At 37.5% G+C, this 115,343-nt stretch carries 96 protein-coding genes, 1 other RNA gene, 1 riboswitch and 1 other annotated feature (1 of these 99 running past the window's edge); of the genes, 56 read left to right on the forward strand and 41 right to left on the reverse strand.

The features are described from left to right. On the forward strand, window positions 1-197 hold a 197-nt coding region (locus tag ACOMCU_RS06365), incomplete at its 5' end, for a hypothetical protein (RefSeq protein WP_421049697.1). A 422-nt stretch (window positions 198-619) separates the two neighbouring features. Here the strand turns inward: ACOMCU_RS06365 and ACOMCU_RS06370 are convergent. Continuing rightward, entirely contained in the window at window positions 620-1,933 is a 1,314-nt protein-coding gene (locus ACOMCU_RS06370) for a short-chain fatty acid transporter (protein ID WP_421049698.1), read from the reverse strand. Between the two features lie 306 nt (window positions 1,934-2,239). Here ACOMCU_RS06370 and ACOMCU_RS06375 point away from each other — a divergent pair, with 306 nt between their 5' ends. The 6 genes from ACOMCU_RS06375 to ytxJ all read left to right on the forward strand — a co-directional run bounded on the left by ACOMCU_RS06375 (window position 2,240) and on the right by ytxJ (window position 7,353). Next, a complete protein-coding gene (locus ACOMCU_RS06375) occupies window positions 2,240-3,121 on the forward strand; it encodes a LysR family transcriptional regulator (RefSeq protein ID WP_421049699.1) in 882 nt (293 codons plus the stop codon). A gap of 117 nt (window positions 3,122-3,238) precedes the next feature. After that, entirely contained in the window at window positions 3,239-3,946 is a 708-nt protein-coding gene (locus tag ACOMCU_RS06380) for a CoA transferase subunit A (RefSeq protein ID WP_010857715.1), read from the forward strand. Continuing rightward, on the forward strand, window positions 3,946-4,587 hold the full coding sequence (locus ACOMCU_RS06385) for a 3-oxoacid CoA-transferase subunit B (RefSeq protein ID WP_010857716.1): 642 nt from the start codon (window positions 3,946-3,948) through the stop codon (window positions 4,585-4,587). Before ACOMCU_RS06380 ends, ACOMCU_RS06385 begins: the two co-directional genes overlap by 1 nt. Before the next feature lie 199 nt (window positions 4,588-4,786). Next, window positions 4,787-5,033: a binding site (T-box leader), on the forward strand. 71 nt (window positions 5,034-5,104) lie between these two features. Then, window positions 5,105-6,367, forward strand: a complete 1,263-nt coding sequence (locus ACOMCU_RS06390) for an MFS transporter (protein ID WP_421049700.1) — start codon at window positions 5,105-5,107, stop codon at window positions 6,365-6,367. A 113-nt stretch (window positions 6,368-6,480) separates the two neighbouring features. Further along, window positions 6,481-6,894: a VOC family protein gene (locus ACOMCU_RS06395; RefSeq protein WP_421049701.1), complete on the forward strand. Its 414-nt coding sequence runs from the start codon at window positions 6,481-6,483 to the stop codon at window positions 6,892-6,894. 129 nt (window positions 6,895-7,023) lie between these two features. After that, window positions 7,024-7,353 carry a bacillithiol system redox-active protein YtxJ gene (gene ytxJ / locus ACOMCU_RS06400; protein WP_421049702.1) on the forward strand — a complete coding sequence of 110 codons (330 nt, stop codon included), beginning with the start codon at window positions 7,024-7,026 and terminating at the stop codon, window positions 7,351-7,353. 129 nt (window positions 7,354-7,482) lie between these two features. On the opposite strand, the gene ACOMCU_RS06405 is transcribed toward ytxJ, so the two are convergent. The 5 genes from ACOMCU_RS06405 to ACOMCU_RS06425 form a co-directional block, all read right to left on the reverse strand. Then, window positions 7,483-7,941 (reverse strand): hypothetical protein, encoded by a 459-nt coding sequence (locus ACOMCU_RS06405; protein WP_421049703.1) that lies wholly within the window; start codon window positions 7,939-7,941, stop codon window positions 7,483-7,485. A gap of 189 nt (window positions 7,942-8,130) precedes the next feature. Further along, window positions 8,131-9,276, reverse strand: a complete 1,146-nt coding sequence (locus tag ACOMCU_RS06410) for a GerAB/ArcD/ProY family transporter (protein WP_421049704.1) — start codon at window positions 9,274-9,276, stop codon at window positions 8,131-8,133. A gap of 25 nt (window positions 9,277-9,301) precedes the next feature. Further along, window positions 9,302-9,535 (reverse strand): hypothetical protein, encoded by a 234-nt coding sequence (locus tag ACOMCU_RS06415; protein WP_421049705.1) that lies wholly within the window; start codon window positions 9,533-9,535, stop codon window positions 9,302-9,304. A gap of 6 nt (window positions 9,536-9,541) precedes the next feature. After that, the gene (locus tag ACOMCU_RS06420) at window positions 9,542-10,729 is read right to left on the reverse strand and encodes a Ger(x)C family spore germination protein (protein WP_421049706.1); all 1,188 of its coding nucleotides are present in this window, start codon (window positions 10,727-10,729) and stop codon (window positions 9,542-9,544) included. A 21-nt stretch (window positions 10,730-10,750) separates the two neighbouring features. Beyond that, window positions 10,751-12,307 (reverse strand): spore germination protein, encoded by a 1,557-nt coding sequence (locus tag ACOMCU_RS06425; protein WP_421049707.1) that lies wholly within the window; start codon window positions 12,305-12,307, stop codon window positions 10,751-10,753. A gap of 1,006 nt (window positions 12,308-13,313) precedes the next feature. Here ACOMCU_RS06425 and ACOMCU_RS06430 point away from each other — a divergent pair. Further along, the gene (locus ACOMCU_RS06430; RefSeq protein WP_010857725.1) at window positions 13,314-14,495 is read left to right on the forward strand and encodes a NupC/NupG family nucleoside CNT transporter; all 1,182 of its coding nucleotides are present in this window, start codon (window positions 13,314-13,316) and stop codon (window positions 14,493-14,495) included. Window positions 14,496-15,384: 889 nt separating this feature from the next. On the opposite strand, the gene ssrS is transcribed toward ACOMCU_RS06430, so the two are convergent. Next, window positions 15,385-15,577: non-coding RNA, 6S RNA (ssrS, locus tag ACOMCU_RS06435), on the reverse strand. A gap of 245 nt (window positions 15,578-15,822) precedes the next feature. Between ssrS and ACOMCU_RS06440 the strand changes: the two genes are divergently transcribed. Continuing rightward, window positions 15,823-16,167: a zinc ribbon domain-containing protein YjdM gene (locus ACOMCU_RS06440; protein ID WP_219364617.1), complete on the forward strand. Its 345-nt coding sequence runs from the start codon at window positions 15,823-15,825 to the stop codon at window positions 16,165-16,167. 509 nt (window positions 16,168-16,676) lie between these two features. On the opposite strand, the gene ACOMCU_RS06445 is transcribed toward ACOMCU_RS06440, so the two are convergent. Together ACOMCU_RS06445 and ACOMCU_RS06450 are read right to left on the reverse strand one after the other, a co-directional pair. Continuing rightward, window positions 16,677-17,195 (reverse strand): zf-HC2 domain-containing protein, encoded by a 519-nt coding sequence (locus tag ACOMCU_RS06445; RefSeq protein WP_421049708.1) that lies wholly within the window; start codon window positions 17,193-17,195, stop codon window positions 16,677-16,679. A gap of 94 nt (window positions 17,196-17,289) precedes the next feature. Beyond that, window positions 17,290-17,934, reverse strand: a complete 645-nt coding sequence (locus tag ACOMCU_RS06450; protein WP_080647619.1) for a YfbR-like 5'-deoxynucleotidase — start codon at window positions 17,932-17,934, stop codon at window positions 17,290-17,292. Between the two features lie 172 nt (window positions 17,935-18,106). Here ACOMCU_RS06450 and ACOMCU_RS06455 point away from each other — a divergent pair, with 172 nt between their 5' ends. After that, a complete protein-coding gene (locus ACOMCU_RS06455) occupies window positions 18,107-18,547 on the forward strand; it encodes a DUF2269 family protein (RefSeq protein ID WP_010857735.1) in 441 nt (146 codons plus the stop codon). Between the two features lie 152 nt (window positions 18,548-18,699). On the opposite strand, the gene ACOMCU_RS06460 is transcribed toward ACOMCU_RS06455, so the two are convergent. The 5 genes from ACOMCU_RS06460 to ACOMCU_RS06480 form a co-directional block, all read right to left on the reverse strand. After that, entirely contained in the window at window positions 18,700-20,538 is a 1,839-nt protein-coding gene (locus tag ACOMCU_RS06460) for an FtsX-like permease family protein (protein ID WP_421049709.1), read from the reverse strand. Continuing rightward, the gene (locus ACOMCU_RS06465; RefSeq protein WP_421049710.1) at window positions 20,528-21,289 is read right to left on the reverse strand and encodes an ABC transporter ATP-binding protein; all 762 of its coding nucleotides are present in this window, start codon (window positions 21,287-21,289) and stop codon (window positions 20,528-20,530) included. Before ACOMCU_RS06465 ends, ACOMCU_RS06460 begins: the two co-directional genes overlap by 11 nt. A 110-nt stretch (window positions 21,290-21,399) precedes the next feature. After that, on the reverse strand, window positions 21,400-22,386 hold the full coding sequence (locus ACOMCU_RS06470) for a sensor histidine kinase (RefSeq protein WP_421049711.1): 987 nt from the start codon (window positions 22,384-22,386) through the stop codon (window positions 21,400-21,402). Then, a complete protein-coding gene (locus ACOMCU_RS06475) occupies window positions 22,383-23,072 on the reverse strand; it encodes a response regulator (RefSeq protein ID WP_421049712.1) in 690 nt (229 codons plus the stop codon). The genes ACOMCU_RS06470 and ACOMCU_RS06475 overlap by 4 nt, the downstream gene beginning before the upstream one ends. Window positions 23,073-23,263: 191 nt before the next feature. Continuing rightward, the gene (locus ACOMCU_RS06480) at window positions 23,264-26,332 is read right to left on the reverse strand and encodes an ATP-binding protein (protein WP_421049713.1); all 3,069 of its coding nucleotides are present in this window, start codon (window positions 26,330-26,332) and stop codon (window positions 23,264-23,266) included. A gap of 310 nt (window positions 26,333-26,642) precedes the next feature. Here ACOMCU_RS06480 and ACOMCU_RS06485 point away from each other — a divergent pair, with 310 nt between their 5' ends. Further along, on the forward strand, window positions 26,643-27,659 hold the full coding sequence (locus tag ACOMCU_RS06485) for a GGDEF domain-containing protein (RefSeq protein WP_421049714.1): 1,017 nt from the start codon (window positions 26,643-26,645) through the stop codon (window positions 27,657-27,659). A gap of 73 nt (window positions 27,660-27,732) precedes the next feature. Here the strand turns inward: ACOMCU_RS06485 and ACOMCU_RS06490 are convergent, their stop codons facing one another. Further along, window positions 27,733-28,845: a response regulator gene (locus ACOMCU_RS06490; RefSeq protein ID WP_421049715.1), complete on the reverse strand. Its 1,113-nt coding sequence runs from the start codon at window positions 28,843-28,845 to the stop codon at window positions 27,733-27,735. Between the two features lie 567 nt (window positions 28,846-29,412). Between ACOMCU_RS06490 and ACOMCU_RS06495 the strand changes: the two genes are divergently transcribed. The 8 genes from ACOMCU_RS06495 (at window position 29,413) to nhaC (ending at window position 38,745) form a co-directional block, all read left to right on the forward strand. Next, a complete protein-coding gene (locus ACOMCU_RS06495; RefSeq protein ID WP_010857743.1) occupies window positions 29,413-30,192 on the forward strand; it encodes a LysM peptidoglycan-binding and 3D domain-containing protein in 780 nt (259 codons plus the stop codon). Window positions 30,193-30,577: 385 nt separating this feature from the next. Beyond that, a complete protein-coding gene (locus tag ACOMCU_RS06500) occupies window positions 30,578-31,159 on the forward strand; it encodes a superoxide dismutase family protein (protein WP_010857744.1) in 582 nt (193 codons plus the stop codon). Between the two features lie 381 nt (window positions 31,160-31,540). Next, window positions 31,541-32,557, forward strand: a complete 1,017-nt coding sequence (locus ACOMCU_RS06505) for a TAXI family TRAP transporter solute-binding subunit (protein ID WP_421049716.1) — start codon at window positions 31,541-31,543, stop codon at window positions 32,555-32,557. 216 nt (window positions 32,558-32,773) lie between these two features. Next, entirely contained in the window at window positions 32,774-33,289 is a 516-nt protein-coding gene (locus ACOMCU_RS06510) for a DUF1850 domain-containing protein (protein WP_421049717.1), read from the forward strand. Continuing rightward, window positions 33,286-35,322: a TRAP transporter permease gene (locus ACOMCU_RS06515; RefSeq protein WP_010857747.1), complete on the forward strand. Its 2,037-nt coding sequence runs from the start codon at window positions 33,286-33,288 to the stop codon at window positions 35,320-35,322. Before ACOMCU_RS06510 ends, ACOMCU_RS06515 begins: the two co-directional genes overlap by 4 nt. Window positions 35,323-35,496: 174 nt before the next feature. Continuing rightward, window positions 35,497-35,640, forward strand: a complete 144-nt coding sequence (locus ACOMCU_RS06520) for a hypothetical protein (protein ID WP_010857748.1) — start codon at window positions 35,497-35,499, stop codon at window positions 35,638-35,640. 265 nt (window positions 35,641-35,905) lie between these two features. Next, window positions 35,906-37,015 (forward strand): amidohydrolase, encoded by a 1,110-nt coding sequence (locus tag ACOMCU_RS06525; RefSeq protein WP_421049718.1) that lies wholly within the window; start codon window positions 35,906-35,908, stop codon window positions 37,013-37,015. Window positions 37,016-37,293: 278 nt separating this feature from the next. Next, window positions 37,294-38,745 (forward strand): Na+/H+ antiporter NhaC, encoded by a 1,452-nt coding sequence (nhaC, locus tag ACOMCU_RS06530; RefSeq protein WP_036131018.1) that lies wholly within the window; start codon window positions 37,294-37,296, stop codon window positions 38,743-38,745. Between the two features lie 260 nt (window positions 38,746-39,005). On the opposite strand, the gene ACOMCU_RS06535 is transcribed toward nhaC, so the two are convergent. Beyond that, on the reverse strand, window positions 39,006-40,247 hold the full coding sequence (locus tag ACOMCU_RS06535) for a hypothetical protein (protein WP_010857751.1): 1,242 nt from the start codon (window positions 40,245-40,247) through the stop codon (window positions 39,006-39,008). A gap of 82 nt (window positions 40,248-40,329) precedes the next feature. Between ACOMCU_RS06535 and ACOMCU_RS06540 the strand changes: the two genes are divergently transcribed. Together ACOMCU_RS06540 and ACOMCU_RS06545 are read left to right on the forward strand one after the other, a co-directional pair. Beyond that, complete coding sequence (locus tag ACOMCU_RS06540; RefSeq protein WP_421049719.1) at window positions 40,330-41,442, forward strand: mandelate racemase/muconate lactonizing enzyme family protein; 1,113 nt, start codon at window positions 40,330-40,332, stop codon at window positions 41,440-41,442. Window positions 41,443-41,454: 12 nt separating this feature from the next. Next, window positions 41,455-42,135: a GNAT family N-acetyltransferase gene (locus ACOMCU_RS06545; RefSeq protein WP_421049720.1), complete on the forward strand. Its 681-nt coding sequence runs from the start codon at window positions 41,455-41,457 to the stop codon at window positions 42,133-42,135. A gap of 107 nt (window positions 42,136-42,242) precedes the next feature. On the opposite strand, the gene ACOMCU_RS06550 is transcribed toward ACOMCU_RS06545, so the two are convergent. After that, the gene (locus ACOMCU_RS06550; RefSeq protein ID WP_010857754.1) at window positions 42,243-42,953 is read right to left on the reverse strand and encodes a hypothetical protein; all 711 of its coding nucleotides are present in this window, start codon (window positions 42,951-42,953) and stop codon (window positions 42,243-42,245) included. A gap of 229 nt (window positions 42,954-43,182) precedes the next feature. On the opposite strand from ACOMCU_RS06550, the gene ACOMCU_RS06555 reads away from it, so the two are divergent. After that, complete coding sequence (locus tag ACOMCU_RS06555) at window positions 43,183-43,614, forward strand: DUF4395 domain-containing protein (RefSeq protein ID WP_421049721.1); 432 nt, start codon at window positions 43,183-43,185, stop codon at window positions 43,612-43,614. 334 nt (window positions 43,615-43,948) lie between these two features. Beyond that, entirely contained in the window at window positions 43,949-45,241 is a 1,293-nt protein-coding gene (locus tag ACOMCU_RS06560; protein WP_421049722.1) for a hypothetical protein, read from the forward strand. A 119-nt stretch (window positions 45,242-45,360) separates the two neighbouring features. Here ACOMCU_RS06560 and ACOMCU_RS06565 read toward each other — a convergent pair whose 3' ends face one another. The 3 genes from ACOMCU_RS06565 to ACOMCU_RS06575 all read right to left on the reverse strand — a co-directional run bounded on the left by ACOMCU_RS06565 (window position 45,361) and on the right by ACOMCU_RS06575 (window position 48,440). Next, a complete protein-coding gene (locus tag ACOMCU_RS06565; RefSeq protein ID WP_010857757.1) occupies window positions 45,361-46,323 on the reverse strand; it encodes a multidrug resistance efflux transporter family protein in 963 nt (320 codons plus the stop codon). Window positions 46,324-46,480: 157 nt separating this feature from the next. Next, a complete protein-coding gene (gene pepT, locus ACOMCU_RS06570) occupies window positions 46,481-47,710 on the reverse strand; it encodes a peptidase T (protein ID WP_421049723.1) in 1,230 nt (409 codons plus the stop codon). A 79-nt stretch (window positions 47,711-47,789) separates the two neighbouring features. Further along, complete coding sequence (locus ACOMCU_RS06575) at window positions 47,790-48,440, reverse strand: lysoplasmalogenase (protein WP_421049724.1); 651 nt, start codon at window positions 48,438-48,440, stop codon at window positions 47,790-47,792. Window positions 48,441-48,575: 135 nt separating this feature from the next. Between ACOMCU_RS06575 and ACOMCU_RS06580 the strand changes: the two genes are divergently transcribed. Then, window positions 48,576-50,255, forward strand: a complete 1,680-nt coding sequence (locus ACOMCU_RS06580) for a hypothetical protein (RefSeq protein WP_421049725.1) — start codon at window positions 48,576-48,578, stop codon at window positions 50,253-50,255. Between the two features lie 48 nt (window positions 50,256-50,303). Here ACOMCU_RS06580 and ACOMCU_RS06585 read toward each other — a convergent pair whose 3' ends face one another. Both ACOMCU_RS06585 and chrR read right to left on the reverse strand, forming a co-directional pair. Beyond that, entirely contained in the window at window positions 50,304-50,729 is a 426-nt protein-coding gene (locus tag ACOMCU_RS06585; protein WP_010857761.1) for a hypothetical protein, read from the reverse strand. A 200-nt stretch (window positions 50,730-50,929) separates the two neighbouring features. Beyond that, window positions 50,930-51,661 (reverse strand): class II chromate reductase ChrR, encoded by a 732-nt coding sequence (chrR, locus tag ACOMCU_RS06590; RefSeq protein WP_010857762.1) that lies wholly within the window; start codon window positions 51,659-51,661, stop codon window positions 50,930-50,932. A 306-nt stretch (window positions 51,662-51,967) separates the two neighbouring features. On the opposite strand from chrR, the gene ACOMCU_RS06595 reads away from it, so the two are divergent. After that, window positions 51,968-53,488 carry a succinate CoA transferase gene (locus tag ACOMCU_RS06595; protein WP_421049726.1) on the forward strand — a complete coding sequence of 507 codons (1,521 nt, stop codon included), beginning with the start codon at window positions 51,968-51,970 and terminating at the stop codon, window positions 53,486-53,488. 59 nt (window positions 53,489-53,547) lie between these two features. On the opposite strand, the gene ACOMCU_RS06600 is transcribed toward ACOMCU_RS06595, so the two are convergent. Next, on the reverse strand, window positions 53,548-55,029 hold the full coding sequence (locus ACOMCU_RS06600; protein ID WP_010857764.1) for a DASS family sodium-coupled anion symporter: 1,482 nt from the start codon (window positions 55,027-55,029) through the stop codon (window positions 53,548-53,550). Window positions 55,030-55,231: 202 nt separating this feature from the next. Then, window positions 55,232-55,861, reverse strand: coding sequence for a glycerol-3-phosphate acyltransferase (locus tag ACOMCU_RS06605; RefSeq protein ID WP_010857765.1), 630 nt, complete (start codon window positions 55,859-55,861; stop codon window positions 55,232-55,234). A 157-nt stretch (window positions 55,862-56,018) separates the two neighbouring features. Further along, window positions 56,019-56,132, forward strand: a riboswitch (SAM riboswitch). 118 nt (window positions 56,133-56,250) lie between these two features. Between ACOMCU_RS06605 and ACOMCU_RS06610 the strand changes: the two genes are divergently transcribed. From ACOMCU_RS06610 to ACOMCU_RS06620, 3 genes are all read left to right on the forward strand, one after another. Beyond that, window positions 56,251-57,552 carry an O-acetylhomoserine aminocarboxypropyltransferase/cysteine synthase family protein gene (locus ACOMCU_RS06610; protein WP_219362263.1) on the forward strand — a complete coding sequence of 434 codons (1,302 nt, stop codon included), beginning with the start codon at window positions 56,251-56,253 and terminating at the stop codon, window positions 57,550-57,552. Between the two features lie 504 nt (window positions 57,553-58,056). Beyond that, window positions 58,057-58,443, forward strand: coding sequence for a hypothetical protein (locus ACOMCU_RS06615; protein ID WP_010857767.1), 387 nt, complete (start codon window positions 58,057-58,059; stop codon window positions 58,441-58,443). 513 nt (window positions 58,444-58,956) lie between these two features. Beyond that, the gene (locus tag ACOMCU_RS06620) at window positions 58,957-59,943 is read left to right on the forward strand and encodes a homoserine dehydrogenase (protein ID WP_010857768.1); all 987 of its coding nucleotides are present in this window, start codon (window positions 58,957-58,959) and stop codon (window positions 59,941-59,943) included. A 46-nt stretch (window positions 59,944-59,989) separates the two neighbouring features. On the opposite strand, the gene ACOMCU_RS06625 is transcribed toward ACOMCU_RS06620, so the two are convergent. Next, complete coding sequence (locus ACOMCU_RS06625) at window positions 59,990-60,220, reverse strand: hypothetical protein (protein WP_010857769.1); 231 nt, start codon at window positions 60,218-60,220, stop codon at window positions 59,990-59,992. A 148-nt stretch (window positions 60,221-60,368) separates the two neighbouring features. On the opposite strand from ACOMCU_RS06625, the gene ACOMCU_RS06630 reads away from it, so the two are divergent. The 4 genes from ACOMCU_RS06630 (at window position 60,369) to ACOMCU_RS06645 (ending at window position 64,359) form a co-directional block, all read left to right on the forward strand. Continuing rightward, window positions 60,369-61,226 (forward strand): DMT family transporter, encoded by an 858-nt coding sequence (locus ACOMCU_RS06630; RefSeq protein WP_421049727.1) that lies wholly within the window; start codon window positions 60,369-60,371, stop codon window positions 61,224-61,226. Window positions 61,227-61,328: 102 nt separating this feature from the next. Beyond that, window positions 61,329-62,021: a response regulator transcription factor gene (locus tag ACOMCU_RS06635; protein WP_010857771.1), complete on the forward strand. Its 693-nt coding sequence runs from the start codon at window positions 61,329-61,331 to the stop codon at window positions 62,019-62,021. Beyond that, the gene (locus tag ACOMCU_RS06640; protein ID WP_010857772.1) at window positions 61,999-62,154 is read left to right on the forward strand and encodes a hypothetical protein; all 156 of its coding nucleotides are present in this window, start codon (window positions 61,999-62,001) and stop codon (window positions 62,152-62,154) included. Before ACOMCU_RS06635 ends, ACOMCU_RS06640 begins: the two co-directional genes overlap by 23 nt. Window positions 62,155-62,172: 18 nt before the next feature. Further along, complete coding sequence (locus ACOMCU_RS06645; RefSeq protein ID WP_230491874.1) at window positions 62,173-64,359, forward strand: MFS domain-containing histidine kinase; 2,187 nt, start codon at window positions 62,173-62,175, stop codon at window positions 64,357-64,359. A gap of 84 nt (window positions 64,360-64,443) precedes the next feature. On the opposite strand, the gene ACOMCU_RS06650 is transcribed toward ACOMCU_RS06645, so the two are convergent. After that, complete coding sequence (locus tag ACOMCU_RS06650; RefSeq protein WP_421049728.1) at window positions 64,444-65,592, reverse strand: acyl-CoA dehydrogenase family protein; 1,149 nt, start codon at window positions 65,590-65,592, stop codon at window positions 64,444-64,446. A gap of 157 nt (window positions 65,593-65,749) precedes the next feature. Between ACOMCU_RS06650 and ACOMCU_RS06655 the strand changes: the two genes are divergently transcribed. From ACOMCU_RS06655 to ACOMCU_RS06670, 4 genes are all read left to right on the forward strand, one after another. Then, the gene (locus ACOMCU_RS06655) at window positions 65,750-66,829 is read left to right on the forward strand and encodes a metallophosphoesterase (RefSeq protein WP_421049729.1); all 1,080 of its coding nucleotides are present in this window, start codon (window positions 65,750-65,752) and stop codon (window positions 66,827-66,829) included. 142 nt (window positions 66,830-66,971) lie between these two features. Then, window positions 66,972-67,805, forward strand: coding sequence for an undecaprenyl-diphosphate phosphatase (locus ACOMCU_RS06660; protein ID WP_010857776.1), 834 nt, complete (start codon window positions 66,972-66,974; stop codon window positions 67,803-67,805). Between the two features lie 302 nt (window positions 67,806-68,107). Beyond that, the gene (locus ACOMCU_RS06665; RefSeq protein ID WP_010857777.1) at window positions 68,108-69,400 is read left to right on the forward strand and encodes a globin-coupled sensor protein; all 1,293 of its coding nucleotides are present in this window, start codon (window positions 68,108-68,110) and stop codon (window positions 69,398-69,400) included. Window positions 69,401-69,624: 224 nt separating this feature from the next. After that, a complete protein-coding gene (locus tag ACOMCU_RS06670; protein ID WP_010857778.1) occupies window positions 69,625-70,587 on the forward strand; it encodes a 2-hydroxyacid dehydrogenase in 963 nt (320 codons plus the stop codon). Between the two features lie 173 nt (window positions 70,588-70,760). On the opposite strand, the gene ACOMCU_RS06675 is transcribed toward ACOMCU_RS06670, so the two are convergent. Then, window positions 70,761-71,561: a TIGR00266 family protein gene (locus ACOMCU_RS06675; RefSeq protein WP_010857779.1), complete on the reverse strand. Its 801-nt coding sequence runs from the start codon at window positions 71,559-71,561 to the stop codon at window positions 70,761-70,763. Between the two features lie 472 nt (window positions 71,562-72,033). Here ACOMCU_RS06675 and ACOMCU_RS06680 point away from each other — a divergent pair, with 472 nt between their 5' ends. The 4 genes from ACOMCU_RS06680 to ACOMCU_RS06695 all read left to right on the forward strand — a co-directional run bounded on the left by ACOMCU_RS06680 (window position 72,034) and on the right by ACOMCU_RS06695 (window position 78,140). Continuing rightward, on the forward strand, window positions 72,034-73,512 hold the full coding sequence (locus ACOMCU_RS06680; RefSeq protein ID WP_010857780.1) for an aldehyde dehydrogenase family protein: 1,479 nt from the start codon (window positions 72,034-72,036) through the stop codon (window positions 73,510-73,512). Window positions 73,513-73,538: 26 nt separating this feature from the next. Further along, window positions 73,539-74,711, forward strand: coding sequence for a saccharopine dehydrogenase family protein (locus ACOMCU_RS06685; RefSeq protein WP_010857781.1), 1,173 nt, complete (start codon window positions 73,539-73,541; stop codon window positions 74,709-74,711). 9 nt (window positions 74,712-74,720) lie between these two features. Further along, window positions 74,721-75,914: an acyl-CoA dehydrogenase family protein gene (locus ACOMCU_RS06690; protein WP_010857782.1), complete on the forward strand. Its 1,194-nt coding sequence runs from the start codon at window positions 74,721-74,723 to the stop codon at window positions 75,912-75,914. 114 nt (window positions 75,915-76,028) lie between these two features. Then, window positions 76,029-78,140: a beta-propeller domain-containing protein gene (locus ACOMCU_RS06695; protein ID WP_421049730.1), complete on the forward strand. Its 2,112-nt coding sequence runs from the start codon at window positions 76,029-76,031 to the stop codon at window positions 78,138-78,140. Between the two features lie 102 nt (window positions 78,141-78,242). On the opposite strand, the gene ACOMCU_RS06700 is transcribed toward ACOMCU_RS06695, so the two are convergent. Next, window positions 78,243-79,655, reverse strand: coding sequence for a polysaccharide deacetylase family protein (locus ACOMCU_RS06700; protein WP_010857784.1), 1,413 nt, complete (start codon window positions 79,653-79,655; stop codon window positions 78,243-78,245). Between the two features lie 183 nt (window positions 79,656-79,838). Here ACOMCU_RS06700 and ACOMCU_RS06705 point away from each other — a divergent pair, with 183 nt between their 5' ends. Together ACOMCU_RS06705 and ACOMCU_RS06710 are read left to right on the forward strand one after the other, a co-directional pair. Further along, the gene (locus ACOMCU_RS06705; RefSeq protein WP_421049731.1) at window positions 79,839-80,591 is read left to right on the forward strand and encodes a threonine/serine exporter family protein; all 753 of its coding nucleotides are present in this window, start codon (window positions 79,839-79,841) and stop codon (window positions 80,589-80,591) included. A gap of 12 nt (window positions 80,592-80,603) precedes the next feature. After that, window positions 80,604-81,071, forward strand: a complete 468-nt coding sequence (locus ACOMCU_RS06710) for a threonine/serine exporter family protein (RefSeq protein WP_010857786.1) — start codon at window positions 80,604-80,606, stop codon at window positions 81,069-81,071. Between the two features lie 66 nt (window positions 81,072-81,137). Here the strand turns inward: ACOMCU_RS06710 and ACOMCU_RS06715 are convergent, their stop codons facing one another. Further along, window positions 81,138-83,159 (reverse strand): EAL domain-containing protein, encoded by a 2,022-nt coding sequence (locus ACOMCU_RS06715; RefSeq protein WP_219362244.1) that lies wholly within the window; start codon window positions 83,157-83,159, stop codon window positions 81,138-81,140. Window positions 83,160-83,345: 186 nt separating this feature from the next. Here ACOMCU_RS06715 and ACOMCU_RS06720 point away from each other — a divergent pair, with 186 nt between their 5' ends. From ACOMCU_RS06720 to ACOMCU_RS06735, 4 genes are all read left to right on the forward strand, one after another. Next, window positions 83,346-84,239, forward strand: coding sequence for a DMT family transporter (locus ACOMCU_RS06720; protein ID WP_010857788.1), 894 nt, complete (start codon window positions 83,346-83,348; stop codon window positions 84,237-84,239). A 75-nt stretch (window positions 84,240-84,314) separates the two neighbouring features. Then, entirely contained in the window at window positions 84,315-86,036 is a 1,722-nt protein-coding gene (locus tag ACOMCU_RS06725) for an ABC transporter ATP-binding protein (RefSeq protein ID WP_421049732.1), read from the forward strand. Beyond that, the gene (locus tag ACOMCU_RS06730) at window positions 86,036-87,862 is read left to right on the forward strand and encodes an ABC transporter ATP-binding protein (protein WP_010857790.1); all 1,827 of its coding nucleotides are present in this window, start codon (window positions 86,036-86,038) and stop codon (window positions 87,860-87,862) included. Before ACOMCU_RS06725 ends, ACOMCU_RS06730 begins: the two co-directional genes overlap by 1 nt. A 340-nt stretch (window positions 87,863-88,202) precedes the next feature. Next, entirely contained in the window at window positions 88,203-89,072 is an 870-nt protein-coding gene (locus tag ACOMCU_RS06735) for a GNAT family N-acetyltransferase (RefSeq protein WP_230491819.1), read from the forward strand. A gap of 395 nt (window positions 89,073-89,467) precedes the next feature. Here the strand turns inward: ACOMCU_RS06735 and helD are convergent, their stop codons facing one another. Then, entirely contained in the window at window positions 89,468-91,696 is a 2,229-nt protein-coding gene (helD, locus tag ACOMCU_RS06740; protein WP_421049733.1) for an RNA polymerase recycling motor HelD, read from the reverse strand. A gap of 264 nt (window positions 91,697-91,960) precedes the next feature. On the opposite strand from helD, the gene ACOMCU_RS06745 reads away from it, so the two are divergent. Continuing rightward, entirely contained in the window at window positions 91,961-92,683 is a 723-nt protein-coding gene (locus ACOMCU_RS06745; RefSeq protein ID WP_010857793.1) for a glycerophosphodiester phosphodiesterase, read from the forward strand. Between the two features lie 47 nt (window positions 92,684-92,730). On the opposite strand, the gene ACOMCU_RS06750 is transcribed toward ACOMCU_RS06745, so the two are convergent. Both ACOMCU_RS06750 and ACOMCU_RS06755 read right to left on the reverse strand, forming a co-directional pair. Next, complete coding sequence (locus ACOMCU_RS06750; protein ID WP_010857794.1) at window positions 92,731-93,753, reverse strand: DUF2804 domain-containing protein; 1,023 nt, start codon at window positions 93,751-93,753, stop codon at window positions 92,731-92,733. A gap of 33 nt (window positions 93,754-93,786) precedes the next feature. Further along, entirely contained in the window at window positions 93,787-94,083 is a 297-nt protein-coding gene (locus ACOMCU_RS06755; RefSeq protein ID WP_010857795.1) for a hypothetical protein, read from the reverse strand. A gap of 68 nt (window positions 94,084-94,151) precedes the next feature. Here ACOMCU_RS06755 and ACOMCU_RS06760 point away from each other — a divergent pair, with 68 nt between their 5' ends. Both ACOMCU_RS06760 and ACOMCU_RS06765 read left to right on the forward strand, forming a co-directional pair. After that, window positions 94,152-94,646: an amidase domain-containing protein gene (locus ACOMCU_RS06760; protein ID WP_421049734.1), complete on the forward strand. Its 495-nt coding sequence runs from the start codon at window positions 94,152-94,154 to the stop codon at window positions 94,644-94,646. 100 nt (window positions 94,647-94,746) lie between these two features. Beyond that, complete coding sequence (locus ACOMCU_RS06765; RefSeq protein ID WP_010857797.1) at window positions 94,747-95,319, forward strand: nitroreductase family protein; 573 nt, start codon at window positions 94,747-94,749, stop codon at window positions 95,317-95,319. A 673-nt stretch (window positions 95,320-95,992) separates the two neighbouring features. Here the strand turns inward: ACOMCU_RS06765 and ACOMCU_RS06770 are convergent. Beyond that, a complete protein-coding gene (locus ACOMCU_RS06770) occupies window positions 95,993-97,375 on the reverse strand; it encodes a dipeptidase (RefSeq protein WP_010857798.1) in 1,383 nt (460 codons plus the stop codon). A 412-nt stretch (window positions 97,376-97,787) separates the two neighbouring features. On the opposite strand from ACOMCU_RS06770, the gene ACOMCU_RS06775 reads away from it, so the two are divergent. Continuing rightward, on the forward strand, window positions 97,788-97,925 hold the full coding sequence (locus ACOMCU_RS06775; protein ID WP_010857827.1) for a hypothetical protein: 138 nt from the start codon (window positions 97,788-97,790) through the stop codon (window positions 97,923-97,925). Window positions 97,926-98,404: 479 nt separating this feature from the next. Beyond that, window positions 98,405-98,953, forward strand: a complete 549-nt coding sequence (locus ACOMCU_RS06780; protein WP_010857828.1) for an RNA polymerase sigma factor — start codon at window positions 98,405-98,407, stop codon at window positions 98,951-98,953. Window positions 98,954-99,579: 626 nt separating this feature from the next. Here ACOMCU_RS06780 and ACOMCU_RS06785 read toward each other — a convergent pair. The 5 genes from ACOMCU_RS06785 to ACOMCU_RS06805 all read right to left on the reverse strand — a co-directional run bounded on the left by ACOMCU_RS06785 (window position 99,580) and on the right by ACOMCU_RS06805 (window position 103,940). Next, entirely contained in the window at window positions 99,580-100,026 is a 447-nt protein-coding gene (locus ACOMCU_RS06785) for a MarR family transcriptional regulator (RefSeq protein WP_219362233.1), read from the reverse strand. Between the two features lie 22 nt (window positions 100,027-100,048). After that, window positions 100,049-100,453, reverse strand: coding sequence for a transcriptional regulator Spx (gene spx, locus ACOMCU_RS06790; protein ID WP_010857830.1), 405 nt, complete (start codon window positions 100,451-100,453; stop codon window positions 100,049-100,051). Between the two features lie 396 nt (window positions 100,454-100,849). Continuing rightward, complete coding sequence (locus ACOMCU_RS06795; RefSeq protein WP_010857831.1) at window positions 100,850-102,415, reverse strand: ABC-F family ATP-binding cassette domain-containing protein; 1,566 nt, start codon at window positions 102,413-102,415, stop codon at window positions 100,850-100,852. Between the two features lie 27 nt (window positions 102,416-102,442). Then, complete coding sequence (locus tag ACOMCU_RS06800; protein ID WP_010857832.1) at window positions 102,443-102,628, reverse strand: SE1832 family protein; 186 nt, start codon at window positions 102,626-102,628, stop codon at window positions 102,443-102,445. A 265-nt stretch (window positions 102,629-102,893) separates the two neighbouring features. Next, window positions 102,894-103,940 (reverse strand): PseG/SpsG family protein, encoded by a 1,047-nt coding sequence (locus ACOMCU_RS06805; RefSeq protein ID WP_421049735.1) that lies wholly within the window; start codon window positions 103,938-103,940, stop codon window positions 102,894-102,896. 121 nt (window positions 103,941-104,061) lie between these two features. Between ACOMCU_RS06805 and ACOMCU_RS06810 the strand changes: the two genes are divergently transcribed. The 5 genes from ACOMCU_RS06810 (at window position 104,062) to ACOMCU_RS06830 (ending at window position 111,577) form a co-directional block, all read left to right on the forward strand. Next, on the forward strand, window positions 104,062-104,907 hold the full coding sequence (locus ACOMCU_RS06810; RefSeq protein WP_421049736.1) for an NAD(P)H-binding protein: 846 nt from the start codon (window positions 104,062-104,064) through the stop codon (window positions 104,905-104,907). A gap of 139 nt (window positions 104,908-105,046) precedes the next feature. Continuing rightward, a complete protein-coding gene (locus tag ACOMCU_RS06815) occupies window positions 105,047-105,601 on the forward strand; it encodes an NADPH-dependent FMN reductase (RefSeq protein WP_010857835.1) in 555 nt (184 codons plus the stop codon). Window positions 105,602-105,820: 219 nt separating this feature from the next. Further along, window positions 105,821-109,609 (forward strand): AAA domain-containing protein, encoded by a 3,789-nt coding sequence (locus ACOMCU_RS06820; RefSeq protein ID WP_421049737.1) that lies wholly within the window; start codon window positions 105,821-105,823, stop codon window positions 109,607-109,609. 1 nt (window position 109,610) lies between these two features. Beyond that, window positions 109,611-110,360: a hypothetical protein gene (locus ACOMCU_RS06825; RefSeq protein ID WP_010857837.1), complete on the forward strand. Its 750-nt coding sequence runs from the start codon at window positions 109,611-109,613 to the stop codon at window positions 110,358-110,360. A gap of 143 nt (window positions 110,361-110,503) precedes the next feature. Further along, window positions 110,504-111,577, forward strand: coding sequence for a glycosyltransferase (locus tag ACOMCU_RS06830; protein ID WP_421049738.1), 1,074 nt, complete (start codon window positions 110,504-110,506; stop codon window positions 111,575-111,577). Between the two features lie 113 nt (window positions 111,578-111,690). Here ACOMCU_RS06830 and ACOMCU_RS06835 read toward each other — a convergent pair whose 3' ends face one another. The 3 genes from ACOMCU_RS06835 to ACOMCU_RS06845 form a co-directional block, all read right to left on the reverse strand. Continuing rightward, complete coding sequence (locus tag ACOMCU_RS06835; RefSeq protein ID WP_010857839.1) at window positions 111,691-111,888, reverse strand: hypothetical protein; 198 nt, start codon at window positions 111,886-111,888, stop codon at window positions 111,691-111,693. A gap of 537 nt (window positions 111,889-112,425) precedes the next feature. After that, window positions 112,426-114,177 (reverse strand): ABC transporter ATP-binding protein, encoded by a 1,752-nt coding sequence (locus tag ACOMCU_RS06840; protein ID WP_421049739.1) that lies wholly within the window; start codon window positions 114,175-114,177, stop codon window positions 112,426-112,428. Further along, window positions 114,170-115,343, reverse strand: the 3' portion of a protein-coding gene (locus ACOMCU_RS06845) for an ABC transporter ATP-binding protein (protein WP_421049740.1). The gene runs 620 nt beyond the window's last position; the window shows 1,174 of its 1,794 coding nt (coding positions 621-1,794); its start codon lies beyond the right edge, outside the window; the stop codon is at window positions 114,170-114,172. Before ACOMCU_RS06845 ends, ACOMCU_RS06840 begins: the two co-directional genes overlap by 8 nt.

Genomic DNA, 115,343 nt, shown 5'->3' on the forward strand with positions numbered 1-115,343 from the left:
ATGGCTTCAGTCTCCTCGTCGCTACGCGCCTGCGGGGCCTTTTGCTCATGCTATTCCCGCAGAAGTCGCCGCCTACGCTCCAATCAACTCGTGGTCGTCTATCGATGATTGAGATGATGGGTAAGATGACGAAAAATAGAATAATGAACTTATTGTTTACAGTATTTTTTCTTTTAAAAATAGAAGCCTCTATATGAACCCGTTGATTTCCGCTATGGCGGACGCTTTTCATGGGCATGGCTTCAGTCTCCTCGTCGCTTCTCTCCTGTAAGGCCTTCAGCTCATGCTATTCCCGCAGAAGCCGCCACCTGCGCTCCAATCAACTAGTGAACGTCTATAAATGATTGAGGTGATGGATAGTTGACGAACAATAGTAATAATGAACTACATCGATTAGAAATGCTGACAGTTGATCAAATGATGCCTGGAGAACATTAAGTACGCAAATTGGAAGCTGCGCTTGATTTTATTGTTATCTATCCATTATTTGAAGAAGACATTCACCCCTTAGAGTACTACTCTCGTCAATAGGGGCCATTTGTAATTAATATTTCTGAAAAATTTCAAAAGGGATTCGGAATGATTACATTCCGAATCCCTTTTATCGTCATATAGTACTTTAGAAGAAAAGGAAGCCGATGCTAATGATAACGCCGGTATAGATAAGGATGAATAGACAGAATCCCATGATATCCTTTGCTTTTAAACCTGCAATGGCAAGTGCTGGCAAAGCCCAAAATGGTTGAATCATATTTGTCCAAGCATCGCCCCAAGCAATTGCCATAGCAGTTTTAGCATAATCGGCACCTAATTTAGTTGCAGCATCTAACATAATCGGAGCTTGAACAGCCCACTGACCGCCGCCCGATGGCACAAAGAAATTGACAAGTCCTGCAGAGAAAAATGTGAATAAATAGAAAGTATGCTCGTTTGAAATGTTCACAAACCATCCGGAGAATACAGCTGCTAAACCAGAAGCAGTCATCATCCCCATGATACCTGCATAAAACGGGAATTGGAAAACGATTCCGGTCGTCGTTTTGATGGCATCTTGTGCAGCGGCAAGAAAACGTTGTGGCGTACCATGAAAAATAATACCTAGCACAATGAAAATAGTATTAACGACATTTAAATCTAAAACAAAACTCTTGGTTAAAAAATGATGTATTAAATAAATAAGACCAATAGCGCCAATTAAAATAGTTAAAATGTAACTGCGCTCAGAACGACTTGCAAAATTCTTTTCAGCTGGAGGAAGTTCAACTTTCTCTACCGTTAATAAAGAAGGGTCGACTTCTACAACATCTTCTTCCTTTGGCATCATCCAACGATTAAAGAATGGTAAAGTTAAAATAATGATAATGACAATAAATAAGTTATATGATGAAAACAATGTAACTTTTGTTGGTACAACGCCCATAATATCCGCAAAAGTGTGCCCATCTGTTGCAATGGAAAGAGGCACTGAGCCTGCTAAACCGCCATGCCATATAACAAATCCTGAATAGGCACTAGCAATGAGTAAACGGTAATCTACTTTTTTTACATGACGTGCTATTTCTTTTGCGAAGAGTGCACCAATAACTAAACCGAATCCCCAGTTAATCCAGCAAGCGATTAGAGAGACAAATGTAACAATAATAATAGCCATACTTGGCGTTTTTATTTTACTAGCAATCGATGATAAGCCTTTTTTAAATACGGGGCTATTAGCTAAAATATGTCCCGCAGCAAGTACAATCACCATTTGCATTGTAAAGGCCAACAGTCCCCAAAAACCATCTCCCCAGTATGTGACCATATCAAGTGGGGAAGAGTCTGTTAATGTAACTCCTAATAATAAGACTAGCACCGTGAGTATAGTGACAAATATGTATGGATCAGGCAAATACTTTTCCATAATAGTATTCGAAAATTTAGTTAACGTTTTCACTTAAAAAATCCCCTTTCTTTTTCTACCATCCCATATTCATAATATTACATAGGGAATTGTGTAAATAAAGAGAAAATTGGCGCAAAGAACGATAAATAAAGCTTTAAATAGAATTATTATTGTGAATTGTGTTTACAGAAATACCATAGTTAAATATTGTTTTAGATATTGAAAACCTTATCGCTATTGTATTTATCGTAGTTAACTATTAGAAGAAGGTTTAAAAAAATTCGCATCGAATTTATTACTAAATGAGACTTTTTAAGAATTTTTTATAACAAAATAGAATAAATGAGGGGCTTTTATATGGAGTTAAGAGATTTAAAAGCATTTATGGCTGTTGTTGAGCATGGAAGTTTTACCAAGGCGGCAAGTGAATCTTTCGTATCACAGCCATCTTTGAGCAAGAGTATTAAAAAATTAGAAGACACACTGCATGTGGAATTATTAAACCGATCAACTCGTAATGTGGATTTAACCGATGCAGGAAACATCGCTTATAAACAAGGGCAGAAAATTATGCGATCTGTTCATGATTTACATATACTACTGGATGATTTACTGAACATTAAAACAGGTTCTATTAAATTAGGAATTCCACCTTTAATTGGCACTTTATTTTTCCCTGAGATTGCCCGGAAATTTCATAAACGGTATCCAGAAGTTCACTTAGAGCTAGTGGAACGAGGGGCCAAAATGATTGGCACTTTAGTGGAGAACGGCGAGGTTGATATGGGGATTGTCGTTCTACCAACAGATGAAAGGAAATTCACGGTGCAATCATTTGTGGAGGATCAGTTTTTTGTTTTCATTAATGAGCAACATCCATTAGCAACACAAGATCATATTTTACTGCAAGACTTAAAGAATGAATCATTTATTACTTTAACAGAAGAATTTACCTTACATGATTATGTCATTAAATCATGTAAAGGTGCTGGTTTTAATCCATTAATTGGTTACAAGAGCTCTCAATGGGATTTAATTGTGGAACTTGTATCATCAAATTTAGGCGTAACACTTTTACCTTATTCGATTGCAGCTAAGCAAACGAATCGAAATGTGAAAATTATTCCATTGCTTAATTTTGATATGCCTTGGCGTTTAGGTGTCATTACGAAGAAAAATACATATCAATCCTATGCGCTAAAGCAATTGTTAAAGACCATTAGTTCGCAAGAAGAGTAAGAAAAATAGATTTATGCCCTTTTGGAATAAATAGTATTCAAATTAATTCCTTTACTTATAAAATGATAATGATGTAGAATTTTTCTTAATAAACGAGCAATTTTAGGGGGTTTCGATATGGGGATCGGGAAAGTGTGGAATTCGTTCGAGGAAGTCATTGCTGATATTAAAGATGGAGACACAGTAGTTGTAGGGGGATTTGGCTTATGTGGCATTCCTGAAAAGGCAATTTCGGCATTAGAGCATAAGGGCACAAAGGATTTAACTGTTGTTAGTAATAACTGTGGGATAGATGATTGGGGATTAGGGTTATTATTAGCCAATAAACAAATAAAAAAAATGATTGCATCCTATGTAGGAGAAAATAAAATCTTTGAGCAGCAATTTTTAAGTGGAGAGCTTGAAGTTGAATTAACGCCGCAAGGAACATTGGCAGAGCGTATACGTGCTGGAGGAGCAGGTATTCCTGGTTTTTACACGGCTACAGGGGTTGGAACGCCAATTGCTGAAGGCAAAGAAGTAAAAGTTTTTGATGGCAAGGATTATATATTAGAAAAGGGTATTGTCGGTGACTTTGCACTTGTGAAGGCATGGAAAGCAGACAAGCTAGGCAATCTCGTTTATCGTAAAACATCACGTAATTTTAATCCATTAGCGGCAATGGCAGGGAAAATTACTATTGCGGAAGTAGAAGAGATTGTTGAAGTTGGTGAACTGGATCCGGATCATATTCATACACCAGGCGTTTTTGTACAACGTGTGTTATTAGGTGAAAATTATGAAAAACGTATTGAGCGTCTAACGGTGAAAAAGGGGGAAGCATGATGGGCGATACAAGACAAAGAATTGTAGACAGAGCTGTACAAGAAATACAAAATGGCATGAATGTCAATCTAGGTATTGGTATCCCAACGCTTGTGGCAAATGCAATCCCGGCAGATTATGACGTACTTTTACAATCCGAAAATGGTCTATTAGGCATTGGTCCCTACCCGGAAGAGGGGGCGGTAGATGCTGATTTGATCAATGCAGGGAAGGAAACGGTTACAGTTGTGCCGGGTGCATCCTTTTTTGACAGCGCTGAATCTTTTGCCATGATTCGTGGTGGTCATATAGATCTTGCTATTTTAGGTGGCATGGAAGTATCTGAAACAGGTGATCTTGCCAACTGGATGATCCCTGGGAAAATGGTGAAGGGCATGGGTGGTGCCATGGATCTTGTCGTTGGAGCAAAAAGAGTAATTGTCGTTATGGAGCATGTCAATAAAAACGGCGAGTCGAAGATCAAAAAGGAATGTGAGCTACCTTTGACAGGAAAAGGTGTTGTTCATAGATTAATAACAGACTTAGCGGTTTTTGATTTTACAGCTGAAGGCATGGAACTTATTGAACTAACGGAAGGTGTAACTCTGGAGGAAGTGAAGGAGAAGACCTCGGCGTCATTTACAGTCGCACTGATAGAGTAATTTATTAAAGCCAGTTCACTATTCAAAGTGATCTGGTTTTTTATATGCAACAGCAAAACCATAACGAAAAGGTCAGGTCATCATTCATGTGCTATGAGAGCAAATTTCCATAGTTCCAAGTATTGACAAGAGATAATGTTATCATATATATTATTTAGAATTATATTGAAATTTGTTTCACAAAAAGTTTAATAATGTTACATATGCTATGAAGAGAAGAGTAAATAAAATTAATTCTTTACAGAGAACTCCGGTAGCTGAAAGGGAGTAAGACAAATTTTATTGAACCAAGCCTCTGAGCAGCACATTGGAACCCAAATAGGGGGATAGTGTGACAGGAGCTCCTGTTATAGAGCTAGGGTATAGTTTGTTGTACCTGATAAGGTTAATATGGTGACATATTAACAAACAGGGGTGGTACCGCGATTAAAAATCTCGTCCCCAAGACGTTAACGTCTTGGGGATGAGATTTTTTTTTTGTTTAAATGAAATATTATTTGATGAATAGCTAGGAGGAATGGAATTGAATATCAAATTATTATTAAAAACTTGGCGGTACCCAATTATTTTACTATTTAGTATTGGTGTGTCAAGTGTGGGAAGTTGGATCTATTTTATAGCCTTAAATCTCATTGTTTTGAACATCACGGAATCAGCTCTTGCTGTTTCTGGCTTATATATTATTAGGGCTTTATCGACAGTTTGTACGAATATTTGGTCAGGTAGTGTAATTGATCGTTTAAATAAGAAATATCTCATGATAGTACTGAATATGTTGCAAGCTTTATTCATTGCAGTATTGCCTTTTGCTTCTTCTTTAGTTTTTATATATGGTATGGTTTTTTTAATCACTATTTTCAGTTCTATCTATCATCCAACATCTATGACCTATATTACGAAGTTAATACCAATCGAACAAAGAAAACGATTTAACGCTTTGCGCAGTTTATTGGATTCAGGTGCGTTTGTGACAGGACCAGCAATAGCTGGCTTGATGTTTACAATAGGTACACCTAATATGGCTATTTATATGAATGCCATCGCTTTATTTCTATCGGCTTTATTCACGCTCGCAATGCCGAATGTTGAAGCGTCTAAACAACTTGTTGAGAAAGCAGAAAATAAATTATCTATTAAATTATTAAAAGAAGATTGGAAACTTGTTCTAAGATTTAGTGGGAAATATTCGTATATCATGACTATTTACTTTTTATTTAGTGCCATGATTGTCATGATGACAGCTACGGATTCTTTAGAAGCGGCATTTGCCACTCAGGTGCTTTCTTTATCTGAAGGTCAATATGGAATTTTAGTGAGCATTGCTGGTGGAGGGGTATTAATTGGTTCATTAACAAATACGATTATTATTGAAAAAATACCTACTTCTTGGCTTATTGGAATGGGTTCGTTAATAACTGCTTGTGGTTATATAATTTTCTCATTATCATATACATTTATACTAGCATCGATGGGGTGCTTTATTTTGTCATTTGCTACGGCCTTTGCAAATACAGGTTTTTATACTTTTTATCAAAATAATATCCCTGTGAATGTTATGGGCAGAATAGGGGGTATTTATGGTCTAGTGGAAGCTGTTCTAATCATTATTGTCACTGCTATTTTTGGTGTTGCGTCCGAAGTGTTGTCTATTCGAGCTGTTGTCGTTTCAGGCTCAATGATAATGTTACTAGTAGCAACTATATTATTTATTTGTAATATTCAACGCTCTAAAAATAAATTTTATGCTAACACTTCTGAGGTTAATGATTCATTTCAATAGTTTCACGGGTATTACAGTGTAAAACAGCGAGGTCAAAACAATACTCTATTCAGACCATTGACTGTTCTCCATTCCTGTTTTTCAATTATATAATGTTCGAAAAGGAGATAAATATGAAACAACAATGGACAAAGGAACTACAGGTAGCGCAGGAGCGTGTTGCAAGACCCACTGATAAATTAAATGAAATTGAAAAATTCTATTGCGAAGGGCTAGGATTAGAAAAGGTAGGCTCTTTCACCGGACATCGAGGTTATAATGGTTTGATGATTGGCCTTCCAAACACCAGCTATCATTTGGAGTTTACGGAGCATATTGAAGGTAGCCCATGCCCAGCACCATCAAAAGACAACCTTCTGGTACTTTATATTCCAAAGCTTGAAATTATTCAGTGTATTGCCAAGCGCTTGGCGCACATGGGGTATCCTGAAGTTGAACCAGAAAATCCCTATTGGGCAGAAAAGGGCATGACAATTGAAGACCCAGATGGTTGGCGTCTTGTGTTGATGAACACAGCAGGGATATAAAAAATCTTTATAAGCATGGGGCTCTCTCAAAAATATTATTGAGAGGGCTCGTGCTTTTTTTTAATGTTCATCTCGAATACCCTATATAGTATACAATGGAGGTATCACATTATTTGGAGGTAATACATTGTGCAGCGCATTAAAACAGGCGAAGAGTGGGGAAAAATAGTAAAGCAGTCGAAAGATCAGCCTATACTTTTACTAAAATTCAGCATGACTTGTATTAGTAGCATTTCGGCATTAAATGAATTCAAAGCACTAAACACAAATTTGCTAAAATACTTAGTTATTGTCCAGATGGAAAGAGACGTATCGAACAGCATTGAAAAAGAGCTTGACGTAAAGCATGAATCACCGCAATTTTTAATCTTGCTGAATGGGAAAGGTATTTGGCAAGCAACCCATTATAAAATAAAGCGTACGCTATTAGCTGAAGCAATACATGCATATGTAAACTAATACGTTGTTTACTTAGGACCAAAGTAAAATACCCATCTTTGTAAATTATACTAAGATGGGTATTTTACAAAGAAGAACAATTACAAGATTAAACAACGGCAGAGTGTATGGAAAAATAAATACGTATAATTAATCTTCTAGGGCATCATGTTCTTTATACTGAGTAGCAATTGATTCTATATTCAGTTGGTTATAGATAGCCCAATTAACTTCTTTAAAATCCTCTTCATTAAAATAAATACTTAAGACCTCGGTCATTTCTTCTTTTCCATTAGGCTCTGCTAATGGGGCAGACCAGACAATGGACGGCGTTTTTACACTTTTTAGTTTCGAAATTTCTGCGAATATTTTTGTGGAATCCTTCAACATCTGACTTTTTAAACCTTCACGTACATCTGTATCTTGTATCGAAATAGTTACGATACCTTTGTCTTCTTCTTTTACAGTGTATTTATTTTTTACGATAGCGCCCACAATATCATTTACGGATGTGTCTTTATCGACCGCTACTTCTTTTGGCTGGGTATCTTTTCCACAAGCTGATAATAATAGTGTGAATAACATCACGATGTAAAATAGTTTTTTCATTTTAATTACCTCCCTTGTTACTCCATATATGTTCAAAATGCGTAGGAATTATACAAGGAGAGAGCTATAATTCCTTATTACAAAACATTACATAGTATGGAAAAAATATTTTCATGATAGTCCAACATAAAGGTAAGAATCGAAATATTGTTTACCTCGCTTAAGCAAAGGATAACAGTAAAAGTTTTGTTAGTTTATCATTTGGTCATCTTTCAACTGATTCTTTTTCGTTTGATTTGCATCTTTTGGACTGATTTTACGTAATTTGGCCACGACAAGTAGTAACAGTGGTAATAAAATTGCGAATATTGATATATATAATGGCCAAGTTTCTTTATTGTATTTATCTGAATGCACTATATTCGGATGGACAATTTGAGAAAGTGCAACTGTAATAAAACCAAGTGGCAGGATTAACGGCCGATGATCTTTAATATTAAGTATTTGTCCTAAACCTTGTAGTGATGCGTAAAAATACATAAAAGCTCTTACAAATATTGTGACCATCCACATAAAAGCCATAATAATTTCAATGCGTTGTAGGAAATTACCAATTGAAATTCTTTGAGCTAGGGTGTAGCTAGGGAATACTCTTAGTGAAGTATTCGTTACGCCCAATACTAGGATAGATAATGCTATAAAGATAGTTAAAATGAATCCTCCTATTAATATGCCTATATATAATCCTTTTTGACTGGATTTATGCACATTGATAGCAGATGGAAAAATCATTAATAGAACTACTAATGGAAAAGAAAAGAGACCCATAAAATGTAAAACGCTATAAATAAATGGTTGTGTTGAGACTTCTAGAACTGGTTGTATATGTCTAATGTCAATTTGCGGAGAGACAAATAGCACAAAGACAACAAATATAAACAAAAAAATAGGAAATAGTATTTCTAATGTACGCGCAAAAACTTCTAAACCTAAATAGGATGCAAAAAGGATAATAAGGTTAAACAATATTGCAAATACAACTGGAGGGGTCTCTGGCATTACTTCCGTCTGTAGAAAATTACCAATAAAGTATAGTAATTCTCCTGACGATAGCAATGTTAAGATGACAAATCCAATAGATACAAATTTACCTATAAAACTCCCTAATATTTTTTCAGTAGCCTCTACAAAAGACAAGGTAGGCATTTTTTTTCCTAAAGTTATAAAAAACTTTATGATGATTAGGCTTAATATTGTACTTATTATGGCAACTATCCAAGCATCTTGTTTCACTTCTAGTGCTATGCTTGCGGGAATAATTAATATGCCTGTCCCTACAGTAAAGAGAATGACAATTATCGTGAATTGGCGTGCACTTATCAATTGTTTTTCCATAATATTATCCTCTTTTTAGATATTTTTATTTCAACAATGTTATTTTTAAAAAATCACTAATTGGTTGAAAAATATAAATAATGACATCCAGGGGGCTGATAATTGTGGCATTTAAAATAATGGCGATATTTAGAGTTAGCCCCATAATTAGCAAAATTGAAAATGCCCAAATTGTTTTAGCACCACCTTTTTTCAAACTTGGTAGTTCAACATAGATAATAAACGCTGAAATGATTAATATTCCTATAATGATAAGCATTTCATATTACTCCTTTAATTTTGCATTTTGCATAGTTCCTAAACCTTGTGTATTGACATTGACCTTAACATCTACCTCTAAGTCGGGATATATTGTCTGCCAGTCGTTTTTTATGTTGTCCCATCTTTTTGCATCAGTACGATGTATAGCTTCACCAAAGTCAAGTACGTCTGCTTGGTATTTTTTTTGAAGAGTGTTAAGAACGTGATGGAGATCGTTTTCAATTGATTCTTCAGTTTTTTTATTAATAAAGTCAATGGTATCGATTTCGGTTAAATCAATATCACATTTAACTTCTGCCACATTTTGAACAACATCGATGTGAACCTTTATTTTAGGTTTACCATCTTTTATATGTCCTTTAACTTTTGTTTTCGATTGAGTTATTTCTGTTGTTAATTGTCCGTCTGATGGACAGGAGATAATCTCAATTGTAGATTTGATCTTATCATTTAAATAATTAAAGCTTTTACTTTCATATTCAGTTAAGTAGCCTAATAGTTTGTCCTGTTTGAATATGGCAAGCCCTGTAAACTTTAATTTTACTGGTGTTTCAATTCTTTCTACATTAGTCTGGTCAATCCCTAATTTTGGATCTCCTTGGACTTCAATTGCTGATAAAACAGTATACTGGTCCTTGCCACTAAACTTTGTAAGCAAAGCCTCAATGTCAACAGCTAATGTAGATCCCCATGCATCTTGAGAAATTCGAAGGGAATTTAACATTCTACTTGCAGGAATTTTTTCGATAGGTGTTAATACATTTAAAACATCTTTAGCTGTTGCTTCTTGCGTTACGATAAAAGTAAAATCATTTCTAATCTCTTGGTCTCTCGCTAGAAAATCGATGATATCACTTATGCCACTCTGTGCTAACTCTTCTCCAATGACGACCATTTGAAGGTGGGCAAAATATAACTTCCTCGGAGATAATGTTAAAATTTTTCTGATTGCTTCAAATACCGTTTTTCCTGTAGCGTGGTAGGTGACGACTGGTGCACGACCACTGGAGGGTTGTTTTGAAGAAATTTCACTAGGGTCTACTACTTGAACAGATATGGCATATTCGTCATCTATTAGATCTATACCAAGTGCAACAACAAGAGCAAGTTCGTTTAATTCACGTTTACTCCAGCAACCACTTAAAATTTGCATCAAAAAGATGAGTAAAATAATGGTTATTGCTTTTTTCATTCGGATCCCTCTTTTTAACAGTTAATGGGCATGTCTTTTTTTGTTTTTTAAATGCTTATGTCCTCTTACATTATTTATTTGACTGGTTAATCGTGGACGAGTTAATAAAGATCCACGCGGAAATAAAAGGAGCGCATCTTTTTGATCCTCTGGAATTAACGGCGCGAAAGGACTCATATAAGGGACGCCAAAGGAGCGTAAACTACATAAATGTAAGATAAGAAACATCATTCCTATAAATACACCAAATAACCCAAACATAGCGGCTAAAATCATTAGTGGAAATCGTAAAATACGTATTGAATTAGATAATCCATATGCCGGAAAAAGAAAACTACAAATGGCTGTTAAGGCTACAATGATGACCATTGCTGCTGAAACAATCCCTGCTTCGACGGCGGCTTGCCCAACTATTAAGGTACCTACAATTGAGATGGCGGGGCCAATCATTCTCGGCATTCGTAGTCCTGCTTCTCTCAACACTTCAAATGCAATTTCCATAATCAGTGCCTCCACAAACGCTGGGAAGGGTACACCTTCTCGCTGTGAATAAATATTGATGAGTAAAGGTGTTGGTATCATCTCCTGATGGAAAGTAGTGAGTGAAATATAGAGAGATGGTGCAACTAAAGCAAGACTTATCCCTAAAAACCTAATGATGCGAACAAATGAACTGACAATAGCATTTTGGTAGTAATCCTCTGCAGATTGCAAAAAAGAAGTAAATAATGCAGGTACAATTAAAACGAAAGGAGTGCCATCTACTAAAATGGCGATTTTACCCTCTAATAATTCTCCCGCAATGACATCAGGACGTTCTGAATTATAAACTGTAGGAAATAAAGAAAATCCAGTGTCTTGAATCATCTGCTCGATGTAGCCACTTTCTAAGATGCCATCAATATCAATCAAATTTAATCGATCAAATACTTCCTGAACAATTTTCTCGTTTGCTATACCATTGATATACATTACTGTTACATCTGTTTGTGACACTTCGCCAATGATTATGGACTTTACCCAAAGGTTTGGGCTTTTTATCTTACGTCGGATTAAAGCCGTATTGGTACGCAAAGTCTCTGTAAATGACTCTCTTGGTCCTCTAATAACCGATTCTGTTGCAGGTTCCGTTATTGCTCTATCTTTAGAACTTTTTGTACTGGTGGCAATGCCTTTTGCTAATCCATTCAACAATAGGATGGTATCTCCATTTAAGACAGCGCTATACAATGAGGCAAAATCTACTATATCTTTAACATGACCCACCGTTAAACAGTAATCCTTTAAATATTGATTTAACTCAATAATTGTCGTTTCAGGAGTCTCCTTTAAGTCAGATAAAAGTGGCTCTACGATAAAGTCTGAAATGACCGTACTATTCGCTAAACCATCAGTGTGAATAATTGCAATGGACCGTTTCTTTAATTTACCAATTAAGGTCTCGCGAATAATAATGTCATCACTACTGCCAAAAGCTTCTTTTAACGTAGTTATATTTTTTGACAGTGATGTGTTTAGTGGTGTCTTTTGAGCATTCTGTTGGGAGGTGCTAGTATTCTCTAAAGCATTCACTTTCATGTCCTCCTCCATAAGTTTTTTAAACTATTAAGAGGATGTACAAATTTGTAAATAAATAAACTTAGTATTTGGTAGAAAGAGAAAATCTTTTTAAGAAGATTAGGAGAAGAACGCAAAGTAGGGAAGCAAAAAAGAGTGGGGAATTAATTGATGTCACGTTACAAGCATTTATAAATTATAAAGGGACTGTCTAAATACCATTCAAACATCTGTCTTATTGTGAATGTTACCACCAATTTTGACAATAAAAACTCACCCTCCAAAAAGAAGGATGAGTCGTTAAAAGCTTTGTGACTATAAAATTAAACTTAAAAGCCGCTATGCCGAGTTATTATTGAAATTTTTAAACCACGACTCCTCAATTTTAGAGTGGTGGTTTTTTTAAGGTCATACGCTTATTTTAGTTGTCTTAAAAATGAAAGACATAATATATCAAAAATCTCACACAATAAAGGAACTGTAGTTTACCATGTCAAATTCGATTATAATGCAATATCTATTTTTGGGGGAATAAGTCTTGATGAGTATGAAGGAAAAATATTAAAAAAGACTTCCTATTGCAGATAAAGCAAAGAAACAGGGAATATCGAGAAGTGATTTAGTTGGCTATTTTTATGATATCCACTATAAAGAAATGAAAATGTGATACTAAAGGTCCTATAATAGCACCTTGTTTTAGGTTAGTAAATGAATCGAGGAGTTTTGACTGTAATCCCAATCGTTAATTCAATAAAAGAAATCATCAATTAGGATCTATTTTTCCACAAAGTTGTTTAGATACTGTATTTGTCGTACTCGTATGCCTTGTGGCATATTTTTTTTCGATTACTATTGAATCGCTAGTAAAAAAACTGTTATAGTAAATTGATTGTCTGACGTCTGACTGATTATTATCTAGTTAAGATCTTTGGCTGTTCTTGAAGTTTCGATATAGGAACATAATGAGCGGAAGAATGGCTTTATAGTCTTGGGTTCGAACGTCCAAAAATTATTTATGGAGGAACTTATGAGATACTTAATATCCTTTTGTGGATTGCTACTTGTTTTTGGTTTAGCGCTGTTAATGAGTAAAAACAAAAAAGAAATAAAATATAAAAACATAATTATTATGTTAATCATCCAATTCCTATTTGCAGCATTACTGCTAAATACAAAGTTTGGTTATGTTCTAATCAAAGGATTTACAAAAGTATTTGATCATTTATTATCTTACGCAAGTACGGGCATATCCTTTGTTTTTGGTGGTTTAGCGAATGAAGGAGAGTATTCCTTCTTCCTAAATGTATTATTACCAATTGTTTTTATATCTGTATTGATAGGAATCTTGCAGCATTTTAAAATTCTTCCTTTCATCATGAAATGGATAGGTTTACTTTTAAGTAAAGTAAACGGTATGGGGAAATTGGAATCCTATAATGCTGTTGCTTCTGCAATGGTAGGTCAATCTGAAGTATTCATTACTGTAAAAAAACAATTAGATAAGATTAGTCCACAGCGAATGTATACATTATGCGCATCAGCAATGTCGACCGTTTCGATGTCAGTTGTTGGAGCATATATGACTATGATTGAACCAAAATATGTTGTAACAGCGATTGTGTTAAACTTGTTTGGCGGATTTATTATTGTTTCGATCATTAATCCTTATAAAGTAGAAGAAAGCGAAGATATTTTAAAGATTGAAGACGAGCATAAGCAATCTTTCTTTCAAATGCTTGGAGAATATATCATGGATGGATTTAAAGTAGCCATCATTGTTGGCGCTATGCTTATCGGTTTCGTAGCATTAATGGATTTAATCAATTCACTATTTGATATGATCTTCGGTATATCTTTCCAAGACATTTTAGGTTATATCTTTGCACCAATTGCTTTCTTGATGGGTGTACCCTGGGCAGATGCTATTACTGCTGGAGGAATTATGGCAACAAAATTAGTAACGAATGAATTTGTTGCAATGATAAGCCTTGGAGAAGCAGCTAAGTCTATGAGTGCACATACACTGGGTATTATTTCAGTCTTTCTTGTATCCTTTGCAAACTTTTCATCTATCGGTATTATTGCCGGAGCAGTAAAAGGTTTGAATGAAAAGCAAGGAAATGTAGTTGCTCGTTTCGGCTTAAAGTTGTTATATGGAGCCACACTTGTTAGTATCTTAACAGCTACAATTGTTGGTATGGTTATCTAATTAAAAAAGAAGAGTTAGTTGTTGCTATATCGTTTGAACTGTCCCCCTAATTGTTAGACACATTTATTGGGGGGCAGTTTTTTTATGACTTAAATGCGTTATGCGCTCCATGGATGGGGCGTTTTATGTATTACAGTTGACGTTTACTATGACATCATATTACTGCCTGCAATTACTGATAGTTACTCATGTGATACACTGTAGACAATTTCCCTGAATGGACCCATACCATTTCTCCCATACACATTACACAAGGTTCGCAGCTGGTATACAAAGCATATTCACTAACATTAAAAATTTCATTTTCAGAGCAAAAAGTACGTCTTAGACTAATTTAAGCATGATGTGTAGGATGACAATAGCTATTTATTTTATTTTCATCATACATTAGAGGGTGGGAAGGGAGCGATAATTTCAAATCCTTACCTATCTGTAAGAAGTAACTGTTTCTTGTGGTAAAATTTATTTCAAGTAAAGGTAAAGGAGAAACGATGAAAAAAACTTTTAATAAGTTAGATAAGATACAAATTGTTATTGCTATCGTTGCGTTGATACTGGCAATACTTGGATTTTATTACGTTAACTTAACGGAAATCGCATTCATATTAATAGCTATCAATTTACTTGTCAATAGGTTACGAGAATTAAGAAAAGAAAAAAAATCCATTTTTTCATATTTGATAATAGTAATGGCGATACTAATAATTTTCCTTTCAATCCAACAGTTATTGAACTACTGGGTGCTTTAGTTGAATAGACAAGACCTCCATGATGGATGGTGCGTTATTATTTATTTATAATTACAAAGTAATTTAACCCCATCGACTTTTTTGGAATGAAAAAAGCATCTTAACCAATTTGGCTAAGATGCTGATATAACATATTTAGAGTAAAAGCCGCGTATGCCGTAGTTATTATAGAAAGTTTTAAACCACCACTCCTCAAAGTGGGTGTTCGCAGAAGTTTTCCTGCTTATCCTCATTCACCGTGGTGTGAGGCCCGTCATTTCAACTTCAATAATAAAACTCCCTTTTACAGCTTAAAGGTTAAAACTTAATATTGTACGAACAATGCAGCCTTTAAGGATATAATACGGCATGATAAACGAACTTGCAAGTAAGATGGTTTTTGAAAAAAAGTCAATGGGCGAGCATTAGAAATCATGGAAATTTTTAATATATAACGTAGTGATTACTTGACTTGCTTCATATATTTTTCACAAATACGAACAGAAAATACGAACAACCTTTGCGTAATAGCACTAAGTATGTAAAGATAGGAGCATATATAGGATTTACCTAGCAAAAAGTAAAGGGAGGAAGCGGAAATGGCAGCTTATCCAAATTGTCCGAAATGTAATTCACAATATACGTATGAGGATGGATCAAACTTTGTGTGCCCGGAATGCGCGCATGAGTGGAGTACTACTTTAACAGAGCAGGAGTCAGAAACAGATACATTGATTGTGAAGGATGCAAATGGCAATCTGTTAGCAGATGGCGATTCAGTAACAGTCATAAAGGACTTAAAGGTAAAAGGTAGTTCTTCGACATTAAAAATTGGTACAAAGGTAAAGAGCATTCGTCTTGTTGAAGGAGATCACAATATCGATTGCAAAATTGATGGCTTCGGTGCCATGAAATTAAAATCAGAATTCGTGAAAAAATTATAACAACAGCTAGCAAAGAGTCGAGAAAGTGACTCTTTCAGATGGATGACAAGAGGTTTCAGGAAAAGTATTCCCGAAGCCTTTTGATTTTTTCTGTGGTTTTTCATGTCAAAAAGCGAGTACGCTGATAAAATCAGTGTCTCTTCGAGCACTATTTATGCTGTTTTTGTATGTCGCATGTCCAAGGAGCGAGCTTATTTGCACATTATGTTCCAGAAGCGCTCTCATAATCATTTTAAGTAAAATGTGTTCGTTCTGTAGTTCTGTAGGTTTTTAAAGTAAATGCAAAAGACTTCCTGGGGTATATATAGACACCTGCGGCAAAACGAGCTGGGCTAGCCCCCCACACGAAGCATAGTGAAGGAGGAGGCTAGTGGTTCGTCCACGTGTAGCGAATGGCTTTATCCGGACCTGATTAGTATAAATAAAACTGAAATAGCCGTCTTACCGTTCGCTTGCGGATCAGAGGAGAACTATTTTCATGACTAGTAGCTTTTTAGATAAGTTGCTTTTTATCTAAAAAATTTGCGCAAAATGATCGCAATCGCAGAACCGAGCAGGGCAAAAATCGTATGTAAAATAGCAATAAAGGTTGCACCCAGTAACAATGTACCAATATCGGATAATGAAGTTTTGCCAATATAGAGCGGATTCATTACATTATCAATGATGGCCCATACAAAGACAGGGATAAAGCTAATGGCAAAAACGATCCAACTATCTTTATAAAACAAATAAGTAAGACAACCAAACAGTGCATAGGACACAACAAAGCCCAGTTGATTTCCAAGAAGGGATGAATTCAAAGCGAACATAAAGGAAAGTACAATGAATACCACATGGAAAAAGGATAATGTCTGTTTAAAAGGGATAGTGGGTTTAGGTAATGGCTGTGAATAGGTATACAGCTGACAATGTGCGCACGAAGCTATATGTTGCTCAATGAATTTTACAGTATCTGCTTGTAGTGCTTGTTTTTTATATAAAGGCAATAAATCTTCTACAATTGAACATTCCTGTGACAAACGCATCCCTCCAATCGATCACTTCTATTATACGACTTTTTTTAGGAAATAAAAAAAGCCTTCCGTCGGTCACTTCATTCGGAAAACTCGTACATGCACATTATTTGATTGTGTCGTCTAAAACTTCATTTGTTAATGCTTGAATATCAATATGTGTTTTCTCTTTCACCGCATCCTTTAATATCTCAGTTCGAAAATATTGAACTGTTGCTTTCAGGGGAATAGCTAAAAGTTTTGAGAGTGCCATTTGATACATATGAACAAACTCTAAATCTGTGTTACCGCGTTTTAATTCAGCAAAGGCTTCGTAAAATTGATCTAATTTGTCGGCAAATTCGAGCAAACGTCCTTCTAGTGTTTCATCCTTACCTTCCTTCATGCGCTCAAAAAAGATAGCCTGAAACTCTTTGGGAATCTCATTGATAATAAACTTTTCCATCATCTTATCTTCAACATGAGCGAGCATTTGCTTAAGCTCGGGGCTTGCATGTTTTACGGGTGTCTTAATATCACCGATAAATACTTCAGCAAAATCATGATTGATGGTTTTTTCATATAATGATTTCCAATTTACAGTCGCACCATTCATCTCCTCTAGTGTAGCAAAAAACATGGCGTATTGAGAAACCTTCCACGAATGAGCTGCCACATTATGTTCCTCAAATTTGAAGCGACCAGGGCAACGGATAATGCGCTCTAGATCATTCAGACTTGTAAAAAATTGATGAATTCCTATAATAATCACTCCTTTTTGTTCTATAAGTGCATGTTACTATAATCCATACCCTATTTGCGTATATTTCAAACAAATTAATAAAGATTCACTTTGCGTTTACAAAGGATTCACAATTGTTAGTAGTATGTGCTATTTCGGGTGCTATAATGAGCATGAGTCATTAAAGGGGGGAGTATGCACCATGGTATCGATATATTCACTTCTTCTCTATATACATATTTTAAGTGCCATACTTTCGATTGGGCCATTGTTTGTTGTTTTAGCAATTGTTAAAAGAATGCGTAAAGCACAGCATGCCGAAATGCCACCGTATATTGAGACGTTTCAAGCTGCTGTTACTATTGTCAAACACGCTGGACATGTGCTAGTCGCATCTGGCATTTTATTAATGTGGCGTGGAGGTTATCCGTGGACAACTTCATGGGTAGTCCTTACATTTCTTGTGATGCTTGGCTCAATTGTCTTTTTGGCACGAGCATTCAAACCTACTATTAGAACATTCAATACACCAGCCTACAATCAGCAACAGTTTGCATCAAAGTTACATCGCAAAGCATGGATGTATATTGCCTTATTGCTTATTATGCTGTGGCTAATGGTTGCAAAGCCAATACTTTGGTAAAGGTAATAACAGTATTTCTTACATAAAAAAAATTCCGACATACGCCTGTGGGACGACGAACCAAGTAAGACTTCGAGGTTGCTTTAGCATCTGTCAGAGCAATGCACATCGTCTGCGCGAGTGTGCGGAATTTTTTTATACAGTTTTCCATGTTAGGCAAGTAAACGTTTGATATAACTTTTGCGAATAAAGAAGTAGCTAGCTAAGAAAAGAGCAAAGAAGCATAGAGAACTAACCATTGAAACTTGTAAAAATGCCGTTGAAACCACTGTTCGCATTGTAAATAGAGCCGTTAACAATATGAGAATTGCTATTGAAAATGGCACAAATATGAGAATTGCTAGCTCTTTTGAGACAACAGTCGAGAATTCTTTTTTCGATAAACCGAGCTTACGTATCCCTGTATATTTATCTTTTTCTTGAATGAGTGTCGTTTGTAGATAGAAGTAAAGTATACTCATGGCGGCACTTAAGAATATTAAACTCAACATAAATCCGATAAAGAACATGACACTTTTAACAAACATCTCCGAATCATACAAGGTAATTTTTGAGGATACATACCGTTTGTCTGGTATGGTTGGAAGGCTATTAGTAATTTTATGTGCTAGGTCTATATGGTGTGTCCAATGTTCTAGCTCAAACAAATAGGTTTTGTAGACAGGATAGTCCACACTACTATAAATAGTGTCAGAAACAATGAAATACGTATACTGGAATCCTGTTGTTAATAAGTTTTGTTCATTAGTATATGCCAGGTTTAAATGATTTAGATTTTCATCTGCTATATTCGTTATTGGCGCTATACCTCGATTTCCTGCAACAGCAATAAATTCATTTTTGTCTAGATCAATCTCTTGTTTTTGTAACAAATTATAATCGGATGCTGACATGTAGCCAATACGAGATGCTTCATCTGATTTAAATTCTATAGCATATTTTTTTGAATCAACTGCGCCCAATTGTTTTTCTAAATAGGCAATATCAGCTTGTACCATGCTGTCATCAGCTTTAGGGTCAGCGATGTATTGAAAACTGTATGGATAATTCGCTTCACTGTCCTTTGCAACATTGTAGTATGAGCTAAATAAAATGCTTGTACTTAAAAATACGCCACTCAATAAAATCGTGATTAAAAAAAGCATATTCGCATGTGATGTCATTTTTGCATTCAAATTAGATGCCAGTAACATATTTGTTTTGCGAATATAGGCGGGGGATTTCTCAAAAACTTTTAACAGAAAACGCATACCCTGTGAGATAAGCAGGTACATCGATAATAAAATACTTATAAAAAATAGTGTGTAATATAATAATCCAAGGCTTCCTATGATTCCATGATCTATCTTTAATAAAAAGATCAGTGTAGTAGAAATAATGACACTGATGATGAGTAATAGTAAATGGGATTTGATTGGATTTTCAATAACCGAATCACTTTTTAATAACTGAATGGAAGCTTCTTTATTAATAAATCTTGTTACTATTTTTGAAATAACTATAAATAATATTAGAAATAAACAAACTGTCAATGCTGTTGCTTTAAAAGGTACGTACATACCGAAAGTCTCAGCTTTTAACACCACCTTCGTACCCATTAAGAAAAGTGGCGTGATAACAAGACCGAAAATAATTGCTGCAATAATCGCAACGACACCAATTAGAATATTCTCGCGAAATATTAAAGTACGGATTTGCTTCATGGAAGCACCCGTAATCATAAAAATTCCTAAAGTCTTTGTTTTCTTCTTTAAAAAAGCCATTAAAGAATAGGCAATATAGATAAACGAGAATAAGTATACTAGCATGCTTGCTAATAATAATGAAATACCAAGTGTTGAGTCAGGGTCTAGGCTTTTTAGGCTTGGATGAAACACAATCACTGTGAATAAGAAAAAAATGAGTATTGAGAACATACTGCTGAGGAAATAAGATACATAGGTCCATTTGTCACGTAAGATATTTTGTAACACGATATGATTAAAGCTCATGATGGCCACCACCTAAGAACGCCAATGTATCCATAATCTCTTGATAAAATTGTTTGCGATTATTCCCTCGATGAATTTCGTTATATAATTTACCATCTTTCATAAAAATAATTCGGTTAGCGAAACTTGCGACATAAGGATCATGCGTCACCATTAAAATTGCCGTTTTTAAGTTGGTATTGATCGAACTAAATAAACTCATTACATCGTTAACCGCCTTCGAATCGAGGTTGCCGGTTGGTTCATCTGCTAATAATAAACTAGGCTCGTGAATGACAGCACGTGCAATTGCAACACGCTGCTTTTGTCCACCTGAAATCTCATAGATACGTTTTGTTAGAAGATCCTCAATACCTAAAAATTGTGTTACCTGTGTTAATCGTTGCTGCATTTTGGGTGCGGGAAGGCTATCTAATGTTAGTGGCAGTAAAATATTTTCTTTTACAGTTAAAGTGTGGACTAGATTAAAATCCTGAAATACAAAACCTAATTCTGAGCGACGAAATTTTGCGAGTTCATCGTCATCTAATGCAAAGGGGTTTCTGTTATTAATAAAAATTTCTCCTGCCGTTGGTCGATCAATTGTTGATACACTATTTAAAAATGTTGTTTTGCCACTACCTGATGGGCCCATCACTGCTACAAATTCATGCTCACCAAGATGGAAATTTATCCCACTTAACGCCTTGTACGTAATTTCTCCGATATATTCTTTGTGTAGATTAGTCACTTGCAATATTGGTTTTCTCATGTCCGAACAACTCCCTTACATCTATTGAATAACTTAAGTATAAAGAAGGAGCGGATTTTTACCTATTTCGCTCTATGACGTGAACATGACAAAGTTGTCATTTTAAAGGGTTATTTCTGCGTGCTATTTGAAAAATCAATAGAAAAGGTGGTTACTTGGTTGTGTGATTGTAGCGTAAAGGGATGCTCTAATGTGGCCAAAATCTTTTTAACTAGATACAAGCCAATGCCTGACGCTTCACCACTTATTCTTCCTTTTATCCCAGTATAGAAAAGGTCAAAGACACGTGAAATTTCACTATCTAAAATGGTATTTCCACTGTTTATAATTTGTAAGGTAGCATTACCGTAAATTATTTGTATTGAGGTCTCGGATTCACTATATTTAATCGCGTTATTGACGATCTGATAAAGAACTATCTTTAACCATTTCCGATCGGAATAAATGACCTCACTGTCAACAATAGATAATTTCGGAAATACTTCTTTAGCGATAAAATAATCTTTTAAATCATTGACGACCTCTTGAACAAGTCCTTTTATTACAATAGGCTCTATTTTTAAATCAGCTACTAGGTTGGATGTACGCTCATAAGTTAGTAGCTGGTTCAGCGTAAAAGTTAGTTTATCGCATTCATTATGAATTGTTTGCCAGTAATCGGACTGCTCAGTTGCTTCATATGTTCTGGATTGAATCGTTAGTTGAATGACAGATAATGGCGTTTTCATTTGATGGGCGAAGTGTGATAATACCAGTTGCTTTTCTCGCGCTTGTTCCTCTAATAGTTGCTGCTGTGACAAATAAAGATACTGCAGTTGTCTTAGTTTTTGGCTATAGGCTTTTTCTATCAATGCTTGTGGTTCATACAGATGTAGCTCATTTTTAGTGAACGTGGCATTTTGTAAATGTGCATAAAATTTTCTTCGTCGATAATAACGCCCTATAAGCCAAAGGATAAAAAAGAAACAAACGAGAAATATAAAATAATAGTAATGCGTCGATAAATCATCCAGTGATTGAAATAACCAAGGTAACAATATAAAGCTTATGCCATATAGAAAGATGACACTGGCGTGGTCTTGAAAGAAGAGTCTCATTCATGTGCCTCCACCAGTTGGTAGCCAAGGCCACGTATCGTTTTTATTTCTAAATGAGATTGTATAGATTCAAATTTTTTACGAAGTCGACCAATATTAACGGATAAAGTATTTTCTTCAACAAAGGCTACGTCATCCCAAATGGCACTTAATAGTTTTTGACGGGGAACAACATTGGGATAAGCTTCAAAAAGTAATTTGCTAAGCTGCATCTCTTTTAACGTTAATAAGCTTTCATGTTCCGCTGTTTGCAGTCGAACTGTATCAGGGTTTAATGTAGTATTCGTAATCTTTAGCGTATTTGTATCTGAGGTAGCATACTCACCATATGTACGGCGAATGAGGCCATTCACTTTGGCCATCAATACATCTAGAGAAAATGGCTTTGTAATAAAATCATCAGCACCATTTTCAATACCATACACTTGATCAATATCATTTACGCGCGCAGATACAATAATAATGGGACATTTTGATAGTTGTCGGATTTTTCGCGACCAAAAGTAACCGTCATAGGTTGGTAGGTTGATATCCATGACAACAAGGTGAGGTTGAATTTCTTGGAATTCTTCAACGATGTGGTTAAATTGTTGGACAGTATAGCATTCATATTGATATTTTGATAAATGTCCTACAATCAGCTTTGAAATATTTGCATCGTCTTCTATTATGTATATTTTGAACACATCCATCGACCTTTCTTTATTTACGTATTTTTATAAATAATGTACCCTAATTTTTTGTAATCCATTAAAGATTTATTTTCGTTTTATATTAAGTATTTTAACTTGGAATGATTATAAAGAGCCATTATCAACCCATTTGAGAAGATAACAGCTCATTAAGTTGCAGTAAGAAGTTAAAAAGCGCTGAAAAATTAATAAGCTTTCGACTTTAATTTATTTTTAGGAATATGGAAAGTTATATCTGTTCCTTCATTTGGCTTACTATTAATAATCAATCTTTGCCCATAGATCCTTTTGAGACGTAGGTCAGTATTACGAAGTCCTACACCGGTACTTGTTAGATTGCTACCAGATTGCAATTGGGCTAATGTACTAGGATCAATACCAACGCCATTATCTATCACACTAATGGCAACATAATCCGGAAAGTCTTTAATACAAATACAAACAGTTCCTCCTCCTTCTTGTTTTAATACACCGTGGCGGATAGCGTTTTCTACTAATGTCTGCAAGGAGATAGGGGGAATCTCGATGTTAATATGTTCGTCAATGTCCCATTCAATTTTTAAAAGGCCTTCAAAGCGCTGCTGATTAATATAAAGATAAGAGCGGACAAGCTCTAGTTCATACTGAAGTGGAACAACCCGTTGAAGGTTCCTGACATCGAAACTTGCACGCAAATATTCACCGAAGTGGTGCATTAAGTCAATCATGCGATCTGTGTCAATGGTACTAAGTGATGCAATCGTATTCAGTGTATTAAACAAAAAGTGGGGCTGTATTTGGGCTTGAAGCCACGCTGTTTCTAAATGCAGATGTTGACTAATGCTATATTTTAAATCAATTAAAGCTCTTGCACGTACTTTTAATTCCAATGAATTGATGGGTTTAGTAACATAATCATTGGCCCCGTGAGCAAAGCCTGTATAAACATCTTCAGGATAATGACGTGCTGTTAATAATAATATCGGTAATTCCAGTACCGTATAATGCTCGCGGATCATTTCAATCAAGGCATAGCCTGATATATAAGGTAGCATTGCATCGATAATAATCAAATCCCAATTCTGTTGCTGTAGAGCTTCCAATGCTTTTTCACTGCTAGTGACAGTAGTGATATCGTATTCTGAAGATACAAATAGACTTCGCATTATCCTCAAATTTACGGGATCATCATCGACCATTAAAATTTTAAAATGAGGTAATGCACATGATTTTTCTAGTTGTTTCGCATGTCCAGATGACATTGAATCCTCTTCTTCTTTAATAAGCAAAGCCTCGTCCACAACCGTACTTTCATCAGCAAGAGGTAAGGTGAAAATAACATCTGAACCAGTATTCGGGATCGATTGAATTTGCAATGTACCACCATGCATATCGATTAGTTGCTTACAAACGAATAAGCCGATACCGATACCCTCATCAGCTACATTTCCTTGTTCATAAGGAGAGAATAGACGATTTTGAATATCATCATCCATCCCTAAACCAGAATCACTAATATGAATTACAGCCATATCTTTCTCTATGCAAGCGCTAATTTCTATAAATCCAGCGCCAGTATATTTAATAGCATTATGTAAAAGATTAAAAAGAATTTGAATCAGACGTTTTTCATCAGCTATTACATGAGGGAACGATCTAGAAATAGTCGAAGTCATCTGTATTTGTTTTCCTTCGGCAATAAACCGAAGCATATCAAAAACCCCGGAAACAGCCCCTTGGATACTGACACTTTTTTTATGGAGATATAAATTACCTTCGTTTAACCGAGTAAAATCAAGGATATCATTTAGGGTAAAGGACATGCTCCTGCCAATATCAATTACATATTTCAAATTTTGTTTATCTTCACTAATAAGGTTGTTGTGTGGATTATCATAAATTGATTGTCCGAGAGTAATCATTTTATTCATCGGATTCCACAGTTTTTGTGCGTTACTAGTTAAAAATTCATCCTTTAATTCATTATTATTTTGTAAATCAACTATCAGCTTATTAATTTGCTGCGTATTCTCATAAAAACGTTTAAACCAATACCCCGTAAACCCAAGAACTATAAATAAATAATCGAACGGATAAAAGGGAATATCTAAAACGTAGGTTGATTTTATGAGTCCCCATATAATTCCGTTGGTTGTACCAAGAGCTGTAAACGCAATAAAGGCGGAAGTTTTTTGGTCTTCAACGTACTCCCTTAAAGCAAGCACTACAACATATAAAAAGGAAACAATATAAAGAATAAAGAATAGAAGATTGGCAGCGTGCAACCAATGAATAGGTAACAAAATGATTAACAGTGTTCCTAGAGCATATAAAATAGAGAACCATCGGAAGCGCATAGCTTGATGATATTTAACAAGTAGCATACGCATAAATTGTACAAAGAAAAAGGAAGCCCCTAGGTAAACGATATTAGACAATTTTAAAGACCATACATAATCGAGATGTAACCAATCAAGAATGGAACGATCATAAGTTATTAACTCATCGGCTAATGGCAAAAGGAAGCCGATTGTGAACAGTAATACTTTCTTTTTACGGTAAATAAATAGAAAAACAAGAATGCTAAAGAGGGCATACATAATGATTATCACCGAGATGGTAGTAAGAGATAGCTCTGTGATGGTTTGGTAATGTGTCATGGCAGATACAGAAGTGAAGGAAATTCTTTTGTTAATAACAGCATCTGCTGGTGTATCGAAATTGGACACCTGTAAGAGTAGTTCAATTTCAGATTCCTTTTCCGTAAAGTAGACAGTATAAGGTGCAGCTTGTCCTTTATGACTGTTAAGGTTTGTGGCGACTTCACCAGATTTTCCTAGTAGTCTGCCGTTGACGTATAGTGCCGAGGCTGTTGAAATTGCGGGCACACGGATTGCAAATCGATTATCTGAAGAATCATTCTTGTCTAGTAAGATTTTTAAACGGTATGTACCAAATTTCTGTGTCACTGCTTCACTATCTCGCGGTGGAATAGTTAAAGTGGCTTGATCTAACGGGATAGTAGTTTTGCTATGGCTGTCATTGGTTGTGTCTACTAATAATCCAGGATAATAAAGCCACTCGCCATTTAAATAGAAAACTTTGTTGTCCGATAAAAATTGATCTCGCATATCGAAAATGCCCTCTTGAGCAGAAGGTTGATCATTAGAAGGAAAAAAATATGCTAGCCAAAGTATACGGAGGGAAGAAAGGGCAATAAATATCAAAACAATAATGAGTAGGTGTCGTTTTGTTGTTTCTTTAATCGCTAACATATATGCCTCCTGGATAAGAAAATAAACATCATTTTAGTAGTGTTACTTTTACCATGCCATGAATGATAAGAAAAGAAAATAAGAATTTTCTTAAAAAATACTCTACTAATACTAATTGCTGATTTAATGGGAGGCTGTAGTTCTTTTTGATTTATTAATATTTTATAGAAAGAGGCTAATCTATCACTTGTTAAGTTTTTTTTAAGAAGTTTGCCGTATGATGTTGTATTAAATATATAAATAAAATTTAAGTTGAAACAAGTAAATAGGGTTTCACAAAAAAATCATCTCATGGGAGAATTGATCTATTGTGTCAAAATTCAAAGTATCGTTTTTAATCGTTAGTATTATGATGGTTAGCGTACTCGCTACAACTAGTATAAGTATTTGGAGCAGCTATCGAAGTTTTAACGAAATTCTTATAGAAAATAATCGTGATATGCAAGAGGGGTATAGAAAGGAAATTTCTAAAATCACAAAAGATTATGGACATGAGGCAATGCAAGACTCTCTTAAAAGTATCGAATCGGAGGCACTGTTTGAACAAGCGGCTAATCGTTTACTCGAAGATAAAGTCGTTTCATTTAATGTCTTTTTTAAAAAGATAATATTCACTGTGTTCCTATCTTTATTAATCGTATTTGCATTCATACTATGGTTTGCCATAAAGATTGTCCGTCCTCTAAAAGGTCTTGTAACTGGTATAGAGGGGGGAGGGGACATGCAACGTTTAGAGGAAATCGATGACTGGTATTTGGAAGCGCATCACTTAAAAAATGCTGTGCTAAATACGTTATCAGATTCTAGAAATCATATAGCGGAGTTAAGTAATCAATTAAAGCTGGATTCATTAACAGGAATTCCAAATCGCAGGAGTATGGATCAAGTATTAAGTGAACTATTTACAAATAAAGTACCGCATACAATTGTTTTAATAGATTTAGATGACTTTAAAAGTGTAAACGATACATATGGCCATACGGTTGGTGATGAAGTATTAAAAGCTTTTGCAAACAATATGCAGGAAAGTGTAAATAAACATGGAATTTGTTTTCGCTACGGTGGAGAAGAGTTTATGATTATTTTACCATCCACTTCAATAGAAGAAGCTGTAGAGATAGCTGAGAATTTACGTGTTAAACAAGCTTTGGCAGAGAATTCTTTGGGGCATCCGGTTACTCTGTCAGCGGGAATTACTGCATTTACACCAACAGTAAAAACGCCTAAACAAATGATTGCCATTGCGGATCAAGCTTTATATGAGGCGAAGCAGTCAGGAAGGAATTGTATTTGTGCAGTTAAGGAATTTTCTGATACAACGATTTAATTGCAAAGCGACAAACATTAGCAGTAGCTGTCTTTGAATCACAACTATTTAAACGACAGCTACTTCATGTTATTTATTCTTCGGAAATAGTATTGAATAATTCGACAGTATCTTGGTTTGGTAGAATGCCTAGGTCTGTCTTCAAGTTACTTCTAAATGTATTGTATATTCGTATAGCATTTGCGCGATTATCTACTTCTATATAATGCTGAAGAAGCTGTTGTATGATGTTATCTGAATAAGGACTAAAATCTAAAGATAGTAGTAAGGTTAGTTCTCGTTTTTTTACGGCATATGTAGCTGTATAATGTTCGACTAAAAAACTCAGTAAGATTGTAAATAGGTTGTTAAAGAAATTCGCTTTATTGTTAATCCAAGGATAATCTAATGTCGCCATATAATCACCATGATGATGATTTTGAATAAACTTCTCCGCTAATTCTATATCAAGCGCCCCTGTCACTTCCTTTTGTTTCAATAATTGCTCTAAGTCAAGCGCATCGCATTGAAAATTTTCTAACTGCAAAGTGTAACACCCATTTGTATAATGGAGCACATTTACATAACCTAAAGCGGAAAGAGTGGTACGTAAATAGGAAATGGTTGTATGCAATTGTACTCTAGCCTTTTTATATTCTGTCTCCGCCCATAGCGCATCGATAATGGTATCTCGAGGTATATGACTATAAAGATTTGAAAAAAGAAAGGCAAACAATTCCTTTGTCTTCGCAGTGCGCCAGTGAACAATTTTATTATTAAAGGAGACATTAAACCCTCCAAAGCATTGTATTTGAAGAGATGGCTCAGTATTTTTTTGTGCGGGAAGCAATGTTTTTTCGTGCTGGAAGAGTTCTTGTATTCTGTTTATTGTTGTCTCTAATCTAGATTTGGAAATGGGTTTTAATAAATAGTCGAGGGATTGAATCTCAAATGCTTGAACAGCATAATCACGATACGCTGTAACAAAAATGATATAGATATTCTTATGCCACTGTTTTAATAATTGAGCAATTTCTAAGCCGTTCATACCAGGCATTTCAACATCTAAAAATGCTACTTGAATATCCAATGTTGGTCCCTCGTTAAGCAAATCGTTTAAGGTTGTAAAGGATTTAACGATTTCAATTGAATCAAATTCTTTTAACCTTTTTTCCATGTTAATAAGAGCTAATGGTTCATCGTCCATTATTATTACTCTAATCACAGACGGACACCAACTTTCAAATAATATGCATGTTACCTCATTAATTTTTAATCAATAGTGCTTAAAATTCAAATTTTTAACTTGAAACTTTACTAATTACTGCTTAGTAAGGATGTGCAGCAGCTTGTGGTTGAGTCATCGCTATTAATAAATCGACAGTAACTGATGTAGTTAATTTAAGTGCATTATGCCGTCCACTTTTTTGTGAAATTTGTTATAGCTCTTCATAACCTGTTACCTCACATTACGTTAATCTATTCACATTCCTCCTTTTTCCTATTATCGGTTAAAAACACCGAATTTCCAACTTTATCATGATGGTATTAGGGGATGTTTTTTGAAGAATTTTTTCCATAAAATTGCTTGAATTGCTAAAAATATGATTGATATTGTATATTTTTCCGTTTTTATAGTAATAATTTGTAATATCAGGTCCATTGTCCTGTATTGTTTAGTTGCAATTTAAATAGCTGCTTGCATATATGAGCCTAACGCTAATGTGCTAGTAGGAGATTGCAGGAAATATAAAAAATGGAGGTATTACTTAATATGAAGAAACAAGCAATAGCTTTAGCTGTAGCCTTGACACTTGGCGTAAGTATGTTTGCAAGTCCCTCGTCTGCAGAGGGAGTAAATAGTGTGAAAACGGGCGACGCATTGTGGGGAATCTCACGGGAGTACAATTTGAGTATAGCTGAGTTGCAACAGCTAAACGAAATTGATTCGATTTGGATCTATCCGGATCAGGATTATTTGAATGAAGAGAAGGTCGAGAAAGAAGAAGAATCTACAAAAGATAACCATCTTATTGAATATGGCGACACATTATTTACCCTTGCACTTGTCTACGATGTAACAGTGGAAGAATTAAAAGAGTGGAATAATCTTTCATCAGATGGGATTTACGCAGGCGAATTATTAGCCATCAAAGCCTCAGCGGCAAAGCCCAAAACTGCCGTGAGCACATATAAGAAACCTGCTGCGACTTCTGCTGCAACCTCAACCACTACAGCAAAGAGCGCACCAGCAAATGCGTCAGGGCAAACTTATACAATGCGCGCGACTGCTTATACAGCTTATTGTGAAGGATGCTCAGGCATTACAGCAAATGGCACCGACATACGATCTAACCCTGGATTAAAAGTAATCGCTGTCGACCCACGTGTTATTCCTCTTGGAACTAAGGTCTGGGTAGAAGGGTATGGAGAAGCAATCGCAGCTGATACTGGTGGAGCAATCAAAGGCAATAAAATTGATGTCTTCATTCCTTCAGATGGACAAGCTCGAAATTGGGGTGTCCGAACAGTTACTGTAAAAATTTTAGATTAAAGATTGTAAAGCGAGGTATCTCCTAATCGATATGAGATACCTCAGACTGTAGACAAACTCGAAAATGTTCGAGAGTTTGTCTACAGTCTTTTTACTTTTACAAGAAATATGGATGAATACGACTTATTGATTTCCACTAGGTAGTGAAGCGGACTGCTCGGATAGTGAAGGGAATTGCTCGGGTAACGGAAAGAAGCGCTCAGGTAACAGAAAGAACCTCCCTCTGGACAGAAAAAATCAAAAGGTTTCAGAATCCTTAGCATTCTGAGACCTTTCTGGCAAGAAAAAATGAGGCTTTTGCTTCGTATGCGCGAGAAAATCACGCATTTAAATTGCATAACTATGTGTTGAGATGGGTACCATCAGAAATAGAGGAGGTATTTATATGAAAAAAATAACTATATTAATCATGTCGTTAACAGTATTTGTCGGTGGCTGTAATTTTTTTGATAAGAGTGAGAAAGAAGTAGCGGTAAATGCCAATTCACAATCCAATCCCAACTCTAATTCTAACTCCCCATTAACGGCAACCGCAAAAGTCATCGGTTCAAATAATGAAAGCTATGGGAATGCATATTTTCAAGAAGAGGACAATGGTGTCATGATGACGTTAGCATTAACGGGGTTACCGTCAGGAACGCACGGTATTCATATTCATACAGTAGGGAAATGTGAACCACCGACGTTTGAATCAGCTGGTGGGCATTTTAATCCAACGAAAAAAGAGCATGGAAAACTGAATCCGAAAGGCTATCATTTAGGTGACTTACCAAATCTTGAAATAGGGGAAGACGGTACTGTGGATTTAACATTTATAGCTGAAGGCATAACTTTACAAAAGAATATGGAAAATTCATTGTTTGATGAAGACGGCAGTGCGCTTGTTATTCATGAAGCGGCGGATGACTATAAGACAGATCCTGCTGGCAATTCAGGGGCAAGAATTGCTTGTGGTGTAATCCAATAATAATTAAGTAAAGAAGCTGTATCAAAAGGGGCCACTCCTTTTTGGTACAGCTATTTTTAATGACAGAAAAATTGACTAAAAAAACTAATAATCGGACTTATTTTATACCATAAAAATAATAAAAAGGGAAAACTTAGTTTTTCGATATACATTTTTAATACACTTATGAAACTTTATTTTATTTCATTGTGAAGAGATTGGTGTATTATCTCAGGTAAATATTGAATTTTGTAGAATTTGATAAAAGGCGTTATAAAGTTTTTTTGGTGGTATAGTATAATTATAAAAGTCAGAATTTACTATAAATAGATTGACAATATTATACTAAATTTGGTAATTTTAAATAGATTCTTAATTATAACCATAAGGGGGAAGGTTAATATGAAGAAAAAGCAATTCAGATTATTAATGCTATTGAGTGCATTTGCGCTTTTGATTTTAGCTGCATGTGGATCTGATGGTGGGTCAAAATCAAACGATACAGGGAAAGAAAATACAAATGGTGATACGGCCACAACTGATAAACCAAAATCCGACATTAAGTTTTTGAGTTTATTAACAGGTGGTACACAAGGAACTTATTATGCACTTGGTGGTACATTTGCTGATCTGATAACAACTGACACTGGCATTAAAACAACAGCTGAGGTTTCTCAAGCATCTGCTGCTAATATGACTGCTTTACAAGATGGGAAAGGTGAAATCGCGTTTGTCCAAACAGATATCGCTTATTACGCAACAGAAGGTAAGTTAATGTTTGATGGCAAAAAAATTGATACTATCTCAGCCTTAGGTGCACTTTATCCAGAAACGGTTCAGTTAGTAACGACGGAAGCTTCTGGTATCAAAACGTACGCAGATTTAAAAGGTAAAAAAGTTTCTGTAGGTGCTCCGGGTTCTGGTACTTACGCAAATGCTGAGCAATTACTTGAAATCCATGGTTTAACAATGGATAACATTAAAGCACAAAACTTAGATTTTGGTGAGTCAACTGATGGTCTCCAATCAGGTCAAATTGATGCAGCCTTCATTACAGCGGGAACGCCAACAGGTGCTGTTGAGGCGTTAAATGCAACAACGAAGGTGAATATTATTGGTGTAGATGCTGGTAAAGCAGATGAGTTAATTGCGAAATATCCATACTATGCTAAAGATACAGTAGCATCTGGTACTTATGGCATCGGAAGCGATGTTGAAACGGTTTCTGTTCTTGCGATGCTAGCTGTGAACAAAGATTTGCCAGAAGATGTCGTTTACTCGATGACAAAAGCAATCTACGACAATACCGATAAAATTTCTCATGACAAAGGCCGTCTTATCAAAGCTGAAACTGGGTTAGATGGTATCAGTATTGATGTTCACCCTGGTGCTCAAAAATACTTTGATGAGAAAAAATAATTAATTGAACATAGTGAGTGTATTTGTAATGGCCCTACGCAACACCATATTTTGGTCAAGTAGATGAATGTAAATACCTAACCATGGATAAGAAAACTATACTTTCTTTAAACATACAAAGGGGCTCGGATCGCGTAAAGCTTCGAGCCTCTTTTTCCTATGTTGAGAGGCAATGATTAAAAAGCGAATGGCTTTTAAAGTGGGGGAACGGATGTAATGCGAAAGAGGAAACTGTTTATAGTAATAGCACTATTATGTATAGGCGTTATCACAATGATTTTTCTTCCTCTTCAAAAGGTATTCGCATTCACTGAAACACGCACAGATCATCCAATGATGTTCTACATACCAATTGTTAAGGATGATACATTTCGTATTAGATATACACATTCAATTCATAAATCAGATGTGCTTGAACATTACAAATGCGTCGAAAAAAATCGTATACAGATGCTTGGAATGGAATATGAGGATTTAGCGATTGGTATGCCAGGCTACGCAGAGAAAAATCAAACATTAACACAACGCGATGGCAAATATTATTTGCAATTTGACAATGAAATAATAGAAAATTTCACGATTTACATCGGGGATTTAGATTTAGATTTAGTATTGGATTACGAAGATTATGAATATGATTTAAAAAAAGATTTACAAAGGGGAAAATCCTATTTATTTGAAGTGAAACAACTATCACTTTATGACCAATGGAAAGGAGTTAGGATGAAATGACGAAACAACATGAACCGAACAAAGAAGTAAAAGTAGAAGAATTTGAACAAATTTCTGCTGAAGAGCAACAAGCCATACTTGAAAAATATGATATCGAATCGAATGTACGTACAATAACTGGGATCATGAAGCATGTAATTTTCTTTGGATTGTTAGCATTTTCATTGTTTCAATTGTACACTGCGATCTTCGGACAATTTACAGCACCAATTCAACGTACTGTGCACTTAGGTTTTGGTTTAGCACTGATTTTCTTGTTATTCCCAGCTCGAAGAAAGGCACCGAAGCATAATATTGCGTGGTTTGATTATATTTTAGCATTATTATCCGTAGTAGTAGGCTCTTATTGGACATTGAATTATGCAGAGCTTGTAAATCGTAATGGTACTATTACACAGTTAGATTTTTTCGTCGGCTTAATAGCTGTGGTACTGGTTCTTGAGGCGGCTCGACGGGCAGTGGGTTTACCAATCACGATAATTGCAATAGGTTTCCTGATTTATGCTTATTTTGGACCATACTTCCCAGCGTTTATGGCGCATCGAGGACAGGATATAGAAAGTATTGTCAACCTTATGTACTTTACGACAGACGGTATTTTAGGTACACCAATTAGTGTATCCGCGACATTCATTTTTGTGTTCTTATTATTTGGGGCCTTTCTTGTGAAAACTGGTGTTGGGCAATACTTCAACGATTTAGCAGTAGCATTTGCAGGCAAATTAATTGGTGGTCCAGCCAAAGTTGCTGTATTCTCAAGTGCCCTACAGGGAATGATTTCTGGAAGCTCTGTCGCGAACGTAGTAACTTCGGGTTCGTACACAATACCGATGATGAAAAAACTAGGCTATCGAAAAGAGTTTGCTGGTGCTGTTGAGGCAGCAGCGTCCACAGGTGGACAGCTTATGCCGCCTATTATGGGTGCTGCAGCGTTCTTAATGGTAGAATTCATTGGTCGTGGAATTACTTACTGGGATATTGCAAAAGCAGCAGCAATCCCTGCGTTGTTATACTTTACGGGAATTTGGATTATGACACACTTTGAGGCAAAACGTGTTGGCTTACTTGGTTTACGTGATGACCAAATGCCAGACCGTAAAGAAGTGTTTAAGAAAATTTACCTATTATTACCAATAGTTGCAATTATCATTTTAATGTTAACGGGTACGCCTGTAATGCACGCTGCGCTATACGGAATTATTATTTCGATTGGGGTGGCGATGTTCAACAAGGATACACGTTTAAAACCTAAAGATATTATTGATGCATTAGTTGAAGGAGCGCGTACAGCACTTGGTGTAGTAGCTGCTACAGCCTGTGCGGGTATTATCGTAGGTGTAGTTGTAAAAACGGGCTTAGGATTAAGTTTAGCCAATAGCTTAGTAGCTTTAGCTGGTGGTAGTATTATTTTAACACTTGTATTCGTTATGATTGCTTCACTTATCCTTGGAATGGGTGCACCGACAACGGCAAACTATGTTATTACATCAACAATAGCAGCACCAGCCATTGTGGCGTTGTTATCACCGAACACACCACAGGAATTGGTGCCAGTTGTTGTCCTATTGTCAGCGCACTTCTTTGTATTTTATTTTGGTATTATCGCAGATATAACGCCTCCTGTAGCACTTGCGGCCTTTGCTGCATCTGGTATTTCGGGAGGAGACCCTATTAAAACGGGTGTCAATTCTGCAAAGCTTGCGATTGCAGCTTTTATCATACCTTATATGATCGTGTTTTCACCTGCGTTACTGATGATCGATACAACAATTCCGCAAATTTTATGGGTAGTCTTTACAGCTGTTACGGGTATGGTGGCTATCGGTGCAGGGGTAATAGGTTTCTGGTATCGGAAAATGCTATGGATTGAACGTATTATTGCCATTGCAGCTGGTTTATTACTCATTTATCCAGAGAAATTCTCTGATTGGACTGGCTTAGCTATCTTTATTGTTCTGGTAGTTATTCAATATCTTACACAGCATAAATTTGGTGGAAATGGTGATGAGGTATCAAAGAGCGTAACGGCATAATAAGCACAAATAGGGCGTCTCAGAGGCATATCTGAGACGTCTTTGTTATATGATCTAAAAAAGAGATTGAATTTATATTTATTATGCATATAATGCATTAATTGTTGATTTTTTATAAAAAATTATTGTATAATTCTTTTATCAGAAAATTCAATTAATAATGGAGGTGAAAACATGACAAAGGTATTAAACTCAAAATTTGAAACTTACTTAATGGATCAAGAGCCTGTATTTCAAACAAACGATGAAAAAAATGAGGAGCATATAACACTCGTACATCATGAAGAATATCCAGAGGGGTTTTTTACAAGTTTATAAAAGACATTTTGGGCTGTGATAAAAGTGAAAAACCTTTTAACACAGCCTTTAATGTTATGGTAAGGTCACATTTTTCTAATTTAACTACATAAAATATTTTATAGCATAAAATGAGTGGGTTTTTAGGTAATTGGTCACTTTTCTTATCGAGCTATGCAGCATGAAATGGTGATTTATTGAATGGATAAGGTACTTATATCATATTTACTTTTATGAAAAGCTATCATGTATAATGTGAAGAAAAAAGTTATATAGAGGTGTAGTTATGATAAGTGCGGCAACGCTAGCAGATACAATGTATCAATGGTTTGAACATTTTCATAGTAATCCGGAGGTAAGCTGGAAGGAGTTTGAAACAACCAAAAAAATTGCGTCTATTCTGGATGAATTAAAGGTAACGTATCGTTTATTAGGTGATGTGCCAGGGCTACTTGCTGAAATCGGTACAGGTGATGAAATTGTTGCGGTACGGGCAGATATTGATGCGTTATGGCAAGAAGTTGATGGTAAATGGCAGGCTAATCATTCATGTGGTCATGATGCGAATATTACGATGGTACTAGGAGCTTTACTACTACTTAAAGATCTTCCATTACAGCATCGTATTCGCTTTATTTTCCAACCAGCAGAAGAGGTCGGGAATGGTGCATGTGCAGCCTTTGACCGCGGAGCAGTTGATGGTGTGTCGCATTTGTATGGTGTTCATTTAAGACCCGTAGAAGAGCTTCCGCTAGGAAAAGTGTCACCTGCCATCCATCATGGAGCAGCGTATTTCTTGGATGGAACGATTCGTGGTACTGATGCACATGGGGCAAGACCTCATCAAGGAAAAAATGCCATTGATGTCATTATGGCTATCCAACAAATGTTAAATAGTATTCATTTATCATCATTTGAGCCGCACTCTGCAAAATTAACGAAGATTGTTGCGGATGGGGGGAGTACAAATATCATTCCTGGGTCTGCTAGTTTTGCCATGGATATTCGTGCTCAACGAAATAATCAACTTGAGTTACTTCGTAGCCGTATTGAATTTGGTCTGAAATCAATACAGCAACAGTATGAAATTGAGATGAATTGGAAATGGATTGACTTTACACCAGGGGCAGAAGTTTCACCAGTTGCTGCCCGTTTGGCGAAAAATGCTATTATTGAAACACTGGGTGCTCAACATCTAGCTGAAGAAATTACAACACCGGGTAGTGATGATTTTCACTTTTATACAGTGAAAAAGCCAGAGTTAAAAGCGGCAATGATTGGTATAGGTGCCAATTTAGTTCCGGGATTACATCACCCTAAAATGACTTTTGAACGCAGTGCATTAATCGATGCGTCGAAAGTGCTAGCTTGTGTGTTAGAGAAAAAGCCAGATTGAAAAATATTTGTTAGAAAGAGGCTGTATTAAAAGTATATTATTACTTTTGATACAGCTATTTTTATACGAAATGCATAAATATACGACGTTTTGAATTGCTTGTAAAAGCTATTTGGAAACGTTTTTTTTCGCTTTAACAGTCATAATTGCTAGAGAAGCATAAATTTTTTGCGTTGACTTTATATTTTTTGAATATTAAGCTAAAAATCGTAAAAAAATATTTGCGTCTTTAAATTTTTAAGTGGGTTATTGGTGCAAAAAAAGGGGATGGGATGATGATGAAAAAGGATATTAGTGCAGGATGGGCACTTTTGACTTTTGCTATAATGATTTTTACAATGCTTCTAACAGTAGTTGTATTAGAGCAAAGTCCACATGTACCACTGATTGTGGGAACAACTGTAGCAGCAATTGTTGCCAAAAAACATGGTTTCAAATGGATAGAAATCGAAGAAATGATGTATAAAGGGATTCGCTTAGCATTGCCTGCCATTGTCATCATCATATTAGTAGGTTTGACAATCGGAGCATGGATCGGTGGCGGAGTTGTTGCCACAATGATCTTTTATGGCTTAAAATTAATTTCACCAGCATGGTTTTTAGTAACGATAATGCTGTTATGTGCAATTGTCTCACTAGCAATTGGTAGCTCTTGGTCAACGATGGCCACTATCGGTGTTGCCGGTATGGGTATTGGTTTAAGTATGGGAATCCCTGCAGCTATGATTGCAGGAGCAGTTATTTCTGGCTCATATTTTGGTGATAAGATGTCCCCATTATCTGACACAACAAATTTAGCGGCAGGTCTAACGAATACAGACTTGTTTGATCATATAAAACATATGCTTTATACAACGATACCAGCATTAATCATTGCGCTTCTTGCTTTCGGGTTTATGGGCAGAAGCTTCGCAGATGTGTCGATGAACTCTGAAAAAATTATGACAACACTTGACGTGATGGAAAAAAGTTTTGTTATTTCACCATGGTTATTGCTAGTTCCTATTGGTGTTATTGTAATGGTTGCGAAAAAGGTGCCAGCAATTCCAGCATTAGTTATTGGGATAGTATCAGGCTTCTTGCTACAAATCTTTGTACAGGGCGGAACACCTACAATGGCCGTTCATGCATTGCAAGAAGGATTTGTAATATCCACAGGTAATGATATGGTGGACGAACTATTTAATCGTGGTGGCTTAGATTCTATGATGTATACGGTTTCAATGACAATTGTTGCCATGACATTTGGTGGGGTGTTGGAATATTCAGGCATGTTGAAGGCGCTTATGGATGTTGTTATAAAATTTGCGAAATCTACAGGTAGCCTTATTGCTTCAACGATTGCTGCATGTATCACGACGAACGCTACTTGTTCTGAGCAATATATTTCGATTGTTGTTCCTTCGCGAATGTTTAGTGATGTTTATCAAAAACGTGGCTTGCATTCCAAAAATTTATCTCGTGCATTAGAAGATGGTGGGACGCTAACATCGGTATTCTTCCCGTGGAATACATGTGGAGTATTTATACTTGCAACATTAGGAGTAGGGGCAATGGAATATGCACCATATGCTATTATTAATTTTGTAGTTCCGATTATTTCCATTATTTATGGGTATGTAGGATTTGCGATTGTTAAGATGACCCCTGAAGAAATTGAAGCAGCTGAGCAACACAAGAAAGACACACAAGAAAATGATGTGAATAATATGGTGGCAGCAGAAAATTAACTAATTATTCCTATCACATAGGTATATTCGCTACAGGCGGACGCTTTCCGTGGGCAAGCACCAAGCCGCTTCCTTCGTTACACTCAGTCCAGGGTCTCGGTTCGCTTGCTTTCCCGTAGGAGTCGCCGCCTTACGCTCCTACTAAAAATGTTCGTGTTTCTTTATAGAAAAATGATTTATCTATTTCTAGGTTTGCAAAAGATGGTTGTAATAGACAAAGGGGCTTGCTAAAGAGCCCCTTGTCTTAATATTTAAAGTTTTTAATAAGTTCCGAAATTCAACTCATAGATTGTGCGAGGACGACCTTGTTGGTGGGGCATCTCTTCTCCAACTACTTTCGCGTAGCCTTGGTCAACTAATTTTTTTATAATGCGTTCAGTTGTTCGGCGAGAGACTTGTAGATATTCAGATAGATTAGAAGATGTAAATTGAGCAGACTGTCTTTCTCGGCTGAAATTTATGATTTTAGAAAGATTGACTGGACTTAAATTTGTTTGCTTTGCCATTTGCAAAATGTAAGGATCATTTGTTTTTAAGGAAATTTTGGCTTCACCATTTGGAAGAGGACCTACTAGATTTTTATGTTCATCTAGTATATAAATTTCAAAGGGCTTGGTGAATTTTAGAGCGTATTTTGCATTTTGAGCTGCTTCAAAAATCGAATGACCGTAGCCAAATGCAAGCTTAAATGGTTTTTCTATTTGCTGTAGCAGCTTTTGTAAATTTTCCTTTTCGAACGCATTTTGTAAATGTCCAGCAGTTGTATAAAGTTCAAAATAATTAGGCGAAATTTGCTTATAGGTTGAATGTGTAGCAGCCGTTATATGATTTAAAATAGATGCGTGGAAATCGTTATCTTCCTGCATGTCTAATAGTCCGACAGCAGCTTTGACTGATTCGGATTTTGTAAGTAAAGATTGTGATTTTGTTTCTTCTATGCATTGAATAATGGAGCTTGATGCATCCAACATACGCATTGCTGGGATATTCAAAGCCTGTAATTCATCGAACACACTATGAATACTTGTTATAACGAAATCAATGCTCTTTGCTTGCCAAAGTGTTAGATGTTTCTGCAAAATATCATGCGGTGCTTCTGCAAGTGAAATAGGGTAGACGTAAGGATTTTTCCCGCTATATTCTATATCAGAGAGAACGTTATCTACAAATTTTGGATTCATAACATCAATGGCTACTCTTTCAAGAGAGATTGCGTGATTGGCTATAAGTGATAATAATGTTGTAGAAATAGCAGTTTCATCTTGTTTTATATAATTCCAAGGGATTGGCAATGTTTCAAGTAATGATTGAGCATGTAGATATGGTAGCGTTCCTCCCAACAAAAGTGCATCGCAAGGTTTAATTTGCTTCAATAGCGTTGGCGCATCAGAAGGCTGATCGTAAAGATAAAATTCTAATTGAACATCCTCTATGTTTTGTGCGATACTAAGTATACGCTTTTTAAACGCTTTAGAGCATAGTACTGCAATTTTTGTAGACATAAACATCATTCCTTTTTTATATTTTTAAGCAATTAACGACGTATTAACGACAACTATAAATTATACAGGAGTTTGATATGAAATGAAAATTCAACAAGTAGAAATTTTTGCAATTCATTTACCACTAATTGATCCATTCATCATTAGTTATGCTACATATGATACAATGCCCTCCATCATTTTAAAAATGACGACTGATACTGGCATTGTAGGGTATGGTGAAGCGGTACCGGATGAACATGTTACGGGGGAATCATGGGAAAGCACTTATGCTGTACTCAAGCACCAACTAGTACCTGCTATTATTGGTGAAAACCCAATGGCATTCGAAAAAATTCATGATAAGATGGACCAAATGATTAAAGGTGTACAAGCAGCAAAAGCGGCTATTGACATTGCTTGCTTTGATATTGCTGGTAAAGCATTACAAGTGCCAGTCTATCAACTTTTAGGTGGTCGCTATCATGAGAAATTCCCTATTACGCATGTACTAAGTATTGGTACACCTGAGGATATGGCTGATGAGGCAGCTAAGCGTGTTGAAATGGGCTATGAATCTTTTAAAATGAAAGTGGGTACTGAAGTAACACGTGATGTTGCCCGCATAAAAGCTGTACGTGAACGTGTGGGAGAAAACATTGCTATCCGTGTAGATGTAAACCAAGGGTGGGGGAATGCCTCTACAACGCTACAAGGCTTACATGCATTAAAGGATTTAAACCTAGATTGGTTAGAACAACCTGTAGACAGTGAAGATATTGACGGAATGGTAGAAATCAAGGCAAAATCGACTACTACTTTAATGATTGATGAAGGACTTCGAGGCGTACGCGAAATGCGTGAAATTATTGCTAAGCGTGCAGCAGATAAAGTAAATATCAAGTTAATGAAATGTGGAGGCATTTATCCAGCTATGAAACTAGCAGTAATGGCCGAAATGGCAGGTATGGAATGTCAAATAGGATCAATGGTTGAGTCGTCTGTTGGCTCGGCAGCAGGTTTCCATGTAGCTTTTTCAAAAAAAATAATGACAAGTGTTGAATTAACAGGTCCTCTTAAATTCTCTAAGGACGTTGGTAATTTACACTATGATGTACCATTCATCTGTTTAACAGAAAAACCTGGTTTAGGTGTAGATGTAGACGATGAGGTAATTAAAGAATTAAGTAAATTCTCAACAATTGTAACAGCCTAAGGAGGCGGCGAGATGGACAAGATGTATGAAGGACTGCTCGGTGAAACGCCGTTTTTCGTTACACAATTACGAATAGAGAATTTACAAGTGATTGAGAGATTACAACAAGAGGTCTATGAATCATTACATGATCGAAGTATATTACAGCCTCTTAGTACTGAGGAATTTGAGTATATTTTAAACGGGAACGGTTTGATGATAGGAGCATACGTGGCAGACGAATTGATTGCCTTTAGAGCCCTATTAAATCCCCCTATTGATGACGAACATCTAGGCTATGATTGCGAAATTGCTGAGGCACAATTTCATCGAGTATTGTATCAGGAAATATCGAATGTTTCCCCAAAATATCAAGGTTTTGGTTTACAAAAAACGTTAGCAAAAGTTGTGATGAATCATATCGATTTAACAAGTTATAACTATGTTTGTTCGACAGTGAAGCCTTATAATATAGCGAGTTTAAAAGATAAATTTTCGCAAGGACTAGTTATAAAGGGATTAAAGATTAAGTATGTTGATAAATTACGATATATCTTTTATAAAAATTTACAATTTGAACAGACCGCTTTTACAGAAAAAAAGACTGTATCGATGGGTGATACAGAGGGACAGCAAATGCTATTGAAGCAGGGCTATTTAGGAACATCCATTTATGAAGAACAACATGATTGGTTTGTTGTATATGAAAAATAGCGATGAGCTATTGATTCTTAAATCGAAAAGTGCCACATTCATATGTGGGTGCTAAGACTAACTAAAAAAGCCTTATCTTTCACGAAAGTGAGAGGTAAGGTTTTTTGTTATTTCTTTAATGGGCAAAAACCACAAGCCATTAAGCCAGGAACGTCCTTTGAAAAGCAACAAGATTTACGTACAGGTACATTTACCAAATTAGTCGGACTTTGGCCACCGGTATATTCAACCCACCATGATTTTTGTGAGAAGCGAGCCCATGTTTTAGGATTCTCCAATATTTCAATATCCTCCATTGCCTGATCGGCGAGGCCAGGATTAGATAATAATATATGATAATGCCACAGTAGATACCCGAAGAAATTCTCCCAAATTGTAAGCGGAGAAATGGAAGTTACTTTACGTAGCTGTTGAACAATAATATGCCCATCGTACAAAATTTTCTCAATGACCATCTGACGTTCATCCTCGTCCACATAACGCCAATCAGTTGGATTAACGAACATTGCGACGGTAAAACTATTGAATTCTTTTGTTGCATCAAAACGGATTTCAATCGGTTTACCATCCCAAACCTCATCATAGGCTGCAAGCATGTAAAGCTGCATGGCGAAAAACATACCATAACGGCGAGAGAAGTGGGAAATGGCAGCAGTTTCAGTCGCGGCATCTGTAATACCCATCATTAAATTTAAAAAATCAGGATGGTAAAAGTCTTTATGTATATCAGCCAATGTAAATAATGCTCGTTTTGGTTCTGTTGTATAAATGCTATAGGAATTGAGTTGTCTTACTTGATCCATTGTTAAAGCTGGCATTGTCATCACCTTTTCTTTTCACTTTATGCTATAAAAGCCATCTTCTAAATGAGGTTTATTTATATTTGCAATCGGAAGCTTGCTGAACAAAATTATAACCTCCGAATGCAATCATGCTGATACGTAATTGTTAGTCATTTATTCTTATTATAAGTTATTCATTTTTGCTTCACAAATAGTATGGAGTATAGTAAAATGCATTAAACTTATATGAAAGGTAGGTTTTCGGATGACTCAGTCGCATGTGATTCCAAGGCCGCTTGTCCGACTTAATCAGTGGATCATTCTTTTGAGTATCATACTGACTTGGACAACAGGGGTTGTTTGGCTATTAGCAATTCCTTTAGTAGCAAATTTCCTTGGTGTTTTATGCAATTTCAATCCAATTATCAGATTTGGAAAGCAATTTTTGAAAAAGGCTCCATCCGCTTATATACCAGAGGATGCACAGCAACAAAAATTCAATTCTAGTATTGCAAGCTTCTGTTTAGCAGGTGGGTTTCTAGGTTTCTTTTTTCATTGGAAAATAGTAGGATATACATTTACAGCAGTGGTCGCTATTGCCTCATCAGTTGCAATTGCAGGTTTTTGTTTCGGTTGTTTTTTACATTTTCAACTGAAGCAATGGAAGTATCGACGCTCACTTAAAAAGGCATTGTAGTCATTTGAAAAAAATTCTAAAAAAAATATTAGATAGTTGTTGACTTTTTAATTGATAATGATTATCATTATCGTATAAAGATTATTCCTCTTCTACAAAACGAGTGTAGAGAGGATGGACTTTAGCTACTTTTCTCCAGAAGTTTGCTAGTTCATGATAACGCTCCTAAAACCCCCCTCATTTTTTGGGAACGTGAAAATCTCAGAGCGACTTATGCCTATATGGATAAGTCGCTCTTTTTTTGATTGTCTATAGATAGGGGAATTAGTTAATCAGTAACAGGCTTGGTATAGTATAATAAATGAAATTTAATTAGAAATAAGTGGAGGGATAAATGAAGAAATATTTTATCATATTCCTCGTTGTTGTCGCCTTTTTAGCAAACCCATCTTCATCTAAAGCGGAGGTACAGTGGGACGGGGCACAAATTGTCAAGGGGCAAACGGGAAAAATGACCTTTACAAAAGATGTAAAAGTGTATAAGAAGAATGCAAACGGTACGTATAGCTCGATGACAGTCAAGCACAACAACTATTTCCGAGTTTATAATATAGAAAAGTATGATAATAAAACATTTTATTGGATAAGCTCGGGTTATCGTGTACAAGCAACGGATTTAGTTGTTTTCAAGAAAGTACCTCTGAATATCCGTGCTTCCTTTTATGATAATCCCGGCTATATCAACAGCAGTCGTCAGGGCCATAGCTATGGAGCACATTACCCAACTGAATATGTAGATGGAGCCTTTTATAATAAGATTTCTATTGGTGAAAACCTATATTACTCTTATTATGATTGGGACGGTAGTTCTATTGAGGACTATATTGATGGCGCGAATATTCGCATTGTCGAAACAACGAAAAGAGCTAAGGGACTCTATATGTTAACAACTGATGCACAGGTGTTAGGCGCTCCAATGAATGGAGCAAGTGGGGTGGAGCGTTCAAAAGGAACTGCTCTCCAATCATTAGGACTTGAAATAAATGGATACCTTTGGGTGAAAGAGGGCTATATCCCTGTAACATTAATCGAGCCTGTGAAAAACTTAGGGAAACGTTATATTCGATATGGTGTGAATGTTGAAGGGAAAGGAAATCAAAAAGAGCTAAAACGTTTTGATGAAGGAATATTATTGACAGAAAATGATAAGACAGCTTGGATTGAGATAGATGGGGAAGTATATAGTGTACCGAAAAAAGTTCTAGCTACTATAAGACCGAACGAATCACCGATTATAACAACGTCTTTCTTGCCAAATGATACGCTTCAGCAGCTAGTATATCAGAATTATGCTACTCCAAACATTGTTTATAAGAAAACGACTAATAATCGCTTTGAAGCGCCAGCATTAAAGTTCATTGACTACTATGAAACAGAAATAAACTTTAATTACGAAATGGATGGGAACAAATATGCATTTGAAAAGCCAGTTACAGAGGGCTCAAAAGTGACTAGAACGGGACATGGACGGAAACAAGAAGGGTTTGTTCGTGCCATTCATTACACGATTACAACACCAGCAGGGACGTTTAACAACGTTGTGGAAACGTCCCTTAATGAACTTTTTGCACCGGGCTATGGTTTCATCAGTGATGATTATGGCAACAAATTAACGTCTTATGAATAATAAATCCTTCATTTTTTGAAGGAAGAGTGAAAATCTTAATAACAGAAAAACAGGTGTGGAAAAACGAAATGTTTTTCCACACCTGTTTGATTTTAGGGACTTATTAGACAGACCTTAATCTATGAAGATAACGATTGCTCGGTAGCATTCTTTTTACCGAGAAGCATCGTATAATAACTATGCAATAGCATGCCGATAATGATGACGCCAAGTCCTGCAATTGCAATTGGGTCTGGGAAGGCAATACCCAATAGTAGAACTTCTCCAATAATAACGAAAATAATTTCTGTTGATTGAGTAGCTTCAACAGCGGCTAGTTTGCCTTGATGATCTCGTACACGGTCGGTTGCAATGAAAAATAGAATGGTTGCGATGACACCTGAACTAATACCGACAAATAAGCATTGTAGAACTTGGGCTTTTGATGGGAGTCCAACAGTTACGATTGCATAAATCGCCATTACAATCCATGCAGGCATCGATGCAATCGTCATGCCAAGTACGCGTTGAAACGTATCAATGCGACCACCACAAACGTCCATCATTTTACGATTGCCTAGTGGATAAGCGAATGCTGCTACAACGACTGGCAAAATGCCGAGCAGCAAACTTTTTAGAGGAACCGACTGCGCTTGTGGCACTTGAATCAATAAAATACCGACTAGAATAACACATGAAATAAGTAATGATACGAGCGGTATTTTTTGGCGTACAGTTTTGTCTGCGATTACAGAAACGAAAAGGGGAGCGAGCAATACGCCTGCAACAATCGTAAACTGCCATGTACCAGAAACGAGCCAGCCTGGTCCGAATGCGGCTGCAAATGTGAGTGGTGCATAGAATAACACAAAGCCAATAAAGCTCCAAAGAAGCCATGCTATAGGCTGTGATTTCATTTCACCTGAAAGCTGTGAAAAGCCCTTTCGATAGAAGACGATAGCAAGTAAAAATGGCAACATGAAGAAGTACCGTAAAGATGCGCTCCATAGCCAACTACCTCCCTGCATTTCCATTGCGTGATTCAAAATAAACGTTACGGCAAAAAAAAGTGAAGCTAAAATGCCTAATGCAATTTCTTTCATAACAATATCACCTCGATTTGAGTTAAACACTCTAACTCTTTATGTAATTTGAAAATTCAGTTATTAAAGTAAAAAAAATTACGAAGAAAGGGGAAACCTTCCTCCGTAGTGGACAAATATTTTGGTCATATTGTTTCAACCAATAGAAAAGGATAGTTTATTTACCTTGCTGTTCAAAGAGCTGTACAATTTCAAGAATGACTTGTGAAGCTTTTTCCATTGTCTCTCCGGATACATATTCGAACTTACCGTGCATATTTTCGCCACCTGCAAAAATATTCGGCGTAGGTAAGCCCATATAAGAAAGTTGTGAACCATCAGTACCCCCACGAATCGGAAGTGTATTTGGTTCAATATCTAATTTTTCCATTGCAGCACGTGCGATGTCAACTATTTCTTTTACAGGCTCAATTCTTTCACCCATGTTATAGTATTGATCTTCAATAGAAATGCTTAACGCATCTTCACCATACTGCGCTTGAATTTTGCTAGCCACATCCAGCATTAATTGTTTTTTCGTTTCAAATTTTTGGCGGTCATGATCACGTACGATGTATGAAAGCTCCGTATGTTCAATAGATCCTTTGAAGTTCATTAAGTGAATGAATCCTTCGTAACCTTCTGTTTTCTCAGGTACAGCATCAAGAGGCATTTCATTTTGGAAGGCGATTGCCATTGTGATGGAATTAACCATTTTATTTTTTGCTGAACCTGGATGTACACTCGTTCCTTTTGTTATAACCTTTACACCTGCTGCATTAAAGCTTTCATATTGAAGCTCGCCAAGTGGTCCACCATCCATCGTATAAGCATAGTCAGCACCAAAAGCGGCTACATCGAATTTATGTGGGCCGCGGCCAATTTCTTCATCAGGAGTGAAGGCCACACGTAATTTCCCGTGTTTAATCGTTGGATTATTCACTAAGTATTCCATTGCCGTCATAATCTCAGCAATACCCGCTTTATCATCAGCGCCCAACAGAGTTGTGCCATCTGTTGTAATCAGTGTTTGCCCAACGTAATTTTTTAGTTCAGGGAAATCAACTGGAGACATGACTAGATTTTCATTTAAACGAATGTCACCACCATCATAATTGTCGATACGCTGAGGGTTAACATTTGTGCCCGTAAAATCAGTTGCGGTATCCACATGGGCTAAGAAGCCGATTGTTGGAACATCTTTATCCGTATTAGCTTCCAACGTTGCAAATAAATAACCATTATCGTCTAATGTAATGTCTGTTAAATCGATTGTAGCAAGCTCATCTTTAAGCACATGTAATAAGTCAAACTGCTTTTGTGTGGAAGGCGTAGTTTCACTTGTAAAGTCTGATTGTGTATCAATTTTTGTATAGCGAATTAAACGTTCAATTACTTGTTCTTTCATTGCTATGGCCTCCTAAAGGTATATGTTGAGTAGGTGCCTGGCACTCAAACAATTCAGAATTGTTTGAGTGCCAGGCACCTTATTGTATCACTTTACTTCGGATTTCGGAATATTGAAGAATACTCAGTGCAATTAGTAGTTGCGCACTATAATATGTAAGCATAATAACTTCGTGTGAAAATGGTAAAGGTATTACAAATTTATTAATAGCTAAATAGGAATCTGATGCAATAAAAAGCAAGGCACCAATCGTTGCAAAAGTTGAGCCAGTGCGAATGGATGTCCAACCCATCATTAAAATAACAGAAATATAGGCAAGAACAGCAATGCTAAGCACTACTTCGCCTGATTTAAAGACTGTACCAGCAATCCACACCGCCATACTCCCACCGTATACAAGGAGGAAAATTCTAGCCCAAATTGGTACTTTTCGTTCGTTTGTTCCTGCAAACGCAAAAATATAAAAAATATGACCAATTAAAAAACTAGTTAATCCAAATAAAAACCAACGTAATGTATAGTCACCAATCATACAAAAAATAAGCCCAGTAATGATGAGGATCTGATATTTTTTTATGTGCGGTACTTTTTGTGTAGCAGCCAAAATAATAATTAAAATCATAGGTATGACCTTAAATATGAGTTTCAAACTCTCCGCAATGTGGGAAAAGAAAAAAATATAATAAAGACCGAGCACTGAAATACAAGTAATTAATATCTTTTTAGCCATTTTTTCACCTCCTATCACTAGAAATTCTCTTTTTGTGTTAGAATTCCTTTGTTTCTATAATATTTTTATGATTGAAACTTTTGCGTTATGTAATCGTAAATAAGTAAGACAGTAAGTGAAGAGAGGGTGAATGGAATGACCAAGCTATTGTTAGCTTCTGCAGTCATTGCACTAATTGCGAGTGTTTTATTAACACCGCTTATAACAAAAAAGCGAGAAGAAGGGCAGTCGAAAAAGGTTATAGGATACTTTTTCATCGGAGCCTTCATTCTAGGATTTATAGCAACTGGTATTACGCTATATGTTACGAAAATTGATGTGAACTGGCTTGTCTTTTGGCCAGCAATTACTTTACTTACATTAGGTGGTGCGCTGTTAGCGAGTGGCATCGAAAGGAAAGTTAAGGGCTTTTTATTTTTAGCAAGCCTAGTTGTAGCAGCCTATGTGCTATCAGCGCCTTTATGGAATGCAAATGATAAATTTAAATCAGCAGAAATGAAGGAAGAAGTTGAAATTAAACCTTTCGATGAGACGCAAACACCAGCAAGTGTACCGCCAAAGTTTGTCCGTAATAAAATGAAAAAGGCGTTTGGGCAAGTACCAAATACCAGTTATTATGAATTGGGACGTTTACAAATTCAAAAGGTAAACGGTGAGTATGTTTATATTGCGCCAGTTGAATTTTCAGGTTTCTTTAAATGGATGAATGGCGATACGACACCAGGTTACTTTACAATGAGTGCTACTGATTCAACAGATAATCCAAAATTTGTTGCACAGGAAATGAAATATATTCCTTCGGCTTATCTAAATAGTAATTTAGAACGTCATATGCGTTTGCAACATCCGTTCTTAATTTTTTATGGGGATGTACAGCTTGAGGTTGATGATGATGGTAAGCCATACTATATTCGCTCTTATGGAGAATTCATTTCAGCGCGTAATGGTTTTGATGTGCAAGGAATTGTGTTGGTCGATGCATTATCAGGGAAATCTGAGATTGTGAAGCTAGCAGACATCCCAGAATTTATAGATGGGGCGGTGTCACCTGAAACAGTAAGTCTACAAAATAGTTATTTCGGGAAATATGTACACGGTTATTGGAATAGTATGTTCGGGAAAAAAGATGTGAAGTTACCTTCAGATGAAGGGACTGAGTCGAATGTCAGCCCAATTTTCGATGAAGCAGGCGACATGTATTACTTTACTGATTTTACAAGTCCAAAAGAGGGCGTGGATTCGATGCTAGGTTACTCTTTAACGAACGCAAGAACGGGTGAGGCAACTTATTACACAGGTAACCAAGATGCGTCATATATGGATTCTCAAGGGGCACTACAAATTATTGAAAAGAAATTTATTGAGAAAAAATGGACAGGTGAAATGCCAGTATTGTATAACTTCTACGGTGAAGCAAGCTGGCTAACTGCAGTACTTGATGCAAATGGATTCCTACAAAACTATTTCATCGTATCGGCAGCCAACCCTGAAGTTTCAGCCTTTGCAACGACGCCAAAAGAAGCGTTAAAATTATATAAAACAGCACTTAGCCGTGGAGGAAGCACGGTCGAAGGCAGTTCAAAAGCCGAGGAGAAAGATGCAAGCGGAAAAGTGCTGCGTGTTTACAAAGAACATCTAGGTGACTTTACTATAGTATCGTTTTTATTGGATAACGGTGAAAACTATTTAGTGAGTGCAGAAACTGAACCACTTGCGATTTATTTACAAGTAGGTGATGAAGTAATCCTGACCTATGGGGATACAGGCGAGCAATTTTTACCTGTTCGCACACTCATTATTAAAGGGCTACAATAATTAAAAAGACGATCAGCGCAATGAAGTTAGTTGCAATGATCGTCTTTTTTATACAGTTTGAGCATCAATGTAATGAAGCATTTTTTCTTTATGGTTCGTAAAAAGTGTTGAGGCATGATCATTTAGTGCTAAAGTTTGTTGAATACAGTCTTGTAGCAATTGATTTTCGTATTCAAAAGAAGGAGCTGCTTCTTTTTGTAAAATATACTCTAATAACAGGGCATGTAATACAACGACTTCAAGATTTTGAGTATTCGTAATGAATTTTAAATTTAGAATAGACGTATGTGAAACGAATTGATTGACGTAATCAACGGCATCTTTATAAATAGACACGTCAATATGATGTTCAAGTCGTTTTCTTAATAGCGTATACTCATTATTTAAGTCTTGAATTTTTAAAAATAAACCTTTTACACTTCTCTTATGCTGTTGTTCTAAGGTACGAGCAAGATCTTTATTGACATAGGACATTTGAACAAAACTCCTTTCGATATAGAGCTCCTCTACTTATATTAATGGAATTGTTGGAAAAGGAAAGAGTCTTTTCGTTTAATCTGTACCATAATTAAACATATCTATCAAGACCAATGTACTACTGATGACAGTGCTTTTTTTATAATAGAAAAAAGGTAAGGCTAGTATCATACAATAGTAACCTTACCTACATGAAGTTATTTCCAATTAAAACCTTTCTTTGCAAGGAAATCATTAATGAAAGGACGACGCTGTTCAATTAAAAAATCAGCCATCTGTTTTGTCCAATTGTCGATTTTTCTATTTGAAGATCGACTAGTATAGTACGCTGCCAGTGACTCGTTATAAGCTGGTAAGAGTTCTTCATATTTCTGTGAATTATATTCATTTTCATGCAGTACTGCTGCTACTGGTAAACGAGGTTTTACTTCATTGCGGCGAACAGGAACACCAATCGTTAAGCCAAACAGTGGGAATACGAAATCTGGTAGATTAAATAGATCGCTAATTTCCTCCGGCTTATTACGCACACCACCAATATAACAAATACCATATCCCATCGATTCAGCTGCAATTACGAAATTTTGCGCAAATAATGATACATCCGCTACTCCAACCAGTACGTTCTCTGCTGTATCGGCCACAATATCAACACCTTCTAATTTACCAGCCATTTGTAGTCGTTTAAAATCTACGCAAAAGACAAAGGCACCGCCGGATGTTTCGTATTGGCGTGGATTCCCAGATAGTAAACCTAATTTTTCCCTTTTCTCCTCATCTGTTACCCAAACAACACTATATGCTTGTACAAAATGAGATGTTGCAGCCATTTGAGCTGTGGCAATTAAATCTTCAACAATTTCTTTTGATATAGGATTCCCGTCGTAAATGCGAACGGAAGAATGATTACGTAATAATTGTTTAACCATCATAATTTCTCCTTTTTCCCTTGTATATATATCAAAAGCATATCACGCTTTTCTGGTAAAATCGAATAATTTCCATATAAACAATTGGTTAATATCTAGTTGAAAATATTTTTAAATAATTTGTATTTTGACTAAAGTATCTCGCAAAGTAAAATAATTTGTTAGATATAGCTTAAAAATTCTGAATAGTGTAAAATTATGTATGCGACTGATTATTTTGTTTATTCCTTGTTAAATTGGTGGGGTAATCCAAAAAAATGGGGTAAATAATCTAGTTGGAGTAAATACGAATGGGAGGAATAAAGAATGGAAGAAAAGTTAGCGAAAAAACTTCGTAATGAACAGCTACGAAGTAAAGTTGTAACAGCACAACAAGCAGCCTCTTGGATTAAGGATGGCATGGTACTTGGTATGAGTGGATTTACACGTGCTGGTGACGTAAAAGTGGTACCGCTTGCACTTGTAGAGAAAGTTAAAACAGAGAGCTTCAAGGTAGATGTATACACAGGTGCATCACTTGGACCAGAAGTTGACCAATACCTAGCAGAAGCCGGCGCTATTCGCAAACGAGGACCTTACCAAGCAGATTCTGGTATTCGTAACAAAATTAACAGTGGTGACATCGCGTATGTTGACGCACATTTGTCACACAATGCTGAACTCGTACGCCAAGGCATCATTGGACCAATCGATTTTGCCATTATCGAAGCGGCTGCTATTACAGAAGACGGCTTACTCATTCCGACAACTTCAGTTGGTAACTCTCCAATTTTTGTACAAGAGGCTGACCAAGTAATCATTGAGTTAAACGTAGCGCAACTTGATGCATTAGAAGGTATCCACGATATTTACGTGCCAGGTCCTCAAGGTAAGCGTGCACCAATTCCTCTGCAAAATGCATCGGATCGCCTTGGTACTATTGGTATTCCACTAGATTTAGATAAAGTAAAAGGTATTGTGATTTCAGACATCCTAGATGCACCATCAACAATTGTCCCGGCCGATGAAGAAACAGATATTATGGCTAACCATCTACTGAATTTCCTCCGCGAGGAAATTAAAGCAGGTCGTTTAACGACGAGCTTACGTCCATTACAATCAGGAGTCGGTTCAATAGCAAATGCTGTATTATTAGGATTCAAAGATTCAGAATTTGAAAACTTAGAAGTATATTCGGAAGTACTACAGGATGCAGTATTTAATTTAATTGATGCAGGTAAAGTAAGTTTTGCATCTGCTACTTCTATTACCCTGTCTGAAGAAGTAGGAAACCGTGTATATGGTAATTTTGAAAAATATGCTGACAAATTAGTATTACGGCCGCAGGAAATTTCAAATCAACCTGAAATTATTCGTCGACTCGGCTTAATATCTGTTAACACGGCACTAGAATTGGATATTTACGGTAATGTAAATTCTACACATGTATCTGGTACAAAGATGATGAATGGTATTGGCGGTTCAGGTGATTTTGCACGGAATGCACGTCTAGGTATTTTTGTAACGAAGTCGTACGCTAAGGGCGGTAAAATTTCAAGTATCGTGCCAATGGTGTCGCATGTGGATCATACGGAGCACGATGTAGATGTTATCGTCACAGAACAAGGTGTAGCAGATTTACGTGGTCTAGCACCAAAAGAGCGCGTTGGTCGCATTATTGATCATTGTGCACACCCTGAATATCGTGAACAATTATGGGCGTACTTTAATGCAGCAAATGAAGCAACAGGTGGTCACCAAACACCACATGATTTAGAAAAAGCATTATCTTGGCACGTGAATTTGGCGAAGAACGGCACAATGAAAGATCCATCCTTTGCAAAATAAAAAAGAAATGAAATAAGCCTTGAGGAAGACAAAATTGTCTCTCAAGGCTTTTCTTTTGATTATAATAAGCCAATCCATTTCCAGTAGGTCGCTGTGAATAAAAGTACCAAGAGGTACCCAATAATTGTTAATGGAATGCCTGATTTTAAGAAATCTTTCGTTGTAAAGGCACCTGTACCGTAGGCAAGCATGTTTTGGGGTGCGCTAATCGGTAATAAGAAACCAAAGCTAATCACAAATTGTTGGACTAACACGAAACCGACTTGATCGACATTTGCAGTTAACGTTGAAGCTAACACAATAAATACAGGAATCAATGCGGAAGCTAGACTTGTAGCACTTGCAAAGCCGAGATGAATAAGGATATTGAAAAGCGTAACAATCGCGATTGTTGCTAAAATTGGCATAGAATCAAGACCTAGTGAACCGAATACAGTATCTGATAACCATGTTGCACCTTTTGTATTCAGCAGCACTGTCCCCAACATAATTCCTACTGCGAAGACGATTATTGTCCCCCAAGGAATATGCGGCTCAACTTCTTTCCATGTATAAACGCCGATTTTTGGCATTAACAGGATCGCAATTGCAATAATTGTGACCGTTGTAGTATCGAATGGGTGAAGTTTGTCTTCTGTTGCCCAGAAAAATAAAAGTACTATCGATGTTATGATTAACCGAATCTCAGGTGCCTTTAATGGACCCAAATCTGCAAGTTGTTTTTTAATTACATCTTTACCGCCTGCAATATTGCTTGTCTCAGGTTTAATTAAAGTAATCATAATGAAGAATAGAGCCACCGACATAATGATGGAGAATGGTGCTGCGTAAAGTAACCAAGCACCCCAAGAAATATCTACACCGAACTGTTCTTTGATAAAGTTCAAGGCAACCATATTTTGGGCTGCGGCTGTTTTAATGCCGATATTCCAAATAGAAACTGCTTGGACAGATGTAATAACGAGTAAAGCGGCCAGGCGACTATCTCGTGGTAAGCCAAATGCTGCTACCATGCCAAGCAGTATTGGTACGACTGCACCAGCACGTGCTGTAGCAGAGGGTACGAAGAATGCAAGTACGATCGATACTAAAATAGCACCGAATACAATTGCCTTCGTTTTTGTTCCAACTAGCGATAAAATCCATAAAGCAAGCCGTTTGTGTAAATTAGTGATTTGCATGGCTGCGGCTAAGAACAGAGCGGCGGCTACTAGTGCAACCGCAGAGTTACTAAATCCGCTTAATGCCATTTTTAATGCATTGGAAGTACCTAAATCTATTGTGGGATCTTCCATTGAAGGGGCCAGTCCCAGCATCACTGTCACAAGCGCAATTATCATGGCGGAACTGACAGGATACGATACGGCTTCAGTTACCCAAAGGATGACTGCGAAAGCTAAAATCGCTAAAGCACGTTGACCTGCCACGGGTAAGTCGCCACTATTTGGTAAAAAGGTAATAATAATTAGTGCGGCAAATGCTAGGCCTATCCAAAATGGCTTTAAATTGCGTTTAGGTGCTGCTTTTTCGAGAGTAGACATACTAATACATCCTTTCTAAAGATAAATATGACCTTAGTTTCTCATAACATCGGTTAGTTAAATGTATTTTTTAAGAAAGTAATTTTGTCTATTTATTGTAAAAAGTAAATGAATGTAAAAAACGCTCTGTTTGTAGCGGTAATACGTGATAACGAGAAAATAGACGGTCACAAAAAATACAATAATACCCAATGTGATAGGGTTATTTTTTATTAAAGGCAGCGGTTACTTTAGGTTCGGTACCTTGTATCAGTCGTTTAATATTTTCAATATGTAAGACAAGTGCTATGCCAAAGAGTACAAGTGCAATTATTGTTGGCCCTATTCCTGGAATCCATAAATAAGTCGCTGTACAAAATACAATATAAAATTCTAGTACGCCAACGATTAAATAGTTAGTAGCAAATGATAAAATGACAAATAGTATGAGTGCAAATAGCCCAATTTTCCAGTCGACGGCAAGTAAAATCCCTATAATCGAAGCAGTCCCTTTTCCCCCGTTGAAGCCCATATGGAATGGGAAATTATGACCTAATATAACACCCGCTGCAATTGTATAGGTTAAGAGCCAAATTTGTACGTCAGTTAAATGCGAAGCGTCAGCTAAATATAGATGCACCCCAATAATGGCGGCAACGCCTTTACCAATATCGATAAGCGCTACTAATAAACCGTATTTCCAACCGAGCGAAAGTGTTGCGTTGGAGGCACCTGCATTGCCATGCCCAGCTTTTTTTAAATCTACCCCCGATAAAAATTGCGCTACTTTTGAGCCGTGAAGACAGCCAATGAGATAGCCAACAATAAGAAAAATTATCAAGGCTTTTACCATAAAAATACTCCTCTCAAAAAATATATTTTAATGTAGTGTATGTGTTCATATTACGCAAAGGAACAGACAGAAGTTTCAGAAAAAATGAAATTTTAGTGTTGACAGAAAAAAACTCTATGTTTATACTGTGTAACAACGATGGAAATTGAATCACATACTCTTATCAAGAGCGGCGGAGGGATAGGCCCTATGATGCCCGGCAACCAGTGAGTAACCTACTTGCTAAGGTGCTAATTCCTACAGATTCTTACTTGGATCTGGCAGATAAGGGGAGGAAAACTTGCAACCGCAACCCTCTTCTTAACTGAAGAGGGTTTTTGTTTTCTACAGAAAATCCTCCTCATCTCCGGTACCATCGTAAAAAAATAACCATTTTAGGAGGAACAAAAATGACTAATTTTAAACCAGAGACATTACTACTACACGGAGGCCAAGAGCCAGACCCAGTCACAGGCTCTCGTACAGTCCCAGTGTACCGTTCAACAGCTTTCGTATTTAAAGACACTGCTCATGCGCAACGTCTTTTCGCTCTAGAAGAAGCGGGCAATATTTATACACGTATTACAAACCCAACTGTCGACGTTTTTGAAAAACGCGTTGCTTTATTAGAAGGTGGGACAGCAGCAGTAGCATTTTCATCTGGTGCAGCGGCTATCGCATTTTCGATTTTAAATGTTGCGGGTGCAGGCGATGAAATCGTTGCAGCAAGTTCTTTATACGGAGGCACATATAACTTACTAGCAAATACATTACCAAACTACGGTATTAAAACTATTTTTGTAGATGAAACAAACCCAGAAAATTTCCGTTCAGCTATTAACGAAAAAACAAAAGCCATATTTGCTGAAGGATACGGCAACCCAAGCTTAAAAGTATTAGATGTTGAAACAGTTGCTAACATCGCACATGAAAATGGCTTACCTCTCATTATCGATAGCACATTTGCTTCTCCGTATGGCTCTACACCAATTGATTTTGGTGCAGATATTGTCGTCCACTCAGCAACAAAGTGGATTGGTGGTCACGGCACAACTTTAGGTGGAGTTGTTGTAGATGCAGGGAAGTTTGACTGGACACAAGGAAGATTCCCTGGCTTTACAGAGCCAGATGCCTCCTACCATGGTATACGTTACGGTATCGATACAGCAGCGGCTGCATTTGCCACAAAACTGCGCGTGCAATTACTGCGCGACTTCGGACCAACCTTAAGCGCTGATGCTGCATTTAACTTTTTACAAGGTTTAGAAACGCTTCATTTGCGTATTCCTAAACACAACGAAAATGCATTAGCTGTAGCTGAATATTTACGTAACCACCCATCCGTGGAGTATGTAAATTACAATGGTTTAGAAGATTTCGCTACCCATGATTTAGCGAAGAAATACTTGAAAAATGGCTTCGGTTCCGTGCTTACATTTGGCATTAAAGGTGGACGTGAAGCAGGGCGCAAACTAATTGATAGTGTCAAATTATTCTCACACGTAGCGAACGTAGGGGATGCAAAATCATTAATTATTCATCCAGCATCTACTACACACCAACAGTTATCTGCTGAAGAATTAATCCAGACTGGGGTATCTGAGTCGCTTATTCGCTTATCTATTGGCTTGGAAGCAATAGAGGATATTATTGCTGATTTAGAACAAGCTATTGCACAAGTAACTGCAGCTCAACAAGAGGTAGAAGCATAATTCTTTACAAAATATGATTCAGATATTGATGCTTGCGTGTTGTAACGTTTACGTATTTTCTCATGTGAAAAGCCTCATTTGGCAATGCGTAAACGTTACTACATAAAGCGTGCACCTCATTCGGTAACTAATCTGAAATTTCAAACAAGTAATACCTAGTAATTTTATAAGTATTATTGACATCGTTAAAGTCATGCTATATACTAGGGATTAAGTTAAAGGTTCGAGGGCTACCAACCAAGAACGACAGTGAATATATATACAATCACATCTTATCTCATTCGATAGATGTTCATTGATAGGGCTTTTAGAATCAAAGGCTCTGTAAAAATAGTACACATCCTATTAACAGATAGTTGATGTGGTCGATGAAATTTATTACGATTAACATTGTTTTCATAAGTGCTCCCCCACTTTTGAATATATAGCGGGATAAGAGTGTAGTAGCATAGCCAGCTACTATACTCTTTCCTAAAAAAACGGATCGAAAAAGGAGTGTTTGAAATGGGAAATGTTTATAGTGCACAAAACGTCGCGTCTTATTTTATTTACGAGTTAAATGAGTGTCATGAGTTTGTCAACAACATCTCTATTCAAAGCTTACTGTCGATCGTCGAAAAAAAATGGCATCAAACTTTTGGCCATACTGCTTTTAAGGAAACGGTGCACACGAAAGAAGGAAGCTATGCGGTGCGAGAGGTTTTCGAGAGCTATCAAGCGTATGGTACAAATCATATTTCACTACCAGCAACAGAGTATTACTTAAGATATGGTACATTTCAATTAGTTGAGCGTACATATCCAATACCAAACTTTACACAAGAAGAAGAGATTCTTGTGCAAGTAGCTTTAGCTCATTACCGATATTTGTTGTTAACAAAAGTAAGCTAATTCTCCCTTATATAAAATCGGCTCATTCTCTACTGCTATAGGGAATGAGCTTTTTTTGCAAATTAGGCTAATTAAATCGAAACAGAAGTGATTGTTACGCTACATGTATTTATTTTTGATGAGGAAAAAGACATCTCTGTTAGTTCTAAACTTTGTACGTGTGTAAAGGGAAAAATATTTGTTACTATCTTACAAAAGAACAATTCTATATTACGTCTTTACATACATATATATAATAGAAGAAAGACGTAATTTTTTTATAAAGCAATCGTCGATTTTTGTTCAATAATTATAGAATAACTGAAAAAACGTATAATAAAGGGAATGAAACCGATTTCTTTTGCACGTCTAGGGAAAACAAATGTCCATCCTAGAAAGATTTTTCTTGTGTAAAGTATTTATTTACGTTACAATTTTCTTTAAGTTGAATTTTGAATTATTTGAATTTGTGTGAGGCACAGATTTTTAACTTCATTAAAACCGCGGAAGTGTACGTTGGAGGGAATAACAGGAATGGCAACTATAAAGGCAGCAATATTAGGATTTGGAACAGTAGGTCAAGGTATTTATCATATTTTAAATGAAAAGCGAGTAGAGCTTAAAAATAAATTAGGTATAGAGTTAGAAGTAGCGAAAATTTTAGTTACAGATGCTAGCCGTGAACGCGTACCCGGTACAGCACATTTGATGACAACAAGTATGGATGAAGTTTTAGCAGAGTCAGGTATGCAGGTTGTTTTTGAAGCAATCGTCAATGAAGAACCGGCTTTTGGCTATTTGAAGCGTGCTGTTGAACATAAATGTCATGTGATTACTGCAAATAAAGTGATGTTTGCGAAGCGTGGTTTAGAGCTGCAAGAACTTGCTAAAGCAAATGGTGTCTTTGTTGGCTTCGAGGCAACAACAGCTGGTGGTGTACCTGTTATTAAAACGATGAAAAATATTTTGCTTGTGAATGATGTAAATCGTATCCAAGGAATTTTAAATGGTACATGTAACTATATTTTAACGAAAATGCGAGCAGAGGGCTGGTCTTTCGATACTGCTCTAATAGAAGCACAAAAATTAGGATATGCAGAGGCAGATCCATATAATGACGTATCTGGTCAAGATGCCTTCAAAAAACTAATGATTTTAAGTGCTTTAGCATTTGGTGAGCAACCAGATTGGGCTAATGTTGAAGTCATTGGTATAGATAGTATTTCGGCACAGCAAGTAAAAGAAGCATATGAAAAAGGCTTACGTTATCGCCATGTGGCAGAGGTTGAAAAGCTCGTTGATGGTAGTGTGGTAGCAAAGGTTGGCCCGCAATTAGTAGATAAAGAACATCCACTTTACCCAGTTGACGACGTTAATAATGCGGTAGCATTGGATACAAATTACATCGGTACATTAACGCTGGTCGGTCCTGGTGCAGGTATGTATCCAACTGCAAGTGTTATGGTCGAGGATTACGCTGAGATTATAGGTAAACGAGCAGGTTTTGTCGTAACGATATAGTGCCAGGCACCCAAACAATTCTGAATTGTTTGGGTGCCTGGTATTTTTAGTCTTCATCTTTGATATCGATATCTTCGGGAATGGGTGTATTACGCCAAATTTCAATTTCCTCTTTAATACGCTCTAATTGTTCAAAGTAAGTGCTGAATTGACCGCTGTTAATAAGTACTTGCTTGCCATCATAGACAGAGCGGATACGTCCCTCGTATACAAGACGTTGTACTTGGTGTTCTGGCATACCAAGCTCAATAGCTGTTTCTTCAATTGTTTTGTACATAATCGCTCGCTCCTTTTGTTGTTATTATTATAACTTTTCTTTAGCAGAAAGCCTAATAACGTAGAAGAGACAAGAGGGAAAATAGGAATTGTCTATTTTTGGATAAATCTGTATAGTTATTGTTAATGGTATAGATTGGAGGAGCCAAATGATACGATATCCATTTTTTGTTCTTCTAGCCGCAATTTTATGGGGGATGACAGGAACTGTACAAACATTTTTAGATAATGGCGTTTCACCGATTGCTGTAGCGACGATTCGTTCAAGCATTGGAGGCGGATTATTATTAGTTGTAGCAGTAATGCTCCGTAAAATATCCTTACGTAAATGGTCTTGGAAATGGACCATTTTAGCGGCTGTAAGTATCGCATTGTTCCAAGGACTCTTCTTCTCGTCAATTCGTTTAACAGGAGTAGCTATTGGAACAGTTGCAACAATTGGCAGCGCTCCTGTATTTTCAGGTGTGTTTGAATGGTTGCTTTGGAAAATGCGCCCAAACAAGGTGTGGGGTATGGCAACATTAATGGCGATTTTCGGTTGTGTTTTATTACTCAATAATAGTGGTGGTGAAGCAGTTCATCTGGGCGGTATTGTGCTAGCTCTTTGTGCGGGAGCATCCTTTGCGTTGTATACAAATTTTAGTAAAAAGCTAATGGCGCAAGAAGAGGCATTGCCTGCAGTGGCAATGACATTTTCACTCTGTGCATTATTGTTAGGCCTGTTTTCGATGAATGGCGGTTTTAGCTGGCTAATGGAAGTACATAACTTATGGACAATGCTCTTTATGGGCGTCATGTGTACAAGTGTAGCCTATTTATTATTTTTAAGTGGTCTTCAGAGGATTAGTTCCTCTTCGGCGGTGACATTGTCCTTAGCGGAGCCTTTAACTGCAGCGATGCTGGGTGTATTCCTTATTGGTGAATACTTAAGTGTGTCGTCCTGGTTTGGGGTAGCGATGTTGCTTGGGAGCATTGTTGTGCTAACGATGGGGGGAAGAAAAGTGTGATTCTATATTGATGAGAAAAAGCTTAAGAATTTCTTCATATTTATGCTAGCTGGTTTTTAAGATTTGAAAGGTACACTATTATTTGAGAGCGAGGTGTATATCATGACGAAGTTAACGGTTCTTGTAACAGATGACGATCAAGATATTCGTGATGGTATTGAAATTTACTTAAAAAACGAAGGCTACAATGTTATTAAAGCGGCTGACGGTGTAGAGGCACTGGAGCAGCTTGAGAACAATGAAGTTCATTTAATTATTTTGGATATTATGATGCCGAATATGGATGGCATTACGGCAACTTTTAAAATCCGTGCAGAACGCAATATTCCAATTATTATGCTTAGTGCGAAGGCGGAAGACGGCGATAAAATTCATGGCTTATCCGTTGGAGCCGATGATTATGTCACAAAGCCATTCCATCCATTAGAGCTTTTGGCACGTGTGAAATCACAGCTACGACGATATGTACAACTTGGGACGTACAATGATGAAACAGCGAAGGTAGAAATTGACGGTCTTGTGTTAGATGAGGATGCTAAAGAAGTAATTTTGGAAGGCGAGCCCGTTCGTTTAACACCAATTGAATATAAAATTACAGAATTATTAATGAAGAATGCAGGGCGTGTTTTTTCGATTCGAGAGATTTATGAGCGTGTTTGGAATGAAGAAGCCTACAATGCTGAAAATATTGTAGCAGTACACATTCGTAAAATACGTGAAAAAATTGAGGCAGATCCGAAAAATCCACGCTATTTAAAGGTGGTATGGGGCGTTGGCTATAAAATGGAGAAATAAACTAGAACATTATCTAACAATAGCAGGTTTTGTGGCTGGGGTTATTGGCCTTATCTATTTTGGCGTGTATGCGTATCAGATGGTAAATGCCCGTTCATCTGAAGTGCTACAATTGCTTGAAAGAATTTTTTAGAGGGGAGTCGTTATAGTGATGAAAAAATGGAAGTCTCTTCTCACACTTGTTTGTTTAATCTGGCTGGTTTTTGGCGTCTTTACATTTTCGAAGATTGGCTATCAGTATATAGGGAAGTCATATTTTCAATCTGAAGATTTTCAGCATGAGCTAGATAATTTTCAATCAGAGCTAGGGCCGCTGATATTGAATAAACCAAATGCTGAGGAATTAAAGAGCAAAATAGAAGTTACGCAAAATGAAATTGAAGAACATCGTAATTACTATGGTTCACTAAGTGACCAGGTAGCAAATATTAATGCACAATACGACAATCGCATTCAAGAAGCGGCTGATGTCAATGCGACTGAATTGAAGAAAAAGCTTGAAAGCGAGCGAAATGAAAAAATTAAGGACATTACTACGAATTTCCAAGATGATGAATATGTTCGCAAGAAAATTCAAGCAGACAAGGAAGCGCTTGTTGACAAATATATAAAATCTGCGCAAGAGGAAGCAAAAAGTTTCGCACAAAACTATCATTACTGGTCATATGAATTAACAAATAACGAAACCGGTGAAGTATTTGATTCAGGCGATGTTTCTGACAGCAGTGCATACAAAGTAAAATATACGTATCAGCACCCTTTAAGTACTTGGAATATAAGTAATAATTTAAATCATATTTTTTCTTCATCCAATGTCTATCTTGATTACGAAATATTCAATGAAACTGTAAATTACACAGGTACACTTACAATTTCTAAAAAGGCAGCGCAGGCAGCAGCAGTGATGGATGGCTATGATCGTTTCAAACGAAATCAATACATGTTTTTTATCATTTGGATAATAAGTATACTAGCAGCAATCTTTACATGGAAAGGACGTAAAGAAGTGCTTCTAGCAGTGCAAGGCTTAAAAGAGAAAAATAATCTGGAAAAGCTACGAATTGATATACAAGTCGCTATTTTGTTCATTACTGGCTGTATATATTGGTCTTCATCGTATATGGCCTTCGAATCGATTGAATTTGCATACGAGTCCAATTATGTACGCTTTTTCATTGATTTTCTATTGAAACTATTCGTTTTAATTATTATAGGTATTGCATTTTTCGTACAACTTATTTGGTTGTATGATCGAGTGAGTACAGCAAAAAAACTAGGGGATAACTTGAAAGACAGTTATTTATGGGGATTAGGAGATTCGCTAACTGATCTGTTTTTAAATCGTTCCATCGCATTACATTCCATTGTTATGGTCGCAGCTGCTTTTTTTGGTGGTGGTAGTCTTGTCGCTTCGATGGTAGCTGGCGGATTCCCGGTATTCGTATTTGGGGTCTGTGCTTTTGTAGGTATACCAGCAATGGTCGTTTTTCTTTCGAGAATGGGTTATCTAAACCGTATTATGAAAGACACGAAGGACATGGCAGAAGGGCGTCTGAACCGCGACGTCATGATAAAAGGGAAATCACCACTTGCCAATCATGCGGAGAATCTTAATCACTTACGTGAAGGTGTTCGTACGTCGATGCATGAGCAGGCAAAAAGTGAACGTTTGAAAACAGAGCTCATTACGAATGTTAGCCATGATTTACGTACGCCGTTAACATCCATTATTACCTATACCGATCTACTGAAAAAATCAGATATTACTGACGAAGAGCGCAAGCAGTATATTCATATTCTCGATAAAAAATCAGAGCGTTTAAAAGTACTGATTGAGGATCTCTTTGAAGTATCGAAAATGGCGAGTGGGAATATTGAGCTTCATCGAAGTCGTGTTGATTTAACACAGCTTGTGCAGCAGGCAGTAGGGGAGCATGAGGAGGACTTAGCGCAAGCACGTTTAGATTTACGAATGACGATGCCGCGCGAACCACTTTATGCTTATGTAGACGGACAAAAATGGTGGAGACTCATTGATAATTTGATCGTCAATGTATTGAAGTACGCATTAGAAGGTACGCGTGTCTATGTTACCTTAAAACGTACAGCTAATGGTGATGTAGAATTCACCGTAAAGAACGTCGCAAAATATGAAATCAGTGAAAATGCAGATGAATTGTTTGAGCGCTTTAAGCGAGCAGATGCTTCACGTCATACGGAAGGTTCAGGGCTAGGTTTAGCCATTGCACAATCAATCGTGGATTTGCATGGAGCACGTATGAGCATCGATGTTGATGGAGATTTATTTAAAGTGATCGTTCGTATACCAACAGTGTAAATGGACAGCGGCAGATAGTGCCGCTGTTTTTTTGTAATGAACGATGATAAGACAGTTGGGATTCACGTAGAAAGTGTAAAGCTCTTATAGTCCTAAATTTTTTGCTATAATCATTTTCATCACTTCATTTGTACCGGCGTAAATAGACATTACAGGAATATCACGATAACGTCTTGCAATTTTATATTCATCCATATAGCCGTAGCCACCGTGCAACTGCATACACTGGGCAGATAGCTCTCGCGCATTTTCAGTAATCCAATATTTTGCCATTGAAACTTTAGTCACAACATTTTTGCCAGCGATATGTTCTTCTATTAAAGATTCTAAAAAAGTTTTGCCAAGTTCTATTTTTGTCGCCATTTCAGCTATTTTAAACTGTGTATTTTGGAACTCACTAATGGCTTTCCCGAAGACCTGACGTGATGTTACATAATCTATTGTTAAAGCCAGCATATCCTCGGCAGCTGTTTGGGCAGCAATAGCTACTGCTAAACGTTCTTGTTGCAACTTTTCCATCATATAGTTGAATCCTTTTCCTTCTTCACCAAGTAGGTTTTCTACTGGAACACGACAATCTTCAAAATATAGTTCGGCCGTATCCTGCGCATGCATGCCAACTTTTTCAAGCTGTCGTCCCTTGGTGAATCCAGGTGTACCTTCTTCAATGACGAGAAGGCTAATACCGCGATGTTTTTTCTCCGCAGATGGATTAGTTTTCACCGCTATAACGGCTAAATTTGTATGAATACCATTTGTGATAAATGTTTTTTGTCCGTTGACGATATAATGATCACCGTTGCGTATTGCTGTTGTTTGGATATTTGCTAAATCAGAGCCTGTACCTGGTTCTGTCATGGCAATCGCCGTAATGTATTCCCCTGTGATACATTTCGGTAGCCAGCGAGATTTTTGTGTTGCTGTACCATAAGCCTCAATATACGGGACGACAATATCATTATGCAGGCCGATACCAATAAGACTTGAACCAATGCGCTCTAGCTCTTCTTGGATAATAACACTAAAGCTAAAATCTAAACCTAGGCCACCGTATTGTTCCTCTACTTGTGGGCATAGGTAGCCCATTTCTCCAAACTTCCGCCAAAATTCCAGCGGTACAAGATGATCTTTCTCCCATTGTGCATAATGTACTTCAGCCTCTTCTGCTAAAAACTTACGTAAGGTTTTACGGAATAACTCATGCTCTGTTGATTCAAATTTGTATCTTACCATTCGAATAACACCCCTTTTCGCTTGTTTATACGTAAATAATCTCTTACATGTATCATGTTACAGAAAGTATGGAAAAAATAAAAGAGCTTTAGAAAATACGATTTTACATTGTAATGCTATAATCAACTATGAATATATGAAAATAGAGGGCTTTTATATGGCAAAAGTAATAATAGGAATACTCGTAGTTGGTATATATAGTGCGTTAAACTTCTGCATAGGGTGGAGCGTAAAGCAGTGGCTTGTTGCGATGAACTGGTTCAACTATCCAGTTTTTTATTGGTTGTGCTTTTATATTCTAGCCTTTAGCATTGTTATTGGACGGATACATGAATCTATAAGAGTGTTTTCAATTATAGGGAATTATTGGATGTTTGTGTTCGAATATGGCTTACTGCTGTGCTTGGCAGCGCATTTTGTTTTTTGGTTAACCCCGTTTAAAAATGTACAAATAATCGGAAGTATAGTAATTACTCTATTCGTTCTCTTATGCATAGTTGGCTCTTACTTAGCGTATTCTCCAGTTGTACGTAATTTAGAAATAACGATGGATAAAAAGGATAGTGAACTATCTGCGATGCGTGTTGTAGTTGCTTCGGATTTCCATCTAGGTGTGCTATCAAATAAAAAGCACTTACAACGTTTTGTCAATTTATCGAATGAAGCGAAGCCAGATATTGTTTTTCTAGCAGGAGACATTGTGGATGATGATCCTAAATGGTTTGTGAAAGAAGGAATGGCAGAGACGATGAAATCACTAACCGCTACTTACGGAGTCTACGGTGTGCTTGGAAATCATGAATATTACGGCAAAAAAATTCCGGAATTTGTAGAAGTGATGGATAAAGCAGGTGTGAATATTTTAAGAGATGAAACAATTCGAGTTGAAAATGCGTTTATAGTAACGGGTCAAGAAGATATTACAAATAAAGAGCGACAGCAATTAGATGCATTGCGACACAGTGATAATTTGCCATGGTTTGTCATGAATCATACACCAAATGATCTTGTAACTCCATCTCAAGAAGGCGTAGATTTTCATATGTCAGGTCATACACATAAGGGACAAATGTGGCCAAATCAATATATTACGGCACGTGTATTCGAGCTTGATTATGGTTATAAGTTGAAGGATCAAATGCATACACTTGTTTCATCGGGATTTGGGTTCTGGGGTCCACCGATGCGTATAGGCAGTCGTTCGGAGCTTTGGGTAATCGATATAACTTTTCGTTAAAAAGCTATAGTATATGGAAAAAGAGTATCTTATAATTAGTTGGTGTTTGGAAAAATTAATTACGCCTTGCGTAATGTGGCTGGCGTATTGCTGGCGCCACAAAAAACGATTGTTGAATAATGTTAAAAGGTAAGGTGACAATGTGGATTTCATAGAGTTATTAAAGGCACTTATTTTAGGCTTTGTTGAGGGAATGACAGAGTTTGCACCAGTATCGTCTACCGGGCATATGATTATTGTGGATGATATGTGGTTAAAAACAGAAGAATTTTTAGGGAAGTATCCTGCTAACACATTTAAAATCGTCGTACAGCTAGGTTCAATTTTAGCGGTAATCGTCGTTATGTGGAAGCGCATGTTAAGTCTAGTTGGTTTATACAATATTGATGGTCAATCAAGATCGATGAAAGGACGATTCAACTTAATGCATGTGATTGTTGGTATGCTACCAGCAGTAGTATTAGGTTTCGCATTTAAAGATTTTATAGACGATCACTTATTTAAAGTAGAGCATGTCATCTATGCATTAGTGGCTGGCGCAATTCTAATGATTGTTGCCGATAAGTTTGCACCGAGAAAGCCAAAAGTTGATTCTTTAGATGATATTTCATATGGCTTAGCATTCAAAGTTGGCTTAGTTCAGTGTTTATCTCTATGGCCAGGTTTCTCACGTTCGGGTGCAACAATATCGGGTGGGGTCCTTTTCGGGATTAGTCACCGTGTAGCAGCTGATTTCACATTTATAATGGCGGTCCCAATTATGGCAGGGGCAAGTCTTGTATCGGTACTGAAAAACTGGGATACGCTGTCAATGGATTACTTTGGTTTTTATGCAGTCGGCTTTATTAGTTCATTTATATTTGCTTTACTATCCATTAAGTTCTTCTTAGCGCTTATCTCAAAAGTGAAACTGATGCCATTCGCGATTTACCGTTTGGTATTGGCTGCTATATTAAGTATTATTATTTTTATGTAAACGAAAAGTCACTCATCTGTCACAAGGATGAGTGACCTTTTTTGTATATAGAATTTTTTAACCATATATTTCATGTATTTTTTGAATTTTGTAACTTTTTTTGATGGTTTTTCATTGTGTTAGTAGTTTTAAAGAACTATAAAATGGGATTTCTTTAAAATATACATTATCTTTACCATTGTAAATATGAGAAAATATACATTATAATCAATTTTATATAAGGTTATAATACTTTTATTCTATTAATAGTATTTAGTAAAAAAGACATGTAATGCACAAGATAATATTTATGGGGTGGAAAGATGTTTCAGTTTGGAAGTAAACCTAAGCGAAATACAATTGTTATGAGTGATGTGTCAAATACTGGGGTTATTATTCAAGAACAAGAACGTTTATTGCAGTTAAATCTCGTCAATCTTACAGAACAAGATTTACAATTAATTAGAAGTTTGAAACCTTATATTGAGCAAAATGCTGTAGAGGTTGTAGCAACGTTTTATGAAGCAGTTGAAAGTGTACCGGCTTTACTGGAAATTATTCAAAAGCACAGTTCGAGTGAGCGCTTACGCCAAACGTTGCGTCGCCATATTATAGAAATGTTTGAAGGGCGAATTGACGAGGCCTATTTAGAAAAACGACGACGTGTTGGGAAGATGCATGTAAAGATTAACTTGTATCCAAAGTGGTATTTAGCTGCATTTCAAAACCTTGAAAAATCATTGCGCAAGATCGTCTATGAACTGCATTTAATAAAAGATGAAGAAGAAAAATTTTGTGATGCCATCAGCAAAATTTGTAATTTCGAACAGCAAATTGTATTAGAAGAATACGATAATTACACTCATACGTTATTAGAGGAGCAACGTAATAATGTACGTGCACACGTAAAGGGGATTGTTGGTGAAATTTCAACGCAGTTAGAGACTCATTCTCATGAAACCAATGAGGCGGTAACTGAACTTATTTCTAGTACGAAGCAAGTGAATGCATATTTGAAGGAAAGTATAGATGAAGCGAATACAATGCAGCAGGTGTCTACTGAAGGTTATTCAAAAATAGTAGTAATAAATGAGCAAACTGGAAAAATAAATAATAAGACGATTGAAATGGCGAAGATGGTGGAGCAATTAAATCATTCATCCTCAAAAATTAATGTTGTAGTTGAAATGGTTAAAAATATTTCAGGACAAACAAACCTACTTGCACTAAATTCAGCAATTGAGGCTGCTCGTGCAGGAGAACATGGAAAAGGTTTTGCGGTTGTTGCCGATGAGGTACGGAAGCTAGCAGATCAAACGAAAGATTCAGTGCAACAAATAGCAGATTTAATCGGGATGTCCAACGGTATTACAAATCAGGTAGTACAAGCGATTCAGGAAATTCAGGAGCTTGTGAATAGCAGTATTGAACAAAACGTAGAATCCTTAAAAGCATTTAATGCCATATCAGGCTCGGTGAACAGCTCTATAGTAAACTTTCAAAATGTGGGACACCAAATAACAGAGTTGGCGAATATTATTGAATCCATAGGCGAGTCCTCAGAGGAATTGGAGAGAGTTTCAAGTCGCCTCGATACAACAATAAAAGAATTTTAACTAATTGGATGAAAGGCTATGCATTGGAAAGGGTGCATAGCTTTTTTATAGGTGAAATTGTTGATAGTTGAAGTGACGGATAAAAAGGGTAAAATGACAGATAAAATCAAACAGCCAATTGTTTTTAATAGCGACTGTCAAATGTAAATGGCTGCTTGAGCACATGACTTATTAGTGATACGCTAAAAGCGACATGGGGAAATGAATAGAGGGGTGTTGGGAACATGAAAAAGAAATTGTTTATTACACGTAAATTTCCGGCGCATATTGTCGAGCCGTTAGAGGAATTTTATGAGATTGAGCAGTGGCAGGATGAAGAAATCGTTATCCCGCGAGACAAACTTTTAGCAGCTGTCGCGGACTGTGAGGTATTATGGGTAACGATTGCGGATAAGGTTGATAAGGAATTACTTTCACACGCACCCAATTTGAAACTTGTGACAAATTTAGCGGTAGGTTTCAATAATATTGATGTGGTAGCGTTACGCAAACGAGGCATCATGGCAACAAATACTCCTGGTGTCTTAACTAATACCACTGCAGATTTAGTATTTGGCTTATTGCTTGCAACAGCCCGAAGAATACCAGAAAGTGAGCGTTATTTGCGTGATGGCAAATGGCAAAGTTGGTACCCAATGCAGTTAGTTGGTAAGGATGTGTCTGGTACAACTATAGGGATTATCGGAATGGGACGTATCGGTCAGGCAGTAGCAAGACGTGCAAAGGGGTTCGACATGAAGGTTTTATATCATAATCGTAGACGTCGCCATGAGGCAGAGGAAATGTACGGTTTTCGATATGCACCTCTTGAGGATCTCTTAAAACAATCTGATTTTGTTGTCATTATGACACCATTTAACAGTGATACAGTTGGATTAATTGGCGCGAAGGAATTAGCTATGATGCAGGAAGACGCGGTGCTGATTAACGCTTCTCGAGGGGGCATTATTGATGAGACTGCACTTTACGATACCTTGAAGAATGGCAAGCTATGGGCAGCGGGGCTAGATGTTTTTGAACATGAGCCGATTTCGATGGATCACCCGTTATTAACGCTCCCGAATGTTGTAGCACTTCCCCATATTGGTAGTGCTTCGTTGAAAACAAGAACAGCGATGCTGACACTCAATGTCAATGCACTTACTGCATACGGGCAGGGCAAGGCCGTATCCAATAGAATAGACTGAAAAAAGGTCAGTAAGCCGCCCACCTCAAGTGGAAAGAGGTGAGCGAGCAACTGACCGGCAAAGCCCGATTGGTTCAACTAACAATCAGTGGGAATGAAGAATCCTCACTGATTGAAGTTTCACCTTATGGTTGTTTAAGTATTTGCTAGTGAATAAAAGAAAAATGGGCATTATTATTTATTGAACATGTCAAATAGACCGCCAATTCCACCCTCACCTGAGGATTGGCCACCGCCGCCTTGTGAAATTGGAGCGGCTGCAAAGATACGGCTTGCTAAACGGCTAAATGGTAATGATTGAACCCATACAGTACCAGGACCACGTAAAGTTGCGAAGAAAATGCCTTCCCCACCAAATAATGCTGTTTTTACGCCCCCTACCATTTCGATATTGTAATCTACATCAGATGTCATAGCGACTAAACATCCTGTGTCGACACGTAAAACTTCTCCTGGTTGTAGGGTTTTTTGATGAATAGCCCCACCAGCATGAACGAAGGCCATGCCATCGCCTTCAAGTTTTTGCATAATGAAACCTTCACCGCCGAAGAAACCTACACCGATTTTTTTCTGAAATTCGATACCGACTGAAACGCCCTTAGCGGCTGCTAAAAAAGCATCCTTTTGACAAATAATTTTTCCATTCAATTGACTCAAATCCATTGGAATAATTTTACCAGGATATGGAGAAGCAAAATACACATGACGTTTCCCTGTACCGGCGTTGGTGAATGTTGTCATAAATAAGCTTTCACCTGTGATTATACGTTTCCCCGCACCAAGTAATTTCCCCATAAAGCCACTTTGTGCACTGCCTTTAGAGCCATCGCCAAAAATAGTCTCCATCTCAATCGATTGATCCATCATCATTAAAGCTCCTGCTTCTGCAACTACCGTTTCCTGTGGATCTAGTTCAACCTGCACGTATTGCATGTCATTACCAAATATTTTGTAGTCAATTTCATGGTTATTCATTATACAATTCCTCCAATAGTAATTTTGTTGTTACTTTATACGATTATAAGACACAATAGTTTCACTGTGTAATTAATTATTTTAGAAAAAAAGGGAATAAACTAGAAAATGTCGAATATAAAAAACTAGAATGTGTATTATTTTTTTCATTCAGCAAAAGATTTTCGAGGGATTTGTACGTTGAATGTAGAGGCCATTCTTTCTTTTGTGGGTGCTCAATGACAGCTGAATAAAGATAAAGCCTCTGGCGGATGTCAATATATTGAAGGGGAATCAGACTTGAAGTTTGCCTAGATTTGAGCATTCATACAAAAATCTTATCTTTACAAAAGCGGTAAACGTTTTTTATTGCCAGTGTTTAGCCAGATGCATATCAGCTAAAACTAGTCTGCATCTAGTAGGCCCAAGCAACCTCTATAATATGGTGTAATTCCGCTCAGGCATAATTGAAATCTTTCAGGGGGTGTTTTTAATGGATATTAAAAACTATATTGGCGGTGAATGGGTAGCACATTCACATTTACAAAGTATAGCAGTGACGAACCCTGCAAATGGTGAGCTTCTAGCTACTATTCCTCGCTCAACGACAAGTGAAGTAGAGGAGGCGGTAGCTGTAGCAAAGCAAGCGCAAAAAGAATGGGCACTTGTGCCAGCACCAAAACGTGCAGATTATTTGTACGCCGTCGGTCAAAAGATGAAAGAAAAAAAAGAATACCTAGCTACTGTTTTAACAAAAGAAATGGGAAAAGTTATTGAGGAGGCAAGGGGCGAGGTACAGGAAGGGATTGATATGGCTTATTATATGGCGGGAGAAGGGCGACGATTGTTTGGGGAGACAACGCCGTCTGAACTTGCCAATAAATTTGCCATGAGTGTACGTGCCCCGATAGGTGTTGTGGGCTTAATAACACCTTGGAATTTCCCTGTTGCCATTGCTACATGGAAGTCGTTTCCTGCTTTAGTGGCAGGAAATACATTTATTTGGAAACCATCAAATGAAACACCGATGATGGCCTATGAAATGGGGAAAATTTTTCAAGAGATAGGCTTGCCAGCTGGTGTTGCCAATATTGTCTTTGGTACAGGACCCACTGTAGGAACAGCATTAATTGAACATCCAGATGTAAAAGTTATTTCGTTTACCGGATCTACTACAACAGGGAGTAAGGTAGCAGAGCTTGGTGGAAAGCATTTGAAAAAAATCTCTTTGGAGATGGGTGGGAAAAATGCGGTTATTGTTATGGATGATGCGGATTTACATCTTGCTGCGGAAGGCATTTTATGGAGTGCTTTTGGTACGGCAGGTCAAAGATGCACAGCATGTAGTCGCGTGATTGTGCATAAGGATGTAAGAGAAGAATTAGAAAAACTTCTTTTAGAGGCAATGCAGCATTTAACAATTGGAGATGGCTTGGATGAAAGCGTGAAAATCGGTCCTGTTATAAGTAAAGCTGCCCTCGAGAAAATAAATCATTATGTGCAAATTGGTAAAAAAGAAGGTGCAACATTACTAGCTGGAGGAAGAATCTTAAATGAGGCACCCTATGACAAAGGGTTTTACTATGAACCAACATTGTTTACCAATGTAAAGCCTAATATGATTATTGCGCAGGAAGAAATTTTCGGGCCAGTAGTTTCTCTAATTGAAGTCACAAGTTTAGATGAAGCGATCGAAGTAAATAATGGTGTGAAATTTGGCTTATCTAGCTCTATTTTCTCACAAAATATTAATACAATTTTCCGCGCACAACGAGATTTAGACACAGGTATTGTTTATGTAAATGCAGGCACAACAGGTGCTGAAATTCATTTGCCATTTGGTGGAACAAAGGGGACGGGGAATGGTCACCGTGACTCAGGTGTTGCCGCATTGGATGTATATACGGAATGGAAAAGCATTTATGTAGATTACAGTGGGAAATTACAAAGAGCACAAATCGATACAGAGTAACCTATCATTGAAAGGGGATGTTCATGATGAAAGTTGTTGTATTAGGTGCAGGGTTAATGGGGAAAGAGGTAGCTCGTGATTTAATTAAAAATAACAATGTAGAACGTGTATTTTTAGGGGATATTGACGTGAAGACAGCACAGGAATTTGTGGACACGTTGCATACAGATAGAGTTGAAGTCGTTGAGCTTCATGCGGAATCGGATGACTCATTGACGTCAGTTATTGCGAAAGGAAATGTCGTTGTGAATGCCTTATTTTATTCATTCAATGAGCGTGTAGCGAGAGCAGCGATTGAAGCGGGTGTTCATTCTGTAGACTTAGGTGGTCATATCGGTGGTGTGACAGAAAAGATTTTGGAATTTGATGAAGAAGCAAAAGCGAAGGGTGTTACAATTATTCCTGACTTGGGCGTAGCGCCAGGGATGGTCAATATATTGGCGGGCTATGGTGCGTCAAAATTAGATGAAGTAGAATCTATTAAGCTATTTGTCGGTGGTATACCAACAGAGCCAAAGCCACCTCTTCACTATACACGTGTATTTTCTTTAGATGGTGTATTTGACCACTATACAGAACCTTCTAAAATGATTCAGAAGGGTAGACTTGAAGAAGTGCCATCATTAACAGGAGTCGAGCCAATTTATTTCGATGGTTTTGGCGTGCTTGAGGCATTTTATACATCTGGTGGCATATCGACACTATATAAGACATTCCCAAATGTTCGAACATTAGAATATAAAACGATTCGCTATAAGGGGCACGCTGAGAAATTTAAATTGTTAGCAGATTTAGGATTCTTAGATTCTAGTAATAAGGTTGAGGTAGATAGTATGGAAGTGCCTGTGCGAGCTGTGGTACGAGAGGCACTTAAGAAGAAATTAGAGCTTGGAACAAAACCTGATGCGGTATTGTTACGTGTGATTGTGGCAGGTGAGAAAGCACAACAGCAGGTCACGTATGAGTACGAAATGGTTGTACGTAAAGATATGACGATTAACGAAACGGCAATGGCACGTGCAACAGCCAATACAATTTCTGTCGTTGCACAAATGATTGGTGAAGGCTCGATTACGAATCGAGGTGTTTTTGCACCAGAAGCGATTGTACCAGGTGATACGTATATTAATGAAATGGCAAAACGTGGCGTTGTTATTAAAGAGACGTCTCATAAATCTGCAATGATTGTGAAATGGTAGGTGATGGCCATGAATTTTGAATTTACAACGGAGCAAGAAATACTCCGAAAAACAGTACGCCAGTTTGTGGATGAAGAAATATTGCCACATATTGCAAAATGGGATGCGGAAGGAAGCTTCGATGCTAGCGTTTGGTCCAGACTTGCAGAGCTTGGACTAATGGGGGTTTGTGTACCTGAGCAGTATGGAGGCAGTGGCATGGATTATAACGCGCTTGCCATTGTCTGTGAGGAGCTTGAGCGAGGAGATACCGCTTTTCGAACAGCTGTATCGGTGCATACGGGTTTGAATAGCATGACATTGATGCAATGGGGTACCGAGTCGCAAAAGGAGCAATATCTTGTTCCGCAGGCAAAGGGAGTACGCATTGGTGCATTCGGACTAACGGAGCCAGGGGCGGGGTCAGACGTAGCGGCAATGTCAACTACAGCTGTACGCGACGGTGAGTATTATGTGTTGAATGGGCAAAAAACTTGGATTTCATTATGTGATATAGCCGATCATTTTATTGTTTTTGCTTACACAGACAAATCCAAAAAGCATCATGGAATTAGTGCCTTCATTGTTGAACGTTCGATGGTAGGTTTTACCTCGAAGGCTATTAAAGGGAAGTATGGTATTCGTGCAGGCAATACGGGCGAACTCTTTTTCGAAGACTTACGCGTTCCAGTAGAAAATAGGCTAGGGGAAGAAGGAGAAGGTTTCAAAATTGCGATGTCAGCACTGGATAATGGTCGTTTTACAGTAGCGGCAGGTGCTGTTGGTCTTATTCAGGCATGTATCGAAGCAAGCGTAAAATACTGTCACGAGCGTGAAACGTTTGGCAAGCCAATTGGTGAGCATCAGCTTGTCGGGCAGATGATTGCCAAAATGGAGGCAGGCTATCAAATGAGCCGACTGCTCGTTTATCGCGTTGGCGAGTTGAAAAATAAAGGTATCCGTAATACAAGGGAAACATCTCTTGCGAAATGGCAGGCCTGTGATTTTGCAAATAAAGCAGCGGATGATGCACTTCAGATTCATGGAGCATACGGTTATTCAGATGATTATCCAGTTGCGCGTTATTTACGTAACTCTAAAGCACCGGTTATTTACGAGGGTACTCGTGAAATTCACACAATTATGCAAGCGGATTATGTCCTTGGTAGACGAAATGATAAAGCGTTAGCAAAAATGTTACCCAAATGGCCGTTTGAACCGTAAACGAGAGGGATTTATTCCCCTCGTTTTTTTTATAAAAAAATTATCAGAAAAATGTAACTTTCCTATCTTTTGTCAGTCTAATGAATAAACAAGTATATGAAGGAGTGGAAAAACATGAGAAATAGATGGATAGCAATTATGCTCATCTCAGTGCTAGCTGTACTACCGGGGATTTTTACTTTTATGATGGCTCCTAAAGCTGAGGCAAAGGCGGTCAATACCATTATGGCGACTCAAAGCTGGAAAGCGTCATTCTCTAAAACAATAAAAGCTGGCAAAATAACAGATGAAAATGTCTATGTAACGGATGATAATGGGCAAAAAGTGACTGCAACGATTACTTTGGGAGAAGATAGTAAAACACTTGTCGTTAGTGAATTAGCGCCAGGAAGTTATAAATTACATGTCAAAAAGCAAGCATTTGTACAAAGTGAGCTTAAAACTGCATCGCATGTCATTGCATTTACGGTCGTTGAGAAATTGGAAAACGTAAAGTCTGAGGAAGAGCTGCAACAATATTTCAAAGCGATTGTAGCCAATAGTAATGGGGAAGTGGCATTAGAATCAAGTACAGAAAACTTTTCTAGTAGCGAGGATAAAGCGAGCTCTGTGGCCGATTCAAGTAACTCCTCTACGACAAACAATCAAGTGGATGGTGTAGAAGAAGGCGATATTGTCGTTGTTAAAAATGACATAATCTATGCGGTAAAAGATCAAAGTATCTCCGTTGTGGATGCCAGCAATCCGAATAGCTTAAAATTAGCAACGACAGTTAAGCTAAAAGAATCACAGTATATTTCAAAGCTTGCCTTGTACGACAATGTTTTAATTGCAATTGGGGATGAGTATATTGAAAAAGTTGGCACGAGCATGACAACGGCAACTTTTTTTGATATAACAAATCCAAAAAATCCTAAGTTTATACGTGAGGTTGCACAAGAGGGGCATTTACAGGATATCCGAATTACTAATGATACGTTATATTTAATTGGGAATATGCATCCTAATTATTGGTTGTTGGAACAAGGGCAGACACCGGATTTAAAGCCGAAAACTTATGATAGTTCGGTAAGTAAAGAGTATAAAAGTTTACCAATTGAGAAAATTTCTATATTACCGAACACAATGGATGGTACGTATAGCCTGATTACGGCAGTGGATATGAAAAATGGTGCCACAACAACAGCAAATACAAAGGGGTATTTAGGTGGTAGTAGCGGGCTATACATGTCGGAAAATGCACTGTATTTAACAACACCAATGTATGATGGAAACCGAGGAGGCACTGCAGACAAGAGGGTCATGGATATGATTTGGATGCCAACGCCAGTAGATACACAAGTCTTTAAATGGGATATTGATGGGACGGCATTGAATTTTGTAGGTGCGACTAAAGTAAAGGGAATTGCGTTAAATCAATATTCTATGGATGAATATAAAGGTGATTTCCGCATTGTTACAACAGAGGGGAATATGAGGGATGAACAAAATGTATCACGTAATCACTTATTCATTTTAGATAAAAATTTAAAAGAGCTTGGGTCAGTGAAAGATTTAGCACCAGGCGAAAAAGTATACTCGGCCCGTTTTATGGGGGGGAAGGCATATGTCGTGACATTTAAGCAGGTTGATCCACTCTTTGTCATTGATGTAGAAAATCCAAAGAAACCAACTGTTCTAGGCGAACTGAAAATTCCTGGTTATAGCAACTATTTACACCCATTGGATGACACACACCTAATAGGAATTGGCTACGATACAGAGGAGCGCTATGACGAATATTCAAAGCGTAACTTTACGGTGACAACGAATATGAAAATGTCTTTATTTGATGTATCAGATTTCCAAAATCCAAAAGAGCGGTCAACGGTGAAAATTGGCGGTAAAGGTTCTAATTCAGAAGTGCAATATAATCCGAAAGCGTTATTCCGTAATAGCGAGTACAATTACTTCGGTTTCCCAGTAGTCCTGTATGAAGCAGGAAAAGAAGACGAAATAGTATACAAAGGCCAAGGGGCGCAAATTTATGAAATCACAGCCGAAAAAGGCATTGTTTTAAAAGGCAATATCATAAGTAAAGACACAGATGATCTTTATGAAAATTGGGAGCAACTCGTACAACGTGTCGTATATATCGATGACACCCTTTACACAGTTGCACGCAATGAAGTAAAGAGCTATCAGCTGAAGGACTTCAAATCACTCGACACACTGCAAATAAAATGAAGAAATGTCCAATGAATTTTATTAAGTTCATTGGACATTTTCTTTAATTAGATTAGTAATGGTGATAAAAGTACACTCTCTAACTATAAGCACTGTAATTGCTTATTGACGATAGGGTAGAATTTCAGATACTGTAACGAATTCATAACCTTGCTCTTGTAAAAAGGCAAGTACAGCATCAAGTCCATCCGCTGTTGATTGATGGATGTCATGCATTAAGACGATGGCATTATTGTGCAAATTATTTTTAACATAAGGGAGTAGCTGTTGGGCATTTCTGTGCTTCCAGTCCATGGTGTCAATGCTCCAAAGTACTACCGGAATTGGCATTTGAGCATTTATGTCATTATTAGTTGCGCCGTAAGGAGGTCTAAAGACAGTCGCACCTTGATTGATAGCTAACTCAATTTCTGCTGCTGTTGAAGAATATTCCTTTAACACTTGCTCTGATGATAATTTTGTTAATACGGGATGGTTCCATGTATGGTTACCAATCTCATGTCCACGTGCAAGAACATCTCTGGCTATATCAGGATAGTATTGTACTCGACTACCAAGCATGAAAAATGTGGCTTTGGCATGGTATTTATCGAGGATGTCTAAAATCTGTTCTGTTACAATCGGATGTGGACCATCGTCAAATGTTAATGCAATACGCTTAGCATTTGGGTCCCCTGGAGTTTCAGGTTTCGTCGGTTCCATAGTCTCCATAGCAATTTGAAAATCAGATGCTAGCAAGGGATTAATAAGCGTAAGTGGCAATTTCACAATTGGAGCACCAGCTGCACCGTTTGCAATTTCATATTCATCGAAGTAAAAGAGTAACGCATCTTTTACAATAGCAAAACGTTCAAAATTTGCCCATTTTGGCTCCGTAGCTGTTAGTAAATCATCTTTATTAAGTTCAACTTTTAGTTGTGGATTTTGCTGTAAATCTTTGCGGACATGTGTAGCAATTGTCGACAAGTTATTTTCATCGTTCTGCAGCAATGTTTTTATATCGATTTGTTCACCTGTTTCATTATTAAAGAAAAATGTTTTCGTAGAAACCTCGTGATTGGCTCCACCTAGGTACTGCATTTTTGTTAGGACAAAAGAATAATAGTGCTCTTGATATGGAAATGTCTCAAAGCTAATATTTAGCTCGCCCATTGCATCTTTTGTATTGTTTTTTTTCATTTCCGACAAGTAGTTTTCTTTTGAATCCGTTATGTACTGTAATACGGCGTCATTAAAAACCTTATTTTCTGTTTGTGGATAGTGAATGGCAAAAGGTGTGCGTTTATCATTGGAAACATCTGTTACAATACGTATCCCTGGAAACGCAGAGCTTTCAGTCGATAAATTACTATTTAAAGAATTTGAGTTTGAATCTTTCGAAGCACTAATTTTTTGAAACTTAAAGTCATCCTTTGACAGGATAATGACAAGAATAATGGATGTTAATGCAATAATGAGGCCAATTAATAGGAAATCAATCATTGGGCCGCGTCGTTTTCTGCGTTCCTGCATCATGTTGGATACGCTCCCCTCTGTAAATTATTTATCTATACAATCAGACGTGTGAATCATCGGAAAAGTTATACGAATCTACGAATTATGTAAAAAAATGTTGAAGATTTACGGTTGAGTTTTTATTTGCAGTTCGATACTATTTACTATTGGCAAGGAACCTTTTGAAGGAGGTAGATAACTGTAATGATATTACAAGAAGCGGATAATGAATTAACAATTGACTGCTTGCTACTTGCAGGGCGTATCATGATTGAAAGTGGGGCAGAAACATACCGTGTGGAGGATACGATGCTGCGTATGGCACAATCACAAAATATGTTAGATGCTCAATGTTATGCTACACCTACGGGTATCATTTTTTCGTTAGGTAAGACACAGCCGACGAGAATTACTTCAATTTCCAGTAGAGTTACAGATTTGCAAAAAATCGCCTTGGTAAATTCAGTATCTCGTAGACTCACATCTCACATGATAACATTAGATGAAGCTTATGACGAGTTAAAGTCGATACAAAAAACAAATTATTTTTTACCAATTTATATTCAAGTTTTCTCAGCAGCTCTTGCGAGTGGGTGCTTTCTTATAATGTTTAAAGGAGGATGGTCGGATTTTCCTGCTGCGTTTGTAGCAGGGGGGTTAGGTTTCCTTGTGCTGGTGTGGATGAATCACTTAACAAAGGTGAAATTTTTCTCAGAATTCACTGCTTCGTTAGTCATTGGTCTTATTGCTTTTTTTGCAGTAAAATCTGGATACGGTGCAGCAATAGACAAAATTATTATTAGTTCTGTCATGCCACTCGTACCAGGTATTTTAATTACCAATGCAGTGAGGGATTTAATGGCAGGTCATTTTATGTCAGGGATGGCAAAGGGAGCAGAGGCATTTTTAACAGCATTTGCAATCGGTGCAGCTATAGCCGTCATCCTATCATTTTAGGAGGCGGATGTTATGGATATAATCGTACAATTAGTGGTCAGTTTTTTTGCAACAGCAGGTATCGCGATTATTTTTAATGTACCTCGAAAAACTTTGCTTCATTGTGGTTTTGTTGGCGTAGTTGGCTGGCTGATTTATTATGTATTAACAGAATATGACATGGATGTTGTAAATGCTTCTTTCTTTGGATCATTTGTCGTTGCCATTGTGGCACACTTGTATGCAAGGCGCTTTAAAATGCCAATGATTATTTTTATTGTAGCTGGTATTATTCCGCTTGTGCCAGGGGGCATGGCATACAATGCGATGCGGAATGTTGTAGAAGATGATTATTTACAAGGCTTACAATATGGTCTAAAGGCGTTTTTAATAACTGGTGCGATTGTTATGGGACTGGTATTTGCAGAGGTATTCATGCAGCTTATATTCCGTGCAATGTATATGAGTAAAATGAAAATAAAAAACGTATACAAAAAATAAACCTACTGATGTAAGATGTCATAAAAATAAAAGGCTGTCCAATGAGCTGGACAGCCAGAAATACTGTTATTTTACAAGCAATGCCTCAATTTCCTCTGGTGTAACAGGCTTACTAATATAATAGCCTTGAATAGCATCACAGCCGTATGTGATTAAAAGGTCGGCTTGTTCAGCGGTTTCAACACCTTCAGCAACCACTTTGAGTTCCATGGATTTACCTAATTGCACCATGCCATGCATTAGCTTTTGTGTTTTTTCAGACTTTAATAATGAACTTGTAAATGTCTTATCAATTTTTAATGTATCTATCGGTAAAATTTGCATATATCGGAATGAACCATATCCAGTACCAAAATCATCTAATACGAAAACGATACCTTCGTTTTCAAGCTTACGCATTTGCTGTGTAATAAAGGTTGCAGCTTCTGCTTCTAAAGCGAATTTCTCTGTAATTTCAATTTGAATAAGGCTTGCAGGACAACCTGTTTTTGCTAACATTTCAAGTATTGATTTGGCCATGTTTTTGTCACGGAATTCACGTACAGAAGAGTTAATGGCCACTTTTAAATTCAAGCCAGCCTTCTTCCAAATTAACGCCTGTTCACAAGCTCTTTCTAACATAAATGAACCGATATTGTTAATGAGCCCTGTCTCCTCAGCGATTGGAATCAATTCATCTGGTGAAACAACCCCCATGACCTCATCTTCCCAGCGAACGAGTGCTTCTACAACTGTAACTTTGCCTGTGTAAACATCAATTTGAGGCTGATAAAGGACCTTAAGGTTCTTCTGATCAAGCGCTTGAAGTAAACGTTTTTCAATTAAAGCTTTACGATTTAAAGCTTTATGTGTTGCTTTAGATAGTGAGACAATTTTATCACCACCAGCTTCACGTACCGATGTAATGGTAGCGATGGATGCCTTCATTAGTTGAGAGAAGGTTGTTTGATCTTCTGGGAAGCGTGTAATGCCACCGCTAATCGAAATAGGCACAGCAATATTACTACTGTATATTGGATGCTGCTGTAAGTAAGATAAAAAGCCTTGAATAAACCATTCACTTAAAGGTGTTATGACAACAAAATCATTTTCATTGATACGCGCCATTGCACTGTCTTGAAAATACATTTTTATACGATTTGTAAATTCAATAATTAGGCTCTGGTTAATTTGTTGATCATGTAACTCTTTTAATGTGTAAAATTTATCGATGCTTAAATAGACAAATGAAAAGTGTCTATCTTCTTCAATCATACTAGAAATGACTTTTTCAAGACGATGTGCATTCATTAAACCTGTCTCGGTGTCAATATATGCAATTTTTTCAAGCTGGTGCTGAATTGTTTTTGACTTCGTAATATCCTTTTCAATTAAAATAAACTGTTGTTCATTCGTTTCTAAATTAAAAGTAGGGATTGCAGTTAACAGTACCCAATATGATTGGCCAGTTTTTGTAACTTTTTCGACCTCACCTTGCCATGTGTTACTATTGTTTAAATTGCGCCAGATGGTATTTGTTATTTTTTCGCTTACATCGTTATCTGGGAACAGTTGCCAAAACGTTTTACCGATAACACGTTTTGGTGTCCATTGACTTGTTTTTAGGAATTCAGCATTACATTCTAAAATAAATCCGTCTTGGTCTAGTGTTACAGTCATGAAAGTGGAGTCTAAACCATGCTTTAAGTCTGCAAAAGTACGACTATTTGATACAGAATTGATCATTAATTCAGGTAACATAAACATAAATAAGACAAGGTGTTCCCCTTGTTCCATAAACGGTTTAGCCAACACCGCTGTAGTAACTTCTTCATTTGAACTTGTATACACTTGAACCTTATCTAAATACGTACTGTCTTCACTTTGAAGTATGGATTGGAACGTCTCAAATGAAAGTTGACGCAGTAGATTTTCATGTATGAATGGAGTAGTATGTCCTTTAATATCAGTAGCAGAAAAACCAAATAGCTGTTCAGCATTCTTTCCCCAAATAGAAGCTTGTCCGTCTTGGTTTATGACAAATGCAGGAAAAGGAAGTGAATTTAAATAATGTTCATCAATCGTAAATGATTTATGGATTTGACTCATGATTTATTCAATCTCCTTGGGTAATCAATATATACTAATATTATAGAGAATTATCGGGAATTAGTCATTATGAATATATTTGTAAATATTTGATGGTGAAAAAAATTAGGACTTTTCTAATGAAATGCAAGAAAAGTTTTGAAATAAATAACAGTTTTTAGTACATATATAGGAAGCGGGATTGGTGTGGAACGGTTAAAAGGATTACTATTTATAATCTCTGGGTCGATGTTGTGGGGTGCAACAGGACCTTTAATGGAATGGTTACTCAATCATACCCCATTAACAGTTTCTTTTATGCTAACCATTCGTTTGTCAGTTGCGGGTATTGTATTACTCGCCTATTTATTGTTAACTGGAAAAAATATCATCTGTATATGGCAACAAAAAATATGGAGTAGACAGCTAATCATCTTTGGTGTAGCAGGAATGTTGGGCGTACAATATGCCTTCGTAGCAGCGATAAATGAAAGCAATGCTGTGCTAGCTACCTTACTTCAGTTTTTAGCGCCTATATTTGTTGTTGCTTATGTCTCTCTTAGTTTAAAGAAATGGCCACCTAAATATCAAGTATTAGGAATTATTGGTACATTAGGGGGGCTATTCTTATTACTTACGAATGCTTCTTTTGACGCTTTATTAGTTAGTAACAAAGCGTTGTTGTGGGGAGTAGCAGTGGGCTTAACTTTTGCATTCTACACACTGTATCCAGCACGACTCATGAAAGAATGGAGTGTACTGCTTGTTGTGGGCTGGGGAATGTTAATAGGGGGTCTAACGTTAGGAATTATCAGTCGAATTTGGCAGTCGAATCAGTGGCTTACTTTTATGGATTTGAAGGTTACAGGCTTAATGATTGCGCTCATTGTCTTTGGCACAATGGCTTTTGTGCTATTTTTAAGTAGCATGAAATATATTACGGCTGTAGAGACAAGTATCTTATCGAGTATTGAACCGTTAACGGCTATGGTTATTTCAGTAATTATGTTTGGTACGTCATTAGGATTTTGGCAATTAATGGGTGTGTTTGTTATGCTTGTTTGTGTAACATGGCTTTCTATTGCGGGTGAAAAAGCATAAAAATATTATTTAAAAAGGAATTTAGAACTATATTGAGATTCAGTGATGTTTTTTCTCAAACAAGGGGTGAGGGAATTGAAAGAAATTTTTTCGTATGTAAAGCCTTATAAATGGACTGCAATATTTGCTTTATGTTTAATGTTGTTGGAATTATTTGTGGAGCTTGTACAACCACTCATTATGGCCAAAATAATAGATGAAGGCATCCGAGCTCAAAATCATGAAATGATATGGCAATGGGGAGCAGTATTACTCATGTTATCCTTCATAGCATTTTTAGCGGGGATTGTTAATTCCTATTATTCTTCGCATACTGCACAAAGCTTTGCCTTTGACTTAAGAAACGCAATGTTCGAGAAAATTCAATCGTTCACGCTTGCAACATATCAAAAGTTCTCAACGGCCTCTCTGATTACGCGATTGACGAATGATGTGACACAGGTACAGACGGTACTTTTTATGAGCCTACGTATTATGCTGCGGGCACCACTTGCAGTAGTTGGTAGTATAATAATGGCATTTGCCGTGAATGCAAAACTAGCCCTCTTTTTAGTAATCGGTGCACCGATAATCTTGGTGTTTTTAGTTTATATGGTTGCGAAGGGCGTGTCTTATTTTGGGCGAGTACAAAAGCGTGTGGACCGATTAAATCGTGTACTACAGGAAAATCTACAAGCCATTCGCTTAGTAAAGGCTTATTTACGTGGTACATATGAGGCGTCACGCTTTGAACAGGTGGCATCACACTTAAAAATAGATACGGTGAAGGCTCTACGCACGATGGAGTACATTATGCCAGTGCTACTATTTATCATGAATATGAGCCTACTTGCAGTACTATGGTTTGGTACAAAGCAAGTTGCTGCAGGTACAGCGCCACTCGGAGATATTGTAGCCATTGTCAATTATGCAATGCGCATGACAGGTTCGTTTTCAATGTTTGCTTTCATCATTATTTTTTACGCACGTGCGAAAGCCTCTGCAGAACGAATGGCAGAAGTGCTAGCTGTTGAAAATGAAGTAGAGGTCACTTCTCCATTTGAAGAAGCTTTTAGTAAGGAAAAATTTGGTGAGTTAGTATTTGAAAACGTGAGTTTTACGTATCCAGGTGCAGAGAAAGCTGTGCTGTCCAATGTAAGCTTTCAAGTGAAGCCTGGTGAAAAGTTAGCGATTATGGGAGCAACAGGAGCGGGTAAATCAACTTTACTACAGCTTATTCCTCGTTTTTATGATGTGTCGTCAGGGCAGATTTCAGTAGAAGGAAAAGATGTACAACAATGGGATCTACAAGAGCTGCGTGAGACCATAGGTTATGTACCTCAGCAATCATTATTATTTACAGGTAGCATTGTGGACAACATTCGTTGGGGTGATGCAGAGGCTGAAATGGAAGAAGTATTTCAAGCAACTATGCAAGCGCAAATCCATGCCTCTGTTGAAGATTTTCCAAATGGGTACGATACACGAGTTGGGCAGAAGGGTGTTAATTTATCTGGGGGGCAAAAGCAACGCTTGTCCATTGCAAGGGCATTGCTCAGGAAAGGGCATCTATTAATGCTTGATGATAGTACGAGTGCTCTTGATGTGAAAACAGAGCAAGCGTTGTGGGAGGCTTTGAGCGATGAAAGAGCCACGATGCTTGTCGTAACACAAAAAATTCGTACGGCTAAAGTGGCAGACCGCATTCTTTTAATAGATGCAGGCGAGGTTGTGGGATATGGCACACATGATGAGCTTTTGCAGTCTTCCATTTTATATAAAAAAATTGCAATATCCCAACAGGAGGTGGAGGAATAATGAGATTTTTCCGCAAACCTTTTGGCTATGAGCCGATTTTGACGAAGGATGATTTAAAGCAGGTCGTAAAGAAAAAGAAGGGTCCTCGTGCAGCCGATTGGAAAAGTACGCTTGGTCGTTTATGGAAAATCGTCGATGAACAGCGTGCATTATTAATCATTGTGTTTGTACTCGTCATGGTAAGTTCGATTTTGGCATTATTGGGCCCATACTTAATCGGGAAAATGATTGATAACTATGTGATGCAAGGGGAACTAACGGGACTGGGCAGTACAATCGCCTTGCTAGTAGGAATTTATGGGCTGTTAGCTGTATCATTATTTTTACAAAACTATTGGATGATTGGTATTGCACAGCAAACGATTTACAGACTACGAACGTCTGTATTTGCACACTTTCAAAGTCTCCCGGTATCGTTTTTTGATCGTCGCCAACATGGGGAATTAATGAGCCGTGTGACAAATGATATAGAAGCGGTTAGTTCGACATTGAACAGTTCCTTTATCCAAGTCATTTCAAGTGTCTTAACGCTCGGAGGTACGCTTATCATCATGCTAAGTTTGAGTCCTTTATTAACTGTACTAACAATGACAATTATTCCAATCATGTTTATAGCGCTGCGTTGGATTACACGTCGTACAGCACCATTATTTAAAGAACAGCAAGCGGCCATCGGAGCGCTTAACGGAATGATTGAAGAAACCATTTCTGGGCAGCGTATTGTCAAGGCATTTTCACAGGAGGAACGTGTTAAGGCAGAGTTTCGTGACAAAAGTTTACGTTTAAAAAGAACCGGCTTTTGGGCACAAACGTATTCGGGCTATATCCCCAAGGTCATGAACTTTTTAAATAATATGAGCTTTACAATTGTTGCAGGAATTGGTGGGATACTTGCACTTTATGGTCACGTGACCATTGGCGTAATTGTTATTTTCACGGAGTATGCACGACAGTTTACACGTCCTTTAAATGATTTAGCCAATCAATTCAATACAGTACTTTCGGCAATTGCAGGTGCTGAACGTGTCTTTTCTTTACTTGATGAACCGCAGGAAATCGAATTCCCTAACACGCAAAACCACTTGTTAAAAGGGAACGTAGCCTTTCAAAACGTTTCTTTTAAGTATGAACAGTCAGAGGCAGCCTACACATTAAAGAATATAAGTTTTCGAGTAGAACCAGGTCAAACGGTTGCATTGGTTGGTGCAACTGGTGCCGGAAAAACAACGATTCTTCAGCTTATTGCTAGATTCTATGAAGTAACAGAGGGCGAGGTACTATTTGATGGTATAAACGTGCAACAAATTGAACGTGAGGCACTACGTTCGCAAATGGCCTTTGTGTTACAGGACCCTTTTTTATTTGAAGCAACGGTGAGGGAAAATATTCGCTATGGTCGTTTAGATGCTAGTAATGAAGAAATTGAAGAAGCGGCGCAACGTGCAAATGCACATGATTTCATCATGAAACTAAAAGATGGCTATGATACGCTTCTTGCAGCAGACGGAAGCGAAATCTCTCAAGGACAAAAGCAACTGCTATCTATTGCTCGAGCACTTATTGCAGATCCGAAAATTTTACTACTCGATGAGGCAACTAGTAGCATTGATACGGTCACGGAACTAGCCATTCAAGAAGCGCTTGATACGTTGATGCAAGGGCGTACAAGCTTTGTTATTGCCCATCGATTAAATACTGTGCACAATGCTGATATAGTGCTTGTGATGCAAAAGGGTGAGCTAGTCGAAGCAGGCCCGCAACAGCAGTTAATTGCTACTGGCGGAATTTACGCTCAAATGCTTGAATCGTCCGCACATCATTTATAAAGTGAGACTAAAGGATAAGGAAAGGCTTTCGGTGCGCAGGTTGTGCTAGTGAGCGGAAGTTGCAATTGTATATTGTGTTCTTAGTGTGCTTTCTCCCTACAATCATTTGTCAAAACGTCACTTTCTAAGGCGATGGCTATGTAATCAGCGGCTGAATTAATCAGATATTTGCGAGTACTTAAACCTCCCATTTAAACCGTTTTATGCTTTATTTATAAGTGGGAGTTTTAACACCTATTATATAGGGTAAAAATAAGCTGGTAAACACAAAGATTAATGTTGCCAGCTTATTTTCTTTCTTGCTACAATAGGGCAATAGTCTGATAAAAGAACGGAGTATATGATGAACATTTCAGTGATTACAGTGTCTTTCCCGTTAGACGGCGAAACATTGAATGAATTAAAAACCTTATGTGAAGAAGCAACATTACATGATTATCGAGTATACGAAACGATTATGAATATTCCGTTAGCAGGCTCTTTTGAATCAAAAGGTTTTATGGTGCTAGCGTACGACGATGACAAAGATTTATTAGTTGGTGCAGCAAGTGCTATTGATTTAATGGGTCTATATACGTATGAGTGGTCGCTAGTAGTTTTACCAGCGTGTCGTCGAATGGGAATCGGTACAGCATTAGTAGAAGTTTTACAAGCTGGACTAGTAGAGCGGGGCGCAGAAGGTCAATTAGCATTAGTCATTGATGGTTCACCTTATGGTCATACGTTTATTGAAAATTGTTGTTATACGTACAGTTTTTCAGAGGCAACACTAGAAACTAAAGCGGAGCCGGTAGTGCTACAAGATGAGGTTATTATAACTGCATATGCAGGAGAACAAGCAGAGCTTATTTCAATTTATAGTGAGGCTTTTGGTGATTTGCCAGAAGAATCAGTGGAACTAATTAACTTTAATACATCTAAAAGTGAACGTAATTTATGGGTAGCCCGTAAAGACGGGAAGGTTGTTGGTACGGTGACGACAGCGCAAGAAAACGAAGTTCAATGGGTGACAGCATTGGCCGTCCATCCCATGTATGGGGGACAAGGTATTGGTACAGCGTTATTGTTATTCGCGAAAAATTATGCCAGCCAAATTGGCGTGAAACATGTAATGCTTGATGTGGAAATCGAAAATAGAAAGGCACTTTCGGTTTATGAAAAGGCTGGTTTTATGAAAGCGCAGCAAATTGACTATTACGTGAAAAAATAAAAGAAGAGTGAGGAGTATGCTTTATGCATGGCTTCTCACTCTTTTTTATGCAATTGTTTTTGAGCAAACGGTTTGCTTAAGACCATCAAATTCATCGCATTGAGCCCTTCACCTGATATAACAATTAATTGATACAGTGATAAATGACTTTTTTATCATAAATACGTACTATGCCCATATAGTAATAATAAGCCCGATGAAAGGAGTCGTTATCATGCGCATGCCGGCATTGCCGAAAAAGAAGTCTCCTCCAAAGGAAGCCCCTAGATCATGGTGGAAGGCTGTCAAAGCTTATTTATCAAAGGGCAAATTTTATCGTCTGCCACCACGACATAAATAACCTTGCATTTATCCATTATCATAAAAAGAGTCGCAGTTCACGAGAGCGACTCTTTTTAATTTTCTAAAAGAAACGTCTTTTTTGTTGGACCAATTAAATATAGCTCATGCATCGCACGCGTTAACGCAACGTACAGAAGTTTGCGGTCAATTTTTGTATCGTAAAAGGGCGTGTTAAAGGCTGCGACAATCACAGCATCAAACTCGAGCCCCTTTGCTAAATGGCTTGGTACCACGAGTAGGAGTTGCTGATTAATGGACTCATCCTCTGTTAATAGCTGTGAAGTAATGCCGTAATCAGTTAACGCCTGCTGCATTCCGATTGCATCGACTGTAGTTTTGCAAATCAAAGCAATTGACTGATGACCGTTGGCACGAATGCTATCAAAAATATGCCCGATTTGCTGAGCATTAAAATGATCTGCCTGTAAAAAAGTTGGTGGATGTCCATGACGAACGACAGGTTCAACTAGCGGAAGTTGTTCATCCATTTGTGCTAAAATTTCGTTAGCAACTTCCATAATTTCAATCGTTGTTCGGTAGCTTTTTTGAAGTGTTCGAAAGCTGGCACGTGGAAATAAATTCTGTACAGGCTCCCAGGCAGTTAGTGAACGGTAGCTATGGATTCCCTGAGCTAAGTCGCCCACCATTGTGAACATGTCGGTCTCAAGCCCAGTTTTTAAAGCAGCAAGCTGGAATAAACTATAGTCCTGTACCTCATCAATGAAGACAACACGCATTTTCCAGTTATCAGGGATTCCTTTTAGCCGGGCTTGTAAATAATAAAGTGCCGCTAAATCTTCCAACACCCACTGTTCTTTCGCATGCACTTGTAAAAATTGTTGTTGTTCGAGATAATGCCATTCTGGTGCAAGCTTTGCTAATAGTTCAGCATTTGTTAGAAAGGCACGATAGAGCGTTTTGACATTATATTTAGAAAAGCGCCGCATGTAGGCAGATACTGTTGATTTGGCCTCTTTTTCAATTGCGGGAATTCGTTCATCACGTTCATCGATATACTTTGTTACAATACGACGACGTTTTTCATCGTCACGAATGCCATTTAAAGCTTTGCCAAGTACTTCATCGTATTTCGCATGTAGCATATTTAAGACAGCCTGTTTCTTCTGACGAACATGACTCGCCATCACCTTTTTTATATGTGCAAGTCTATTTTCAATTGGCATATAGGAAAACTCATGTAAAAATAACTTTTTCAAATGAGAAGCTCGCATAATACGGTATTTCTCAATAAACACATCTTCAAATTGTTCCGCAATTTCTTGCTCAATCTTTTGCACATAACGTTCCATTACATCACGATAATAAAGCGAGCCTTTTATTTCAGAAATCCATGCTGTTGGTTGATTGTCACCATCTGAAACAAGTGATTCTAGCTGTTCATTTGGATTACGTAGTTTTAATTTTAGCTTTGTCGCCGCTAGGACATAGTCTGCAAAAGTTGTTTGACAAATTTTATCGACACCAAGCTCGGGTAAAACATCACCAATATAATCAATAAATAATTTATTAGGGGCTAAAATCATGAGCTGCTCGGGATTAAAATTCTCACCCATTGTGTACAAAAAGTACGAAATACGGTGTAGGGCTATTGTTGTTTTACCGCTACCTGCAGCCCCCTGTACGATAATCGGCTGACGGAGGTGAGCCCGAATAATTTCATTTTGCTCTTTCTGAATAGTTGAGACGATTTCTGTTAACCGAACATCTGCTTTGCCTGCTAACGCCTCTTGTAGTAATTCATCATTTGTTGTTAAGTCGATATCACGAATATCAAGCAACTGACCATTTTCAATTTTATATTGCCGCTTGGCAAATAAATGTCCCTTGTGAACTTCTCCGCGTACATCATATTCCATATCCCCAAGTCGACCGTCGTAATAAACATTTGCAACAGGGGAACGCCAATCAACAATTATTGGTTCGTGTGTTTCACGATGAAATAAGGATGTTTTGCCGATATATAAAAATTCTTCAGGATCTCCTGTTTTTTGGAAATGGATACGGGCGAAATAAGGCTTTTTTTGAACAGCCTCTAAGCCTTCCTTTTGATCGCGAGCCATTTCAAAGAATCGCGCGTTTGTTAAGATGTTCAAATAGCTCAAACTCGAATCTAAATAATCAAGATCTGCCATCGATTTACGAATATTTTCCTGTGCGGATTGCAAATCTCTTTGAGACTCGCTTAAAATTTGTTGCATATAGTGTTTGGTGTAAGCGAGTCGCTCCAGTTCAGCTAGAAAATCTGGATGTTGTGCAGTCATTTTGCACCTCCTAAGTACTTACAAAGTTAATTTCATCTGTTGGACGTCATGGATTTGAAAGCATTGAATTTAAGATATAAGCCGAACTAGCTCACAGCTATACGGTAACAACTAATGGGCTTATATAACACAGGCACAATAACAAATAGGCCGAAATGGAAATGGGTTCTCATATTACTATACAAAATTTTACCTTTCAAGGGTAAGATTAATAACCTGCTTATTGGTATACTGTTAAGTAACTAGAAATGGGAGGGGATACGTTTGGACATATTTGCGCATAGAGGTGTATCTTCACACTACCCTGAAAATACAAGTGCTGCTTTTTATGCAGCATCGAAATTACCTATTGCAGGAATCGAGCTAGATGTTCATTTAACTGCGGATGGGGAAGTGGTCGTCATCCATGATGAAACAATTGACCGCACTTCCAATGGTACAGGCTATGTAAAAGATTATACGCTCCAGCAGCTACGAGCATTTGATTTTGGTTCTTGGTTTTCTGATGAGTGCAGAGGAGAAAGTATTCTAAAGCTTGGAGAAGTGTTAGAGCTATTTGCAGGCACACATCATCGTATTAATATTGAGCTGAAAACGGATGTTTTTCCTTATGATGGTATTGAGCCGCTTGTGATAAAGGAAGTAGCATCATATCAAATGACGGAACGTGTTATTATTTCTTCCTTTAACCATGAATCAATTCAAATTGTGTCACAAATAGCGCCGTATATTGAAACGGCTGCATTATTTGCTGAAATCTTAATTGATTTTACAACTTACACAGCCCAAATTCCAACGAATGCAATACATGTTAGCTTGCCTACAGCCTTCAGAAAATCTGTTGGTTTAGCACTTGAAAAAGGGGCTATTGTTCGTGCCTACACTGTCAATGATATCGATATTGCATTGCAGTTACAGCAACTCGGTATAGATGCAATTTTTACAGATGACCCCGAAAAAATGCTAGACGCATTGCGCGAAGGCTAAAATACACAAAAATGGCGTTTCAAATTCCCTTTGAGACGCCATCTTTGTTACCATTTTGCACGGTGTTCTTCGATACAACCAAGCATTTGCTTAATAACTAGGGTTTCACCATTGTCCAGTAGAATGGAACCATCATAATAACCAAACAATTGATGTACTTCCGATTTTACGAGTCCAGCATTTGTTGCTGCAACACGTTCAAAGAATGGGGAAAAAGTTAAGGACACTTGGTTGGTGAACTTTGTTTTAACTTTCCAACGTTGCATAAAATCTTTTCGATCATAATGGAATAGTAAATCCTCATGAATTTTTGTCATTTTTCCATCAACGAACACAGCATTCTCAGTCATACCCGTACCGTCTGTCCATTTACCCCCTAAATTCAGCCCAATCCGCCGACCTCGAACTCGTTGAGAAGCCATACCCCAATTCCATGTGGCCTCGCGTGGCCAAACACCACGCCCATAATCCAACACTGCAAAATTTTCCTCAGGTGTAAATATAAAGCGACGATTGCCAATCGTCACATTTCCCGACGTAGGTAGAGTATGATGCTTGCCTGTAAATTGGAACGTTTTTCGATTCCATGGAATGACCACATTCAATGACTCATCTGTTGGGGGATGTTGAATGACAAGGTTTGCACGTAAGCTGTCTCCGTCAAAATTAGGAATAGAAACGGACAAATGAGTTTCATTGTGAATATAGGTCATATCAATCGTCATTTCACTACTGCTGAAGGATACAGATTCTAGTACTTGTGTAGGCATTTTTAGCTTGCCACCAAGTGGAATTGTCATGGTTTTCTCGAAATAGCGCTGTGTTTCATACTCAAAGAAATATACGAAGCAAACCGCTGCGTAATCTAGATGGCTGATAGTAGCGGAGAATAAAATCTCATCACCATATACACACCAATAATTCCATTTCTTTTTGCGCATCAAATGGCCGCTTAAATTGCTATTTATAAGAGGTTTTCGTGCAAATCCAATGGAAGCAGGATTCAAATTCCCTTTTTTGTCGCATAAAAGAGTAGGTTGTAAGATTTCTTTCTCAGCATGCTGCCTCACATTCAACATCCCTTCTGTTTATATATTAAATATCTACACTTCATTCAACCCTATTGTAGCAAAAAATAACTTAAAATTGGAAAAGATAGCACCGAATGTTGCCCTTACATCGATTTTTAACTGAAAGCTTCGCCTGATGTCACGAATTCGAAAAGAATTTTTAGATGTTAGCCTAGCATCGCTAAGTCTCACGACACCTGCTAACTGACTTGAATCGGTAAAATCGTAACGTTCTATGGCTTTACCGAAGTGACCGACATCGTGTCGACCCTCGTGCATACCTAAGCATAATATTGCAAATACCGGACGTAATGACGTTTGAGCCGCCATTGATAAATATGGTCCTAAACTAATAGATTTGTCCATCTATACATATGATGTACGTAAGGAGGGGAAACGTGGCAAAAATGTATAATAGGCAGGCGGCGGTACAGTATGCGAATTTGTGGTGGAATAGACGTAATCCCGCATTTCCAAATTTTGATGTCGATTGTACGAATTATATCTCACAATGTTTACTTGCTGGGGGAGCGCCAATGCGCGGAGCTCCAAGTAGAGATAAGGGTTGGTGGATTCAGCAGGGCAATTGGAGCTTCAGCTGGTCGGTCTCCCATTCCCTTAGGTGGTATCTAGAAGGCTCCAAAACAGGATTAAAGGGCAAACGTGTGCAAAATGCTGAAGAATTAGAGCTTGGGGACATCATTTTTTATGATTTTCAAGGGAATGGAAGAATCGATCACTCGGTTATCGTCACGAGTATCCAGAATGGAATTCCATACGTGAATGCGCACACCTCAGATAGCATAAATAGACCGTACTTTTATGAGGATTCTACTGCCTATACACCGAGTATGACATATTTTTACATTCATATTGATGATAGTTTTGCTTAGCAAGATAGCTGTTTTAAAGCTCATCGATTTGTGATAATGTGAGAGATAGAAAATACGTATAATAATATATGATGTAAAGTTCTAGAAGGAGATAAAGTAAATGAGCGAACATTTTTTATCTGTAAGAGATGCAATTATAGAGCGCCGTTCCATTAAAAAATTTAATGGGCAGCCTGTAGACCGTGATGAATTACTAGCAATTATTGACGATGCTGTATGGGCACCGAATCATGGAAATCGTGAACCTTGGCGTTTAGTTGTAGCGTGTGGTAAGGAGTTATCTGCACTTCATGATTTATTGCGAGACTTAACTATTCCGAAATGGCAAGACCTTTCAAGTGAAGACTTGGCAAAACAAATGACGAAATTCACACTTCCAGGCGGTTATGCTTTTGTAATCGTACCGGAGGATGCACGTCAAAAAGAACGTCTAGAAGATTTTGCTGCTGCAAGTACTTTTATTCAAAATATGCAGTTGCTTGCGTGGGATAAAGGTATCGGCTCTTGCTGGAAAACACCAGGCTTTTTAGATAATCCGAAATTCCGAGAAGCATTAAAAGTGCAACCAGGTGAACGTGTTATTGCGATGTTACAAGTTGGTTATTTTGATGATATTCCAAAAGCGAAAGAACGTAAAACATCAGCTGAAATTGTGACGATTTTTGGTGAATAGTACAAAGAAAGCCCCTCAGTGAGGGGCTTTTAGACAGTAGACAAACTCAAAAAACTGAGTTTGTTTACTGTCTTTTTTCTTTTAAATATAGAAGTATCTATATGAACTCGTTGATTTCCGCTATGGCGGACGCTTTTCGCAGGCATGGCTTCAGTCTCTCCTCGTCGCTACGCTCCAATCAACAGTGAACGTCTTGTGGAACCACTTGATCAATCGTCATCATTTCAAGTTGATGTTGTATGTACCTGAGAATTACTGCAGTTGACCTGAGCGATTGTTGCATGTAGCCAAGCGTTACGTCGGTTGATCTGAGCGGTTGTTGCTTGTACCTGAGCGTTACGTCAGTTGACTTGAGGGATTAGCGATTGATCTAGTTCGTTCTGTAAGTTTTTGACCGATTAGCACAACACGCCTTGATTCCTGATATAGAGGAAGAAGCTGCGAAACTCTTACGGAAAAACGAGTCAGCTAGACCCCGCACGAAGTGTATCGAAGGGGGAGGCCAGCTGGTTCGTCCGTGGAAAGCGAGTGGCTTGTTCCGAACCTGATTATTGTTACTTTCTATTGTATAAGAAAGACTATAGCCAAACTCGATTTTTTGCCGAAGTTTGTCTACAGTCTAAAAGCCCCCTCAGGTGAGGGGGCTTCCAAATCAACAAGTGCATTTATTTATTTATTTTTGTAATCCAGCTACTTCATATAAATAGTCACCTAACACGCGTAAACCATTATCGAAGTTTTCTAAATGGAAATGCTCGTTTGGAGCATGGAAGTTTTCGCTGGATAGACCAAAGCCCATTAACACAACAGGTAATTCCAAAATTTCATCGAATGATGCCACGATTGGAATCGAACCGCCACCACGTGTGTAAGCAGTGGGTACGTTATAAACTTTTTCGTAAGAGCGTCCTGCCGCTTGAATAAACGGATGGTCAAATGGCGTTAAGAAAGGACGGCCTTTATCGAACTCAGCAATCGTTACCTCAACACCAGTTGGTTTATGCTTTGCGATATGTGCTTTTAACAGTGCTACAATTTCATCGGGTTCTTGATTTGGTACAAGTCGGCATGTGATTTTAGCACCAGCTTCAGCAGGCAATACAGTTTTAATGCCTTCTCCTGAGAAGCCACCAAACACTCCGTTAACCTCTAGAGTAGGACGAGCCCATGTTTGCTCTAAGTAAGAATAACCAGCTTCCCCGAATAACTCTTTCACACCGACTTCTTCCTTCACTGACTCTTCATCGAAGCCAAGTGCGCGATAAGCATCACGTTCTTCTACTGATAATGGCAATACGTTGTCGTAGAAACCATCTACCTGAATAGTGCCGTGTTCATCACGGAAGGATGCTAAAATTTCTGCTAATGCATGAATCGCGTTTTGCACGCCACCACCGTAAAGACCAGAGTGTAAATCGCCTTTTGCCCCCCGAACATCAATTTGTACACCTGTTAAACCACGTAAGCCATAGCACACAGCAGGCTTACCAGGTCCATAAAGGCCCGTATCAGAAATCAAAATCAAATCTGCAGCTAGCTTTTCCTTATGTTCTTCTACGAAAGCAGGGAGGTGAGGACTGCCGATTTCTTCTTCCCCTTCATAAATAAATTTCACATTTACGGGTAAAGTGCCAGTTGTAGCAAATAGTGCCTCAATCATTTTTAAGTGCATAAACACCTGCCCTTTATCATCGCTTGCGCCACGTGCAAATAATTTATTGTCACGAATCGTTGGATTAAAAGGCTCGCTATCCCATAAGTGTAATGGATCTACAGGCTGCACATCATAGTGACCATAGAAGAGAATTGTTGGTTTGTCCTCAGCATGTAACCAATCCGCATAGACAACAGGATGTCCTGCTGTTTGGGTAATCGAGATGTTTTCAAGGTTAAGTTTTTCAAAGGCGTTTGCTAACCATTTAGCAGCATCCTGAATATCTCCTTTGTGCTCTGATAATGAGCTAATACTTGGAATACGTAAAAATTCATTTAATTCATTCAAATGAGCCTCGCGATGTTCAGTAAAATAAGCGTCTAATTCCTGTAAATGTGTCATCATTTCATCCCACTTTCTATTATTTCGATACTAGAAATAGTATAGCATAATGCTTAGGGAGAATCCTATTATAGCAATGGTTTAATGGATCGTAGAAATAGGGATTAGTTCTATATGATAATCATTTTTGATTATAAAGGAATATTTTTTAACGATGCAAAAGGGGAGAGATTATTGAATAGCCATTATATTGATAGTAGTACTATTGTATTTTTGGTTAAGAGTTCGGAAAGTAATCCAAAGAAATTGTCTATTTTACGAGGGGAAAATGATTGGTTGTTTGCTAATATTGAAAATATTGAACGTACTTACAAATAATCATGATATGATTATTCTCGTGGTCGGCATGTCCGTCTGCATACTTTTAAGCCTCCAAGCGTGACACGGTTGCGCTCGAAAGGGGGTGAACCGTTTGGAGAACCTTTCCCGAGTAGAAAGAGCAAAAGCCAATGCGGAAAAGCGTCGCATTCAAAGACTAGCCATCTTTAGAATTGCCACGGATTTATTTCGTGCAGCAGATACGCTATATCGAATTATTCGTATGCTTTAGCTAAACAAAAAAATGGCTTTTCACCGTCCTTTACTAGCCATGAAGGGCGGTGTTTTTCATGTTAAGGCAAAATAAAAAGCGACTAGGAGCCACCTAGCCGCTAAACCGTTTGGAGATTCTTCCCGAGTAGTTGGAATCTCATTACACCTTTAGTTTACACGTTTTTTTCGTACAAAGTCAAGGTGCTACAAATGCATTTACCGATTCCAATTGAAACAGCAATGCCCTCTATAGTTTATTATGTTCAGGCATTTTTTATACAAAAAGCTTTAAATAGAAGAAACCGTTGTATGAGTAGTTTGCCCTGTTGGCAGAAGGGAAGGGTAGTATAGTAGAAAAACATTTTTTACGAATATTACAAGTCAAAGCAATTAAGCTTACACGATTGTAATGAAATTGAAAGCAAATACGATAGAGTGTAATACATTATTTTGCGAGAATGTGTATAGAAGCAAGAACAAGAAGCGGAGGAATACACAATGAATGAAAAATTAGAAGGCGTATATGAGGAATTTAATCGTTATATTTATCATCTATGCTTAAAGCTCACTCGCAATAATGTAGAAGCGGAAGATTTAATGCAAGAGGTTTGGGTAAAAGTTGTACGCTATGAGGATAGCGTTGCCGAAGTAGAACATATTAAAGCTTGGCTAACAACAATTACAATGAATACATTTAGAGATCGCTATCGTAAAAAAGTACGACGTAGTAAGTACATGATGAATCAACCTGAAACATTAGACGTTCCAATCTTAGATTTGGTTCCTAATAATGAAATTTCTACTGAAGAAAAAATTGAAAAAGACATTGTCACAAAACTAGTACAGGATAAAATGGGTCAATTAGATACGATTTATCAAAAAACATTGTGGTATTTCTACATAGACCAATATTCACTTGCTGAAATTTCTACAATAATGAAGGTATCGATTGGGACAGTGAAATCGCGTTTATTCCGTGCGAAAGCGCGTTTAAAAGAAATGCTAATGGCTGACGTATCAATAGTGGAGGCTGTGCTGCCAGCATAATAGAATGCATTGGTCGCACACTAAAATAATTACTCAGACGGAAGTATTCGTTCGGCCAATCCAAAAAAAGATGTATTGCAAAATGATTTAATTTGCAATGCATCTTTTTTGATGGAATTTATTGAGGGTGGAGCATCGAATAGAGCTAGAGGCCCCAAAATCGCTGAGATGAAAAGGGTGTCTTGAGAGTTCTATCCGTCAGTTTGACGGTCTATCCGTCAGTTCGGCAGTGCTATCCGTCAGTTTGACGGTCTATCCGTCAGTTCGGCAGTGCTATCCGTCAGTTTGACGTTCTATCCGTCAGTTCGGCAGTTCTATTCGTCAGTTTGACGTTCTATCCGTCAGTTCGGCAGTGCTATCCGTTAGTTTGATGGTTCTATCCGTCAGTTCGGCAGTGCTATCCGTTAGTTTGATGGTTCTATCCGTCAGTTCGGCAGTTCTATCCGTCAGTTCGGCAGTTCTATTCGTCAGTTTGACGGTTCTATCCGTCAGTTCGGCAGTTCTATCCATCAGTTTGATGGTTCTATCTGTCAGTTCGACAGCCCTTAAAATCTGACCAAAAAGAAAAGCACCTCTAAAAGTTAGATGTAGTCTAACAATAGGTGCAAGGTGTACAAATGAAGTTTTTAATCATGACGATTGATATCAACTTCGAGCAAACATTTTGCGAAAATATCACGTAAAGTTTGTACCTCTTCAGCTGACAGCATTCCAAACATATTGTTAATGATTTCGCTGACTTGTTGGCGAGATTCTTCTAAAATATCTTCACCATCGGTTGTGATTTCTAACTGTGAAGCCCGACGGTCTGTTGCGTGCTGCGTTTTTTCGATAAAGCCTGCATTGATAAGTTTAGTCGTTAAAACTGTAACGCCACCTGTTGTCACTTTTAACCGATCTGCAATAGCAGAAGGGCGCTTAGGTCCCTCCTGCGATAAATAGTCTAAAATTAAAATATGGGTTTTTGAAAAGCCGAGTACATTATGATTATTCCACTCGTTTGCCCATTTGCGCTCGATGGAAGAGACAACTTCAAACAACGAGGAAATGGCTTTTTGTTTTTCTTGATCCATATAGGTCATCTCCAGAACTGTTTTAACTTTCTTGTGCCAATCTTGTCATCGCAGTTAATTCGTAAGCACGTACTTTACGTGGAATAAAACGACGGATGTCCATTTCATTGTACCCAACTTGAATACGTTTTTCATCAATTAGAATTGGGCTACGCAACATTCTAGGGTGAGCCTGAATAATTGCATATAATTCTTGAATAGAAAGTTGGTCGATATCGATGTTTAGATTTTTAAAATCATTAGAATTTGTTGCAATAATCTCATCAGTTCCGTCTTCTGTCATGCTTAAAATTTCTTTAAATTCTGCAAGAGTAAGTGGGTGTGATGTAATACGTTTCTCTTTATACTCGATATTGTGATCTTTTAGCCATTTTAATGCTTTTCTGGATGAAGAACAGCTCGCTTGTGAGTAAATTGTAACTGTCATTCTTCATTCCCCGCTTTCTTTTTTAGATTATATTTAATGGATATCTTATTAGTAAGCTAAATAGGTTATACATATATCTTACTAGTAAGCTATATGTAAATCAATAGCTAATTGAAAAAAAGTCAATAGAATATGAGATTTTTTCAACTATACTAGAATATACGCTTGGACTAGCGAAAAGTTTCGTTATATTTACTTACAATGATGTAAGATTAATAGTTTTCAGTAGTTTATATGCTGAGATGGGGAAAATTATGAGTAGATTGATTGAATTTTGGGAAGACGAAGTGAAGTAGCGTAAGCTAATAACCGACGGTGTCTAAGGGGCCATTCCACTTCTAAGACGCTCGAAGTACAAAAACACCGTCACATGTTTGCGTGACGGTGAGATCTGTTTTAGCTTTGTTGTCCAGAAGTAAACCAATCTTGGACATTCCAAACTTTTGTTACTAAACCTTCGTAGAATTCAGGTTCATGGCTAACGAGTACGATTGTGCCTTTGAATTCTTTCATTGCGCGTTTTAGTTCTTCTTTCGCATCAACGTCTAAGTGGTTAGTAGGTTCGTCAAATAATAGCCAGTTGGCTTCTTCCATCATCAGTTTACAAAGACGAACTTTAGCTTGCTCGCCCCCTGATAAAGAATTGAGTGGGCGTGTAATATGGTCAGTTTTCAAGCCTGCACGCGCTAGAGCGGCACGAACTTGCGCTTGCTCCATTGAAGGGAAGGCGTTCCATACATCATCAATTGGTGTTATTTTGTCGGCTTTTACTTCTTGCTCAAAGTAAGAAGGGGCTAAATAATCGCCACGAATAACCTGACCACCAAGTGGATTGATTTTGCCAAGCATCGTTTTCAGTAATGTGGATTTACCAACACCGTTCATGCCGACTAAAGCGATTTTTTGACCGCGCTCAATCATAAATGACAGAGGAGGTAGTAACGGCTTATCTTTATCGTAACCGATGACTAAATTTTCCGCTTCCACCACGTAACGGCTTGGCGTACGAGCCTCTTTAAAGCCGAATTCAGGCTTCACAGCTGTTTCAGGACGGTCAATTCGCTCTAATCGATCAAGTTGCTTCGCGCGAGATTTGGCACGACCAGTTGTTGAGTAACGGGCTTTGTTTTTTGCTATAAAGTCCTCTTGCTTTTTAATGAATTCCTGCTGCTTTTCATACGCATCAATATGCTGACGTTTGTTAATTTCAGCCAGTTCTAAAAATTTTTCGTAAGTTGCAGTGTAGCGCGTTAACTTAGAAAATTCCAATTGGAAGATTACATCCACTGTTTCGTTCATAAATTCCGTATCATGTGAAATCAATAAGAAAGCATGCGGATAGTTCTTCAAATAGTTTTTTAACCATGTAATATGTTCTTCGTCAAGGTAGTTAGTCGGTTCATCGAGTAATAATACTTTTGGCTTTTCAAGTAAAAGCTTGGCCAGTAAAACTTTTGTACGTTGACCACCTGAAAGGGCAGCAACATCACGCTCTAAGCCAATCGCATCAAGACCTAAACCACGTGCAACTTCTTCGATTTTCATATCTAATGTGTAAAAGTCACCGGCATCTAGTGCATCTTGTACCTCAGCCATTTGCTCCAATAGTACTTCTAATTCGTCAGGTGTTGCTTCAGCCATTTTACCAGTAATGTCATTTAGCTCTTCTTCCTTTTTGTAGAGAGGGAGGAAGGCATCACGCAAGGCATCACGCATTGTACGGCCAGCTGTTAACACAGTATGTTGATCTAAATAGCCGTAATGTGTACCTGGTAGCCATTCAACTTTTCCTGTATCGTGGATTGTTTGCCCTGTTATGATGCTCATTAGTGTAGATTTACCAACACCATTTGCACCAACAAGTCCAATATGATCGCCTTCTACTAAACGAAAGGATACGTCTTTAAAAAGTGTGCGGTCACCGAATGAATGACCTAAGTTTTGAACTGTTAATATTGCCATAAATGTTCCTCCAGAAATCTAGATTACTTAAAGTGCTGCGAGTTGTTTATTTAGTTCAGCTAGTTTTGCTTCCATGTTGGCAAGGCGTTGTTCAGCCTGTGTTACTTGATCGTTATGACCTGTAGATTCAAGCTTTTCGATGTCACCTTGTAAATTCATATAATCCATTTTTAATTCTTTTATTTGATATTCGATATCACTTTTCGATGGCATGATACATTGCTCCTTTATATGGTTATTTGTATGACAAACGCGTTTAAAGTTAAACTTTAAAGCGGTGAGGGTTTTTTTCATCCCTCACCGCTTATTAGTTGAACCAATCGGTACTTAAGGGTGCTTGAATCTTTACTTAAACTTCCCACATATTCATCAATGTGAAGTGGGGGAGTTTAGCACCCTTTAGTACGGGATAAACGCTTATAAAAGCGAAATTGTAAAAATTCTAATACATTGTATCATATCCACCTAAAAAGAATCACTAAGTTGAAGCGATATTATGACGGTCATATGCAAAATCAAGTAGTAATGCTTCTAGTGTCTCATTATTGCTTGCGAGATTAAGCTGACGTTGCTTCTTTACCGCGCGTTCGCTTCTCGCATCATGTAACAAAAATTCCATAACGGCGTTTTGAATTTGTGATTGTTTCATTTTACGGCCAAGACCGAGATGGATGAAGCCGTTATGTTCACGAGGAAATGCATGTAATAGTTCCGCCTCAGTTTGTGCTAGTGTGATGCAAGGTACACCATAAGAGGCAATTTTATAAGGTGTGTAGTTGGCGTTACAAATAATGATATCAGCTTTAGGTAAAAGTTTTAGAAGTGCGTCTTTATCACGAAGAATAGCAGTATTGCGGCGACTTAACACCATCATTTGTAAATCATCGGTTGCATGCCGGTAGCTGTTATCGATCATCACAGTAATTTGTAGTGGGATTTGTAGCTGAGTTAAGTGTCGAAGAGTTCGGTAAGTTAAGTTATGCTCGTCCCCATCCTCAAATGCAACAACGATATGAGGTGGATTTTCGGGTGTTTTAATATCGGGCATATCTTCTGCATGCTGGAATGTATCAGGTAACGCAAAGGCGAAGCTCCCGCCAATATAATGTGATGGTAAATAATCTTTCACTTCTTGATAGAGTGCTAGTAATACGCAGTCGCAGGCTTGGCCACCTTCACCAAAATCATCAAAATGAATGATTGTTTTACAGAAAGGTCGTAAATTGTGTACTTGCCAGCTTTCAGAATTACGACCATCTCGAACAATTAAATCAGGCTGTAATCCCTTCATATGCTTGACTAATTCGTCAAAATGTTCGAATAGTATAGGTGATAGATTTTCATTCATTAAAATTTGTATCCCATCATTTGAAGGGGTCTTTGCGAATATGAAAACTTTCTCATGTGTGAGTAGCTTTGCAAGTGTTGCAACCCGTTCAAAAGGATAGAGCCCTTTATCAATACAGCTTTCAATAATGAAAACAATCGTTTTATTCGGTTTAAGTATTTGAGTTTCGTTTTGCAAATGTATCCCATCCTTTCGTCTGTCTATTTAAATTATGGTGAAAAATGGGCAAGTATGTGTAAAAATTAGGATTAGATAAATTAATACATAAACTTCATTAGTAGAAGGAGGGAACATAAGAATGGGAATGCGTGCAGCAATTGTTGTAGGGGCTACAGGTCTAACAGGTGCCTCACTCGTAGAACAGTTATGCGAAAATGATGAATACGTTTCAGTGACAGTGATTGCACGTCGCAAGCCAGCGTTTGAGCACGCAAAGCTTGAGGTGAAAATTCGTAACTTTGATACATTAGAGGAAAATGATATTGCGTTTGCCCATGAGCTTTATTGTTGTTTAGGCACAACGATAAAAAAGGCAGGATCACGTGAAGGATTTGAGAAAGTAGATTTTGACTATCCTTTAGCTATTGCATCGCTGGCGAAAAAGCGTGGTATACCGCATCTACTTGTTATTACAGCGATGGGCGCAAACGAGAGTTCACTGTTTTACTATAATAGAGTAAAGGGCAAGCTTGAGCATGAGTTAATGGAACTTGGCTTACAGCGCTTATCAATTGTTCGTCCATCATTATTGGTAGGAGAACGCACAGAATTTCGTTTTGGCGAAAAGGTAGGAGAAAAAGCGCTAAAGTTTGTAAAGCCTCTATTAGTAGGGCCCCTTAAACGATCTCGTGCAATAGAAGCGTCCCAGGTTGCTAAGGCAATGATTGTTATCGCTTTGTATGGTAAAGAGCTTCCTATAACGATTTATCCGTCGCAGGACTTGGCTTCGTTAGATTTTCCGAAGGTTAAAGATATGGAAGCCCCGCGTGGGAATTTATTTAATTGGGAAAAAAACAAATCACCAAATGCAATGGAGGAAGAAGGTAAAGTCAGCCGAGATGTCATCATCAACCGAGATAAATTCAAAGTACAGGAAACTGTTGTAGATGAAGAAGTGAAATTTAAGCGAAGAGATGAGGAGTGAAAGTATTCTACACCATTGAGCGTTTACTTCATTCCGCCTAAAGACTGAATTTACGGTTTTAATCGTTACAATTCTTCCCGTGCTTCTATTCATTTGTTACAATATTATTGTAGAAGATGAATGTGGAGGCAAAATGATAATGAAAATTTTACTCGTTGATGGCACGATGTTTGGTCGTAAAACTGGTGCTATTTTAGAGCAAGTTGAACAATATATTAAAGAATTTGATGCTAGTTTCAATTTAGAAATTATGCATTTTAGTGAATATAAGCATCAAATCGTCGATGGTTCACCATTAAACGATGATATGAAAAAAATGATTCAAAAATTTGAAGAAGCTGATGCTTATATCATTGCAACGCCGATTTTTCAAGCTTCGATACCTGGTGTATTGAAAAATGCATTTGATTTCTTACATCCTAAAACAATGCGCTATAAACCAGTATCTATTGTAGCAAATGGTGGCACATACCAGCATCATTTAGTAGTAGAAAATCAACTAAAACCAATTTTAGATTACTTCCGTGCGCTAGTAACACCAAACTATGTATACACACACACATCACATTTTGATGCGGATAACAATATTGTAGATGTAGATGTTCATAATCGTTTACGCGAAATGGCACGTGTTTTCGTACAATATTGTGAAATGAGCAAAACTTTACCGAAAGAAACCATCGATCAACATTAAAAAGTAGCATATGCATGCTTGATGGATTTTACCTATCACGGCTAAGTTATAGGACGCAAAGTAACAGCGAGCATGTGGAACGGATGCTTAGTTATCTAAGAAAACTAAAATCCCTTGTACAGTGGAAGGAAATCACTGTGCAGGGGATTTTTCTTTTCTAGAATCCTTTTACAATATGATAAAATAAGACTTTAGTGAAATCGGAAGGGAGGGCTGCTCATGCAGGACATCGCTTTACTAGAAAAACAACGCTGTAATCTGATTTTGACGAATAAGGCGAAGGAAGCGGTAGAGGAATGCTCAGCAAATGAGCATGCCTTTTTTGCGTTACAAAAAACATTTACGGTCTATATTGAAAAACGAAAGGCGAAAACACCAGGTGAAACGTTTTTGTCGATCTATTTTAATGCCCAGCAAAATGAAAAGTTAGAGGGCATAATAGCAGAGAAAACGGCCATTATGGATTGTGTACTAAAGGTTGAAGGCTTACTGGCAACGAATATCCGATTCGTGCATATGCGCGGACCGGTTCATACAAATCGTCGTTTACCAGCTGCCCTGCAATTCGTGACAAAGCTAAATAATGGAGCAGGTATTCCGTTAGACCTTCATAAGAAAATAAGAGAACTACCAATTGCGGAGGAACGTACGGAATATGTTAAAAAGCGCATTGCAAGCTGGGAAGGCTATTTAAAAATCCAAGAGCGTGATGCAACAATTGATGATATCCATACTGAATTTAAACAAAGCTATTACAATGAAGATTTTACACGCCTTACACTTGTATGCCCTTATGTGAAAGCAAAGGAATGGAAGCAGTTAGATGGCTTGAGTGTAAGTATTCAAGGCATTCGTGGCGAAATCGGGCAAGTATTAAAGGTTAATGCGGGGAAGCAAACGGTTGAGATTGACTTAAAACCTTTCGCACAAGAACAGGCGAGAAAAGATCAACTCAATCTTCGTTCGAGGCAGGCTAGCTTTAGTAATTTTGCAACATTGAGCCAAATTAAACGCTTACGCAATGGGTTTACTAAGCTCGAAAAAGGGGAGGCAGTCAACCCTAGCTTAGAGACAATATTATTTGAGAAACGTCCTACTGTAAGGACAGCTAAGCAACGGGATGATATAGATTTTCACAATAACTTAAACGACTATCAGCGTCGGGCTGTTATAGGAGCTCTATCTGTAGAGGATCTCTATGTCATACAAGGGCCACCTGGGACAGGAAAAACAACGGTTATTTCCGAAATCTGTCAACAAAATGTGAAGGCCGGCTTAAAAACACTTGTTGCCTCTCAATCAAATTTAGCGGTTGATAATGCATTAGGAAGACTACTTTCCAATCAAGAAATTCGTATTTTGCGCTATGGTCGTACGGAGAGTATTGAGGAAGAGGGCAAAAAATTCATCGAGGAAAACGTTGCACTACATTGGCGTGAACAAACGCTCATGGCCATCGAGGAAGAAATTACAACGTTTACTGAACGTGAACTCGAACTGCAAAACAGTATTATTAAAACGAATGATGAATTAGAAAAACTTGAGACATGGCTTGAAGAACTTACAAAAGAAATTGCGGCAAAAGAACAAGCGGCTATTGATGAACCGATTTTACAACAAGAAATTCAAGCATTAAAAAAAGAATTGAAAGCTGTTAAAACAGAACAACAAGCGTGTGAAGCACAAAAAGAGCATTATGACAAACAGCTCTCGCAATTAGAACCTGTTGTGCAGTCACTTGAACAGACTTTAATGGAAAACGCATCAATAGAGCAAGTGCAACTAAATTTGCAAGAAACTACTAAAAAGATTGACCAGTGGCAAGCTGCTATTCAATATAAGGAATTACAAGATCAGATAACGCGAATGGCAATACAGTTCCAAGAAATTCAAGTGAAATATGAGGGAGAAAGTAAGCAACTCCTAACTATGAAAGAAGCAGCAAATTTTATTAGTACCTTAACTACTTATGAACGTATCCATCGCTTTTTGCAGCATTATCACATCAGACCTTCACATGTGTTAGCACAGCAAATTGAACGTGTAAAGCATTTAGAGGATGCGAAGGATTTAGAGGCATGGGCGATCATTAATACGCGACTACGTAATGCAATTGAAAAACTGGAAGCTTTAGTATCGCCTGAAGAGAAGGAACGCGCTCTTGCAAAAAGTCGGCACCAGCCTGTTCAGTCATTTTCATTGCAAAATTTAACGGGCGTGTTTGCACAGTTAAATACAGTTTTTCAAGAGGGACAGACCCCACCAGGAGACCAAATAGAAGGCTATTTACTTGGGCTCTATATGCGTCGGGATTTTGTATGGCAGAAGGGTGTTGCACTGCGACAGCAGCAGGAACATAAAGATCAAGAATTTGCCTCTTTGCGTCAAAATATCGGTAGTTTATTACATCAAGAATGTGCTATTACAAGCTTTGATGTTCAAAGTTTATTGCGACAGTTAAAGCCGTATACCGAACATAAAGAAAAGCTTCAACAGTTTGCCGAAACATTAGTAACACAATGTGGCTCTATGCCAGAAGAATCTGTAGAACAGTTGAAGATACTTGTATCAGAATCGCAACTTTTTTTACAGACAGTGCGCCAACAGCTTCAAGCGGTTGAGCAGGCAAACACGCAACTTGTACCGAAGAAAGCAGCACTACAAACGGTGCAAGCAAGCTTACAAGAGATTGAACAACAACAAATACAATTTGAAGAAAGCCTAAAGAATATAAATGTAGCTGGTTTGAAAAAAGAAAAACAATTAACAGCAATAACACAACTCCTTCAGTCTACTCCAGAGCGTACATATGAGGAAGTAGCACAAGCAATTGTATCGGCTAAAGCAAGCTTAGATGAACTGCAACGCAAAGAAAAGCAGCTACCGCTTCGTAAAAAATTGCAAGAGGAGTGGCGTGACAAGCTACAAAACGCAACAGAATATGATTTAGATGAAATTCGTAAACTATATGTGCGACATGCCAATGTAATCGGAACAACCTGCGTTGCTTCTGCAAGTAAAGAATTTATGGAAAACTATCCAACCTTCGATGTCGTTATTATCGATGAAGTCTCAAAGGCGACACCGCCAGAGTTGTTATTACCAATGCTTAAGGGGAAGAAAATTATTTTAGTAGGCGATCATCATCAATTACCGCCATTGCTTGGCGATGATACGTTAGAGGAAACACTAAAATCAATGATAGATGACAATCCTCACTTTGATGGGGCACAAGAGTTGAAAAATTTGCTGCGTGAATCTTTATTTGAGCGCTTATTCAATAATTTACCAGCGACTCACAAGCAAATGCTTGCATTGCAATACCGTATGCATGAAAAAATCATGCACAGTATTACACCGTTTTACGCTAAGGAAGAAAGTGGCCTACAATGTGGTTTACAAGATTCGGATGTAGTGCGTGACCATGGTTTAGAAGGGCAATTCATTGGTCGTGATGACCATTTACTATGGGTGGATATGCCAACTGAAAAGCCTTATTTAGAGGAGCAGGTTAAAGGTGGAACAAGTCGTTACAATGAGGGAGAGTTACAAACAATCTACCGCATTTTAACAGACATAAATGCCGCTGTCATTGAAGCGAAAAAGGCAGGACGTATACCACAAGATGCACAAAAAAGTGTCGGAGTAATTAGCTTCTATGGGGAACAAGTGAAGAAAATTAATCGCCTACTTCAGCAGGAATTGCATTTACCACATCTACAGTTTAGAACAGGAACTGTCGATAAGTTCCAAGGAATGGAAATGGATGTCATATTAGTTAGTATGGTGCGTAATACACCTAAAGGAGGAGACATCGGCTTTGCACGGGATTACCGTCGTTTAAATGTGGCGCTTTCTCGAGCACGTGAGCTGTTAATGTTAGTCGGTAGCGCAGATATGTTCGCGAAACGTGCAAAACATCAAGATACGCGTGAAATGTATAGCAATCTTCTAACAACAGTGAAATCCTACAATGGCTTACGTAATCATGAAGGACAGGTGATATAGGATGTCAAAATTACAACAACGTTTAATGAGAGAGTTACAACAAAATCGTCATCTGAAAGTAGTGAAGTCAATTGAATGGTGTATTCCAATTCGCACCGTCGAAGTGACCTATGAGCCAATTCGACGTTCTACCATGGATGTCCTGATGAAAATGCTATTAATGAGCATGCAGCAGGCAGATTTTCAAAATGCACAGGAATTAAGTGAACTATTACTTGTAGATCCGCTTTTTATTGAGGACCTCGTATCATTGATGTCCCGGGTACGTCTGATTGAACATAGAGAAGATTTCTACAGGTTAACAACGAAAGGCGAGCAACAATTGGAGCGGGGTATTTTTGAAGAGGAGCTAGCTGTTGAAACAAAGAATCTTTTATTTAGCCCATGTCATCACACATTTCTCCCTATTGAAGAAGACAGTATAGAGGAATATGATGAGTTACCAGAGCCATATCGCTATGTGGATAGCGAGTCAGAACAACAAGAGCATTTTGAAGAAACTATGATTATCGCCGCTTTACAGAAGGAACATGAAGAATCCACTACCTCACAAAAGATAATAGAGACCATTGTGAATACTGAAGCCAAACAAATTAATGATATTCCATGTCTTGAATTTATACTCCATGATAAGGAACAGGATATTGTGTATGCCAGGGTGTGGAATACACTGTTAAATCAATGGGATAACATCCTAGAACAGCAGTTAACTGATAAAGAACAAATACAATGGCGAGAAGAATATTTATAAAAATTCGAACGGATGGAGCGTAAAGCTCTGTTCGTTTTTTACTTTAGTTAATAAAATGGAAAAACGCCTCTTGCAAAATGGGAAAATATCCAGGCTGATGATTTTAGAACCAGCATATATTACTTAGATAAAGGAGGGGACAGATGCTAACTATTAGTTTATGCATGATTGTCAAAGATGAAGAGAGTATTATTGAGAGGTGCCTAGACTCAGTGCAACATGTAGTAGATGAAATCAATATTATTGATACAGGCTCTACTGATCGTACAAAAGAAATTGTTCGACACTATACCGCTCGTATCTTTGATTATACATGGTGTGATGATTTTGCCCAAGCACGGAATTTTTCCTTCCAAAAGGCAACGAAAGATTATATTTTATGGCTAGATGCAGATGATGTTCTTACAACAGAACATCAGCAAAAGCTAGTACAACTTAAGAAGTCACTTAAACCTACTATTGATGCTGTCTCAATGGATTATTACGTACTGTTAGATGAAGACGGAGAAATTGAGACTTCTGAAAAAAGATACCGTCTCCTAAAACGCTCGCGAAATTTTCAGTGGCAAGGTGCTGTCCATGAGTCTCTAAATGTAGCAGGGAAACTCTACCATAGTGATATTGCAATTACCCATTTACCATTAAAAATAGATACAGATCGTAATATGCGAATATATGAGAACTTAAAGGCAACAGGGCATTTGTTTTCAGCAAGTGAAACGTTTCATTACGCGAATGAATTAAAAAGGCATCTTCGTTTTTTAGAAGCAATTAATCAATATCATACATTTCTAGACTTAGCGCTGGGTTCTACAGAGGATAATATTCAGGCGTGCTTAAATTTAGCAGATTGTTATTTGCATTTACAGGATTCAAAACAAGCAACGCAGTCCGTTTTACAAGCATTATTGTATGATCAACCTAGACCAGAAACTTGTTGTCGACTCGGTCGTTTTTTTATGGAGCAATCAAAAAACAAAGAAGCAATATATTGGTATTCACAAGCACTACAACAAGCTCCAGCTACGTTAGGGATTCAAAGACCAGCGTATTCAACATGGGTTCCACAATTGCAGTTAAGCAAGCTGTATGATCGCTTAGGTCTATATGAAAATGCACATGAGCATAATGAAGCAGCCCGCATGTATAAACCAAATGATAAGCGCATACTAGACAATCAAAAATACTTATACAGTCGACTGAACAAGGGAAAATAGCAATTATCGATAATATTTAAAGAAGCAGGATATCACGATTTATGTGATTTCCTGCTTGTTAAATTATTTACTTTCGGGTTAAGGTCACTGATATATTCATCTTGAAGCATATTCTAGGCTTTCATCTGATTACTGAGAGTCATAGGCGTGCTGATTTTACTTACAATGACGCCAGATTTTTTATCAGTATTTGTGTCAGTTGAATGCACCTCTATGAAGTTTGTATAAATAGCATGACCAGTTGATAGGGATAAACTAACAATAATCGCAATAACAATCACATTCCGTGGCCTAAAATGTCGTGCTTGCATTTTCATGTCCCCCTTTTGTTTAGTGAATATTCTGGAAATTCAATATATGTTAGGGATTCTGGAGTATGCAAATTCGAGTGAAGATTTTGACAATTCAGAAGTACATAACGCACTATGCATATTTGCAATGTTAACTTAATTCACTAGAAAACACCTACCTCTATTTTTTAGGCGTGTCTAAACGCCTATTGTACAAAGATCAAACCTCTGGCGGATGTCTCAGCTGTGAAAACGTAGCGACAGCTCCGTACAACAATGTTTTCTTGGTTCATCATTAAGTAACAAAAAGTTGTTTTCCACAATCAGGCGCTATTATGGAATAAAACTTAGCTTTCTAAAAGACAACTTTATTTTATCCCTTCTAACTTCAGGACGGGGGTATGCTTGTTTGCAGTTATAAAATGATATAACTCTACTGGAATTCTATAGTTCAACTTTTCCTCACTTCAATAAAAAATAGTAGCACAAAACCTTGATCGAGGTTTGTACTACTAACGTTATTAGGCTTAAATTGATTACTATTTATCGTATATAAATCTATGTTGTTAGCTTCCAATTTTCGGCGCCTTGTCGAATGTTGATAAAATGACGATACACACCTTGTTCTTTCATAAGTGAGTGATGTGACCCTTTTTGGACGATTTTACCATCTTCTAAGACGATAATTTGATCGGCGTTTTCTATTGTTGCTAAACGGTGAGCGATGATGATGGTTGTTTTTCCTTGGATTAATTCGTCCAGTGCAGCTTGGATGAGTGTTTCATTTTCAGGATCGAGACTTGCTGTCGCTTCATCTAGTATAATAATCGGCGCATTTTTTAATATGGCGCGTGCAATTGAGATTCGCTGCTTCTCACCACCTGATAATGAAGAACCACCATCATTGAGAACCGTATCATAGCCTTTTTCAAGTGACATAATAAAGTCATGACATTGTGCTTTTTTCGCTGCTTCAATGATTTCATCTTGCGAAGCATATGGATTTCCAAAAAGAATATTATGGTAAATGGTATCGTTGAACAAATAGACCTTTTGGAATACCATACTAATGGATGATAATAAATTGTTTAGCTGCATAGTTTTAATGTTAATATTATCAATAGATATAGCCCCATTATTGACATCATAAAAACGAGCTATCAAATTGCACAAGGTTGTTTTACCTGAACCTGATGGTCCGACAATCGCTGTCGTTGTTCCTTCTTTAATCGTAAAGGATACATCCTGAATGATAGGTCTTTTGTCGTAAGAAAAGGAAACTTGATCGAACTGAATACTATATTGTGTAAGAGTCGTATCTGTTCCTTGTTCATCAATAAATGTTGTGTTTTCAAGTGATTCCAATTTATCAAGTGTATTGTTTATAGTTTCAAGGACATGTGTGGCATCGCTGATAGGTTCAAGACTATCAAACATCACGAATGAAAAAAGAGTAATCAGTAGCATATCTGCAAGCTCCATTTCGCCATTCATTACCATGTAAGCTGCAATCAATACAAGAAAAACGGACGCAAGTTTTAGGGCTAGTCGATGTCCGACATTGAAAGCACCAAATCCTTTTTGAATCATGATATTGATTTGTTTGCTGTTGTGAAAGGCTTCTTGTAAGTTACGAGATGCAATTCCTTCTTGATTAAAGTTTTTAATCACTGACATACCACGTAAATACTCTAATGTAGAGCTGACAAGCTGGTGTTGACTCTTTTGATGGGAACTAGCATTATTTCTACTATGACGTTGAAGTAGTCTTAGGAAGATGAAAGAGACGATAACACCGCAAATAGCAACTAAGGCCATTCGTGGCTGATAGAATAATAAGAAAAGAATCATAGTGAATGTCAATATATATCCATTGATAACAACATCAATCATTTTAATGCCCATCATTTCAAAAAATGATAGATCTGTTGTGACGGCACTATTAATGTCACCTACCCGATGTTTATGAAAAAATCCAAGAGAAACTCTCTTCAATGTATTGCCCATTTTAATGCGGTGGTCTGCTGAAATTTCATAGCCAATACTTTCTTGGTAGAGAGCTTTTAAGTAGGCAAAGATGAATCGGCCAATAACTGTTAGAATCAAAAGAAGTAATAGAAACCAAATAGTGTGTATGTCCAATGTTTTTTTTCCATGATAGTCATCAAGCATCAATTGCAAACCATTAGCGGTGATAACGATTGGAAGGGCAATACATACAGACTGAAAAAATGAGAAAACAAACCCCAGATACAATCGTTTTTTGTAAGGACCAATCCAATCGATAATTCTCTTCATTATTTTAATCATTTGACGAGACCTCCTGAGAAAGATTAGCTTCAGATAGGAGCCCATGTTCCTTTGAACTAATATGTGCCTTCCATAATTTTAGATAAAGTTCATTACCTTTGAGCAAGTCATCGTGGGTCCCAACTTGGTGGATACTACCGTCTTTTAATACGACAATTTGATCTGCCTGCCTAATCGTTGATAATCTGTGGGCAATAACGATCAGTGTTTTATCTTTTGCAAGCTCGTTAAAGGCTTTTTGAATTTCTGCTTCATTTTCAGGATCAGTAAAGGCTGTCGCCTCGTCAAGAATAATGATAGGTGCGTCTTTTAAGATGGCACGGGCTATAGCAATACGCTGTTTTTCACCACCAGACAGCTTGTTGCCAGCTTCACCAGAATCAGAATCATAGCCATTGTCTAATCGAGAAATAAAAGTATCACATCTTGCTAATCGTGCTGCTCTAAACACTTCTTCATCACTAGCCTGTGGATTACCCATTCGAATATTTTCTAAAAGGCTTGTTTTAAATAAAAAGTTATCCTGAGCAACAAAGCTAATGTGTTTAGATAGGTCATTTGGATGGATTTCTTTGATATTTGTCCCGCCAATGGTAATAGTCCCATCTGTGACATCCCAGAAACGTGCAAGTAGTTTGGCAATGGTCGATTTACCACTTCCTGAAGGGCCAACAAGTGCTGTGTAACTTTTTTCAGGAATAGTTAAGGAGACATTTTGAATTACATGATGCTGATTATCATAACTAAATGAAATAGCATTCAGTGCAATATCATAATTTATTAATGTTGCTGTTTCTTCTACAATAGGAAGTGATTCAAGGTTTAAATAGGCTTTTGTATCATCAATCGCATATTCAATGGCTTTGAAATCATTGATGAAAACAGTAAACTTCATAAGCGGATAAATAAGCCCCATGGATAAAATAAGACAAATGATTAATTGTGGTGGATCAATGGCATCGCGCTGATAAAGCCATAAACCGATTGGGAGTGTACCAACAAGGGTGGATGGTAAAATAGCATTACCTAATGTCATCCATGGCCATGTGCTACGGAACCATTTCATTGTATAATTTTTAAAATCTGTAATGGAATTGGAGAATTTTTCGTAAGAAGTATTTGTCTGATTAAATGTTTTTATTACCTCAATTCCTTCAACGTATTCC

This window comes from Lysinibacillus sp. UGB7 (assembly GCF_049058285.1).
GTDB classification, from domain to species: Bacteria; Bacillota; Bacilli; order Bacillales_A; family Planococcaceae; genus Lysinibacillus; species Lysinibacillus sphaericus_B.

Excerpts from the sequence above, each read along its gene's own strand:
- ACOMCU_RS06565 (WP_010857757.1), bottom strand. The coding sequence starts at position 46,323 with ATGAAAGAAATTGCATTAGGCATTTTAGCTTCACTTTTTTTTGCCGTA.
- ACOMCU_RS06700 (WP_010857784.1), bottom strand. The coding sequence starts at position 79,655 with ATGATGCAGGAACGCAGAAAACGACGCGGCCCAATGATTGATTTCCTA.
- ACOMCU_RS06690 (WP_010857782.1), top strand. The coding sequence starts at position 74,721 with ATGAATTTTGAATTTACAACGGAGCAAGAAATACTCCGAAAAACAGTA.
- ACOMCU_RS06625 (WP_010857769.1), bottom strand. The coding sequence starts at position 60,220 with ATGTACAAAACAATTGAAGAAACAGCTATTGAGCTTGGTATGCCAGAA.
- ACOMCU_RS06650 (WP_421049728.1), bottom strand. The coding sequence starts at position 65,592 with ATGGTAAGATACAAATTTGAATCAACAGAGCATGAGTTATTCCGTAAA.
- ACOMCU_RS06620 (WP_010857768.1), top strand. The coding sequence starts at position 58,957 with ATGGCAACTATAAAGGCAGCAATATTAGGATTTGGAACAGTAGGTCAA.
- ACOMCU_RS06425 (WP_421049707.1), bottom strand. The coding sequence starts at position 12,307 with ATGAAAGTGAATGCTTTAGAGAATACTAGCACCTCCCAACAGAATGCT.
- ACOMCU_RS06390 (WP_421049700.1), top strand. The coding sequence starts at position 5,105 with ATGGAATTGAATATCAAATTATTATTAAAAACTTGGCGGTACCCAATT.
- ACOMCU_RS06510 (WP_421049717.1), top strand. The coding sequence starts at position 32,774 with ATGCGAAAGAGGAAACTGTTTATAGTAATAGCACTATTATGTATAGGC.
- ACOMCU_RS06735 (WP_230491819.1), top strand. The coding sequence starts at position 88,203 with ATGATGAACATTTCAGTGATTACAGTGTCTTTCCCGTTAGACGGCGAA.
- ACOMCU_RS06440 (WP_219364617.1), top strand. The coding sequence starts at position 15,823 with ATGGCAGCTTATCCAAATTGTCCGAAATGTAATTCACAATATACGTAT.
- ACOMCU_RS06715 (WP_219362244.1), bottom strand. The coding sequence starts at position 83,159 with ATGAGTCAAATCCATAAATCATTTACGATTGATGAACATTATTTAAAT.
- chrR (WP_010857762.1), bottom strand. The coding sequence starts at position 51,661 with ATGGTTAAACAATTATTACGTAATCATTCTTCCGTTCGCATTTACGAC.
- ACOMCU_RS06820 (WP_421049737.1), top strand. The coding sequence starts at position 105,821 with ATGCAGGACATCGCTTTACTAGAAAAACAACGCTGTAATCTGATTTTG.
- ACOMCU_RS06685 (WP_010857781.1), top strand. The coding sequence starts at position 73,539 with ATGAAAGTTGTTGTATTAGGTGCAGGGTTAATGGGGAAAGAGGTAGCT.
- ACOMCU_RS06680 (WP_010857780.1), top strand. The coding sequence starts at position 72,034 with ATGGATATTAAAAACTATATTGGCGGTGAATGGGTAGCACATTCACAT.
- ACOMCU_RS06655 (WP_421049729.1), top strand. The coding sequence starts at position 65,750 with ATGGCAAAAGTAATAATAGGAATACTCGTAGTTGGTATATATAGTGCG.
- ACOMCU_RS06615 (WP_010857767.1), top strand. The coding sequence starts at position 58,057 with ATGGGAAATGTTTATAGTGCACAAAACGTCGCGTCTTATTTTATTTAC.
- ACOMCU_RS06830 (WP_421049738.1), top strand. The coding sequence starts at position 110,504 with ATGCTAACTATTAGTTTATGCATGATTGTCAAAGATGAAGAGAGTATT.
- ACOMCU_RS06705 (WP_421049731.1), top strand. The coding sequence starts at position 79,839 with ATGATATTACAAGAAGCGGATAATGAATTAACAATTGACTGCTTGCTA.
- ACOMCU_RS06455 (WP_010857735.1), top strand. The coding sequence starts at position 18,107 with ATGGTATCGATATATTCACTTCTTCTCTATATACATATTTTAAGTGCC.
- ACOMCU_RS06840 (WP_421049739.1), bottom strand. The coding sequence starts at position 114,177 with ATGATTAAAATAATGAAGAGAATTATCGATTGGATTGGTCCTTACAAA.
- ACOMCU_RS06525 (WP_421049718.1), top strand. The coding sequence starts at position 35,906 with ATGATAAGTGCGGCAACGCTAGCAGATACAATGTATCAATGGTTTGAA.
- ACOMCU_RS06810 (WP_421049736.1), top strand. The coding sequence starts at position 104,062 with ATGGGAATGCGTGCAGCAATTGTTGTAGGGGCTACAGGTCTAACAGGT.
- ACOMCU_RS06430 (WP_010857725.1), top strand. The coding sequence starts at position 13,314 with ATGAGATACTTAATATCCTTTTGTGGATTGCTACTTGTTTTTGGTTTA.
- ACOMCU_RS06630 (WP_421049727.1), top strand. The coding sequence starts at position 60,369 with ATGATACGATATCCATTTTTTGTTCTTCTAGCCGCAATTTTATGGGGG.
- ACOMCU_RS06560 (WP_421049722.1), top strand. The coding sequence starts at position 43,949 with ATGAAGAAATATTTTATCATATTCCTCGTTGTTGTCGCCTTTTTAGCA.
- ACOMCU_RS06595 (WP_421049726.1), top strand. The coding sequence starts at position 51,968 with ATGGAAGAAAAGTTAGCGAAAAAACTTCGTAATGAACAGCTACGAAGT.
- spx (WP_010857830.1), bottom strand. The coding sequence starts at position 100,453 with ATGACAGTTACAATTTACTCACAAGCGAGCTGTTCTTCATCCAGAAAA.
- ACOMCU_RS06575 (WP_421049724.1), bottom strand. The coding sequence starts at position 48,440 with ATGGCTAAAAAGATATTAATTACTTGTATTTCAGTGCTCGGTCTTTAT.
- ACOMCU_RS06585 (WP_010857761.1), bottom strand. The coding sequence starts at position 50,729 with ATGTCCTATGTCAATAAAGATCTTGCTCGTACCTTAGAACAACAGCAT.
- ACOMCU_RS06535 (WP_010857751.1), bottom strand. The coding sequence starts at position 40,247 with ATGTCTACAAAAATTGCAGTACTATGCTCTAAAGCGTTTAAAAAGCGT.
- ACOMCU_RS06800 (WP_010857832.1), bottom strand. The coding sequence starts at position 102,628 with ATGCCATCGAAAAGTGATATCGAATATCAAATAAAAGAATTAAAAATG.
- ACOMCU_RS06420 (WP_421049706.1), bottom strand. The coding sequence starts at position 10,729 with ATGAAAAAAGCAATAACCATTATTTTACTCATCTTTTTGATGCAAATT.
- ACOMCU_RS06470 (WP_421049711.1), bottom strand. The coding sequence starts at position 22,386 with ATGAGACTCTTCTTTCAAGACCACGCCAGTGTCATCTTTCTATATGGC.
- ACOMCU_RS06785 (WP_219362233.1), bottom strand. The coding sequence starts at position 100,026 with ATGGATCAAGAAAAACAAAAAGCCATTTCCTCGTTGTTTGAAGTTGTC.
- ACOMCU_RS06445 (WP_421049708.1), bottom strand. The coding sequence starts at position 17,195 with ATGCGTTTGTCACAGGAATGTTCAATTGTAGAAGATTTATTGCCTTTA.
- ACOMCU_RS06375 (WP_421049699.1), top strand. The coding sequence starts at position 2,240 with ATGGAGTTAAGAGATTTAAAAGCATTTATGGCTGTTGTTGAGCATGGA.
- ACOMCU_RS06500 (WP_010857744.1), top strand. The coding sequence starts at position 30,578 with ATGAAAAAAATAACTATATTAATCATGTCGTTAACAGTATTTGTCGGT.
- ACOMCU_RS06770 (WP_010857798.1), bottom strand. The coding sequence starts at position 97,375 with ATGACACATTTACAGGAATTAGACGCTTATTTTACTGAACATCGCGAG.
- ACOMCU_RS06380 (WP_010857715.1), top strand. The coding sequence starts at position 3,239 with ATGGGGATCGGGAAAGTGTGGAATTCGTTCGAGGAAGTCATTGCTGAT.
- ACOMCU_RS06515 (WP_010857747.1), top strand. The coding sequence starts at position 33,286 with ATGACGAAACAACATGAACCGAACAAAGAAGTAAAAGTAGAAGAATTT.
- nhaC (WP_036131018.1), top strand. The coding sequence starts at position 37,294 with ATGAAAAAGGATATTAGTGCAGGATGGGCACTTTTGACTTTTGCTATA.
- ACOMCU_RS06695 (WP_421049730.1), top strand. The coding sequence starts at position 76,029 with ATGAGAAATAGATGGATAGCAATTATGCTCATCTCAGTGCTAGCTGTA.
- ACOMCU_RS06780 (WP_010857828.1), top strand. The coding sequence starts at position 98,405 with ATGAATGAAAAATTAGAAGGCGTATATGAGGAATTTAATCGTTATATT.
- ACOMCU_RS06825 (WP_010857837.1), top strand. The coding sequence starts at position 109,611 with ATGTCAAAATTACAACAACGTTTAATGAGAGAGTTACAACAAAATCGT.
- ACOMCU_RS06765 (WP_010857797.1), top strand. The coding sequence starts at position 94,747 with ATGAGCGAACATTTTTTATCTGTAAGAGATGCAATTATAGAGCGCCGT.
- ACOMCU_RS06645 (WP_230491874.1), top strand. The coding sequence starts at position 62,173 with ATGAAAAAATGGAAGTCTCTTCTCACACTTGTTTGTTTAATCTGGCTG.
- ACOMCU_RS06395 (WP_421049701.1), top strand. The coding sequence starts at position 6,481 with ATGAAACAACAATGGACAAAGGAACTACAGGTAGCGCAGGAGCGTGTT.
- ACOMCU_RS06490 (WP_421049715.1), bottom strand. The coding sequence starts at position 28,845 with ATGGACGATGAACCATTAGCTCTTATTAACATGGAAAAAAGGTTAAAA.
- ACOMCU_RS06815 (WP_010857835.1), top strand. The coding sequence starts at position 105,047 with ATGAAAATTTTACTCGTTGATGGCACGATGTTTGGTCGTAAAACTGGT.
- ACOMCU_RS06580 (WP_421049725.1), top strand. The coding sequence starts at position 48,576 with ATGACCAAGCTATTGTTAGCTTCTGCAGTCATTGCACTAATTGCGAGT.
- ACOMCU_RS06460 (WP_421049709.1), bottom strand. The coding sequence starts at position 20,538 with ATGAGCTTTAATCATATCGTGTTACAAAATATCTTACGTGACAAATGG.
- ACOMCU_RS06670 (WP_010857778.1), top strand. The coding sequence starts at position 69,625 with ATGAAAAAGAAATTGTTTATTACACGTAAATTTCCGGCGCATATTGTC.
- ACOMCU_RS06415 (WP_421049705.1), bottom strand. The coding sequence starts at position 9,535 with ATGCTTATCATTATAGGAATATTAATCATTTCAGCGTTTATTATCTAT.
- ACOMCU_RS06520 (WP_010857748.1), top strand. The coding sequence starts at position 35,497 with ATGACAAAGGTATTAAACTCAAAATTTGAAACTTACTTAATGGATCAA.
- ACOMCU_RS06610 (WP_219362263.1), top strand. The coding sequence starts at position 56,251 with ATGACTAATTTTAAACCAGAGACATTACTACTACACGGAGGCCAAGAG.
- ACOMCU_RS06675 (WP_010857779.1), bottom strand. The coding sequence starts at position 71,561 with ATGAATAACCATGAAATTGACTACAAAATATTTGGTAATGACATGCAA.
- ACOMCU_RS06710 (WP_010857786.1), top strand. The coding sequence starts at position 80,604 with ATGGATATAATCGTACAATTAGTGGTCAGTTTTTTTGCAACAGCAGGT.
- ACOMCU_RS06600 (WP_010857764.1), bottom strand. The coding sequence starts at position 55,029 with ATGTCTACTCTCGAAAAAGCAGCACCTAAACGCAATTTAAAGCCATTT.
- ACOMCU_RS06540 (WP_421049719.1), top strand. The coding sequence starts at position 40,330 with ATGAAAATTCAACAAGTAGAAATTTTTGCAATTCATTTACCACTAATT.
- ACOMCU_RS06405 (WP_421049703.1), bottom strand. The coding sequence starts at position 7,941 with ATGAAAAAACTATTTTACATCGTGATGTTATTCACACTATTATTATCA.
- ACOMCU_RS06410 (WP_421049704.1), bottom strand. The coding sequence starts at position 9,276 with ATGGAAAAACAATTGATAAGTGCACGCCAATTCACGATAATTGTCATT.
- ACOMCU_RS06755 (WP_010857795.1), bottom strand. The coding sequence starts at position 94,083 with ATGGCGGCTCAAACGTCATTACGTCCGGTATTTGCAATATTATGCTTA.
- ACOMCU_RS06545 (WP_421049720.1), top strand. The coding sequence starts at position 41,455 with ATGGACAAGATGTATGAAGGACTGCTCGGTGAAACGCCGTTTTTCGTT.
- ACOMCU_RS06730 (WP_010857790.1), top strand. The coding sequence starts at position 86,036 with ATGAGATTTTTCCGCAAACCTTTTGGCTATGAGCCGATTTTGACGAAG.
- ACOMCU_RS06495 (WP_010857743.1), top strand. The coding sequence starts at position 29,413 with ATGAAGAAACAAGCAATAGCTTTAGCTGTAGCCTTGACACTTGGCGTA.
- ACOMCU_RS06505 (WP_421049716.1), top strand. The coding sequence starts at position 31,541 with ATGAAGAAAAAGCAATTCAGATTATTAATGCTATTGAGTGCATTTGCG.
- ACOMCU_RS06385 (WP_010857716.1), top strand. The coding sequence starts at position 3,946 with ATGGGCGATACAAGACAAAGAATTGTAGACAGAGCTGTACAAGAAATA.
- ACOMCU_RS06550 (WP_010857754.1), bottom strand. The coding sequence starts at position 42,953 with ATGCCAGCTTTAACAATGGATCAAGTAAGACAACTCAATTCCTATAGC.
- ACOMCU_RS06480 (WP_421049713.1), bottom strand. The coding sequence starts at position 26,332 with ATGTTAGCGATTAAAGAAACAACAAAACGACACCTACTCATTATTGTT.
- ACOMCU_RS06605 (WP_010857765.1), bottom strand. The coding sequence starts at position 55,861 with ATGGTAAAAGCCTTGATAATTTTTCTTATTGTTGGCTATCTCATTGGC.
- ACOMCU_RS06835 (WP_010857839.1), bottom strand. The coding sequence starts at position 111,888 with ATGCAAGCACGACATTTTAGGCCACGGAATGTGATTGTTATTGCGATT.
- ACOMCU_RS06635 (WP_010857771.1), top strand. The coding sequence starts at position 61,329 with ATGACGAAGTTAACGGTTCTTGTAACAGATGACGATCAAGATATTCGT.
- ACOMCU_RS06665 (WP_010857777.1), top strand. The coding sequence starts at position 68,108 with ATGTTTCAGTTTGGAAGTAAACCTAAGCGAAATACAATTGTTATGAGT.
- pepT (WP_421049723.1), bottom strand. The coding sequence starts at position 47,710 with ATGAAAGAACAAGTAATTGAACGTTTAATTCGCTATACAAAAATTGAT.
- ACOMCU_RS06795 (WP_010857831.1), bottom strand. The coding sequence starts at position 102,415 with ATGGCAATATTAACAGTTCAAAACTTAGGTCATTCATTCGGTGACCGC.
- ACOMCU_RS06555 (WP_421049721.1), top strand. The coding sequence starts at position 43,183 with ATGACTCAGTCGCATGTGATTCCAAGGCCGCTTGTCCGACTTAATCAG.
- helD (WP_421049733.1), bottom strand. The coding sequence starts at position 91,696 with ATGACTGCACAACATCCAGATTTTCTAGCTGAACTGGAGCGACTCGCT.
- ACOMCU_RS06465 (WP_421049710.1), bottom strand. The coding sequence starts at position 21,289 with ATGAGAAAACCAATATTGCAAGTGACTAATCTACACAAAGAATATATC.